This is a genomic window from Vibrio casei, from assembly GCF_002218025.2.
GTDB lineage: Bacteria > Pseudomonadota > Gammaproteobacteria > Enterobacterales > Vibrionaceae > Vibrio > Vibrio casei.
This window is the reverse complement of record NZ_AP018682.1, coordinates 1-115,343: the sequence shown is the minus strand read 5'-3', so window position 1 is coordinate 115,343 and position 115,343 is coordinate 1. Positions and strand designations below refer to the sequence as shown.

The following is a 115,343-nucleotide window of genomic DNA, read 5'->3' as shown; positions in this document are numbered from 1 at the left end:
TTTCTAATGATGTAAGAGGGTGATGCGCATACAATCCATTGGGAATCAAGAATATGTCTAGCGATAAGACTTGAGTCTTCTAAGTATCCAGTACGAATAACTAAGTCGAAACCCTCATCTATTAAATTGACGAAACGATTATCCAGAGACATGTCGACAGTTAAACCAGAATATTTATTACAAAATTCAGCAACAGCGTCGGCTAATAGTAGATCTCCAGAGATAGCCGGAACCGACATTCGAATGTGACCACTGATGTTTTCACCGAACCCTGCCACAGCATCTTCTGCTTCTTGCGCGGCATACCTCACACTTTTTGCTTTTGTTAGCAAGACTTTACCAGCTTCACTCAGCGTGAGTTTTCGAGTTGTTCTGTATAGCAATTGAACTCCCAAATCATCCTCTAATCGGGCAATTCTTTTGCTAACTGCTGAATTTGTAAGATTATTTTTCTCAGCGACTTTATTGAAGTTCCCTAACTCAACAACTTGAGAGAATAAAATTAAGTCATCTACTCGCATTATATTATGTCGTTTTTGGAAATAATGAATTTCATTATCTATCTATGTACATTAAAAATAAAGACATATATTAACCAGATAAAAACAAAATCATAACAATCACTTCAATTCAATAATGTGGCTCACCCTCTCTGTCAGACTAGTTGTCGCGCTTAATATTCAACCATTAAACAGAGGGCGTGGAGTAACAATGAAACATTATTCAGCGCAAAGCAAAGAGTCGGCTCTTCAGAAGATGATGCCTCCAAATAATATAGCAATAGCCCAATTATCAATCGAGATGGGGATTGGTGAATCAACCTTGTATAATTGGCGAAAACAAGCAATTGATAAGGGGCATTTAGTGCCAGGTGATGGAAAGAATGCTGAGCAGTGGTCATCAGCAAATAAATTCTCAGTCGTGTTGGAAACAGCCTCTTTAAATCAAGCTGAGTTAGCGGAATATTGCCGAGGCAAAGGTCTTTATGTGGAACAAGTATCGGCTTGGCGAAATGCGTGTATAGATGCAAACGCTAACGTTAAAGAGCAAGAAAAAGCCTTCTCCACCGAAACAAAGAAAGATAAAAAACAGATCAATCAATTAGAAAAGGAGCTACGTCGAAAAGATAAGGCACTCGCTGAAACCGCAGCACTATTGGTGTTAAGAAAAAAAGCAAATGCGATCTGGGGGGAAGCCGAGGACGAATGATCCTCGACTCAGCTCGCATTCAAGCAGTTAAACTAGTTAATGAAGCTGTGAGTTCTGGTGCGCCAAAGTTTAAAGCTTGCCGTGAACTTGGGATCAGTGTCCGGACGTATCAACGTTGGACTGTTGACGGGAACATAAAAACAGATGGTAGACCAATATCTCAGCGCCCTGAGCCAAAAAATAAGCTATCAAAAGCAGAGAGAGATAACATATTAGCCATCGTTAATAGCGATGATTTTAAGAGCTTACCACCAAGCCAAATCGTCCCTACATTAGCAGATGAGGGTATTTATCTTGCTTCTGAATCAACATATTATCGTGTTCTTCATGAAGAAAAACAGCAAAACGCTCGCGGACGTAGTCAGATAAAAGAGAGAAAAGTACCGACGACACACTGTGCTACAGGGCCAAACCAAGTGTGGTGTTGGGATATTACTTGGTTACCAGGCCCCGCTAAAGGGCTGCATTTTTATTTATATTTGATACTCGATATATTTAGTCGAAAGATTGTTGGATGGGAAATTCATGATGACGAATCAGCAGAAAATGCATCAATATTAATTAAGAAAGCTCATTTAAAAGAAGGAGTTAAAGATAATCCTCTGGTACTGCATTCGGATAATGGAAGCCCAATGAAAGGCTCATCAATGCTTGAAACACTTTATAGTTTAGGTGTCGTGTCGTCTTTTAATCGTCCTAGGGTGAGCAATGATAATGCTTATGCTGAGTCGATATTTAAAACGTGTAAATATCGCCCTGACTATCCGTATAAAGGGTTTTCAACAATTGATGAGGCGCGTAGTTGGGTGTTGAAATTTAGCCACTGGTATAATTTTAACCACAAACATAGTGGCATCAAATACGTCAGCCCACATCAAAGGCATTCAGGATTAGCGGGTGACATATTGGCTAATAGAAAAGAAGTTTATCAAGGTGCTAAAGATGCTCACCCTGAGCGCTGGAGCGGTAATATCCGTAATTGGGATTTACCAAAAGAAGTGTACTTAAACCCTGAACAAAATAGTGTCAAGGCTGAGAGTGCATAACGTAGTGATCGCGACAACTAGTTTGACAAACACCGCTCAAGCATTTAATCTGTTTCACATATTGCAGGTTAAATCCTAATAAGGATGCAGGGCTTAAGGACAAGGATGGATTCCATGAGTGTAACTCAATTAGCATTGGCTGCCTTTTCACCTATCGTAGTGGCAGCCATTTTACTTGTTGGACTAAATTGGCCAGCTAAAAAAGCGATGCCTGTTTCATTTATATTAACGGTGATGATTGCGCTGACTTTTTGGGATATGACAACCAATCGAGTTATTGCTTCAATACTACAAGGTTTAGGTATTACCGTTACGGTGCTATGGATCGTTTTTGGTGCCATTTTGTTACTAAATACACTGAAGTATACAGGGGCGATCACGGTTATTCGTAATGGATTTACCAATATTTCCCCAGACCGGCGTGTACAGGCGATTATCATTGCGTGGTGTTTCGGTTCATTTATAGAAGGTGCCTCTGGATTTGGTACTCCTGCTGCGATTGTTGCTCCATTATTAGTTGCTATTGGTTTTCCTGCTTTAGCTGCTGTTCTTATTGGCATGATGATTCAGTCAACACCGGTATCATTTGGTGCGGTTGGAACCCCTATTTTGGTGGGTATTAATAAGGGACTTGATACTCATAAAATTGATGGTGTTCTAATCTCCCAAGGTTCTAATTGGGGGGAATATTTACAACACATCACTTCTACGGTCGCCATTATTCATGCTTGTGTTGGTGTCTTAATGCCAATATTAATGGCTATTATGTTAACTCGCTACTTTGGAAAAAATCGTAGTTGGAAGGAAGGATTGGATATTCTCCCATTTTCACTACTAGCAGGGGTAGCATTTACCATTCCCTATGCATTTACCGGGATATTTTTAGGGCCAGAATTCCCATCATTAGCCGGTGGTTTGTTTGGCTTGTTGATTGTAGTGACTGCAGCCAAAAAAGGCTTTTTAGTACCTGAAAAATCTTGGGATTTTTGCCCAGAAAAAGAATGGCCTGCAGAGTGGTTAGGTTCATTAAAAATGGAACTAGACGATATTAAAGGCAAACCTATGAGCTTGGCTATAGCCTGGCTTCCATATGTATTGCTAGGTATCGTTTTAGTGCTAAGCCGTGTTAATGCAGATTTTAAAGGTTGGTTGCTAAGCGTTAGCTTGAGTTTTAATAATATTCTTGGTGAGCAAGGAATTAGCGCTTCGATAGAACCTCTTTATTTACCTGGCGGGGTACTTGTATTCGCAGCTCTAGTAGCCGTATTGATTCAAGCGCGGAATGCGAAGCCTTTAGCTCAGGCTTTTGGGGAGTCAACGAAGACTTTGATTGGAGCCGGATTTGTCCTTATTTTTACTATCCCGATGGTGAGGATTTTTATTAACTCCGGCGTCAATATGTCCGGCTTGGACAGTATGCCTGTGATGACTGCCAATTTTGCTGCAAGTTTAGTTGGCGACTTTTTTCCTGCAATTAGCCCGACAATTGGCGCATTGGGGGCTTTTATTGCGGGCTCAAATACCATTTCAAATATGATGTTTAGTCAGTTTCAATTTGAAGTGGCACATGCATTAAATATTTCTAGTATTTTGGTTATTGCTCTACAAGCTGTAGGGGCGGCGGCTGGAAATATGGTCGCTATACATAATGTTGTCGCAGCTTCAGCTACGGTTGGGTTATTAGGTCGTGAAGGGGCAACGCTACGTAAAACGATCATTCCAACACTTTATTACCTTGTTGCTACAGGATTGATTGGTCTTCTTCTTGCCTATGGCTTTGGTATGACCGATGTATTAATGGGTTAAGACGATTAGGACTGAACTCAGTAAATAAAATGTATTATCTAATATTAGGAATATATCCATGATTATTTCATCTTCGACTGACTACCGTGCTGCGGCTAAATCAAAGCTACCACCATTTTTATTTCACTATATTGATGGTGGTTCATACTCAGAACATACTTTAAGGCGTAATAGTGATGATTTATCTGATATTGCTTTGCGCCAACGTGTTTTGAATAACATGTCTGAGTTGGATTTGAAAACACAACTGTTTGGTGAAGCTTTAAATATGCCAATCGCACTTGCTCCCGTCGGACTCACTGGAATGTATGCACGGCGTGGTGAAGTTCAAGCTGCAAAAGCAGCAAGTAATAAAGGTATCCCTTTTACTTTATCGACAGTTTCCGTTTGTCCTATTGAAGAGGTGGCACCGGCGATTAAACGGCCGATGTGGTTTCAACTTTATGTTTTAAAAGATCGTGACTTTATGAGAAATGTATTGGAGCGAGCTAAAGCAGCAGGAGTCACTACTCTTGTTTTTACGGTAGATATGCCAGTCCCAGGGGCGCGCTACCGAGATATGCATTCTGGTATGAGCGGGCCGAATGCCGCAATTCGCAGAGTGATGCAATCTGTCACTCATCCTAAGTGGGCATGGGATGTAGGTTTGAATGGGAAGCCTCATGATTTGGGCAATATTTCAGCTTACCGAGGTACACCAACCAAATTGGAAGATTATATTGGTTGGTTGGGTGCTAACTTTGATCCTTCCATTTCATGGAAAGATCTAGAATGGATCCGAGATTTTTGGGAAGGTCCTATGATTATTAAAGGGATTTTAGATACGGAAGATGCGAAAGATGCGGTTCGCTTTGGTGCCGATGGAATAGTGGTGTCTAATCATGGTGGAAGGCAATTGGATGGTGTGCTCTCGACAGCGAGAGCTTTGCCTGATATTGCTGATGCTGTAAAGGGGGATATAAAAATTTTAGTCGATTCCGGAATACGTTCGGGTTTAGATGTAGTGAGAATGTTAGCTCTAGGTGCGGATTGTACTCTTTTAGGTCGCTCATTTGTTTACGCGTTGGCAGCTCAAGGCCAATTAGGTGTTGAAAATTTATTAGATTTATATGAAAAAGAAATGAAAGTAGCGATGACGCTAACCGGAGCAAAAAGTATTAACGATTTATCTTCAACTTCTCTGGTTTCAAAGTTATAAATTTGAAAAGGCCAATTCAATTGGCCTTTTCTTTGTCTCATATTTCAATAACTTTGCTCAAAGAAAGGCAATATAAATCACATAAATAAAATATCGTACTTTAAAAATCAAAATACTGTTTTATTACTATTTGTGTGCAAAAAACAAACAGGCGCATGAATCAATACATGAAGTAATAATAACAATATGGAGATGAGAACGTATGAAACGGTTACCTTTAGCTATGGCTATCATGGCTTCACTCACGGCCACTTCAGCAATGGCTTTTAGCAGCATTCCTCAGCCGGTGGAACACAAAAAATCGGTAGGTTCAATGGGGGCAAATGGTTGGGCGAGTGCCGAGGAAAGTGTGACTGGTGGCGCTGGTGCCACGGCCGACCGTATCTACACAGTCACGAATCGTAAGCAGTTGATTGAGGCTTTATACGGTAGCCAAGATGCCAACATCAATGCTGATCCTAGCAATGAGAAAAAAGTCATTTATATCAAAGGCAAAATTGATTTATCCGCCAATCAAAAAGGCAATAAATCGATGACGGCGGAAGATTTCATGGCTCAATGTGAGCAGTATGGCTACAACGATTACGACACTTTTTACCAAGCCTACCGCAACGAATTTAACCCTCACACTTGGAATAAACAAAGCCTTGCTTCTAATGGTCGTCCGCCGGCGGTATCTGGGCCACTAGAAGACGCGCGTGATTGTTATCAAAAAGCACAAGCGGCGTATACAGAATTCAGATATTTTTAGTGAGTTGCTATTCTTACGAAATGCGCTAGAAAGTACTCCTAAAAGTTTGTTCCCAAGTGGTACAGCTTTTAGAGCATGCTTAACTAAATTCCCTACAGGCTGTTGTGGAGATACGGCTCTATTAGCGGCTATGCATCTATTTATTAAATTTGGCATTGAGTGCAAATATGTTTCAGCTCGCGGTGATCCGCACCAGCAGTTTTGGACACCGAGTTAAGTGAGTACAATCACTAACGAGGTGAACAATGACAACCAAGAATACAAGAATCAAACACACTCCTGAATTTAAAGCTGAAACCCTTAAATTAGCTGAAAAGATTGGTGTGGCTGCCACTGCAAAACAGTTATCGCTGCATGAATCTCAAATCTATGCATGGCGAAAGGCTTCGAAGAAAGATACCAACACCAGTAATCGAGAAAAAGAACTGGCTGCTGAAAACGCTAAGCTCAAAAGAAAGGTTACTTGCTGAGCAAGCAGAGGAGCTAGAAATCGTAAAAAAGGCCGCCACCTATTTCGCGAAGCATCTAAAATAGATTACTATGAATTTATGCTCGAACACTTATTAAACTTCCGTATAACCAGTATGGTTAAAGTGTTCGATGTTTCACGAAGTGGGTTTTATTACTGGATTAAGCACCGCCACAAGACAACGAATCGTGAGACATTTCGTCAACAGCTTGATTGTAAGGTCAAGAAAGCTTTTGATAGCAGCAAGGCACGAGACGGCTCCAGACGAATTCAAAAGGAACTGGCTGATAACGGTGATGAGCACGACGTAAAAACCATTGCAGCCAGTATGAAGCGGCAGAATTTAACGCCGAAAGCTGCCCGAAAATTCAAATGCACGACAGACAGTAAGCATGAAATGCCTGTAGCCCCGAATCTGCTTGCTCAGAACTTTGATGCTTCAGCCCCAAATCAGAAGTGGGCTGGTGATATCACCTATCTAGCGACGAGTGAAGGCTGGCTGTATTTGGCGGTAATTATCGACCTTTACTCAAGACAAGTGATTGGCTGGTCTATGGATACTCGCATGACTGCAAAACTAGTCAGTGATGCTCTATCAATGGCGTTGTTCCGACGGGGCTTCCCAGAACAAGTTATCATCCATAGTGACCGTGGTAGCCAGTACTGCTCTAAAGATTATAGAGATCAGATAGCCGCTTATAATCTAAAGCAAAGTATGAGTAGGAAAGGAAATTGTTGGGACAATGCTTGTGTCGAGAGCTTCTTCCATTCAATGAAAGTTGAAGCCATTCAATATGGCCAATCATGACAAGAAGCGAGATGCGTCAAACGATCTTTGAGTACATAGAGGTTGATTATAATCGGACAAGAAGGCACAGTGCTCTTGGGTATTTAAGCCCAGTCAACTTTGAACAGCAATATGTCGCTTAGCAAGGTGTCCAGTCTTGCTGGTGCAGATCAGTCTCGATAATCTTTTGAGCAGTACTGACTACCTCGGTCACTATGAACGATAACCTGCTCAGGGAACCCTCGACGGAACAAGGCCATTGATAACGCATCGCAAACCAGAGTTGCCGTCATTCTGGTATCCATAGACCAACCGACTACTTGCCTGGAATAAAGGTCAATGATTACCGCCAAATACAGCCAGCCTTCGCTTGTCGCAACATAGGTGATGTCTCCCGCCCACTTTTGATTCGGAGCCTCTGCCTTAAAATCCTGAGCCAGCAGGTTCGGAGCAACTGGCATTTTATGTTTGCTGTCCGTCGTACACTTAAACTTACGTGCCGCTTTCGGCGTTAAATCCTGCCGCTTCATACTGGCGGCAATGGTTTTAACATTACGGCTATCACCGTTCTCAGCCAGCTCTTTCTGGATGCGCCTTGAGCCATCACGACCTTTGCTATTATCAAAAGCCTCTTTGACCTTCGTATCAAGCTCTTGGCGAGTTACCTCGCGCTGGATGGCCTTGTGGCGATGCTTAATCCAGTAATAAAACCCACTTCGTGAAACACCGAACACCTTAGCCATGCGGGCAACTCTGAAGCAAAGCAGGTGTTCGAGCATAAATTCGTAGCAATCTACTTTAGGTTTTTCGCGAAGTAGGTGGCGGCCTTTTTTACTATATCTAGCTCTTCAGCTTGCTCAGCCAATTGTCGTTTGAGTTTGGCAACTTCAGCGGCTAGATCTTTTTCCCGCTGACTGGTGCTGGTGTCGCTCTTAGCTGACTTACGCCAACCATAGATCTGGGATTCGTGTAACGACAGTTGTCTCGCTGCCGCAGCTACTCCCACTTTCTCTGCTAGCTTCAGGGCTTCTGCTTTAAATTCAGGGGAATGGATAATACGTTTTTTCTTGCTTGTCATGGTTCACCTCGTTAGTGATTGTACTCACTTAACTCGGTGTCCAAAACTGCTGGTGCGGATCAGTTTCCATCTCACACCTCTATCTTGTCATTCTGATTTTTCACAAAACATGACAAGCCCTTTTAAAAGATTTATAATCACCTTATTAAATGCACTTTAAGAGAGGTTTACATTATGAACTTAACAAACAACATTTTGACGGATGTGAGTGCTGGACTTACTCAGCTCAAAAATAATCCAATGGGCGTATTAGAAGAAGGCCATGGTGCGCCTGTTGCTATTTTAAATCGCAACAAACCTGCATTTTACGCTGTCCCAGCCGCTTTATATGAAAAAATGGTTGATGAGCTTGAAAATATTGAGCTAATGAAAATGGCTCAAGAAGCTTATGAAACGGGTGAGTTTGTTGAGGTAGACCTTGACAGTTTATAAGTTGAAATTTGAACGAAAAGCCCAAAAACTTTTCTCTAAATTAGGAGAGCCGGTTAAATCTCAGTTCAAAGAAAAACTCAAAAAGATTCAAGTTAATCCGCACATAGAGGCAAACAAATTACATGGTGGATTATCGGGATGTTACAAAATCAAACTCAAGCAATCTGGTTATCGACTGGTTTATAAAGTTGTTGATGATGAATTAATCGTGCTTATCTTAGCCGTCGGAAAACGAGAAAAAAAAGAAGCCTATTTAATGGCTCAAAGACTGTTAAATAAATAAGAAGAACAAAAACTAAAATGAATAATTCACCTTACCCGTAAGAGAAAGCATGGTGTTACTTTTGATGAAGCTGGAACGGTTTTTGAAGATGAATACTCTCGTTTGATTCCAAATCCTGATAGTTCTCTTGGAGAGGAACGTTTCATTATTATTGGTGTTAGTCAGCAAAGTAATACGCTTGTTGTTTGCCATTGTTACCGACATGAAGATAACAATGTACGTTTAATCTCAGCAAGAAAGGCGACTAAGCGAGAACGTAAACAATACGAGGAGTTTCGTTATGCGTGAACAATATGATTTTTCTAATTCAGTACCTAATCCGTATGTGAAAAAAAACAAAAAGCAGATCACTATTTGTCTTGATGAGGACGTAGTGAGTTACTTTAAAAGCTTATCGGAAGAGAATGGTGTGCCTTATCAAAACTTGATTAATTTGTACTTAAAGGACTGTACCATTAAGCATAAAGAGCTGAAAATGAATTGGAAATAATAAGAAGGTCGCCATAGGCGGCCTTTTTTATATATTAATTTTTAAGCAACGAAAACAAAGGCAATAACCATTTATTGTTGATATTTTTATCATTACCCCCAATGTATAAAATGTATGCAATTTTGCTACGTACATAAAAAGAGAATAATAAATGCCTAATTACATAATCAATAAAAATCCTCAACGAAATGGTGATCATGAGGTTCACAACACTACAGCGGGTTGCTCTTATATGCCAAATACAGAGAACCAAGTTGGACTTGGTTATCACGAAAATTGCCAAGGTGCTGTTGCTGAAGCAAAGCGTAAGTGGCCAAATAATAGGATAAATGGATTACCGTTGCTGTATCATCACCGCTGCGCTTATATAGTTTCTTACGTTGAAATATGACAGTAATATATCTATTTTTCTGATATCGTGTGCAACAGTTTTCCTCGGTATCAGTAATCACTAAACTTATTATTCAAGCTGAATATTGACAAACTATCTACGTTTTCTAGCCATGGCACTATCTGCTGCAAGGATTCCTTTCCCATAATGTAAAACCATACGTTCCGTCGACCATCTACCAGATTGTTGTACTTGAAGAGTTGTATACCCATCTCGTAATAAGTCTTGAGCTGCACCAACTCTTGCACTATGGCCGGTGAATTTACGAAGTCCCATATCTTCTAAGCCTAAAATTACAGCCGTTTTTGCAAAAATACGTTCAATGGTTTTGGGGGTGACAGCTTTAGGGGAAAGTTGTTGTTTTATATTACCACTCTTTGTAAATCCTTGAATTAAAAAAGAATCATCTTGTTTATCTAAATCATTAATTGCTAAATATTTACGTATAAAGCCAGTCACCTGCTTTGATACATAGACCACTTCATCCGAACCTAGTTGGTTTGTTTTTGTATATGGAATAGTTATTAAAGCCGAACCATCTTGACTCCAGTTTATATGTTTAAATTTGATACGCACGATTTCAGATTCACGTAGAAGCGACTCATATGCAAGACCGAGAACCATTAAATCTCGTTTTTGCATAGGTGATGAACTCGTACCCCACAGGTCAATAACTTGGTTTAAATGAAACTCGTTAAATGCAGTCGCTTGATTTGGACTTTCACCCGAGTACTTTTTATTTCTGATTATTTGTTTTAATTGCCCTTCAACATAAATGTCTTTTGTTGGGTCAGGACAACCAGAAATTTTATGAGTCTTAGATATCGCCCAAAGATTAACTTTTAAAGTGTTACCACGTAACGATTTATTTGTGGATTTTAAGTAATCTTCTACAGTATCTGGTGAAGATGGCAGAGATTGACGTCCATTTTCATTGCACCATGTAACAAACATAGCCCAGGCTGACTTTAAGCGCCTTAATGTAGAGTCAGAATACTGACCTTGCCTAGAGTAGAATTGATTTTGGAAATGTAAAATCAGCTGTTGAACTTTCTCGTGATCGATAGCTTTAGAAGAATTAGAGCTTAGGTACTGGACTAGTTGCTGAGGTCTAATAGAGTCAAGATCGCTCGGTAGTGTCATGAGGTCTTTCATAGTCTTCCCTAAGATATAAAGTCTGAGAACTGTAATTCTAAGACATTATCATATGTTTACAAGTAAAAAGTTTTTACTTTAATTAATTCCTATTAACATATGAACGTCGAATTGTTTATATTTAACTAGTAAATTTAAATGGTTTTCAAGGAATAGAATATAACATTGAGATAAATGGCTCTCACCTTTACTATTTTTGTTGACCACTACAAAGCCCACTTTAGCCTAGATAGAGAACAAGCCTCCCCCCTATAAGATTGGTTTAGTTGAGCACTATGATCTGCTCCAGCCAGACTGGACACTTCATTAAGCGACATTTTGATTTTCAAAGTTAACTGGGCTTAGATACCCAAGAGCACTGTGCCTTCTTGTCCGATTATAATCAACCTCTATGTATTCAAAGATCGTTTGGCGCATCTCGTCTCGCGTCATGATCGGCTCATACTGGATCGCTTCAACTTTCAATGAATGGAAGAAGCTCTCAACACAAGCATTATCCCAGCAGTTTCCTTTCCTACTCATACTTTGCTTTAGATTATAAGCAGTTATGATGTCTCGATAATCTTTTGAGCAGTACTGACTACCTCGGTCACTATGAACGATAACCTGCTCAGGGAACCCTCGACGGAACAAGGCCATTGATAACGCATCGCAAACCAGAGTTGCCGTCATTCTGGTATCCATAGACCAACCGACTACTTGCCTGGAATAAAGGTCAATGATTACCGCCAAATACAGCCAGCCTTCGCTTGTCGCAACATAGGTGATGTCTCCCGCCCACTTTTGATTCGGAGCCTCTGCCTTAAAATCCTGAGCCAGCAGGTTCGGAGCAACTGGCATTTTATGTTTGCTGTCCGTCGTACACTTAAACTTACGTGCCGCTTTCGGCGTTAAATCCTGCCGCTTCATACTGGCGGCAATGGTTTTAACATTACGGCTATCACCGTTCTCAGCCAGCTCTTTCTGGATGCGCCTTGAGCCATCACGACCTTTGCTATTATCAAAAGCCTCTTTGACCTTCGTATCAAGCTCTTGCCGAGTTACCTCGCGCTGGATGGCCTTGTGGCGATGCTTAATCCAGTAATAAAACCCACTTCGTGAAACACCGAACACCTTAGCCATGCGGGCAACTCTGAAGCAAAGCAGGTGTTCGAGCATAAATTCGTAGCAATCTACTTTAGGTTTTTCGCGAAGTAGGTGGCGGCCTTTTTTACTATATCTAGCTCTTCAGCTTGCTCAGCCAATTGTCGTTTGAGTTTGGCAACTTCAGCGGCTAGATCTTTTTCCCGCTGACTGGTGCTGGTGTCGCTCTTAGCTGACTTACGCCAACCATAGATCTGGGATTCGTGTAACGACAGTTGTCTCGCTGCCGCAGCTACTCCCACTTTCTCTGCTAGCTTCAGGGCTTCTGCTTTAAATTCAGGGGAATGGATAATACGTTTTTTCTTGCTTGTCATGGTTCACCTCGTTAGTGATTGTACTCACTTAACTCGGTGTCCAAAACTGCTGGTGCGGATCACTATACCGCCTACCGTAAAAGTCTCCTGCCAATTAGTTGTGGGGATACAGGTATGCCGACTTCTTTAGGTAATACGCTTTATATCGATAAGCCTGAGCGTATTAACGACTTTCAACTTAAGATCTCTACCATCGATGGGGTGTATTCTGCACGTACACCATTAAAGTTTGAGGGGGCTATTTCCTGTTGTTATCCCATTAATTTACAAAGTAAATATCAGATACATTAAAAAATATGCCCCGCACGAAATCCAAGCTTACCTATACAAAGCCATAAGAAATGAACAAACTAGAAAGTCTACTCATTTAATTTTTCCAATCTCTTGGGGAAAACCTTCCAACAAGCAATGTAATTAATTTCAGGCATACCTAGCTGTATAAGCTTGTTCAGCGCTTTAATCATAGCGCAAGTTACTAAGCTCAAAATTGTAATTTCTCACCTAATAATTACCACTGGATATATAGCTGTTTCTGATAACGAGCGTTTATACTAGCCTTATTCCCATAAAACAGTTTCTTCTACTGGTGGGTAAGCGGGCGGACGCTTGAAGCATATAGCATCATGGCAACGCCTTATACCCTAAACTTCATCTCCAGATATTTCGATGATTTTTCTGCTCGTCTGATTAAGAGGTTGGGAGCGACTGAAGAAGGCGTTGTATTTGATAGCTCAGTCTACATAAATGATGGCAATACTACTAACTGGTTTCTCGACTGACGGCTGTATTGATGCGAGTAATGTTTAGTGGATTCAAATAGCGTACTCACACTGTTGAGAGGGTTGACCGATAAAATAGCTCAATCAAGAAACAAAATGTTGTCACAACTTTTAAGTTCTGAATTTGTAGGTTCAATAGTGCTAACCAAACCTACCAAAAAATATGGCCAACTAATGGGGCAACCAATACTGTCACCATTCCTGCTATCATCATTGCTATGCTAGCAATGACTCCCTCAGTGTTACCAAACTGAAATGCTTTCGCAGTGCCAGCTCCATGGGCTGATGCTCCCAAACTCACTCCTTTACCCAGTCGAGAGCGAATAGACAATACCGTCAATATAGACTCTCCCACTACCATACCTATGACTCCAGTAATTACCACGAATAATGCGGTTAAGTCGATTTGCCCTCCAATTAATTTGGATGCTTCAACAGCAAAAGGGGTTGTTATTGAACGCATAGCTAAACTTCGTTGAAGCATTTCAGATAAATCAAATAACCGAGCTAGCATCACTGTACTTGTGACAGCCACGATGACTGAGGTGGATACGCCAACCACCATAGATAACCAGTGTCGTCGGATCAGATCACGGTTATCATACACCGGTATAGAAAATGCCACCGTTGCCGGGCCTAGCATCCACATCAGCCAATGAGAATCTTCCATGTATGAGTTGTAAGGAATTTTGAACGCTACCACCATAATGATTAATAAAACCGGAGCGAGAAATAATGGCATCAACAAAATATTTTGCTTGCGTCGGTAAAAATACTTGCTGAAATAATAAAATATCAGTGTCATAACCAAACAAAAAAGACCGACTCCGTATTGCCCCCATACCTCCATTTAAGACTCCATATCTTTTGCTAAAAGGATCTGATTACAACTTCGTTTGCGGCGCGCAAGCTTTAGCTCAAATCGATAAACTCGGTCAATGACTAACGCCGTAGCTGCGATAACAATAATGGTACTACTCAGCAACACCGCAAAAATTTTCAGCCCCTGATGTACCACTAAAGATTGGTAATTCACAACGGCCACCACAGCAGGTACAAAAAAAAGTAACATTTCCGCCAGCAGCCAAGTTGCCCCATCGCGTAACCAATTAACATTGACAACTCGAGCCAACAAAAGCAGCAAAAGCAATAACATCCCCGTTACATTAGCAGGTATGGGTAAATGAAACTGTCTGACTAAATAATCTCCTGCCAGCCATATCAGTGACAAAATAACTATCTGTAAAACAGTAAAAAAGCACCTTACCATGACCCACCTCGCATCATATCTTTGAACGTCATCACATTATAGAGACAACAATTACCTTCATAAAATGAATTATAATTATTAAAACTATGCCAATATGGCATGATAGAGTTGTAGTTAGTAGTTTTGAGGTTCCCAAATGGATATAAAAGCTTTACGTTACTTTGTAACATTGATTCAACATCAAAGCTTCACGCGTGCTTCAGAAGCTCTATTTGTTACTCAACCAACCATCAGTAAGATGATTAGAAACTTAGAACAATCGTTAAACCAGCCACTTATTCAGCGGGATGGAAGAAGGTTTTGGTTAACCGATGCAGGGGAAATCGTTTACGCAAGAGCATTACAAGTAATTGATACGATGGAACAGCTTAATGCGGAGCTGGATGACTTGAATCATCTAGAGAGGGGTCATCTTCGCTTGGGGATCCCACCTATGGTTGGACATCTCTATGCGGGAATAATACGTCGCTATAAACAACTGTACCCTAAAGTAGAATTAACCATCTTAGAGTATGGGGGAAGAAAGATAGAGCAAGCTTTAATAAATGGCGAAATGGATGTTGCGATCACTATGTTACCGACGCATACCGATCATGCAATTACATTTCTACCTTTGGATAGGTACCAAATACAGGCTATTGTACCAAATAATGGTAAGTGGCAGAACAACAACTTGGTTTCTTGGCATGATATAAGAGATGAACCCTTCTATATGTATACTAAAGACTTCACTCTCAGCGAATATATCCTTCAGCGTTGCCACCAAGCTGGATATACACCTCAGATTTCAGCACGAAGTAGCCAATGGGACTTTTTAGTTGCACTAGTCAAAAATGGCAGTGGCATTACCTTTCTTCCACAGCCACTATGCCATCGAATCCTCGACACGGAAGTTTTAGTAAAAACCATTTCAACCTCAATGGACTGGCGGCTAGGCCTCATTTGGCATTCAGAGCGGTATATCCCAAAAACAGCGACAGCTTGGATCGAGCTATGTAAACAAGAAAAAGCGATCCAAACAAATAAAACGCCTATCCTTTAAACTAAAGAAATGAACACGATATACCCAAATGACTTCAAGATGCAGATTTCAGAACGTTGTCACTGATACTAGTTCAAGGAAATAATGCAGCGGAATAGTAAGCTCTTTTCAAGTTATTTGACGCAGAAATTGTGTCAGTGACGCGCTCCCGAAGCGCGAGTTGTCTTGACTCACCGCCTTTGTTAACGCTTTTTGATTTAGAACCAATAGATCTGTATATCGTTGCCGCGTCTGAGAGCCAAGTCATTCTCGCCAAACCAAGCATCTCGCGGTTATTTGCGTATAGTAGATACGGCGTTGAAAACTCTAGCCAGTGAATTATTGGAAAAGCATAAGCTTGGACGCAAACTATTTAAAGAAGTGCACAAATGGCTTTCAGATCTAGGCATCTACTTCAAAGAAGGTACCATCGTTGACGCAACTATTATTGAAGCCGCTAGCTCGACCAAAAATAAAGCAAAATCACGTGATCTAGAAATGCATCAACCCAGAAAGGAAATCAATGGTTCTTTGGGTTAAAAGCACATATTGGAGTCGATGTTAAACGTGGTTTGCTACACAGTGTCAACGTCAGTTTAAAACTGACCCACTTATCAGCGTTATCGCCGAAGTAAAATTGCCCCCCGTAATTAATTTTTGCTTTCAGACCTTCCCAGAACTGCTGGTATGGTTCCAGCCGCCTTATTACCGCGTAATCGATAGCTTTCGCCGCTGATCTGTATGATGAGTGAGTGATGAAAAAAACTATTGAGTAGTGCCGCCGTCAACGTTGCATCGTCAGTGAACGCACTTGACAATTGAGAGAAAGGCAAGTTACTGGTCACGATAATGTTGCCTTGCTGATTATCGGGCCCGAGTCTTCTTTGGGTTATAAATCCATCAAAGTAAGCTCGCGCCCTGATTAATGTTGAATTAAGTTCTGCTGTACATAAGCGTTTTGTTCAGGATCTGCATCGACTAATGCGACCAACTATCCAATAACACGCGTTTGGCACTTTTATTCACTTTTAAAAAGTATTAATTCAAATCAATTGACACTATCGAGCTTTAGTAGGCCTTTTGCACTAACCAATAAATGTCCAAATGAACGCTAGTAGATTTTTTTAAAGCGTTTTAAGGTCAATGATACTTCGTTCATTGAATGAACAATTTAAGCTGGCGCTTGACCGCCAGTTCGCGAAACATTCAGAATCATTGAGGCCTTATGGTGAAGCACACTCTACCTCTTTAATGAGGTAGAGTGTGAAGCCGCTAAGGTGGAAGATGATATTGTCACTACCACAAAAACGGCCACAAAAAAACGTGGTAAACGACAAGCGCTACCAAAAAACTTACCTCGTGAAACCCTCCATCTATATATAAAATGACCGAATTTACATACTTTCGGTCATTAGTCATGATGCCATCTAAACAGCATTTATTAATTTAAGTTAAAAGGAAACTGATAAGTAATGCACAGTTTAGACTGAAACCGGTTGCAGCAATGAGGTGTTGACACTAAATTGAAACCGGTCTCAAAGGGGTTGCATAGCTTAAAAATAATAAGGAATATTACATGGCAAAGATTCGAGACTATCAACAACTCGCTCGAGATATATTGGTTGAAGTGGGAAATGAAGAAAATATCGTCAGCTTTACTAGGTGTGCAACGCGTTTACGATTAGTGCTAAAGACTGTGCCAATAGACGCTGAATCAACGATAAAACAGTTTCCAGGGGTCATTACTGTTGTCCAAAGTGGTGGGCAATTTCAAATTGTTATTGGTACTCATGTTGCTGAAGTGTATGAGGCTCTGTCAGGGTTAGTCGATCAACATATCTTACAAGATAATGGTCACAAAGTAAGAGTTGTAGATGCCATTATTGGCTCTATGTCAGCCATTTTTGCTCCGATTGTATTTATCTTAGCGTCTGCTGGAATATTACAAGGGATCCTTATTATTGCGAAGTATTTTTCTCCAGAAATTACTACGTCAGGTACTTTTGCTGTTTTGAACTTTATGTCTTGGACACCATTTGCATTCTTACCAGTATTTATTGCGGTTACAGCTTCCAAGCACTTTAAATGCTCTCCTTTTATTGCCGTGTTATGTAGCTGTACTCTGATTAATCCTGATTGGGCAACAATGGCAGCTCAAATTGCTAATGGAGAGGTCATTACTTTTCTCGGCTTCTCTTTAGCTCAGACCGTATATACCTCATCCGTGCTTCCTCCTATATTTATGATATGGGGGCTTTCTTATGTAGAAAAATATGCTAAGCGAGTCATTCCTGAGGTAGTGAGTGAGTTATTCACACCACTTGTTTGTATGGTCATTATGGTGCCAATAACTCTTATCTTAATTGGCCCTATCAGTAGTGCTGCTGCTGTAGGCATAGCAAATGGTTATAACTGGTTGTTTGAGGCATCACCTGCTGTCGCGGCGGCATTCATCGGCGGTATATGGCAAGTGATCGTTATCTTCGGAGTGCATTGGGGGATCACACCAGTTATTTTAGCTAACTTTGATTTGTATGGCCGAGACTCATTTCAAGCTTTCCAAACCATGGCTGTAGTTGCTCAGATGGCCGCAGCTTTTGCGGTGGGTTTTAAATCTAGAAATACATTATTTAAGACAACATCATTTTCAGCCGGTGTTACTGCAATATTTGGTATAACAGAACCCACACTTTATGGAGTTACATTACGACTGAAAAAACCATTTGTTTGCGGATGTATTGGCGGTGCATTGGGGGCCGTAGTCGCGAGTCTCTTTGGCAGCTATTACTATGCTTATGCTGGTTTGCCTAGTCTGCTAACTATTATGAATGCGATTAGTGTAGAAAATAGCAGCTCTTTCATTGGAGAAGTGATTGGCGTGGCTACCACAATTGTTGTCACATTTATCTTGGTTTACATCGTTGGCTTTAATGACCCTCAAGAAGAAAGTTCTAGCTCCCTAACTCAAACTTCGGAGTCAACAAAAACGGCGAAAGAACTTAAACTAAATAGTCCTATCAATGGTGTCATTGTCTCACTTGAGAGTGTAAATGACCTTAGTTTTTCTGAGAGGCTGTTAGGTGATGGAATCGCCTTTCAACCTGCAGATGGGCAAGTATATGCGCCTTGTGATGCGATTGTTTCTTCAGTTATCGAAAGTCAACACGCAGTGGGCTTAACATGCAGTAACGGAGCTGAGCTACTTATCCATGTCGGATTAGATACTGTCAATCTCAAAGGACAGTTTTTTGAAACCTTGGTAGTGTTAGACCAACAAGTGAAAGAGGGTGAACCTTTAATCAAATTTGATAAAGCCGCTATCGAAAAAGCAGGATATGACCTAACCACACCGTTTATCGTATTCCCTCTCTGTCAGACTAGTTGTCGCGCTTAATATTCAACCATTAAACAGAGGGCGTGGAGTAACAATGAAACATTATTCAGCGCAAAGCAAAGAGTCGGCTCTTCAGAAGATGATGCCTCCAAATAATATAGCAATAGCCCAATTATCAATCGAGATGGGGATTGGTGAATCAACCTTGTATAATTGGCGAAAACAAGCAATTGATAAGGGGCATTTAGTGCCAGGTGATGGAAAGAATGCTGAGCAGTGGTCATCAGCAAATAAATTCTCAGTCGTGTTGGAAACAGCCTCTTTAAATCAAGCTGAGTTAGCGGAATATTGCCGAGGCAAAGGTCTTTATGTGGAACAAGTATCGGCTTGGCGAAATGCGTGTATAGATGCAAACGCTAACGTTAAAGAGCAAGAAAAAGCCTTCTCCACCGAAACAAAGAAAGATAAAAAACAGATCAATCAATTAGAAAAGGAGCTACGTCGAAAAGATAAGGCACTCGCTGAAACCGCAGCACTATTGGTGTTAAGAAAAAAAGCAAATGCGATCTGGGGGGAAGCCGAGGACGAATGATCCTCGACTCAGCTCGCATTCAAGCAGTTAAACTAGTTAATGAAGCTGTGAGTTCTGGTGCGCCAAAGTTTAAAGCTTGCCGTGAACTTGGGATCAGTGTCCGGACGTATCAACGTTGGACTGTTGACGGGAACATAAAAACAGATGGTAGACCAATATCTCAGCGCCCTGAGCCAAAAAATAAGCTATCAAAAGCAGAGAGAGATAACATATTAGCCATCGTTAATAGCGATGATTTTAAGAGCTTACCACCAAGCCAAATCGTCCCTACATTAGCAGATGAGGGTATTTATCTTGCTTCTGAATCAACATATTATCGTGTTCTTCATGAAGAAAAACAGCAAAACGCTCGCGGACGTAGTCAGATAAAAGAGAGAAAAGTACCGACGACACACTGTGCTACAGGGCCAAACCAAGTGTGGTGTTGGGATATTACTTGGTTACCAGGCCCCGCTAAAGGGCTGCATTTTTATTTATATTTGATACTCGATATATTTAGTCGAAAGATTGTTGGATGGGAAATTCATGATGACGAATCAGCAGAAAATGCATCAATATTAATTAAGAAAGCTCATTTAAAAGAAGGAGTTAAAGATAATCCTCTGGTACTGCATTCGGATAATGGAAGCCCAATGAAAGGCTCATCAATGCTTGAAACACTTTATAGTTTAGGTGTCGTGTCGTCTTTTAATCGTCCTAGGGTGAGCAATGATAATGCTTATGCTGAGTCGATATTTAAAACGTGTAAATATCGCCCTGACTATCCGTATAAAGGGTTTTCAACAATTGATGAGGCGCGTAGTTGGGTGTTGAAATTTAGCCACTGGTATAATTTTAACCACAAACATAGTGGCATCAAATACGTCAGCCCACATCAAAGGCATTCAGGATTAGCGGGTGACATATTGGCTAATAGAAAAGAAGTTTATCAAGGTGCTAAAGATGCTCACCCTGAGCGCTGGAGCGGTAATATCCGTAATTGGGATTTACCAAAAGAAGTGTACTTAAACCCTGAACAAAATAGTGTCAAGGCTGAGAGTGCATAACGTAGTGATCGCGACAACTAGTTTGACAAACACCGTATTGAACAGTGATGAATTTAAATTAGATTTCGAACCTATTCGGCCATCAATTGTAATGGGCCAACCTGTAATCCAAATGTCGTAATAAGGAGATTATATGAACAATCGTTTTCCAGAAAATTTTTTATGGGGCGGTGCTGTTGCTGCCCACCAACTTGAAGGTGGTTGGGATGCTGATGGTAAAGGTACTAGCGTGGTTGATGTATTAACTGCCGGAGAACACGGTGTTCAAAGGAGAATAACCGATGGAGTTATCGATGGTGAGCAATACCCCAATCAGGTTGCGATCGATTTTTATCATCGCTATAAACAAGATATAAAGCTATTTTCTGATATGGGATTTAAATGTTTTAGAACCAGTATTGCATGGACGAGGATTTTCCCTAAGGGTGATGAAACCGAACCCTGTGAAGCGGGTTTGCAATTTTATGATGACCTATTTGATGAGCTTATAAAATATGGGATCGAGCCGGTTATTACCCTTAGCCACTTTGAAATGCCATATCACTTAGCAGAAAAATATGATGGTTGGATGAGCCGAAAAGTCATTGATTATTTTGTTAAATACTCAATGACAGTTATCGAACGTTACCAGCACAAAGTAAAGTATTGGATGACATTTAATGAGATTAATAATCAAAAAAATGTTTCTGCCGATATTTTTGGTTGGATGTGCTCTGGTGTGAAATTTTCTCAAAAAGAGCGCCCAGAAGAGGCGATGTATCAAGCAGTGCATCATCAATTTGTGGCGAGCGCTTTGGTAGTTAAGCAAGCACATGAATTGAATCCAAATCTATTAATTGGTTCGATGTGTTCAATGGTTCCTTTTTATCCATATTCATCGAAACCAGAAGATGCCATGACGGCTCAAATTGCTATGCGCGATCGTTATTATTTCTCTGATGTCATGATGAAAGGACATTATCCTAACTACGCATTAACTGAATGGAAGAGGAAGAAATATCATATTGAAATGGCACCAGAAGATGAGGCCATTTTACGTGAAGGTAAGTGTGACTATTTAGGGTTTAGTTACTATATGTCTAATACCGTTAACTCTACCTCAACTAAATCATTGGCTGAGAGCCTAGATGGTAGCCATGAGAATTCTGTGACGAATCCTCATATTACTGCGAGTGATTGGGGCTGGCCGATAGATCCGGTTGGACTTCGTTACTGCTTAGCTTCTTTATATGAGCGCTATGAGGCTCCTCTTTTTATTGTTGAAAATGGTTTTGGGGCTATTGATACTGTCGAAAGTAGTGGCGAAATTAATGATGACTACCGAATTGATTACTTACGCTCACATATTCAAGAAATGAAGAAGGCTGTAACCGAAGATGGGGTTGAATTAATGGGTTATACCCCGTGGGGATGTATTGACCTTGTTTCATTCACAACTGGCGAAATGAAGAAGCGTTATGGCTTTATTTATGTAGATAAACATAATGATGGCACAGGCACGCTAGAACGTTCACCTAAGAAGTCTTTTAATTGGTATAAAGACGTGATTGCGTCAAATGGAGAGACACTCTAATATGACCCAATTAGCCGGTCCCTATGCCGGCTAATTTATTTTTGGTCAAATGGATTATAACATGGTAACTATGTTCGATGTGGCTCAAAAAGCAGGGGTCTCCAAGGCAACTGTTTCAAGAGTGCTTAATGGCAAAAATATTGTTCGTCCAGAAGTGACAGCTAAAGTTTTTAAAGCCATAGAAGAAACTGGCTATCGGCCTAATCTCTTAGCTCAACAGCTTGCCACTAAAAAAACTAACTTTATTGGTTTTGTGATCACCAACGCTTTGTATGATGGTCCTTATTTTTCTTCTCTGGTTTATCACGCGGCATCATTTAGTGAGCAGCATGGACGTCAGCTTGTAATGGCGGATGGAAAGCACAGCGCTGAAGATGAAAAGAATGCGATTAACTTTTTACTCGATATGAAGTGTGCCGGAATTATTGTTTATCCTAAATATCTCACAGAGAAAGATCTAAAAGCAATCATTGATTCAACTTTAACGCCTATTGTTGTTCTTAACCGTAACCTATCGTCTGATCCTCAACACTGTATAACAACTGATCATTATTCGAATGCCTCCTTGATGGTGGAATATATTCTTAAACAAGGGCATGAAAATATTGCTTTTATTCGAGGGCTCTCTGATTCATCAACCGGTATACAGCGTTTGTGTGCTTATAAAGATACATTGAAAAAACATGGTATTGAGGTTAATCAAGAGCGGATTGTTGCTGCAAAATGGACACCAGAGAGCGGTTATCTTGCCGCAAAGAAATTAGTAAAAAGCGGTGTAGATTTTACCGCAGTATTAGCGGGTAATGATGATATGGCATTAGGGGCAATGAAAGCTTTTATGGAGTTGGGTTATCACCTGCCGAAGGATATATCCATAGCAGGATTTGATAACAGTAAAATGGGTGCATTTTTAACGCCAAGCTTAACATCTGTCAGTGTCCCTCTCGAAAAGATGATTCAAAAAGGCATACTCATACTACTTGAAGAATATCAAAGTGCGCAGAAAGTCAGTACTGAAGGTTGTTTAATTATTAGGGATTCAATTTCCCGCCAAGCTAATAATAAAGTTTGATTTTTATATCTATAATCGACCTATTATATAACTATATTTCAACTCTCCCCTCAGATTCAGTGTAAATGACATTTAATTTATGACAGGGTGACAATGAAAGATAAAGACCAAAGCTTTGAATAAGAGATATAGAGCTATCCTAACCAGGGTGGTTAGCCTGTTGATGGGGCAATTCGATTTAGAATTCGCAGCGTACTGAACTGTCAAATCTGATCTTAACCGGTACAGTATAGACTAGCCAACGTATCCGCGCCATGAACCCACGGGGCGATATTGTTAGTGTTTGAAGTTCCAAGGCAGGAGTGCATCGATATCAGGTTCCGCTTTCGCTAACTCCTGCATGCACTTGACCATGTAGTCGTAAACGATAAGGCCGTTGGCTTTCGCTGTCTCGACGATACTGTAAAGCATCGCGCTCGCTTCAGCTCCATTGGGATTGGTCGAGAAGAGCCAGTTCTTTCTCCCAATAACCAGCGGTTTTATTGCGCGTTCAGCTCGGTTGTTGTCTATCGATAAGTGACCGTCATCGATATAGCGGGTGAGCTTCGGCCACTGACCGAGCGTGTATTTTATTGCTTTACCCAGCGGGCTAGACTCAAGCACTTTCTGAGTTGTCATCCATTCATAAAGCTCATCCAGTATCGGCTTAGCATGCTCTTGGCGCTCTGCTTTCCGTTTTTCGGCACTGGCACCTTTTAAGCGTGATTCTATTCCATAAAGCTTCTGGATTTTGGCCAACGCTTTATCCGCTTTACCTGACTTGCCTTTGCCTTGAAGCTTTTTCGCCTCCATGAACTTGCGCCGAGCATGCGCGAAGCAACGTGAGCTTACGAGAAGATAGTGTACATAGGTATTAAGAAGCGGCTCTGGCCGAAAGCCAGAGCCTGTTTTGATTAGATATTGGACTGATAATTCCAGGGCAAGAACTGTTGTGGATTAGCCTTAACTTCACTTTCCATTCGCTGTATCGTATTAAAGTAATCCAGCACATTTATACCCGCTTCGGCTGATGTCGCTATCATCGCCATGATCACATCCGCAATGCTCGCACCAGCCTGTGTTTTATGGAACAGGGCATTTTTTCGGTTGCGAGCAACTAGCTTGAGTGCTTGCTCCGCTCGGTTATTATCCAGTTGTGCTCCCTCGAGACGGCAGAAGGCGGTCAGCCCCTCATAATGCTTAGTAAAATAATTAATTGCTTTACCAAGCCCGCTGTTTTCTTCTGTATTTCCCCTGTTCAGCTCGGCCTGACCCCAGTTTCGGATCTGCTCCATTACCGGAAGTGATAGCTTTTTATGCCAAGCTAACCGTTGCCCCGCGTTAAGTCCTAGCTCCCTGGCTTCATCATCGTGTCGCCAGATTTCACCATACCACTGTAGTACTTGCTCCACTTCATCTGGAAACTGATTAAGGACTTCGGCAAACTGCCGTCGTCCGTGACTGTTGCACAGACTGTGTTCGACCACGTAATCAAGCGATGGGCGGTTGCTGGATAAGGCATCACTCATCAATATCGGGGGCGCGAGTGTCCGGCCACGGTCATGTAAAATCTCGTCGATGAACTCGCCGGCATGACCGATATTGGTCTGATACAACACGACAGTACGACCCTCTTTTAAGCCCGCGACTAAACCGGAGCTGTAAACACCACTGCGCTCTCGGGTTTTTGTTCCATTTCTCTGCGGCTTTTCTATCGGGACTTTGTCTAAAATTCGGTTGGTCGTGTCATCTAAATAATAGTGCTCTGCGTTTGCGGCAAACACTCTTAACAAGTTATAAATGGGTTGCAAGCTATTGGCGACTAACTCGACTTGGTCAAAGATGGTTGAGGCGGTCAGTTTAATCCCCATCAGCGCTTGCGTACTCTCCTGACGATAGTAGGGTGCACCTGCAAAAAACTTGTGAAGAGCCATCAGGCTGCGGGCACTGTAACCATACTTCTGGCTTGGCTCTCCATCATTTATCACGTCATTAGGTAACTTGGCAGTGAAGTACTGACCACAGGCATTGCAACGTAGCCGCTCCATAACGTGTTGCTCTGGGACGAACGGACTTTGCCCAGTGATCCGCAACAGCGTAGCGGGCTCGTATTTATATAACTTGCCTTTTTGACACTCGGGGCAACTATCGCCTTTCTTTAGATCGTCCAGTTTATGCTGAGTGACTTTCGGTTTCACTGGTGGTGTGCTGGGTTGGGTATTTTTAGGCTTAGGACGTTTTTGACCGCGGTTTTTGTTTTTCTTATTTTTCTGGCCGAGTAGAGTGTCCATCGTTTCTGATGACTTGACCATGCCAACCAACTTACGCAATTTATGCAGGGTGATATCGTTATCAGACAGACGCTCTTGCAAGGCAGCCAGCGTCTTTAATGCCTTCAACAAGATGTGGCAATCTTCCGCACTCAGTGCTAAGTCGTGCTCCTTTGCCTCGTGCACTCGCTGGATAAGCCCGTCCAGCTCTTCGCTGTCAATATCGGTAAAGTCTTGCGCCATTTAAGTTCCTGTCGGCTGGCTTGCAGTGCTGATGCGCTCAATTATTCCAGCATTGTGGGATCGGTCAACATGATCGTGAGGATCGATAACTTAAGGGGGAATAGTGTGCGTACGGTCATACTTTTTGCCAGCCAGGCAGCCCCACCAACAGAGCTTTAAGCTGCTTCGCGGCGACAGGGGTCACCCCATCTTGGTGATGACGGGGCCAATCTTGAAAGCGGCCTTTGCTCAGGCGTTTATTGATTAACCAGAAGCCAGAGCCGTCATAACATAATGCTCTAAGCATGGTTTGACGGCGGTTGGTAAACACAAACAGGGTTCCGCTACGAGGCGACTGTTTTAGCTGATGACGACACAGGGCGGCGAGTCCATCAATACCACAGCGAAAATCGGCTGGTTGAGTCGCAAGCAGGATTTTACTCTCAGCAGTCAGGTGGATCATTTTACTTCTCCTGCTTCTTGTATCAGAGCTCGCAATAAGTCAGGAGAGACAAGGCCGCTGATACAGATCTGACTTGAATTAGGAAGAGTGAGCTGAAGGCTCAGGTCTGATTTAGGTAGTAAATCAGGCTCTATCTGTAACGGAACAAAATCAGGAGCGGACGACTTAACGGGAAGTTGCTTGCGCCAGTCATTGAGCTGGGTGGTGCAGATCCGTAGTGCTTTGGTCACGTGACTGATCGGATATTCTTCAAGCAGCTTGAGTGCTAAGCAGCGTAGTTCATCGGGGATACTGGCATGTTTATTAATGCGGGTTTGTCGCCAGTGCTCAAAGTCAGCAGTGGCCTGAATCAGGTTTTTCTGGTTTTGCATGGTGCCTTCCTTATATTGGATAAGCACTTAGTAAACCAGAGCTGGCGAGTTAAGTTGAGCTATGCTGCCGTAAGCTCACCATCTTCTAGGTTCCCATCATGAAATGGATTATATTTCAGCCGTATAGTTTGTTGCGCTGCAATTGTTTGGACTTATAGTGTGACCATGGTTTTGAAGTTTCCGTAGACCAACTACCTGACAGTGATGGATCTGATTCATGGCTCGTAGCCACGGTTTCTACGATAGAAGAAGCAAGGGCGGTACTCTGGGAGTACCGAACTCATGCAATGCCTGTTGTTGTTTCATAAAGAAAAAGCCTAGAGGAAAGCTTGTGCCAAAAAAGATTAATTATGACTGCATGTTTGTATCTCCCGATACAAAACGCAAGGGCTCTTTTAACGTAAAAATCCCGACACTTTGGAGTGAAGATAAAGAGAAGACAATGTACTTTGGAGCCCGTCATTACGCATGTCCTAAGTTGTCGGCTCAAAGTTTCGTTACAAGCTTTCTATGTGAGTATTATGGTTCTATAAGGGCTAAATTCATCCAAACGAATCCACAATTTGTTAAACGAATGAATTTTGGTTGCCAGGTGAATGTAATGGATACATTTGCAAGCAGCCGTGGACGTATATACCCAAAAATTGCTGTTACATGGACAGAATTTTTTCCTGATGGCACAAGGAAAAGAAAGCAAAAGACATTTCTTTATTCAGCAGACAATAAAGTTCAAAGACATCATGAGGCATCATTGTATGCGGCTAGAACGCGAGCGAGATTAACGTTCTCAAATTTAGATACTTCAGCACTTAACTTTGAATATGATTTAAGTGAGGTTCTTTGACTTTGAGTGCGATGGCTTTTACATGTATACACATTGCTAATTTAACAATAGATTTAGAATATTTCTAAATTGAAGGGGGCTCTAAATAATGGCGATAAACTTGGATCGATGGTACCCGCCAGCTCGATATGTTTTTATGCCTCTTTACCGAAAATTGCGTAAGCGATTGGGCAGCAAAAGAAAAGCTATGGTTGGAGTTATGTTTGTTTCTTGGGTTGGCCATGTGGCGCTATTGGCGATACTGGAAATAAATAAACCATTACTACAGAGCTACGGAACGCTATGGTCATTCTTTGTGTTTGGAGGGTTAACTTTTTATGCGGCATTCGGGGCTGAAAAATAGCCGACTATTCATAATTGCGAACTTATCGCTACATGTTTGGCAATAATGGCTTCGTAACTTTCATTCTCAGTCTTTTGGGGTTTGCTTTCTGATGTGCTGCCATCGTAATTGATATAGATTTTTCTTTGCTTCATGGGGTTACCTTTAGGTTTGCTCGCAATTTCAATTACAAATATTCTAATCGCGATTCAAAACCTGCAACCCCTGTTGTACTTAGTGGTTGGAGATATAGTGAATAATATCGTGTGTTGCGATTGCATCCCCTATTGCACTGTGAGCTTTACCTGAGCGCATTTCTAATCCTGCTTTTTTTAGGCATGTTTGAAGCCCTGTGGAGCCGTGACGATTACTCGGGCCAAAATATGGGACAGCTAGATTGTACATTACGTAAGGCGCTTTATTTTTTAGCCATTGCATATTCTCGGCTTTCACCTCCGCTTTTGTCATCGACCGCAGCAGAGCTTCGTAGTCAAACTCAATGTTGTAAGCCGTCCACTGTTTACCTTTCATTATTCTGCTGAGTGTTTCTGCAACTTCCGATATTGTAGGACAGCCAACTAAATCTTGATTAGATAGTCCGTGAACTTTAAATGCGCCTTCAGATATGGGTTCATCTGAAAATATTCGTGAGTCGAACAACGTCTTTCCCGTTCTTAGGCTTACGAGTGCCAATTCAATTACGTGGCCATTGAAATCGGTGGTTTCACAGTCTAAAACCACCACATCAGTCTCAATAAAGCGCTTGGCCAAAGTTTTCGCTTCATCGGTTAATTTGAGAATTTCGCCGTTGGTCATTCTTTATTTTCTCGCTTTATAAGTTCATGCAGGATGGTTGAGCTTTGGGCTTGTAGCGTTATCAGCTTGTTTGTATTTGTGATATCGACATCCCTGTTTGAAGTCAACGATTTAAGTAAAACGAGTTTTTCAGCTTGTGAGCTCTGGATGTTCACAATATTGACGAGCATCGATGCCACCCAACTTAGTCGAAATTCGTAAGAGCGGATCCCTGATTTCTCTATGAACTCGACAACAGCAGGGTTATGAGCATAAAAACTAGCTCTGTTTCTGCATAACGTTTTAATGTGGTTTGAATCTAATTGAGCATTCATTTTTAAAAAATCCTCTGTTTAATCAAGTTGATAATTTGTGTTTCTAAGCCGTATCTGGTTTCCATTGCATCGATAGCGCCGACACACCACATATCTCGCACTAGTTCGCCTTCTTGGTTAATTTCAACAACCATGTCAAAGAGTTTTTCTTGGAAGTCCGGCTGTGAGATCACTAGATTTCGGAGCTCACAGATATCTGACAGGAACTCAGACGGAATTTCCGCTTCAATGTTCTCGCCGGTTGGGCAAATGGATTCCTGAATAACCTTCGCTAAGCCAATATTTAAGAATTGGGCGCCGATATGCTCAACAAAATCGATATGGCCATAGTCACCGGTTGAAACGGCCTGTGCCAAATCCTCTTTACTGTTTTCCTGAACCAATGCTGCTGTCGCTTGTTCAATGATTAAATCGATTAGATTCATTTGTGATCCTTTGATTCGTAAATGGTCGGTGGTAACAACGTTCAGTCGTCTATCAAGGTTGTTCATAAAGACACTCCCTAATACTGAACTTATGAAGCTAGTATCCATCAATTAAAAATCTTGCAAGGGGTTATGCACATAGGCTCATTAGTTTTAAGCGATTGTTAAATGTCATGGCTTTCACAACATGCTGGGTATCTCGGCTCTGCTTGATTGCTGTGAGACTTTCTAAAAGTTCTTGGAGCGCATTTAAGCCACTAACAAACTGCTCACGCACTTGCACTTGATCGCTCAAATGTTGCACCTGAAGTTCTGAACGTAAAAAGTCCTCCCACGCCTTGCGGCTGCCTTCAAGTAGAAACTGAGCATTCTCAAATGCTTTAGTGGCATCAGATAATGTGTTTTGTATCTGGTCAAACTTCGAGTTTATATATTTAGCTATGGATAATGCTGAACCGGAACGTGTTAAGTCGGTGGCAGTTGAGGTTGGCAACAAGATCTTCAATAGCTCTTTGCTGTTGCGATTGGTGTCTTTATGGATATTTAGCCAAAGTAATGCCAACTTGCCTTTATATGTTGCATCTAATTCGGTGTGATCTTGAGGTCCAGTCATAGTCACTCTTAGGCCGCTTACAGCTGTTTGAATGGCAAAATTGAAATCCGCGAAAAAGGCATCGACATCAGAGCGAATACTTTCAAATAATGGGCCGCCTTCTGAACAATTAACACTTAGTGCTAATGTTTGACGCTTTGCGCGTGTTTGGTTTCGTAACGTACGTAAATGCTGAACCGCTTTTACTTTATCGGCTCGATGTTGATCCATTGTCACCACTTGAGGGTGCTTGTCTAACTTGTCGCCAGAGTAATTCATCAGATCAAAAGCGCCAATTGAGCCTAGAAGCTCTGTACGCTTAAGTAGTTGTGAAAATAAAGCCTGATACTTAGGCTTAATACTAAAACCACCGCTAGATAGTAAGATCCTTACTACATCCGTTCCGTAGTATTTACGAATGCGTGTTTTTGTTAAGATCGCATTAGATAAAGCATCATCATGCATATTTAGCGCTTGCTCAATTCCGCCCTCTTCAATCCACTGCGTTAATGCTTCTGGGTTGATCTCAATGTTAGCTGTGTCTTCCATTTCAATCTCACTCAGATCATGGTTATTGAATGTATCGTTGATCACGGAATCAAAGTTCAGAGCAATTCTATCCTTGCTCGAAGTATTGAGTTCTTCTTGATGGCTCAGTTCCGGTTTGTAAAAGACGGCACGAGTTTGCCCTTTCACCCACACCTTGCCTTTTTTAATCCTGCGTCTTTCAGTTTTATGGCGTAACTTACGGCCATCAAGTACGCTGAATGGGCTAACATCGCGCTTAGGGTATGCATTGAAGGAAGATTGCACAAAGTTGGGTAAAGCCAGCTTAAACACGCTCTCAGGCACAACTTGAGGCGCCATGTCGGGTTGTTTTGATATTTGTTCAATGATTTCATCACTTAACATATCGAGTACAGAACGGCTATTAATTGTCTTGCCGTTGATTTTGAGCTTAATAATTTCGATAACTTCGTTTTTACGTGCAGTGACCTCTAATTGGGCGCCGTGCTTACTAACCGTTTCTTTTGAGCAATCGAACTTTTCTTCCAGCCACGAGTGATCGTGCTGGTGGTAGCTTAAAAATGGGGGTTGAGAAATCGGATTGAAATTACTCTCACCTTCGTCAGTGAAAAATTTAAGCATTCTAGCTTCTGGAACCTTCATTGACAGGCTGATTTGTCCATGTTTTGCCTCCCAATCATCATTACAGATTGGAAATGGAATGCGCTTACCGTTCGCTACGTTATCCCAGATCTTTAATGGTCTAAACGGCAAAGCTGCCACTCCATCTTTTTGCCAGAGAAGTGATTGCATTAATGCATGCTCTTGACTGTAGCAAGTAAAAACCGGTTCCTGCGCTGCCGAACGATACATTTTTAGCAGCTCAGAACGTATTTCGGGTGAGATGGATGAATCGTTGGCTATACAGGCATAGCCAGCGTGATCCATCTCTTTGCCCTGCTCCACCAGCCTTTTGAATTCATCAGCATGGCGCTGACTGTCGATAGCCAGTTGACTGGCAAAATAGGTCGCTTTTTCTAATAAAGTCGATTTTAAAACGTTTGGTTGTAAGCAGACTCTATAGTTGCCAGTAAAATCAATTGCTTTTGCATGGAATGCTCGTGCATTTTCGGAACTAGAGTTTCGTAATAACCAGTCACGGACGGCTAGCGCGTTTTCGCTGCCGAGTACGCGCCAACGATCAAGCTTGCTGTAGTTCATAGCTGATTTATCATTTTTAACCTGGGTGCAACTGAAACATCCGAATCTCGCTGTACCACCGCATGCGCCCTTGTTTCGGCTCCCTACGACTACTTCACAAACATCATTTGAGCTTTCACCATAGAGGTGCAGCAAAACGGCATGGTTATCTAAATACGATGTGATCGGTGATTTGTCGTCAAGTAGCGATTTTAGCAGCGGCTTACAACCAGCCATTTTGTGAAAGGTAAAAACTTCATCATCTTTCCAGTCTCGGATTGGTGCAAACCGTTTGATACCAATATCGGTGCATTCAATTTCGGCCAATAGTTTGGAGATAGTTTTGTTGTTTACTTGCTGTTTGGCCATGTTTAAAGATCTATTGGCAGATTCGCTTACACGTTGGCCGGTAATAGAAATGATTTGTTGTCCATCAAAACGTTGCTGGATGGATTTCAAGTATTTATTGGCAACATCAGTTTTCAATATGGTAGTGCAATCTGATGCGCGAGTAGCATTACTTATAAGTTTTGAAGCGCCGAACCATCGCATGAAAAACTGATCTTTAAGTTCTGGGCTTAATATTTGGTAGTCTAGAGCAATGCCATGTTTAACCGCATACTGTTGTATTAAAGGCTTCACATAGCGGGTTAAAAAGACCATCGGCATAGATTCAACTAATGTGTCAATTGTTGTGACAATAAATGGACGCGTGGACTCGATACGTCCCTCGCTTATACATTGGCGATATGCTTCCAGTGCTGCTAACAATACCAATGTAGAATCTTTACCGTTGCTATTAGCTGCATGAAGAATGGGCTTTTCAGGGAGCGTCAAAATTGCTTTTAAATCTTCCACCACTGATGTGTATTTAGATACGATGTTTGCTTGAATTTCGCGTAATTCAATATCAATTTCTGTTGCCACATTGATGATGTTCACGCCGAGCTTGGCGTTGTTAATAGCTTCCTGAATGTTCATTTTCTACCTGCCACAAATCTCTAATTAGGTTTAGTTTATAGAGATTTAGATTTGTGCAAGCATACGTACATTAGTTACAATTATCTCGTTCATGTTGATGTTGAATTCAACAAGGCGCAGTTGCCCTTTGAACAGGTTTTTTTTGACAAAATTAAACGAGAAAAACCACTGCGGGTGACAGTGGCTTTTCTCTTTTTCGGGCTTTGTTATTTTTCTTTGTACTACGCTTAGATTGAATCTAAGTCATACACATTAAATGGAAACATTTTTTGGAGAAACTTCGCTTCCGCGGATTGTATATCCAGCATTGAGCTGCCTTCCCCTGTAGCTTCATTAGCCGTTAGATTGACCAGAGCATCTTCTTTTGTCCAATACATGTCATCGCTCATGTTCGAGCTGTCAGAAACCAAATAATGTTCCTGTAAGAATTTCAGTTGCTCTTCATTACTTACGCCTAGTTTGTCGCAGCAAAGAAAAACTTCTTTTTCGATATGTGTTTCCAAGCCTGTACGAAAACTTACAGTGAATAGTTGAAGGTGTGTTGATTGATCGATGTGCTGCATAGCCATAAATAAACCTCTTTTCTGATAACAATCGTTTTCTTAGAGGCTAATGTAACCGGTATTATAAATGTGCAAGTTTCTGAGCGAAGGAAACATCCGAAGAGCCGTACTTAATTAGTAAATGGCTAGATTATGCATTTCTAGCCAATTTTTCGACTTCCAGCTTGAACATTTTTTTCAAGATAACATGTGCTAAAACAATTCCTGCACCCCCCGAAACTATCTTATCCCAGTCTAAGTTATAAGACGGTCTATCGAGTTGGTCTTCCCAAAATTCATAACCAAAATGGAAAATGGAAGAAACGATAATCCCAATTCTTGCGCTTATTTCATCGCGGCCAATTAAGGCGAATGCAAATGGCAAGGCAAGAAAGAAAAAGAAATGCGACAAAAAGTAGTGATTGGTACCATAGAGGCCAATCGACAGCTGTAGGTATCCAACGCTAAAAATGCAACTTCCAATAACAGCAGCGCATTTAGCTGCGTATATGATGTCGTTTGAAAGTGACGGTAAAGGTAAGGTGGTTATTCTTAAATTTGTCATTTTTCGTGATTATTGTTTATTTTTATTGATAGATATATTTTATCATCAAGGTCAAAATAAAAGTTCAACTTTGACTAAAAAAATCAGGGAATTGATATGCTACAAAAGATTTTAGGAATAATTTTTCTAACGGCGCTTATCGCAGGATGTGAGCAGAAAACAGATTTTGAAGCCTGTGTTGAGTATTACCAAAATTATGCGAAAGAAATGGGTGTCAGCGCGGATTTTTATATCCAAGAAAATTGTTCGCTTAGTAAGAGGAGTTTTTAACTATTAATCCTCTATTTGAATACAACTTCCAATAAATGCCTTCCTCCCCCCTTGCATAATAAAAATTCCTGTCAGAATAGTTACATCAACTTTTTACATGACAGGGTTTTACTATGAATGCACCGCAAAATGAAATCGTACACGCCTTAACTAACGATTCGTTCACTTTATCTATGAAGCCTATCCTTTCGCCTATCAATGAGGAATTGTTTATTTCTGCATTTGAGGCGACAGAGGGGTTATCGCGCTATACCACTTGCGATGTTTACGAGGCTTGCGTTACATGGCGTGATTTGGCGGATCACTTTGAATGTGAAGCTAACTCTAATGAATTGGATGAAGCGGTTAAGCATCAGCGTGACGTATCTGTGACTGACTCTCGTGTTAAAGGGATGCTGAAATATCTCAATGACCGTACGGACACTTTATTTCCAAGCCTTATCATTTTCGTCAATGAAGTTGAAGTTGTTGAATCACTACCGTTCAATGGCATGAGCTTAGTTAAACTCCGGTTGCCGTCTGAGGCTTCTCGTTTGGTCTGTGATGGTCAGGGAAGACTTACGACAATAAAGAATATTTTAGGTTTAAAGCCTGAATTAGCCTCCTCGACTATTGGCGTGAAGTTTATATGCACGAACACAGAATCACTGATTGACGCATCAAAAGTCATACGACAGGCTTTTGCTGATGTTAACGGGAACACGCGGAAACCAGATGCTAGTTTATCTATTGGCTTTGATTCAGCGAAACCATTCTCGCGCCTACTAACAGAGCTGCTTGAAACCCCTATCCAAATTTCTGGTGTTGATTCCCCTATTGTCCTTCGCAAAATGATTGCACTCAACGGAAAAATTAAAGCAGGTCAGCTTTACACGTTGAAGCAGTTTTCGGCATCGATCTGCGCTTTATTGGGGGCGACAGAGGCGCAGCTAAACAAAGAATGTGCTGATACTGAAACCTACGAAACTTCACTAGTGATACTTCGAAAGTTTTACTCCATCGTTCTTCCTAAATTTCCTTTACTGACTCTTTGGTCTGCTGCCCCGTCTGAATATATCAAACAGCATAAAAAGATGATGTTTACTCGTGATTTATTTCTACGTGCGATTGGCCATTTAGGGCGTTCACTATTTGAAGAGCAATTGACCCTTGATGATGCGGATGGTTCGGTTAACTGGGCAGCACTGGACGCACTTTCAGAGATTCCTCTATGCACACTAGACGACCCAATCTGGTTGAAATCTCAGGTATGTTGGAAAGACGACTCGGGCAAGCAGTCAGTGGTAAAAATCTATAAAGGTAGTGATAAAAAGATTGCTCGTGTTTTGTGTCAAAAAACTCGTGTATTTCCTGCATTAGACATCTGATAGAGGTTGGCATTCTTATGAGTTTACGTGTTTTAGAGTTAAGTGAAGATCGATGCCCTGTGGTCATGCAAAAAGTGATGTTGGCCACTAAATCATTCAAAGATTCGGATGATTCGTTCTTATTGATTTCAACCATAGAACCCACGGCAGAGCGAGATATTACCGCCATGTTGGGATTGCCGAAAATGTCTGGTATTCATATCCACCAGCAAGCGATTGGATCGGATGAAAATGGGGTTGAGCAGTATCAGTTTTTGTTAACTAAAACAGTTTGATTAAAGTGATTGGGGTTGTTGGGGTTGTTGGGGTAACGAGGCTCAACACTTGATTTGGCACCTTGATTTCTTGCTCCCCTGGTTTTGTAGGTTCCCAAAGTAGTGACTTTTGAAATTTTTAATGGATTTGGGGTTGTAGGGGTTGCGTGATTCAAATCGTTGATATTATTTCCTTGTCAGCGCAAAGCGTACACATATCAATTAATAGAGGAACGAAGCTAATGACTACGTTTATTGAGAGCAACGGCGACAAGGCTGCACCACTTTGTATGGACGGTATTTTAAGCGATTTGAAATCATCGCTTTTAGCAAACCGCTCTTACTTCATTGCGTATCATTCTATTGATGAATCGCTTGAAGATGGTTTGGATACAGGTTTAGTGAGCGAGATGACTCACTACGAGCTTGGAGGTGAAGTGGAAGATTTGTTGATGTGCGGGGTTTCGTTAGAAGAAGCTGTTCAAGCATGCGCATCAGGGGATCCAATTGGTGAGTATCATATTTGCCAAATTGGTCGATATTATGATTTTGAAATCCAGTCTGCCGTTAAAAAATAATTAATTGGGTGGCATCGCCACTCGTAAACGCGAAAAGCTAATTGGAGATATAAAAGATGGTAAACGCAGAATTTAAAGCACATTTATTGGAAATCGGTCGTACAGGGGAATTGCGAGAGGCAGTTTCAGGAAGTTTTCTCGTAGAGTGCTTTCCAGAAGAACTGCGAGATGATTATGAGGGTCGTTTAGAGTGGATTTCTGAAAATGTCTCGGAAGCGTATGAAGATTGGCCGCCTGAACAAATTGCCGGAGAAATTGATTCTGCCGTTAGTGTATTGCTCGACTATTTAATTGATTAAGTTTGGGTTGTTGGAATGTATTGAGGAATAAACGGATGGGAAAAATTCTTGAAGATGCATGTTCTTGTGGTGAGCCGATCAGTGTTGAAATCGGCTGCACACATCGGGTTGCACGAACTGATGGTAAGCGCCCTTTTTATCCTGATCGTGAATTACCGGAAGGATTAGATCCCTCCAAATACAGCGTTGATGGTATGAGTGTTTTTCGTTGCAGAAAGTGTGGTGAATGTGTTGATAAAACAGTGCCATCAGCAGCCTTTGAGGTTAGTCTTTCCTTTGAGAAAAATGGTGTGTATTTAAAATGCTAAACAAAGCAGATTTACTTGTACTAGATGCGTGTTGTGGCTCAAAAATGCTCTGGTTTGATAATGACAATCCAATAACCATATTCAGCGACATTCGAGAGCTAGAAACAACGCTTTGCGATGGCCGCCCGTTGGTAATTAAACCTGATCAAATTAATGACTTTAAGAATTTATCATTTGATGATAATTCCTTTAAGGTGGTTGTTTTTGACCCTCCACATTTGGAGCGTGCTGGTGATGAGTCATGGTTGGCGTTGAAGTACGGGAAGTTAACAAACCAGTGGCGTGATGACTTGACGGCTGGATTCATTGAATGCTTTCGAGTATTAGAACCGAACGGAATTCTAGTTTTTAAATGGAATGAAACACAGATAAAAACAAGCGAGGTTTTAAAGTGCTCGCCATTTAAACCAATGTTTGGCCACATCAGTGGGAAACGCGCTGATACTCACTGGATTTTATTTATGAAGAATGACGCAATGCGAGTTTTGCAGAAAAATGAAAGTCATGCAGCATGAACTTCAGAGCGTATTAAGTGCTAAACATTAAAAATCTAAAAGTAATTGAGCGTGAAGAGTATGACGAGCAGTGCATATTCCACGCTCAATCTATATCCCCTAATCGCACTTGTTCCGAGTGCGGATCAATTAATACTGTCATCGTTGGCAAGGTAAACTAGCCTTACAATGACACTCGCATGTACGGCTAAACCATCACGATTCAGTTCGATAGGAAGAGGCTACGATGCAAAGACTATGTGTGCGTTACTTTCGTACATTGCGCTTTTAGTTATTTCACTAATCTTGTTTGTATTTGCCCGTCCTTTCCCCTTGCAGATTTTCGTTTTGTTGGATAATGACCTTATTGTTAAAGAACGGGAGTTAATGTCATGTCTATTGTTACTTTTGAACAACGTAAAGAGAAGATCACTAAAATTGAGCATATCGATGAACAAATTGACCTTGCTCGCTCGTACGTGAAGCGTTTGAGAAATAAAGCGAAAAACTGTACTGGTACATTGACGGAAAAGTTGGCGCTAAATGAAGACGTGAAACAAGCAGAATTGGCGTTTAGAAAATTAAGAATGGCCTCGTTTGAAATTGAAGATGATCTGCTTGCAAAGTCGAAGCTAAACTAATTTTTGAGTTCACCACTAGACGCAGTAGATGTGGTGCACTGTTTTTATATATGGAGTGCGATATATAATGGCAAATCTTCCTAATGTTAAGCGCCCTTGTTCACAGTGTCCGTATCGTAAGGACACTCAAAAAGGTTGGCTAGGGCGTGAGAGAATAGCGGGGCTACTGTCTCAGGATCTCTTTGTGTGTCACAAAAAACGACACTTACAGTGTGCTGGGCACATGATTATAAATGGAAAAGATAATGCCTTTGTACGCATGGCACATGCTTTGGGAGAAGATTTGGAACTTTCGGGAGTGGAATTGGTGTTTGATTCGCATGAGGAATGTATCGAGCATCATTCATAGGTTTTCAAACAAATTGTAGAAGACTTTATTGCAGCACTGAATTGAGAAATAATGTAGAACCAAGTGATCCCTCTTGTGATTTCGAATTACACAAATCTATTGAGAAACTTAATGCTATAAAGTGTAGACCAAAAAAAGCGCATCATAGATACGCTTATGTATTTACCGAATATTTGAGTTTTAACTCAGCTAGTTGCTTGCTGTAATAGTGAGATCACCTTGCTTTCAAAGTCATAGTGTTTATCCAATGCATCGCAAGCTACGACTATCCAATCAACTTCTTCGAGCGATTCATTCGCGCTCACGCTCAACGCGAATTCTTCCATTGATTCGCTATCAAGTAATGCCGCTTAAATTTGACTGGCCACCACTTTGACGGCCTCTTCAGACGCATCACCAGATTGGCACAGCTCGGTTGGTGTTAATGCGTGTTCGACAATCGCGGTGTCAATTCCAAAACTACACAGGCTTTGATGAACTGCCTCAAGGTAATCCATGTTTCAGTTACTTACTTCTTGATTTTCATTGAATTTCCAAAAGTCATCCATACGGTTAATAATCTCAATAAAAAGATTGTGCTTTATAAGTAAGCTTGCAATAAGGATAGGTAAAAAGCCGAAAGCTAAACCTATACCGATAAGTAACCCTGCAATATTGTGTTTCATACTTTTCCCCTAGCTTTGAAATTTAAATTTATCTCTCATTGTACCGTATAACTGATTTTTCCAAACTTTCGCGATTTAATCAGCAAAATAGTGGCCAGAATTACCAAACGTTCCTTTTAAATATGTTGAAGTATCGTACGTGCCATTTTTTGAACTTCGGCACCATCCAAGCCAAGCGAATTTGTGTTCAATTTCTTATCACTCATACTGCAGACGTGTTTTAACCAAGCTTGATGGTATTCTTTAGAATGGTTAATTGTACTGATACGTCCTTGTTGGGTTTTAATCGATTCCCAATGGCGATGAGTCGGATCGACATGCAAATGGTAAAGGTAAGAAACAAAAAACGTCGCCCCTATGGTCGTGAGCTTACCACCACCCTCAAATGAAAATTCATGCCGTTCTGTCTTAGAGTGCGCCATAATTATTCCTTAATCGAATTATCGTTCAGTTAATGTTGGCCATAAGGTAACAGACCAATTTACACAACCTTACTATAGTTGCTTTTACATTGTGGTAAACTCATATCAATATATTGAACTAACAAGACAACTAACATTGATGACAGATCAAACCTTTCACAAACTACTTTCCGATGTTTTGACCAATGCTCTATTGCATTTATATCTGGAAGTGACGAAATCAGATAAATTCGTACCAACTCAAACACGCAATCAGATCATCCTTAAATACATTAAACCGTTAGTGAAAGATCGTCGTTACGCTCTAGTTAAGAAAAAACTCAAAACGATTGCTTTAATGAAGCCTGCTGGTGAGTCGATTGAGAAGCGGTTGATTCAAATCACTGATAGCTACCAATCCGTTGTTAACCCGAATGATTCCGAAAAACTTTTCCGAGTGCTCACCCACATGGAAAAAGGTGGCATTCAAAGTATTTTGACCGATAAAGATGATATGGACGACTTAGACGTTCTGATGGTTTCAGAAACGCAAGTATCAGAATCATTCGACAACGATGGCTCTATGCTCAAGCCTTTGTCACTTTTCATTAGAACCGATCACCCAGATATCATTGAGCGTGAATTAAACGCTTTAAACCACTTCTCAATAACATCATCCCCTACCCCTCAAAGTACCAACTTATTCGAATACACTTTAAGTATGCCTACCTAGTATTTTGAAATTTAAAGCACAAAAAAGGCGTACCACTGCACGGTATTTAGATAAGAAAAACGCCTCTCGGTAATGTATTAAAAAATTTATAAATTTATTTGGTTTTGGCTTTTAAATATTTTTGGAACTTAATATGCTTACCAAGCAACTGGTTAAAGTTGCTTAGAAAATTAAATCAAATAAAATTTATATGAGAAAAATCATTGAGACACTGCACCATTTAATATCGATAATTCAAACAGCAATTGCTGTGCTGCAAAAAATGGAAAAATTCCTTGTTTTATTAAAGTCATTTTTTGAACGGATTATGTGGTAATAGTGTTTAGGCGGCTATACTGAATCCTTCCTTGTACATGCGGTGTTGATGAAAATTACACCGCATTCACCACGGGTATGTGCTTCCAGTTTGTTGTGTACTCTTTCGATAAATATTCCTTCTTCGCCCCCCACTTCGGTGTTGAATCCGTCCCCTGCGAACCTAGATAAATAGTATCTCTTCCGTATCGGGCATTAATCCCATCTAATGCTAGCATTAGAGCTGGGTTTTCAGGATTGGAGTTAAAGAGATCATATTGTGTGTTCCCCACATTTGATAATTCGAGTAGCCCTACCCCGACCTTATTGAATGCAATGTTTTCCTTAAATAGCTGTGATCCCATTGCTGTGACCGCTTTGGTGATCGAGCACGTATCATTTGTTGCGAACTCAAATTCATGCACCGCTCTTAAATGGACGGGGGCTTGGTCAAACGCAGAGTTGGCAATAAAGCAAGTTACGGCTTTAGATTTAAGATCCTTACGCCTTGCTTTATGCGCAGCAATGGCGGCGTGTTTTGATAATGCCTGCAATAATGGTTCTTTTCTGAATATTTTTAAGCCAAGGGTACTAGTGGAAAAGATTTGTTGCTGATCTGGTTCTACTTCGTCCCAGTGGTAGCATGGTACCCCGTTTAACTCACGGACAGTGCGCTCTAAATTGATAGAGAACTGTGAGCGAGCCACGTTTAAATTCATCTGTGAAAGATCGTATGCAGTTTTGAATCCCATCAATGAGAGTTTCGGTGCTAGTCGTCTTCCGATACCCCAGATATCCTCGATCATAGTCGCCTTAAGCGCTCTGATTCTTGTATCTTCCGATTCTATCACTAGCGCACCATTCAGGCTTTTGTGCTGCTTAGCGAGCTTGTTAGCGACCTTTGCCATTGTGATGCTGGAACCTCCGCCAACGCTAATCGGTATTTTGCATTCCTTGTAGACGGTTTTTCTGATAAGACGTGCATGGTCGGTAAGATTGGGAATAACTTTATTGATGTTTTGGTACCGAAGGAGCATTTCATCTATCGAGTAACAGTATTGTTCTGGTGCGAATCTGCCCACTGTAGCCATAACCCGAGCACTGATATCTGAAATTAAAGGGAAATTGGCAGATCGAACGACAACCCCGTTTTGTTCGCAAAATGATTTGATCTTAAAAAACGCTGTGCCCTTCTTTAAACCGAGCTTTTTTGCACTTTCGGATAACGCAATGATTGTACCATCGTTCGAAGATAATGAGATTATTGGCAAACCTCTGATTTTAAAGTCAAAAACCTGTTCCACGCTCGTGAAGAATGAATTACTATCGGCCAGAAAATACATTTTACTTACCCTTTCATATCTCTGACAACGGCGATAACGACACCTTCAATTGTAAGCGTGTCTTCCGCTGATATATCGATTGCAGGATAAAGTTCGCTAGATGACAGTAGTTTCCTGTGTTTTAGATCGATACGCTTGAATAACATTTCACCATTGAAGTTACACACCACTGGTGAGAACTGCTTGATATCTAGACTGCGGTCTACAACTAAAATGTCGTTATGTATGACGGATTCACCCGCCATCGAGTCGCCATTTACACGACAAAAGTAAGTGCAATTTTCGTCACGTATCAGGAGTTGGTCGAGGCTTAATCGTGGTTTTTCATAGTTTTGCGCTGGCGAGCTGAACCCTGTCACACCAGCAGAGACAGTGATCGGGATGACTTTCATTTAAAATTCTCTACTGTATATAAACACAGTGTAATTTTTGCGGATTTTTTTTGTTTTGGCAAGTTCGATTGCATTAGTTACGTGCTGCTTTTAATGAATCTGTATAAAGAACACGAAACTAATGCGTTTGCTGATGTGGGTTTTGAATCAGATTCCGTAACTATCGGAACTTAAGCGTTGCAAGCTAGATGTTCTTTAAGTTTTGATAGGATTTTAGTTTCCAGTCCGAACTTATCTTCCAGAATATCGAGCGCCACCCACGACCAATATTGGCGTTCTATCTCGCCATTGATTTGAATATTACGAATACAGTCGTCCATGAGATCGTTAAAATTACAATCGTCTGTGATCCAATCACAGATTGTTGCCATTTCGCTTTGTTGTTCGGTAGTTAAACGACTGCCGCTTTGTTCACTATCAGGCACTAAAGCCGCTTTAAGGAAGTTGGATATCTCAAAGTTATCTAGTTCAGAGGCTATGATGGAAGACCAATCAGTTATTTAGAGTGATGAGTATATTAAAGGTAGCTAAAGCTGGTGGGACTTTAAAGGTTACCCAGCGAAAGCCAGCCACCTTTGTTAGAGCTGCGTATAGAGCGCTCTGAATACACTAGTTTCGATCTCTACGGATTTTGTTTCGTATTCAGAGTGAGTTAAAACTGGCTCGCCTGTTACCTTGCTGTAGGTTTCCTCTGATGCGCCAATCGTTTCTATGATTTGACACTTGGCATCGTCCCAAAGATCAATGAAGAAAGCGGCAGTGTCCGTTGAAACAGCATTTGCTTTGAATAGTGCTAATGTTGCTTGTACATCGCAGTTAGACAAGAATCGACTATGAACTTTTACCCCATCACCCGAATCACCGAGATATATTGCTTTTAAACTTAAATTATCTTCACTTGCACTCATATCTGTCACCATAATTATTGATTGGAATATGTGTAAAACATTGGCGGTGCCTCATCATTGAACCACCGCCATGATTTCAGACGTTAGGCTCGACTTTGTTTCTTGCGGAAAATACCTAAGCCGATCAAACCCAATAACATGCCAAGCCCCGTTGAACCACCGCTTGCTCCACCTGAGTTACTTTCGGTGGTGCCGGTATTATCGGTGTTGTCTGCTGTTTCGGTTTCAATATCTGCAAATAGCTTAACGCTTACATCGTTATTTAGTACAAGTTCAGCCGTTTGTGGTTGGGTCTCCCCACCAGCGTTAAAGCTCACCTGAACGTAACAGCCTTGCAAGGGAGTTAAAACTTGATCACATCCGACAAAATCTGCGGTAAACAAGCCTGTAGTATCGTTTAAATATGGTGAAACCATTTCAAAGTCTTCGCTTGTAAAGTTCTGTACGGGGACGGTAAAACTTAACGTTTCCGTGCTGCCTGATGCGAAGTTAACCCCCGCACGATTTGGGTAAGCAATTTCATTGATACTTGCTGCCAGTTCTTCCATGACGAAATCGGCACGAGCGGCAAGCATCTGTGTGCCCTCAAAATCGTCATAGCTATGCACTAGCCCATAGACGACCCCATCAAAAACCAGTGGCGCACCCACATCACTTTTTTCGAACTTCTGTGACGCATTCAAAGGTAAAAATTCGAATGTGTCGGAATTATTCCATTCACAGAAATCATTAATTTCTGTGCAGAAGCGATATTCAGGAACTTGATACATGATAGAGGCATCGAAATTGATAGTGATCGGCATTGCCTCCAAGCTGTTGTTATCACCAAAGGCAAGGAGTTGCGTTTCTGAGCCTACTTTTAGATTGCTTGCGTTGTTTTCCGCATCGTAGTTCCGGTCAATGAGAACACCCGTTTTAGTTGGGATGCTTTCATTCAGTTTTAAGACCACTACACCACCTTTCATATAGAAGTTATTATCAAGCTCTGCATCAAGTGGTGCGGTTGGAGAAAGCAAGCCAAAGTCGCCAATCGCATCTTTGTAAACCGGCTCAATATCACCGTAGTATTCAAACAACGAGCGGTTTAGATACAACTCTTTATTTGAGATGGTGTTTCCATTAAAAGCTAACGTGAATGTACGTGAGTAGCTTTCTGAGGCGTTTTGCGTTCCTTTTGATACCTTGATGGCATTATCAATCACTTCGCCTGTACCATCGTAATCTAGGACGCATTGTGCATCCGTTAAGATGAACTGACCTGTGAACAACGTACCTGTGCAATTTCCGTTTGCTGTTTCTAACTGAACGAGATAATCGCTGTATTGAGATGGATTGATTTGGTCGCCGTTTTCAATTGCCATAGCTTGAGTTGAACCCAATAGACAAGCGAGTATAGAAATGGCGTTGATTGCTTTATTCATCTTTTGATCCTTGAGGCGTGTTTTTCGACTGGGTTTATTTTCTCAGAGTTTTTTAATGTGCAAGCTCACAAAAATGGGCGGTGTACAACACTGCCCATTGAATGTGCTTAAGTCGAAATCAGAATGCTGTTAAATCTGCTTGTATGGCTTGTCCGAGTTCAATCGTGCTGCGCCTTTTGCCACTTTGATGATGACATACAGGAAGTTAACTAAAATGATGAAGTATCCGATGACTAACACCGCAGTAATGCAACCTACGATAAAAACGCAAAAGCTGATCCAAAAAGTCTTAATGATATTGGAGTAATGGTCAGCAAATTTGCTTTGTTTCGCTTCCTCACGAGTTGCATAAGCGAAAATAATCGCAGCGATAAACGCTAGACCTGTAAATACGCCCAACCCCATTAACGCATAAGCGATAAGCCCATTTTTCTTCACTCTTTGGTCAAGAGGACTTAATGCTTCAACCGTTGTTGTTTCAATGTTCGCTGGTGGTGGCGAAGCGTTAGCGGTTGCCTGGTTTGTTGTTTCTTGTGTTTCTGTATTTTCCATTTTTAGCTCCTTGTTTAAGCGTTGCTGTTCGTATGAGTTTCAAGCCATGACTTTAGCTCTTTGTTTAATGACTGCTGAATCTTAGTGACGATAAGAAATTGTTTATCAGCTTCCAAAATCAGCTCTTTTTCCCAGTTAACACCGCCAATATCATTTGCTGTTGCGATATGCTGGGTAACTAATGAGTAATGGTCGTCTTGGAACTTTCGCACCAAGGAAATACCTAGTTTTTTTATGATCGGAGAAACCTCGGGTAAAGTAGAGATGCCGGCCAGTTTAGCCAGAACCCATTGCTTGATGCCCATTTGCTCAAGCTCTTCCTTTAATAAAGCCTCAAGGGTGATGGCTGACTCTTCATTGGTACAAAGGTAAGTTTCAATATCTTCCATGCTAAAACGCATAACGATTTCAAGGGTTACGTTATTCACGATATTGGTAATGTCACTCATATCTTCCTCTTACTGCTTATAATTAATGGATTCGAATTGCGGAGTAGCTTGAAATGTCTAAATGGCATTCCTGGCCGGTACTTTCACATAGTGCGTTACTGGTGCTATTTGGCTTTGTTGCTAGAAGTAGACTTAGAAAGCCGATCTTTAAGTTTTCCATTTCTAACGAATTGCTGGTGGAAAGATCGGAAAGTAGATTGGCGGCAATAGTTTCTGCATTTGCAGCCCCTACGGAATAACGGAGGTTCGTTAATAGTGAATTTGTTAAAGATTGGGTTGCTTGTGAGTCGAGCATAGACTGATCACCTGTTGAATGAGTTAGTGATTGCAGTCTATGTGAGTTTGAAATTATGCAAGGTTGAACTGTAGTGATATTTTCCTGTTAATTTTCCGTAGGATCACCTGTGGGAAGGTAATAAGTTTGATACTGATTAACCTCAAAACCCATAGTTTTCAATCCATTTAGCTACAATTAAGCCACTGTAATTCAAAATACTCCACTTGAGTATCAAGCTTCCAAAACAACTGAGCTGTTAAGTAAAAGTGACCTTGTTCGTCCCAGTTCCCACTATGCTTACGTGGTCTGATTTGGAGTATCAACAAAGAAAATGTTTTCAACTCCATCATCTTGCTGGATATTCGATATTTTCGCGTCTTCCGGTACTAAAACATCCATGCCGAGTAAAAAACTACTGGCTTCAAGTGAAGTATCAATCGCTGAGTTATCGATAATGATGCATTCATGGCTTAGGATTTCAAATGTTTTACCGGTAAAGTAATACCCATTTATGCTTATCGTACCTTTTGCTGATAGTTCAATGATCATGCTTGTTTTCCATGCTAAACAGCGTGTCTAAGCAACACGCTTGATGTTTTTGCTTCGTGCTTTGGCTTGCGCCGATGGGTAAATGTTTGACGGCAAATCCATGTGATAGTCTTCCGCTAGAAGTTTTCCATCTTGTTCCACATTCACTTTCACGAGCCATTTTTCCATAGCTGCTTCTACATGCTTTGGAATGGTCACTTCATATTGGATTAAATTCTCTTTTTCGGCATCGCTTGCATCGGCCTTATGGAAAACACCAGAGCTGATCACAAACTTGTGTTCTTCTTCGTCACTGGACTTGTTAGCAAGGCAATAGGTGTAATACGTACCGCAACCATGAGCGAATAGCAGGGTGTATTGATAGAAGTGATCTTTGCCATTATTGACCTGTACCAGCTGAGGCTTATCCACCAGCAGAACGTGACAATCTTTATCGGTATAAAGGTTATGCAGAGGGGCGACATAACTTTCCATCTCAGTTGCTTTTGCCGCTTGTTTATAAATGGAAAGCTCACGCAGCATAGTTTTGGACGTTTCAATCAGCTCTTTTATCTTGCGCTTTGCGTCAGGCACTATCTCCGCTTTTGCGGCCGCAAGACTTTTCTTCAAGCGTGATATCTGTGCCTTAGCGCGTTTCTCCGCCTTTCTTAGTTTGGTAACTTCCGCATCTGCCGCTTTTAGGTCTTTTTTGAGTTGTTGGATTTGCTTATCTTTTTCACGTTGTTGTTTTGCCAAGTTCTCGCATTGCTCTTTATGCGATTCGACTAATAGGTCACGCTCTTTCAACTCTTCGGCCAGTGTGGCGATTTTCTGTTGGGCCTTGTTAACTTGCGAAAGATTCGAATGCACTTTGAGCTCTAAGCTTTCGATAGTTTCATCGCGGCTTAAAAGCGTATCGACTAACTCGTTGTATTCATCAATTTGGCCGTTGTATTGTTGATTAACAGCCAAGATAAGGCTTGAAAAATCAACGCGCTTAAGCTCTTCGGGCATTGGCTTATTATTAAACTGGCACTGAATTCCTGTTAACAGCTTTTCAAAGGAAAATTGGCTTAGAGTCTCTAAATTCATTGGGTTCTCACGCTTTTAGGTTTCGTTAAATAAAGTAAGGTCACTTTTTAAAAAATGACCAAAAAAATGTCGTTTATATAAAATGAGGCTGCGTGGAATACACAGCCTTTATGGAAGAGTGTGGAACGTTAGGCTGCTTGTAATAAACGGATGTTATTAGCCCCAAGTTGAACGTTACAGTTATATAGGTGAGCGATGGATTCAAGATCAACATCAAGCTCTTGTGCGGCTTCTTGCTTCGATTTGACCCACCCTTTTAGTCGGCCCATTTCAACATTTAATCGCAATATGAATTCAGGATGGAACTTGACGTGAAGCGGTTTTATACCCCTTAAAAAAGGCACATTACGCCTAAGTGAGAGAATGAAAGCAAAAAAATTCTAATGTGCATTTTTAACTTAGCACAGTGTACTCGATGTAAATAACTGACGATTGTTACATAAAGTTTGATTACTTCTCAAGCACGTTGCGAGTGAACAACTCACGATGAATACAATAAATATTGATCAATTTTAAAAACGTTTTGGACAAATATTGCTTGGTTATAAAACTCTAATTCGTTCTGATTAGATTACTTTTTTTTGACCAAAAGATGTAATCATCTGGACGGCTATCAAACAAGTTATGCATAGATATTCAAAAGGCAAGGTTGATAGCTTACTTTTGTCATTATTTGTAACACGCGTCAGCGAGAACCTCTGCTTGCTCAAGTACAAGTTTGATAGCCTCCTCTGCGGCATCTGGCGGATACGTCCAGCCGCCGTAACAGTCGACAAACTAAGTTACGCATACGAGCACGGACACTTTCACGCTTCTGCCAGTCAAGCGTTGCTGAATTACGAAGCTGAACTGTTAACTCTATAGCGAGGTTTCGCAAAGCATGATCGCCAAGTTCATGTACTGAGGCCTCGTTTTCAACCAAGGCCCGGTAGAACACCATCTCATACACTGAAAGATTTAGCTTATCAAGTAGCTCTTTATCTTCATGCATCTCTTTTGTCCACTGGAATCAGTTCTTCGATGACCAGAGCGGTTTCGATGCTGAGGTTGTGGTATTTGTTCAGCGTTGTCAGAATACGGTCTGAGTGAACTACATCGTTTATATGCAAATAAGTGGATTCATAGATTCTTACTTTTTTGTCTACAAAATTGCTTTCAAACTAAAAAAACAGCCAAACAAATGGCTGTTTTTTACATCACACCGCAAAGTTTTATTTTTCAACAATGCCTGTTTTCACTGTAAACTCTCTCACTTCCTTTGGTTGCAATTGAATCAACGTACCGTTTTTCTCAGCGGCTAAGTAACCTTCTGGTCGACAAGTTGCAGGCAGGACATAGGCTCCGACTTTTTGGTCTCCGTTGTACAAGATCCAACGCGTTGCATAGTTGAATTCTGTCGTATCAAATCGAGTAATTAACGTCTTGCCATTCGGTATTGTCATTTCAAACTCAGCATTGTCAGTATGCTGGGACAAGTCATCCATAAAATAGACGATTTCAGGATCATACATGTCTGGTGAAGAAAGCTGTTGAATGGGTGCTGATTGCGCTTTGAGTGTGTCGTTAAAATCGAGCCATTGTTGTGTTGGCTTAACATGGCCGGGAATCGATTTACGCAACTTAACCGCACTATCCGGAATGTTTTGCGTCATCTTCGCCTCTGGGAAGTATGCCGTATTCATGTGACACATATACTGTAGTGGCATTGGGACCGAAGCTAAGTTTTGCACTTTCATTTTAATCTCAAACATAGACGCCCCCTTCTCAATAGAAACTGACGGAGTCGCTAAGTAGTGGTCTCCAAAACCCATTACATACTCATATTCACCCTTTAGAGTAATTTGATATTCATCGACTTCTAACCATGCTTTATCCATATTAGCACACGGCATTTCACCGTGCAGCGGGTGATCATCTTCAGGACTTGGACAGCCATTTCTAATCATGCCAGAATGGAAAGCGAAACATCCGTATGTGGCTACAATCTCATTGTTTGGTTTCGGCTCCGAAAACATGTTCTCCATACAAATGTCTTCACCTAGAAATTTCGCATCCCAAATCATTTGCCCCATGTAAGGCAGAATTGTTAAATAACCTTTCGCATTTTCGATTTTTAACCCTTCGACCCCAGAGTTATATTGGAACGCTGATACTTTAAAATCCTCAGATTGAATTAAAATTGTTTCTTGCTGATTAAACTGTGCTTTGTTTAGTGGAATGATATACATAAATCTTCTCCGGAACAGAAAAGCCACTTATAAAGTGGCTTTTTGCTACATTAATTTGTTTGTTCTGCTAATTGAGTCTGTTTTTCGCTTTGGTTCTTATTTTTCATTTCACCTAAGAAATAATAACCAACGTATCCAAAGCAAATAAAGTTGACCAAAAACGAAAGCTGCATGCCAATAGCGTCAGCCACCAAACCTTGAATAGCAGGTACCACTGCTGCGCCTACGATCGCCATAACAATGACAGCTCCCGCTGTTTCCGTGTATTCGTTATCTACCGTATCTAATGTACCAGCGTAGATAGTTGCCCAACAAGGACCGAACAAAACACTCACACCAACAGCTACGTATACCGCGCTAAAATCGTGAACTAGAGATACATAAGCAAGAAACGCCATACCAATCACAGAATAAGCAATGAGTACTTTCTCAGCAGAGAATTTTGTCATCAGGATGTTGGCAATAAATTTACCTATAAAGAAACACACGAATGAGTACACCATATAGTTTGATGCTGCGCGTTCGTTGATATCAGCCATTTCTAGTGCTAAACGTATCGTGAACGACCACACCGCGACCTGCATACCTACATATAAGAACTGTGCAATGATGCCTTTTTTGAAGCGATTATTAGTCGATAAATACTTAAGCGTTTTACCAATAGAAGGGGCTTTTTTACCACTTTGTTGAGCCACTTTACATTTCGGGTATTGAGTGAACATAAACAACGCTAACACACCGATAAGAATGAAAATGATGTACTTATAAGGCTTCAGCGTATGTTCTAGCATCTCTAGACGGAACGCATGAATCTGATCTGGAGACATCGCCGCCATTTGTGATTCTAAGCTCGCACCGTCTTGGAAAATAAGGTACTTACCAAGCAAGATACCCGCAATAGCGCCTATTGGATAGAAAGTTTGGCTGATGTTCAAGCGCAGTGTTGCATGCGATTTTGGCCCCAACATTGAAGAATATGTGTTCGCCGCTGTCTCCAGAAAAGACAAACCCACTGCAATAGAGAAAATCGCTGCTAGGAACATAGTATAAGTTGCCATATGAGAAGCAGGGAAAAATGCAGCGCAGCCAAAGATATAAAGCGACAAACCAATCATAATAGCCAATTTATACGACGACTTTTTAATGACTAAAGAAGCAGGGATCGCAATTAAAAAATAACCGCCATAAAAAGCACTTTGTACTAAGGCACTTGCAAAGTTAGATAATTCAAAGACAGATTTAAATTGAGTAATTAGAATATCGTTTAATGCAGCCGCACACCCCCATAAAGGAAAAAGGCAAGATAATAGTATAAATTGAAATACTGGTGTTCTATCCAAATAGCCATCAGAGCCTTGGATGGTATTATTTTTTATCATTGTAGGGTTCCTTAAAGAACAGGTTATCTGTAGCTCATTAGAAATAATGAGCCAGTTTTAATTGTTATTTCAGACCGTTAGTATTATTTAGAGTGCTTTGTTTCAAACTCTTCGAATTGTTCAATGCTCGGATAAGAGAACTGTGTTCCTTTTTCCGTCACACTGAATGCAGCAAACAGTGAAGCTTTTTCTAAGGACGTCTGTACATCACCAGTTTGCATGAAGTAGTGAGAGAAGCAGCCAATGAATGCATCACCCGCACCACTGGTATCCACTGCGTTTACTTTGGTTGGCTCAATGAATACGTCTTTACCATCTTTGCTTAACCAAAGTGCACCTTTCGAACCCATGGTAATGATGATGTTGTTCAAACCTTTATTTAGAAGAATGGTGGCGGCTTCTTTAATCTGTTCAACCGTTTCAACAGGCTTGTTCACTAGAATTTCTAGTTCAGTTTCGTTAGGCACAAAGAAGTCACAACGACAAGCATATTCAATATCAAGCTCAGGTACTGCAGGCGCAGGATTTAGCAATACTGGAATACTATGCTTATTACCAAATTCGATGGCAGCATAGACAGTTTCTAGTGGTACTTCTAGCTGAAGCACAATCAAACTGCACTCCACCAAGGTACTTTCCGCTTTATCAATGTCAGCTGGTTTTAAAAACTCATTCGCTCCTTTAATGATCAAAATAGAGTTCTGAGATGTGGAACTAACAAATATTGGCGCCACACCGCTTGAAGTCTGAGGTACTTTGCTCACATATTGAGTATTGATGCCGTAAGATTGAAAGTTTCGAATTGTATTGTCGGCAAACATGTCGTCACCCACTTTACTTACCATTACAACATCTGCTCCCATTTTCGCGGCGGCTACGGCTTGGTTAGCACCTTTACCACCACATCCCATTTTGAATGATGGAGCTTCTAATGTTTCACCTTCTTTTGGCATACGGTCTGTGTATGAAATGAGATCGACCATATTTGAGCCGATAACTGCAATTGTTTTCATTTTTAACCTCCCTTATTAATGTTATAAAACTAACATTAATCGATCTTTATGAGTATTTACTGAGATTAGGATCACTTAAATGATATTAACGCCTATTAATCAATGAAAAAACCAGCACTAAATCACATTTATAGGTTAATATGATAACATTGCAACTTTGAAATGTTATTAAAGTAACATACACTCTAATCCAAGATTAACGCATAGGGTAACAACATGAATCACTATATTGACCACACACTATTATTGGCTAACGCCACAACTAACCAAATCAACACACTCTGTGATGAAGCCCACGAACACCAGTTCTTCTCTGTTTGTATCAATCCTGATTTTGTTGAGCATTGCGCCGAACGCCTAAAGACATCAAATGTTAAGATCTGCACAGTTATCGGTTTTCCTTTAGGGGCAAACACCACTGCTGTTAAAGTGTTTGAAACTCAAAATGCAATCTCGTTAGGCGCTGATGAAATTGACATGGTAGTGAACATCAGCGATGTCTTAGACGGTGAGTGGGATGCTATTGAAAGAGAGATTGCCGCTATAAAAGAGGCATGTGGGCCGAAATTGCTCAAAGTCATCTTCGAAACCTGCCTACTCACCAACCAACAAATTGTTGAACTGTGTAACATTAGCAAGCGTGCTGGTGCTGATTTTGTGAAAACATCAACAGGTTTCTCAACAGGTGGTGCAACTGTTGAGCATATTAAGTTAATGCGTGATACTGTTGGCAAACAAATGGGAGTAAAGGCATCTGGCGGCGTTCGCACCAAAGAAACAGCACAAGCAATGATTGACGCTGGGGCGTCTCGAGTTGGCGCTAGTGCGAGTGTGAGCATTGTCACGGGTGAAGCTCCAACGACGAATGGTTACTAAGAGTAAGAAGCCTTCGGCTGTAAAAGGCCGAAAATGGAGAAACATGGTTACAAAGCAGTTAGAAAGACTTCGACGAATTGAAGCATGCCTAAAACACAGCGACAAAATTCATTTGAAAGAAATCGCCCGCCTTTTAGAAGTGTCAGAAATGACAGTTCGTCGTGATTTAAGCTCAAATGCTGCTCATTCTTTTCCTCTTGAATACTACGGCGGATATATCCGTCGTGGTGATCCAATCGTTCATGATGAAGTTACGGAAGATCTTGAACAGATGTCTTCGAAAGTATCTTCTCAGGCGACTCCACTTCAGAAAGCGCGCAATACAACAGTTTTCCCTCCAGTCAAAGTGAACAACTATATCTCGGCTATCGTTTCTGACTTTATAGAGATGAATGATGTAGTGTATTTCGACAACGGAGTACTTAACGCTGACATTATTGGTTCAATACCCGATCATGTGAAATTTACAGGTGTTACTGCTTCTATGAATGTCTTTTTGGCATTAAAGAATAAACCTAACTGTAAGTCTATCTTGCAAGGCGGCGATTATAACGCTGTACATGATATCTTCGTCTCCACCTCTAATGATGTGCTAACACCTATGATATTTCAGAAAGTGTTTATTTCGTCCGCAGGTGTTCACGATAGGTTTGGCGTGACAGCTTCGGATATGTTGGTAGCAAACATTGCGAATCTGGTTATGGAAAGGAGCATGAAAAAGTATCTGATAGTAGAAAAGAAAACTATCAATCAAACCGCCACATACAAAATCGGTAACTTGCTAAATTTCCACTATTTGATCTCTGATGATGCCTTACCTCATAAGCTCGAAGCGGCTTGTAATGAAGCACGACTGCAGGTTCTAACCCCACCGGTTGATTAAATTGGTGAGAAAGAGTGGAGGCGGTTTTGTCCCGAAGCGACTTTGCAAACATAGAAACTCACTATTTTTGCATAAATATCATTATCGTTACATGAGCTGTATTTGGGCAAATTTCAGTAGTTCGTGGCCGCGAATATTTTAGCCGTAAATGATAATGGGGCAAAGGCGTGTTTGCTATAGTCGGTTCGCATCACCTCTGCCAAGTGAACTGACAGAGGAAAAGTGACAAACTTTATTGTAAGTGATCAGACTTTATTGGACTCGATGAAACTATATTGTCTTCTGACAGGGGTAATTATGTTTGGAGTTAACTGGAAAGCGGCGGGGCTGGCGTTCATGCTGGCTTTGCCTGTGGGTCAGGTGTTGGCGAGCGAGCGGGCTGAGCAGGCTTGGCGGATGATAGATAATGGCGCATTGGTGATTGATGTGCGCACGACGCAGGAATACGCTGACGGCCACTTACCCGAAGCGCGTAATATTCCTCTCAGTGACGTTGGCACTGGCTTTCATGATATCGATAAGCAGCAACCGATTGTGGTGTATTGCCGCAGCGGTGGTCGTGCTGCGATGGCAATGGAAGCGTTGCAAAAACAGGGCTTCACTCACGTGCACAATGGTGGCGGACTGAACGAAATGCAGGAAACTCAGATGAACACCGGGCCGCTGAATTAGCCCTGTTTAGCACAATGATTTGATTTGAACGGGCCAAACCGCCCCGTTTTGGCTTTATCACTCTCCGCTTATCCCGTTACTGCTTTGTGACATGAGCAATCAGCGTTGGCTTTGCTGGCTGCTCCAGGCTTGACCCAGGCGTGCCAGAGCTTTCAGTACTTTAATCAACCAGCTATCACTCCTTATATAACAAAGTAGGTTGTGAACAGCGGTCGCGAGCAGTAGACTTGCACGAGCTAGAACGCCTGACAGTGTCTATCGCACGTTGATATGTCCGGCGTTGAGCAAATCAGAAACGTCCGGTTTAGCGATATCAAAGAGTAAAAGTAAACATTATCCTTTCATTATGCTGCCGTAAAATCGATATTAAATTTGATGGAGATAAACAATGAACAGCGGTTGGGCTAACTTCTTTCCGTACTTTGCCGGAGCTCTCAAAATTATCGTAACAGCGATTGGTGCCTACTTTGCGATTAAATGGCATTTTGATGAAGATCGCAGAGTGAAGGAAGCGGCAGGTGTGGTATTTGAACCACAAAGCTCTTTGAAAAAATTGTTAAAGATGCTGGCTATCCCTGTCATTCTGACCGTTCTGGTCGTTGCCGTGGTTTACGCGACGAACTGGTATCTCGACTGACCACCTGTGTGAATACCATCGCTGCTTAGCGATGGTAAGTCGTGTATCCAAAGTATGAGGCAAGGTCCATGAGACATCTTTAGACTGTGACTCATCGTTTGTCAGCTAAATCATTTTTGGACAAAAACGAGTTACACTCCTTAGGATACACTGTCTTTTTAGATTACTTTTAGTATTGCAAACAGTTTGTATGCAACTGATCTCGCTCACTCATCCACAATATTACTAAAATCAGATGTAACACTTCCCAAAATCAGGCTCTAACTTACAATTTACCGATTAAATTCGGCTTTCCATGAGATACCGAGCCTTTTAAAAACTCATTAGCAACGTTAGCTATTTTAGCAACTAACTTTTGGTCTGTTGTGAAAAAACCTAGCGGAATATGAACAGGGCTAAGATCAGGCATTGATAAGTGATAACTTACCGCAGCAAATTCATTATCTAAGAGTAAAACCTCAACGCTACCATCAAATAAGCCGTTTCTAATACCTTCACAAAACTCAATGCTACCTAATTTGTGTTTCCATGCTCTACCAGCTTGCCTTTCAACATTCTGATGGTCATCACAAGGTAAATACACCTTAAGCTTATAATTTGTGCTTTTTCCATTCGTTTTATAGTTATTCAGGCTATCTTTAGCTTTATTAAAGCCTTCACTCATTCCCCAATAGCGAGTATTAGCACCAAACCAGCATAGCTCTCTTGGTTTTTGCGTCTTTTTCTGGGACTTGAGTTTTTTTAAATTGCTCTCAATAACATTCCAAGGTTGCTTAGCATATAATGGACCAACCAAAAGCTCATACGGTTTATCAGAAGTGCCAGCTACCATTTCAACCAGCATACTTCGAAAGTCGATACTGTCATCTTTGATAAAACGACTAACAGACATATCTTCAAAAGCATCCCATGCAGCTGTAATACTATGTAGATTGTTACCTAATCTGATGTTGTCAGTTTCTTTTGCAATAGCCTGTGTAATTGCCTCATCATTTTCGTAAAGTTTATCAACATAAAAAGGCTTAATTCGGCTGTCTAAATCTATCTTAAACTTACGCTTAATTCTGTGAGCGATAGTTTTCTTTCTAGACACTTTATCAACTGAATAAAGGCTAGGTAACGAGTTATCATGAGTTTTAATAACCCCCAATTCACCTCTTTCTACTAGCTGCTGAAAGTGTTTTGTAAACATAGCTCTTGCATGCTGCTCACTTAAGCTTTGTACTTCATGGTTAACATTTAAACGAAGACCCGTATGCCAATTCTCATGCTGATTTTTAACTTTATTAAACCCTGCTAATTCAAATGAAACAGAAGAAGTTCTAGACTGTGGCTTTTCGATCATAGGTTTATCATCTAATGATGAAAAATAACCTTTTGCCAATGTGGTTAAAAATAGCTTTCCTTCGTCAGAATATGCAACTTCACCTTTACTGATAGGCTCTTCAATAGCAGCCGCTAATTCACGCTGGTTAAAGCCAAAAAATGAAGACAGTTCAAACTTCGAAAGCGGTGTAATATAAAGTGCTTTAAGCAAAAATTCTTTTATGAACGGAAAGCCTTGTTTACTTAAATAGGAGTATTCAATACCAAATGTTTCAGTAGGTACAATATAATCTACTTCATTAAATTCAATCGTTGTGTTTTCCATAACAGTTATACCGCCTTCTTAAATTTCTTGGTTGTAATGTCTACAAAGCGATACAAGTCTTCACTAGCGTGTTCTTCCATAAACTTAATAACCTTACCAAATGGCAATTGGCTATTCTTTCCTTGCCACATTCTCTTATCACCAACAATTACCAAACGGTCCATAGCTCTTGAAAGGCCAACATTAATTCGGTTTGGTAGCTTTAAGAATCCTGAACCTTGCTTTTGCTCTGAACGTGTTACCGATAAAATAATCACGCGATTCTCTTTACCCTGATAACTATCTACAGTATCAATTTTCAATAATTTAGTTAGTTCATCAGACAAAGATGCTTTTTTAACTTTTTGTCTTATACGTCTTTTCTGTTCGGCGTACATACAAATTACACCAATAGCAGCTTCACCTTCTTTTACTTGCTCTAGTAATGAATGAACAAAAGTCTCGTTTTCATCAACCTGTTTAAGCAAATCAACAATAGCATCAGCTTCAGCATCGTTGTAAATACTTCGACCAGAACCCGTTTGATGATGTGCTTTTTTATTTAAATTCGATGTATCAAGCCACGTTGCAGCTGAACTCAATGCTTTGGGTACATCACGGTAAATATCAGGGATCTTTCGTTCACCATTTTCTAGCTCACCATCATAAAAACACTGAGAGACCAAAGTACCAATAGCAGGAGCCATTCGATATTGTACAAGTAGTTTTGCACCAACCTGTTTTCCATAATCACTTTCAAACGCACGAGCAAAGTCACTTTCAATTAATTCATCAATATCATTCGATGATTGAATACCTAAATGTCTTGCTAAGGCTTTTTTGTGAGGATCTGTATAAAGAGGTGGTAGTTGCTTATGATCTCCAACAAGTAGCACTCGTTTACCTACTTGCATCGCAATTGCTAGCTCACTTGCAATGGAACGAGCCGCTTCATCAATAATGATCCAGTCATACTGATCTGCTCCAGCCAGACTGGACACTTCATTAAGCGACATTTTGATTTTCAAAGTTAACTGGGCTTAGATACCCAAGAGCACTGTGCCTTCTTGTCCGATTATAATCAACCTCTATGTATTCAAAGATCGTTTGGCGCATCTCGTCTCGCGTCATGATCGGCTCATACTGGATCGCTTCAACTTTCAATGAATGGAAGAAGCTCTCAACACAAGCATTATCCCAGCAGTTTCCTTTCCTACTCATACTTTGCTTTAGATTATAAGCGGTTATGATGTCTCGATAATCTTTTGAGCAGTACTGACTACCTCGGTCACTATGAACGATAACCTGCTCAGGGAACCCTCGACGGAACAAGGCCATTGATAACGCATCGCAAACCAGAGTTGCCGTCATTCTGGTATCCATAGACCAACCGACTACTTGCCTGGAATAAAGGTCAATGATTACCGCCAAATACAGCCAGCCTTCGCTTGTCGCAACATAGGTGATGTCTCCCGCCCACTTTTGATTCGGAGCCTCTGCCTTAAAATCCTGAGCCAGCAGGTTCGGAGCAACTGGCATTTTATGTTTGCTGTCCGTCGTACACTTAAACTTACGTGCCGCTTTCGGCGTTAAATCCTGCCGCTTCATACTGGCGGCAATGGTTTTAACATTACGGCTATCACCGTTCTCAGCCAGCTCTTTCTGGATGCGCCTTGAGCCATCACGACCTTTGCTATTATCAAAAGCCTCTTTGACCTTCGTATCAAGCTCTTGGCGAGTTACCTCGCGCTGGATGGCCTTGTGGCGATGCTTAATCCAGTAATAAAACCCACTTCGTGAAACACCGAACACCTTAGCCATGCGGGCAACTCTGAAGCAAAGCAGGTGTTCGAGCATAAATTCGTAGCAATCTACTTTAGGTTTTTCGCGAAGTAGGTGGCGGCCTTTTTTACTATATCTAGCTCTTCAGCTTGCTCAGCCAATTGTCGTTTGAGTTTGGCAACTTCAGCGGCTAGATCTTTTTCCCGCTGACTGGTGCTGGTGTCGCTCTTAGCTGACTTACGCCAACCATAGATCTGGGATTCGTGTAACGACAGTTGTCTCGCTGCCGCAGCTACTCCCACTTTCTCTGCTAGCTTCAGGGCTTCTGCTTTAAATTCAGGGGAATGGATAATACGTTTTTTCTTGCTTGTCATGGTTCACCTCGTTAGTGATTGTACTCACTTAACTCGGTGTCCAAAACTGCTGGTGCGGATCATACTGATTACTTGCTATATCAATATTCCAGTTACCAATACCAACACAAGTACCTGCGACCAGTTGTTTTGAACGGGCCAAAAACTCGTCCATATTCGCATTGCCAGATTGCATAACCCGTATCATATCTTTCGACAATTTTACTAATCGTTGAACTGAGCTAGAGATATTTGGTTCAATAGCATACTCATGGTTTAAATCTTTAATTAAACCTTCACGAACCTCACTCAAATTATCATGCCAATCTTTGTTGGTACGTATACTCTGTGGCAGTCTACTGTTAATTAATGACTTCCTTTCACCAATTTGTTTTTTAAGCTCTTTCTTCTGTTTAGCAACTAACTTTTCATCATCAAGCGCTATTAATGCATTTTGTTGCTCGATAATGTGTGAAAGGATTTGCTTATCTAACGTTAAATAGGCTTCTAAATAATCAGCCGGAGCTTTTAATGACTTAGCTAAGTTCAACACTCGATATTTTAATTGAGTCTCAAATTGTTCTACTTTTTGACTAACAATATTGTCAGAATAAGCATCACGTAAAGAGTGAGAAATCGTTGATTCACTTCGACTAAAACGCACTACATCAAGATCGGTCTCTAATCGACTACAATGTTTTCTAATTCGTTCAGCAGCTGTATTTACAGCTTCATGTGACTGACTTACCAATAAAATTCGCTCAGTGCCTTGCTTTTCAATTAGGTAATGAACAAAAGCAGCAATAAACTCAGTTTTACCTGTACCTGGTGGTCCTTGCAACATTGAAAGAGGGCCAAATCTTAGAAGCTTTTGAAAGGCTATTCGTTGCTTATCATTAAGCTTAATAGCATTACCGTTATCGTCTTTACGGTCATAACGTTTAAAGTCTTCGTCAGTGACAGTTAAGTCATAGTCTGTAGGCACTAAGTCGCAGTCAGGCTCAAAATAATCTGATAAGTTTTCAACAACTGAATCTTGGTCAAGAATACGAGTTAATGCGTTCTTTCGCTTATTAAAAGACGACTTATCCGCTTTACTGCGAAAGAAAATGATATCTTCTTCAGTTAATCGGTGAGCTCTATTCGAATAGCGAGATAACTGCACTCTATTCAATCCTGAGGCTGATAAATTAACTTCGCCAATAAAGTAGTCTGCTTCATCATTAACGATAATCGCTTCAACTTGATCTTTAGCGGTAAAGCCATCAAGTGGATCTTTTTCAGCTTCGTATGGCAGTATAAGAATGTCTTTATCATCTTTATGTGTTCTTGGCTCGCCAATAAGCTCTACATATGGATGAGATTCAGTCTCTGTTTTAAGAATTGCCTTCCAAAGCTCTTTGGTCGATATCGGCTCAACACTGGTTTCAGCCTCAATAATATTAGTGGGTTGTTCTACTAAAAGAGATTCTACTTTTCTCTGTTTTAATTGAAATTGTTTAACTGCGTTTTCGAAACTATAAAACTGTCGAATACGTCTATTGAGTGCTTCTAGATTACTTGCTCTACCTTGGGTTATACGAATAGCAAAAGGAAGTTCTAAAACAGCATTTTCGATATCTCTAGGATAAATACTATCTCTTGTTTTAGGAGCTAAGCCATGTTTAAAAGTGAAACTTACTTGATCGAAGAAAAGCCTAAAGAAGCCACCTAATCCACAAAATTTCATTACCAAATCTGAGGCTTTTTTATCACTGTCTTCGATCGAAACATATAACTTACCGTTATCAGGGTATATTGTTAGAGGATCAAAATTTTCTCTTACTCCTCCTATTTCAATATCAATCGTTTCAACCGATGGTTGTGTTATTTTTTCTGGGTTTAAAACGGCATCTTTAAAACGAGTTAATTCTCTAAAGCCAAAATCAACGTCTTCAAGTTCGTGAATAATAGCTTGGCTAACGGCTTCAAAGTTTGAACTTTCTGTGCCCCAATCAATTTCTAGTAGCTCTGCACTTATTTTCATTACCGCATAGTTATCACGTTCAAAGGCTGAACTATTTTCGATATCAGCAGGACTATATTCGGTATTAAGCAACTCTTCAGCATCATGGTGAAAATCTAAAACATCAATAATAAAAACGTCACCATGCTTATCTACAATAACGTTCTCAGGCTTTAAGTCACCATGCGCAAAGCCTAAAGAGTGCATATGCTCAACATGTGCGACTAAGCTTTTCACAATATCGTTTCTGCGATTACGCATACGATATGGATCTAAATTTTCACCCTCAATCCATTCACTCACCAAATACAACGAGCTATCTCGGGCGGTAATGCCATAATCAACAATAGACGGAATAAAGCTTAAATTGAGGCTTTGCAGTTTTTCGACTCGCTCTAAAAAAGATAACGTGCGCAGTCCGAGGCCAGCATTAATGTCAGTAGGATTAATATTATTCCAAACTTTTACTACACCAGTGTCAGCCTTATATACCTCTTTTGAATCAGTTTCAGAAATAAACTCCTCTTCAGGGTGCAATCGACCAACTTTAGTCGATTTAACAAATCGATCTAATTCTTGAGTCGAAAAACTAAAAGCAGCTTCTTTGCTTGGCTCTTGTTCAACCAAAGCATCTAAAAACTCACCAGCATTAGCAAAGCCTTTACCGTTAAGTGCTTTTAATAACGTGTCGCCATACCAAGCATCACATTGTGAGAGGTCTTTCTCTAGTGATTTTTCAAGCGCTGGTGTTAATCGTTTGGCTTCAAGAATTGCCCACGCAATAACCGCAAGGCGAGAAACATCGTAATGATAGGGAGATAGCGAAGGCGTAGCTTGGTTGTATACCGATAACTCATCACGAATATCACCTACGGTTTCTTTCTTACGAGCAAATGCCGAAATAAAGTTAGAAAGCGCGACACGTTGCCCAGTACTTAACCAAATACTGTGTTTACCTATATCCCGGTGAGCGAGTTGTAGTTGGTGCAAATCTGCAAAGCGAGCTATTAACACTCTAACCAAGTTAACACGCTCATCAATGGCTAAGTTTTCACCATAGGTAACAATAAAATCATTAAGGCGTTCATGACCATGAGGAAGCTCAACAACCTCATTGTACTGCGAGGTTATCTTCTCTTTAGTCGGTATTGTTAGTGAAGAAACACAATGCTCGTATAGCTCTCTATTTTCTCTTTTTATCTTGGTGAGTACTTCACGTTCACGTGAGGCAATTTTTATACGTCCATCAGGGGTTTTAGCATCATGATTTGAAAGTTTATCAAAATCCCAGCTGCGGATAATGGCACGATCACTTTTGTCGGCTTCACTTTGAGCAAGGTACTCTTTATAAACCTCATTCGGGTGATCAAAAATTTGCTCTTGGCCTAGCCAACCATCAACTGATAACGGTCTAGCTTCTACTTTTTTATCATTTAGTAGTAAGCTGTTTTCTAAAAGAGGGATATCATTTAATAAAACTTCGGATTTAGAGTGAGGGTCAAAGCGTTCATTAAATAACTTCTGGTTAGTACATAACTTACAAAAGTCATCCAAACTAAGTGTTTCAGCGAGTTCTTTTTTGTTTAGGCCGGTAAAGTTGCTGTTGCCAGTCATCACGACTAACGAATAAACACGTGGTGTGAAATTCGCGTTGCTAAACTTGCCTGTAAATGGTTTAAGTAAATTTTTTACTAAGAATTCTTTATTACGAGTTACCTCAACAGGCGATTTACCTCTATCTTCGTTACCCCAAAACCATTTTCCACGATTTGAAGTAACAGGCTTACCATTCCAGTGTTTAAGTTCAACAATAAGAATATTGCAATGGGTTACTATCAGTAAATCTATTTCGCCTTGCTTATGTTTATTGACAAAACGAAAGCCTGCATAACCTTTCCAGGCTTCATTAAACGGCTTTTTTAACGCTTGCAAGGCTTCAAACCCTTGTCCTTGATTTGAACTTTTACCTTTATACTTTTGTACATTCGGGGTGCTCAGCACATTTTCAATTTTTTTAATCGCATCGATTTCGTGGCGCTCTAGGCCACCGTCCCAATATTTGATATCCATATTTACTTCTTATTCTTTTTTAATCCAATTAGAAAAGCTTACTTACATAAAGAGGCGACTCTGGAGGTCTATTTTAAATCCGTATTAAGCAAAATAGACCTTATATTGTGTGAGCAGACTTAAGACTTGAAACGGAATCTTTACGCTATTACTTTTGATTAATACTCCACCATTGGCGTAAGCAACTCAAGTCATACTGGCAGTTAATGTGATTAGGATTTGACATGAGGAAGCACAAAGTGTCATGCCAATTAGCTAGTTAGGAACTGCCGAGCTAATCTTTGAACCCATAGGTTGGCTCTCTGTACAATGCAAATAGTAGAGTTAGGTCTTTCTTTTTGCCTGTATTAGCTCTAGTACTCCAAAGTATGACCTCTGCAATTCACTCTGGTGTTGGTCGCTCGCCCTTTGTAACGCAAGCACACAGAGGATAAGGCCTCGCCTTATGCCCCCATTATCTGAAGCATCCCAAATCTGAGGTCTACCAATCGATTTCCTATCCGTCTCAACTCATTTTGGGGCAATGATTCCGCTAAATTAGCGCTGTCGGATAGGCGACACCTGTTACCAGATGCCGCCCTCCTAAGAACCGTACGTGCAACTTTCACTGCATACGGCTCAAGCCTCCACTAAGGCGTTATTGTTACCCAGCAACTCACAAAGCAGTGGCGACAGGATCAAACCATGAGTTGCGACCTGTATTTTTCACCTTACGTTCATTGAGAAAACCTTCCCAAAAAGGATCAAACGGATTCGCTTGACTCATGATTTTAACATGTCGCTTAATTGGCACCTTAGCGATGTCAAACAGCCTGAACACGCCATACTTTCCTGCCTTTTTGAACCAGCCATGGAAAGTCCATTGACCTTGCAAGTTCAGAAAATACTTATGTGCGACCCACTTGCGCCCCTTGTTTGGGTGACGCCTAACTGACCATCGCCATAACGCTAGAAACATCTGATGACCAACATAGCTGAAGGTTTGTTTAGCAACACAATGGCGATAGTAATTCGCCCATCCTCGTAGCTTTGGATTTATCATCTTGATGAGATGTGAGCTTACGAGAAGATAGTGTACATAGGTATTAAGAAGCGGCTCTGGCCGAAAGCCAGAGCCTGTTTTGATTAGATATTGGACTGATAATTCCAGGGCAAGAACTGTTGTGGATTAGCCTTAACTTCACTTTCCATTCGCTGTATCGTATTAAAGTAATCCAGCACATTTATACCCGCTTCGGCTGATGTCGCTATCATCGCCATGATCACATCCGCAATGCTCGCACCAGCCTGTGTTTTATGGAACAGGGCATTTTTTCGGTTGCGAGCAACTAGCTTGAGTGCTTGCTCCGCTCGGTTATTATCCAGCTGTGCTCCCTCGAGACGGCAGAAGGCGGTCAGCCCCTCATAATGCTTAGTAAAATAATTAATTGCTTTACCAAGCCCGCTGTTTTCTTCTGTACTTCCCCTGTTCAGCTCGGCCTGACCCCAGTTTCGGATCTGCTCCATTACCGGAAGTGATAGCTTTTTATGCCAAGCTAACCGTTGCCCCGCGTTAAGTCCTAGCTCCCTGGCTTCATCATCGTGTCGCCAGATTTCACCATACCACTGTAGTACTTGCTCCACTTCATCTGGAAACTGATTAAGGACTTCGGCAAACTGCCGTCGTCCGTGACTGTTGCACAGACTGTGTTCGACCACGTAATCAAGCGATGGGCGGTTGCTGGATAAGGCATCACTCATCAATATCGGGGGCGCGAGTGTCCGGCCACGGTCATGTAAAATCTCGTCGATGAACTCGCCGGCATGACCGATATTGGTCTGATACAACACGACAGTACGACCCTCTTTTAAGCCCGCGACTAAACCGGAGCTGTAAACACCACTGCGCTCTCGGGTTTTTGTTCCATTTCTCTGCGGCTTTTCTATCGGGACTTTGTCTAAAATTCGGTTGGTCGTGTCATCTAAATAATAGTGCTCTGCGTTTGCGGCAAACACTCTTAACAAGTTATAAATGGGTTGCAAGCTATTGGCGACTAACTCGACTTGGTCAAAGATGGTTGAGGCGGTCAGTTTAATCCCCATCAGCGCTTGCGTACTCTCCTGACGATAGTAGGGTGCACCTGCAAAAAACTTGTGAAGAGCCATCAGGCTGCGGGCACTGTAACCATACTTCTGGCTTGGCTCTCCATCATTTATCACGTCATTAGGTAACTTGGCAGTGAAGTACTGACCACAGGCATTGCAACGTAGCCGCTCCATAACGTGTTGCTCTGGGACGAACGGACTTTGCCCAGTGATCCGCAACAGCGTAGCGGGCTCGTATTTATATAACTTGCCTTTTTGACACTCGGGGCAACTATCGCCTTTCTTTAGATCGTCCAGTTTATGCTGAGTGACTTTCGGTTTCACTGGTGGTGTGCTGGGTTGGGTATTTTTAGGCTTAGGACGTTTTTGACCGCGGTTTTTGTTTTTCTTATTTTTCTGGCCGAGTAGAGTGTCCATCGTTTCTGATGACTTGACCATGCCAACCAACTTACGCAATTTATGCAGGGTGATATCGTTATCAGACAGACGCTCTTGCAAGGCAGCCAGCGTCTTTAATGCCTTCAACAAGATGTGGCAATCTTCCGCACTCAGTGCTAAGTCGTGCTCCTTTGCCTCGTGCACTCGCTGGATAAGCCCGTCCAGCTCTTCGCTGTCAATATCGGTAAAGTCTTGCGCCATTTAAGTTCCTGTCGGCTGGCTTGCAGTGCTGATGCGCTCAATTATTCCAGCATTGTGGGATCAGTCAACATGATCGTGAGGATCGATAACTTAAGGGGGAATAGTGTGCGTACGGTCATACTTTTTGCCAGCCAGGCAGCCCCACCAACAGAGCTTTAAGCTGCTTCGCGGCGACAGGGGTCACCCCATCTTGGTGATGACGGGGCCAATCTTGAAAGCGGCCTTTGCTCAGGCGTTTATTGATTAACCAGAAGCCAGAGCCGTCATAACATAATGCTCTAAGCATGGTTTGACGGCGGTTGGTAAACACAAACAGGGTTCCGCTACGAGGCGACTGTTTTAGCTGATGACGACACAGGGCGGCGAGTCCATCAATACCACAGCGAAAATCGGCTGGTTGAGTCGCAAGCAGGATTTTACTCTCAGCAGTCAGGTGGATCATTTTACTTCTCCTGCTTCTTGTATCAGAGCTCGCAATAAGTCAGGAGAGACAAGGCCGCTGATACAGATCTGACTTGAATTAGGAAGAGTGAGCTGAAGGCTCAGGTCTGATTTAGGTAGTAAATCAGGCTCTATCTGTAACGGAACAAAATCAGGAGCGGACGACTTAACGGGAAGTTGCTTGCGCCAGTCATTGAGCTGGGTGGTGCAGATCCGTAGTGCTTTGGTCACGTGACTGATCGGATATTCTTCAAGCAGCTTGAGTGCTAAGCAGCGTAGTTCATCGGGGATACTGGCATGTTTATTAATGCGGGTTTGTCGCCAGTGCTCAAAGTCAGCAGTGGCCTGAATCAGGTTTTTCTGGTTTTGCATGGTGCCTTCCTTATATTGGATAAGCACTTAGTAAACCAGAGCTGGCGAGTTAAGTTGAGCTATGCTGCCGTAAGCTCACTGATGAGATCGGCTACTGGGATTGTTGCGTGTTTTCTAATGAGGTCACGCATGTTTCGTAAGAATGATAATACGTTGGACTTGCTCGGTTTAATGAGCAGTTTCCCTTTGTACTTTCTGGCGTTGAAGCCAAGAAAGTCAAAACCATCATTGATATGAGTTACGTGCGTTTTCTCTTCAGAAAGCGTTAAACCTCTTTCTTGTAGGAAAGCCATCAGTTGCGGCTTGATGTCATTCACAAGAACTTCCTTTGAAGACCCAGTGATAACAAAGTCGTCAGCATAACCTATAAAGTTTACTCTGCTGCCTGTCTTGCGAGCGATAGACTTAGTTAGCTTTTCTAGTCCGACAAGAGTGAGCAACATCAGGGTGGGTGAAATTATCCCGCCTTGTGGTGTTCCCTCCGCCGTTTTGTAGAAGAGACCTTTGTCTATATAGCCACATTCCAGCCATTGCTTGAGCATCCTTTTGTCTGTCGGGATATTATCAAGTAGCCATTGGTGACCTATCTTGTCAAAACAAGCTTTGATATCCCCCTCAAGAACCCATTGTGCTGCTCCCTTTTTGCATAGACATTTGAAGCACTGTTGTATTGCATCGGCTACGCTTCGATTGGGTCTAAACCCATAGCTGTTAGGGTCGGCAATTGTTTCAGATATTGGTTCTAGTGCTAGAAGATGTAACGCTTGTTGCGCACGGTCTATCATGCACGGGATACCTAATGGTCTGAGTTTGCCGTTTTTCTTCGGGATATAGATCCTTCTGAGCGGTTTGGCCCGATAGCCTTTTCTGCTCAGTAAACTGACTGCCGCCATTCGACGTGCATCGGTGTTCCAGATGTCGCCGTCAATTCCTGGCGTTTTACTGCCTTTGTTTTGTGAGACTCGACGAACAGCGAGAAGCTTTGCTGCTTTCGAGTGAGTCAGTATCCACTGTAGTGCTTTCGCCTTACCGTGTTTACCTTCTCGGATTGCTTTTGCAATGCGCATCTGGAGCCTTAACACATGGCGCTCAACCGCTTTCCAGTCGATGGATTGCCATTGGGCGCTGCCAGAAGGGGCACTCACTTCATGAGAAGAGATCATCTGCGTTCCTTCTTAAATAAAGTTTTCCAAATCATCTTGCAATGGGAGACCAGTTGGAAGTGGGCACACTTTCGTGTCAGACATCTGTCTGTATCTGCATCATTACAATGCAGCGTTCGCTTTTTCCAACCTCCTTTACCAGCACCGCTATCGGCTCTCTTCACAGACAGCTTTCCCGAAGGAACGATACTGGCTTACCGTGTTCCGCATGTCGCGCAATATCAGGTTAGATGCCCACTATAGTGCGAGGAGCCTGTCGATCACGAAAGAGCACTGTCCAATCTCTTTCCTACTCCCATCGCCGTTTTGGCCACAGCGTATTAACCACTTCCGCTGCTTCATCGCATAACGCACCTTACATGGATTCACTTTCGTTCATCATACTGATTTATATGAACGCTTCCCCATTTGCTAGGTCATCATTGAGTTATTTTCAAACATGGTTAGGTGGCAGTTTTATATTCGGTCTACATTGGCAGACATTCTGCCGACCCTAATGATTTCCGCAGCCTTATTCCTCATTTCCCTAGCGAGCTTAATGCTCTGGTCAGTATTCAGGTTTTATAAGGCTTGGTCTTACCTGTTTGTCATTACTCTTTGATACACCTTGGCAAATTTTCTGCGAACATCCTGTGTTAGTTTAAATTAGTAGTCAGTCTTGCTTAACAAGGCTGATATTCGGTTTGGTTGGCCACTAATGCCCAAACGGTTCGAGCTATCTTGTTAGCTAACGCAACCGTCACGACATTTTTCGGTCGTCTTGCTTGCAAAGACACGAGCCATTCACTTTTTTCTTTACTATGGGTCATCACTGCTCGCGCCCCATGGATAAGCAAAGTACGTAAATACACATCGCCTCGTTTGCTGATCCCGTGTAAGTGCACTCGACCTCCCGTTCCTGTTTGTCGTGGAACCATGCCTACCCATGCTGCAAATTCTCGACTGGATTTAAACGCTGACGCATCCCCCATGGAAGCGATAAGTGCCGTGGCAGTGAGTGGTCCAATACCTGGTACTTTGGCGATACGCTGACAATCTTCATCGTGCTTAAACCAGCTTTGGATTTGTTTTTCCAGTTGTTTAATATCTTCGTCCAACTGAGTTAATCGTTCCACTTGAACCTGTAAGGCACACATAAAGGCACTTGGCGTATCCTCTTCCAGTTTTGCTAAACAATCTGGTAGCTTTTCCTTAAATGCTTGCTTGCCTTTTGGCATCACTAGGCCAAATTCGGTCAACAAACCGCGTATCGAGTTTATTTGCGCCGTCCTATGTTTAACCAGCAGTTCTCGCATGCGATGAATGCTAAGAATCGCTTGCTGCTCTTCAGTTTTTACTGCAATAAACTTCATGTCTGGTTGTTGCATGGCCGTCCATATCGCACGAGCATCTACCACATCATTTTTATTGCCATAAACGAAAGGTTTGACTTTCTTTGCTGGCAACAGCTTCACGGTATGACCCATTTCTTTAAACAGTCTTCCCCAGTGGTGAGCACCACCACAAGCTTCCATTCCTATCATTGATGGTTGTTGGTTGGCAAAGTACTGAACAAAATCTTTTCGCTTCACTTTGTCAGAGTGAATTTCACCGGTTTCTTGATCGACCCAGTGAATTTGAAAAACTTGTTTTGCGATGTCAACACCAAATACGTTACTGTTCATGTTGGATACTCCCAATGTCGATTGTTCACTAAATTGAACCATATTGGGCACTTTGATGCCGTGACAGGGAGTATCCTTCCTCGTCAATCGAATCATCGTCAGCCTCCGTAGGTTGGGGAGGCGTTCATATCATTTCCCTAGCACTCACCCAATTCGTGGTTATCAGGAGGAGCATCCCCTCACGGTTCTGCTCCCGTTTGGCACAATGCCAAACTTCGTTACATTGTCAGGCTCGCTGCTTTATTCAGAGCCTTAGGGTCGTCTGGTGATACAAACGGTTCACTCTTTTCGCGGTGAACAGCGCTTCATGCGACTTCACGTCGCACGGACAGAAACGAGTCAACGATTTTACTAATTTAGCGTTTCACGAATTAACTCAGGTATTACAAATATCCATTCAGGTGGCCAAATTCACTCAGCCACTACACCCATAGATTCACTTCCAAACAAGTTGTCTTAATCGGTTAGCATGCACAGCACAATCTTGCTTAAGAGTATTTTGCTCTTCTATAGAATTTGCGCTTAAACCTAATTGGTAAACGATCGTCACCCAAAGATACAAAGCTAAATCCTCAATAGAGCCGAACAGCACGAAGCGAGTAACATCCTCACAATAAGCTTGGTACTCATCACGACAATCTTCCCAATCATTTACACCAATGGGGTCCCATTGTAACCATAGATATTCATCAACTCGATCTACAGCCGTTTGGTGGCGAACTGGATACTGTGCAGTTGCTTCATAAGCAATACCAGTAATTGGATTTTCTGACTCTAATTCTAGTTTCCGAAGTTTCGAAAGCTTTTCATCCACTGAAGTTAGTAATACTTTGCTTATTTGCCCTTCGGTGGTTTCAAAAAAGCTGATTCTACCTTCATAGAAAAATTGGTCGTGTGAAAGCTGGCTATCTGTATCAACTGTGTTTGAGTATAAATATCCAACCAAGGGATATTGATCCTTTTGTGCATTATAATCGACACAAGCTACCTTTTCGTTTTGTAACATAGGCTCCCCTGACAAGGAGTAATGACCAACGAACACCGGTTTCGTTACTGGTTTACAGTCGATATCAGTAATAGGGATATCGGGAAGTAATGAGCGATATTTATCCTCGATTAAGGCTAACTCTCGATAAGTACGAGCGGTATCGTTCCACCATGCTATTCTGATGGTCCTTCTTTCAATGCCATTCTTATCTTTAAAGGTTATACCTTTGGGTAGATTCACTTCTGGCCCTTTAAGTAATATTTCAATTAACTCAAAAAGCTCATGAGACTCATCAAAAGCGTTTATCCAATGCTCTTCACGTATACAGTTACTTGAATCGAGATAAGACTTTATTCGCTCAATACATTCATCATTCCAACAAGCATGGATAGCTCGAACCTCTGCAAACTCAACAAATAAAGGTCGCTTTTTAAACCAATCAACCCACTCCTGATGAAGTGCTGATGATTCCCCTACTTCAGTCAAAAAGGCATGGTGTTGTTTATGGTTATTTTCACTATGTTTTCGAAGTGGAAGACCCGTATCGGGGTGGTAAGTTGCCCAACCTATCGCATTAAATTCATGATTGCCCAGAATACAAGTCGCAAGCCCTTTGTTTACAAGCTCTTTCACAAAACTTAATAGCTTGATTTGCTGCACATTTGGGTTGGTCTGGTTATCAATTAAATCGCCAACAAACACCAAGTGATAACAAGGCTCTTCAATATCCCAACCAATATCATTTAATAACGTTTCTAATTTATCCAAGCGTCCATGAATATCGCCAATAAAAAACTTATCGTATTTGCTTTGCATTCTTAATCCTTAGTCATACATTCATTGCTTGGAGCATAGGTGTTCATTAACCACTGAAGTCTCTTTATTGCTGCCGCCATGCTTCCATTGTCCAAAGTCTCTTGCAGCAACCCTTGATTGAAACGGTCACTACGCACAACTTGAGTGATCCAACTCAAACATGCCATTAAACTCATTTCTTTTATGACCTCAATAACTGATCGCCCATTGCTATTCCAATCCACGGTATCTGCAAGATCCCAACTAAGTGCAATAGCAATGGATGATTCATAAAAGGCCGTATAATCAAAACCTTGCTCGTTATGTGAACAACTGTCTAAAAACCGTTTTAGATTATGATTACTTGGCCTTAGTAACAAATACTCAGCATGACGGGCTATATGCTTTCTCCATGCTAACTTGTCTAACCAATGTTCAGGTAAGGAATCTGCACCATAAAAACACCCTGCAATTTGCCCATAAATTGCAGCGGTGGTATCAGCATCATCACCTAGATTGGCTGCCAGCAAAGCACCATGTTCGAAACTATCACTGTGATAGAAACACCATAACGCTGCTTCCAATGAATCGATGACAAAGCCCGTTCCCTTGATTTCACTTTCTTGTTTTAGGCGATAGTTACCTGTTGCGAGATCAACAACGTCTTGAGATAAAGAACCCAGCCGTAGAATGAAATCAGGGCTAATAGTTAAAAAGTTGCCTTTCGTTAATTCAATAGACGGTGTATTCAAACCACGATGCAAAAAGTATGTCATAAGTGCACAAGCCGCTTGGGTACGTGGCTCAGCATGAGTTGTCATACTCGCTAAACATGCCGCATCACAGGCTTCTTCAATAGACTGTTTTCGGTAGAATAATGCAATGGGGGCAATTCGCATTAAACTACCATTTCCAGCAGTATTTGGTTCCTCACTTCCAGATAGCGGATCGCCCGTTAGCTCAAATTGATGTAACGCGGCTCTCACCGTATTACCTATATCAAAACAATGACCAGTACATGAGTTATCACCGTGACGATACCAACGTAGGTAGCGCTCCATTTGATCTTTACTATTATTTTTACCGCATTCAAGAAAACTATCGGCGAGACATAACATCATAGATGTATCATCTGTCCACTGCCCTGCTTGCAAATTAAAAGGACCACCCCCCTCCATATCGGTAATCGGGGTAAAGGATCCTTTTGGTCGAAATTCAAGAGTTGTACCTAACGCATCTCCCAACGCTAAACCTAATAGCACTCCTTGAGCTTTATTGCGCACTTCATCACTTATCATGATATTTCTCCAAGCCAACAATCACGATATCTGGATGAATATGATATTGCATCGCACCTTTCATCCCACTTGATTGAACTTTGACTTTTTCCACGATCGAGAGAGGTAATTTATCTGAAAGCTTTTGCTGGCACTGACTTAAAACTTCTTGGATAAACTTGGCAGACATCGGCTTTAGCCCATCTAAGACTTGATTATCCCAGTCAATTTCACCATCTAAACCAAAACTGCTATACACACGTGTATCCCCTCTCATTTGTTTATAAAGGGATAGGTATTGTTTGGTATATTCTTTAGATTGAATAAAAGCAGAGCCAACTTTAATTTTCTGATTAGGTTGAGTTGCGATAAAAGCGTATAAGGCTAATAGCTTAGGTGAAAGTTGGATCTCAACGCCCAAAATAGTGACAGTTCGTGCTGTGATATTGATAGAGATAGCCAATGGCCCATCTTGATTAGCAGCATTAATTAGTGCCACCGTTTTCGAAAAGGAACGAGCTTCAATTTGAGAGTACATCGACGAAGCAAGGCTTGTATGCATACGAACAAAAGGGATATCTGCTAACGTCACTTTGGCCTCTCTCGCATTTACTTTTGCGCCTTCCGTATTAATTAACCAATGATCATGCTTTGTTGGAAAGAAAAATGCAGGTAAAGATTCATATTCAGGGCTAATGAATACATGCTTTAATGAATCTTGAGTTCGACCATATAAAGACATTGCAAAACCAAGATAGAAAGCCATGGTTTTGCGACCACCAGACAGACAAGCACAAACGGCTGTATTTGTATCTCGGGTTAATTCTGAAACGGTTTGGATAATACAATCCGCCATGACCGACTGATCTTCATCTTGTTTAGCATCGAAAGGTTGATAACCATTCTTATCTTCCAACACTGAAATATTGCTTTCATCAAAACTGATAGCAGGTAGTTGATATTCGTTAATCAATGACTGCCAATACCCTTCTTTAAAAAGTTGGCTAGTAATTTTATCGCGAGTACTACGAGTGGTGATCACCCGAATTTCATCAGGTAAAGTTTGACCAGATTGATAAAGACCATAAATGACTTCTGTTAACACCTGAGGCTTACTGCCGACGATGGCTAATAGTATTTTCTTCATCGTTCCCTGTACTCTTTAAATATCGAACCAATATACCCAGCTAGTAAAATCACGAAACTTTAATACGCCAAGACTTGGGTCTAAAACAATTATTCTACCATCTAAACAACAAGTTATTATCGTTGGCTGATCAAGTTCATTAGACAGCAATTGACGGTTACTATACTGAATCTCGACAGTATCAGCATGCTGAACCACCGTAATCAACATTTCCTCTTCGAGCAATTTTCTTTTGATAGATTCAAGATGACTTGCTTGTAATGTATTCATATTTCACCCCTTGAGTCGATGAATATCATTATCCGCTGTTCTTCAGAGATAGGGAGTTTGTAAACTTATAAAATCATTGAATCAGATATGAATGGCAAATTTCAGCAAGTAATTATCCATCAATCGATATAAATGAACGACCGTTATCAGGTAGTAAAACACCATTTGGATTCTTAGTACTCATAGAAAAAGGAATAACCCATAACTTAAGATCCTCGGAAAAATCAAAGCTATGCTCAATGGGCTTTGTAAATCCTTCATGTTCCGGGTAAATCAAGTACAGATCTCCCTTACCGCTTAAATATGTTTGTCCATAAGCAAACATTTGATAAAAGTCTGATTGAGATAAACCAAAATTATTTTGAGTTAAATCGACTAACTTCCATTTGGTATCCAACACCACTTTAGAACCATCAGTGAAAGTAAGTAGCAGGTCCGGCTTTAGTTGAAACTGACGCCTTTGATTGTGGGTAACGAGATAATTTGTACGAGCTTGTGTTGTCAGCTCAATACCACTTTTCAATTGTGTTCTTAATATTGCTGCGACATAATTTTCAAATACCATTTCCATCGGAAACATCAATGATAAAGCCTGATTACCACCCTTCATGCTTAGTGGTGAAATCCCCTCTAAAATTAATTTCGCCCAATCTAATGATGTTTGATAATCTTTCATGCCTTTACCAAGTTTAAGCATGTTAAAATCTTGCTCAATGGATTTACAGAAAGGTACATCAACAAAGGCAAACTGAAGCTCTCTCAACAGTCTCTGATTTACTGATAGACGTGTCACATTTGTCAGTTTTAGCAGAGCGGTTTTGATTAAACGGTTAGCTGGACGGTCAATTAAATACTCATCATGTTCAACATAAAACTTATGTTTATTAACCAGGTTGTGCCTTAACTGCTTAGATACAAGCAACTTACCCTTTTGATAAAATAAATTATCAGCCCTAGACACATAATCACTTTTTAGCCCTTTTTTAACTAATGTATTAACGCAGTGTAAAAACTGACTAATGAATACCTCTAAAAGAGGCATTTCTTTACTAGCCACATTGCCTTGGCTAGATAATACATAGCGAAATGAACCTAAATGTTTCAGCATCATAAGTAACGTATCACGGGATTCCGTAATTGCTAGCTGATCATCCGAGGTTTTACGACCTACTTTTGGCAAAATTTCAATATGCTCACCAGTAGGTGTGAATAATACACCTACATAGTTTGTGAGCTTACGGCAGCATAGCTCAACTTAACTCGCCAGCTCTGGTTTACTAAGTGCTTATCCAATATAAGGAAGGCACCATGCAAAACCAGAAAAACCTGATTCAGGCCACTGCTGACTTTGAGCACTGGCGACAAACCCGCATTAATAAACATGCCAGTATCCCCGATGAACTACGCTGCTTAGCACTCAAGCTGCTTGAAGAATATCCGATCAGTCACGTGACCAAAGCACTACGGATCTGCACCACCCAGCTCAATGACTGGCGCAAGCAACTTCCCGTTAAGTCGTCCGCTCCTGATTTTGTTCCGTTACAGATAGAGCCTGATTTACTACCTAAATCAGACCTGAGCCTTCAGCTCACTCTTCCTAATTCAAGTCAGATCTGTATCAGCGGCCTTGTCTCTCCTGACTTATTGCGAGCTCTGATACAAGAAGCAGGAGAAGTAAAATGATCCACCTGACTGCTGAGAGTAAAATCCTGCTTGCGACTCAACCAGCCGATTTTCGCTGTGGTATTGATGGACTCGCCGCCCTGTGTCGTCATCAGCTAAAACAGTCGCCTCGTAGCGGAACCCTGTTTGTGTTTACCAACCGCCGTCAAACCATGCTTAGAGCATTATGTTATGACGGCTCTGGCTTCTGGTTAATCAATAAACGCCTGAGCAAAGGCCGCTTTCAAGATTGGCCCCGTCATCACCAAGATGGGGTGACCCCTGTCGCCGCGAAGCAGCTTAAAGCTCTGTTGGTGGGGCTGCCTGGCTGGCAAAAAGTATGACCGTACGCACACTATTCCCCCTTAAGTTATCGATCCTCACGATCATGTTGACTGATCCCACAATGCTGGAATAATTGAGCGCATCAGCACTGCAAGCCAGCCGACAGGAACTTAAATGGCGCAAGACTTTACCGATATTGACAGCGAAGAGCTGGACGGGCTTATCCAGCGAGTGCACGAGGCAAAGGAGCACGACTTAGCACTGAGTGCGGAAGATTGCCACATCTTGTTGAAGGCATTAAAGACGCTGGCTGCCTTGCAAGAGCGTCTGTCTGATAACGATATCACCCTGCATAAATTGCGTAAGTTGGTTGGCATGGTCAAGTCATCAGAAACGATGGACACTCTACTCGGCCAGAAAAATAAGAAAAACAAAAACCGCGGTCAAAAACGTCCTAAGCCTAAAAATACCCAACCCAGCACACCACCAGTGAAACCGAAAGTCACTCAGCATAAACTGGACGATCTAAAGAAAGGCGATAGTTGCCCCGAGTGTCAAAAAGGCAAGTTATATAAATACGAGCCCGCTACGCTGTTGCGGATCACTGGGCAAAGTCCGTTCGTCCCAGAGCAACACGTTATGGAGCGGCTACGTTGCAATGCCTGTGGTCAGTACTTCACTGCCAAGTTACCTAATGACGTGATAAATGATGGAGAGCCAAGCCAGAAGTATGGTTACAGTGCCCGCAGCCTGATGGCTCTTCACAAGTTTTTTGCAGGTGCACCCTACTATCGTCAGGAGAGTACGCAAGCGCTGATGGGGATTAAACTGACCGCCTCAACCATCTTTGACCAAGTCGAGTTAGTCGCCAATAGCTTGCAACCCATTTATAACTTGTTAAGAGTGTTTGCCGCAAACGCAGAGCACTATTATTTAGATGACACGACCAACCGAATTTTAGACAAAGTCCCGATAGAAAAGCCGCAGAGAAATGGAACAAAAACCCGAGAGCGCAGTGGTGTTTACAGCTCCGGTTTAGTCGCGGGCTTAAAAGAGGGTCGTACTGTCGTGTTGTATCAGACCAATATCGGTCATGCCGGCGAGTTCATCGACGAGATTTTACATGACCGTGGCCGGACACTCGCGCCCCCGATATTGATGAGTGATGCCTTATCCAGCAACCGCCCATCGCTTGATTACGTGGTCGAACACAGTCTGTGCAACAGTCACGGACGACGGCAGTTTGCCGAAGTCCTTAATCAGTTTCCAGATGAAGTGGAGCAAGTACTACAGTGGTATGGTGAAATCTGGCGACACGATGATGAAGCCAGGGAGCTAGGACTTAACGCGGGGCAACGGTTAGCTTGGCATAAAAAGCTATCACTTCCGGTAATGGAGCAGATCCGAAACTGGGGTCAGGCCGAGCTGAACAGGGGAAGTACAGAAGAAAACAGCGGGCTTGGTAAAGCAATTAATTATTTTACTAAGCATTATGAGGGGCTGACCGCCTTCTGCCGTCTCGAGGGAGCACAGCTGGATAATAACCGAGCGGAGCAAGCACTCAAGCTAGTTGCTCGCAACCGAAAAAATGCCCTGTTCCATAAAACACAGGCTGGTGCGAGCATTGCGGATGTGATCATGGCGATGATAGCGACATCAGCCGAAGCGGGTATAAATGTGCTGGATTACTTTAATACGATACAGCGAATGGAAAGTGAAGTTAAGGCTAATCCACAACAGTTCTTGCCCTGGAATTATCAGTCCAATATCTAATCAAAACAGGCTCTGGCTTTCGGCCAGAGCCGCTTCTTAATACCTATGTACACTATCTTCTCGTAAGCTCACCATAGTTTTTGACTTGAATTAGCTCATAACCATAACGCATAGTTAAATTTAAACACTTAGCGGTATTTGTTTGTGATGCACTTAAACTAACTTCTTTGAGATACTCAAAGGCAGTTTTAGAAATCAACTCCGCTTGCAGAGTGTCACAAGCGGATTTTTCGTAGGTCAAATAACCATATTCGAACACTGTGGTATGCATGGTTATTGACTTTCCTCACCATGCGTTTCAGCCGATGCCCTTTCTTGAACATCAGTAGCTTCAACTAATTTAGGCGAATAGATGCCAATATAAGCCCTTGGATCAAGCCAAACATTGCTTTTATCATCAGCCAAACGATAATTCACCACCGACTGACCATATTCATCAAGCTTATGATTACTTCCAAACAAGTTCTTCAATTGTTGTGGAGTCTGTACTTCTTCTGTAATAAATTGAAAGCCTAACGCTTTTTGATTGTCACCTAGCACAAGACGAATCTTGCTCCAATCTTCAAAGAAGTACTCTTCCAGAAGCGGGATGATTTTGTTTTTAAATACTGTTTGTAGCTCTTTAAACGCTAAATTTTCTTTTCCGTTACTATAAAGCACTTTCACTGGCATAAAGAAAGCATGACCTAAGGTATGCTCACGATCGTAGAGAATTGCAATTCTTTCATTCAGCTTGATTAATAATTCTTTTAAATCAATACCGTTAACTATTACATCCGTCAACAACTCTGGCTTTGGCATCATCTCCACAAAATCAAAACGACGACGTAATGCGGTATCCATCATTGCTAATGAGCGATCAGCAGTATTCATGGTACCGATGATATGTAGGTTGTTCGGCACAGAAAAAATTTCAGAAGAATAAGGTAGAGTTAATTCAAGTGCTTCATCTTCACCTTTGCGCTTTGAAGGTTCAATTAACGTAATAAGCTCACCGAATATTTTCGAAATATTGCCGCGGTTAATTTCATCAACAACTAACACAAAGTTCTTACGTTCGGTTTTTACCAATTTTGATTTATTAGATAACTCTTTTAAATAATTAACAAACCCTGAATAATATGGGTTCAACCCACCTTTCATAACTCGCTCACCATCAAAAATAGCTTTCAAGGTTTTTATACTCAATGAGTGTACAGAGTCACCTTGAGATTTCTCAAAATGTATCGTATTTGAACTTATATCTGTGACAATAAAAGTAGTTCGCTTTGTTTTTATTCTTACTCCACTTTCTTCATCTGTAAATTGTTCTAAAAATTTATCCCACAACGAATCAAAATCCTTATCTTCTTTTATATCTTTATTGATTCGAAATTTTGTGGCATCAGAAACTATACTTTTAAAAATCCCATCTTCTACCGCATAAGTAATTTGCTCACTTTCATTTGTAGAAGCTTTTAAGCCCTCAACAAACTCTTCATAACCATAGCTTTGATGGAAGGTAACAAACCGAATACGATTTTTTTCAACTAAAGACTGGTACTCTTTTTTTAGTTCTTCTCTAGTTTCCCATGTAAAATTTGGCTCGGCTGCTTTTACCGCAGCTTCAATGGTATGATAGGTTTTACCTGTGCCTGGTGGACCATATAGAATTTTGTTTAAACTGCTCATGGGTTGATGCATACCTTCATCAAGGTTACTTGTATTTATTGAATCTTTTGCTGTCATACTGTTTCGGTAATCTATTGGCCAATAAGACTCACGATCAATTTCATGTGCTTCTGAAAAATGTTTCAATGTAGGCGTTAAGTCATCTAAGAGTTCATAACTGAAATCATCACCATCTAACTTAATTTTAGAATTTTGAATCTGGATACTTTTAAAGTTTGCTTCTGCTTTTTGAGCTTGTAATGAACGTCGACCAACCCGAAATTGATTGTCAATATCAACTGGGTAGATATCTAACTGAGCCTTATTTGCCCACGATACAATAGCGATTAATTGACTTTGAATATTCTCTGATACGTCGGCTAAGTCGTCGTACATATCCATTTTACTTAAGAAATCACCCCAAGATATTAACTTTTGCTGTATATCCATATTCATCCACATAAGTATAAAATTGATTATATTGTTAAAGTATATTGCTTATCACATCGAAGCAACTATCCGAAGGTAAATGTCGCAGTTCGGAGTTGAATTCAGGGATAAGTTAAATTCAATTCGAACCAATTGTTCTGGAATCGATTAGTATTGTGTGCGACAAACGGCTTTTTCCCGAACTCAAGTGCAAGTATCAGCACAATAAAGTTTTAACATTTCACATAATAAAATCTATTAGAAACTCTAATTATAGTGTCGCCTGTAGGGTTACATACCAACTGGTTTTGGGGCATAAATCATTTAGGGCAGATATAGACCGCATTCTTAAATGTGTTTAATTTTCAGGAAAAGGCTCAAATGCCTTTTCCTTTGTACCTTTCCAGATTTATCTCAGAATCCACTCGTATTGGTAATTTGTTTATAGGTAACTATTCACCCACGAGCTATTGACGACGGTTTACGCTAAAAAATACTGGCGCCTGATAATCAACTCTCAACATGTGATGTTCGACGATTTCACGCAGCCATTTATAAGCAGAGACCTGCTGAAGTTTGGCTGTTTCTATCAGCGAGAACATTCGTTCGCGGAACTGGTCGCCTCGATATGAGCGAGTCACGTAACAACACTTCCTCATCAGTATGTAATTACGGAGAACTCGCTCCGCTGCGTTGTTTGTTAACGGGCACTCGGAGTCGTCCATAAACCGCCAGACCATGGCATCATCAGCGATGAGGTTTCGACATCTACCTCGATATCGTTTTGAGCATTGATAACTACCCAATTTGAGCCAATGAAGCCAGCTCTTTCGTAATCGCCTGAGTCGGCGGTAATATTGGCTTTCGGTAATTTTTTCTTCGATATATCGGTGATGACACCTGAATACGCCATGAGCGATTAAAGCGAGTTTTTCTCCGATTTTTTGGTTTTCAGGACAAACGCTCTCCTCGATAGCGATGACGTTCCTTAATATGTGAGCCCAGCATAATTGGCGCTTAGATTCGTCGATATATTTGTAGGCAGAATATTGGTCAGTCACTAAAAGGTGTGAAACCGCTTCACCAAGTAGTCGTTTGGCAGCATGTTGGTTTCTTCCACTGTTAATTTGGAAAAAGGCTTCGTCATTGCTGAGTGCGGCCCACATCCAGCGTTTATCATTATTGCGCTGATGCGAAGTCTCATCAGCCATAATCAGTTTAGATGCTTTGACTGTTTCATGAATTTGAGTATGAGTATCGGCTAAGTATTCAGTGACTCGTCCTTGCGCCGCTGATATTGCACCTGTTGAGAAGTTAAGCTGGAAGACGTCTTTCAACATAGATTGTATTTTACCTATGCTTTGGTGGTGCTGCGTCGCCTGGATTGCGATAAAGCTATGTAGATTTGGCCCCATTTGAACATCGGGCACATACTCTGGAAGCTCCGCTTGGTGTTTATCACCACACCATGCGCACTCGCCTTTAAAGATTTGATGTTCAACAAGCGTGTATGAGATATCTGGCAAGTCAAAGATTTGGTGTCGTTTATAAGGTTTTCGATTTGGAATAACACACCCACCGCAGTGGCATATCTTATTCGGTAAATATTGCTCAACCGAGGCACTGTCTTCAACAGGGTGAAGCAGTCGGCGATGGCCTTTATGACCTGGTTGAGCTCCTTGCTTTTTTCCAGATTTCTTCCGATTTGGCGAAGTATTCTTAGCTTTATTATGCAGGGGTTGTTGAGATGATGGCACAGAAGAGTTTCGACTATTTTGATTTAGTCGGTCTTCAAGCTCTGCCAGCTTATTCCATAAAAAGTGGATGATGTCTTTCGCCTCTTCAGGCGAATCGAAATCTGGCGGTGGAGGTAATGTTTTCTTATTCATACCTCCAGATTGCCACCACAAAAAGATCACTCAAGTTGGATGTGGGATCAAGTTAACTCAGTCACATAAATTTGCTGTCAATAGCTCCTGGGTGAATAGTTACCTTTTCTTTACGTGTCCTTTCTGTATGACGTGCGTGAAAGCCATCACAGTCCATATTCGTATGTCCCTGTAATATCAGACCAATCTATCGCTAGTATTGAAACGGTATGGCATGCTTTTAATCGAAGACACTAAAACCAAATGGGCGTTTTTCCAGAAACACCATTGGGTATCTCCAGAATTTTCCCGCACTCCCGTACTTGAGTCGTGGGAGCGTTGCATAAAGCAATGCAGTCCTTACACCTGGTCAAAGCCACATATTGCCTCTGGATTTACCTTCTCATCTCTGATGAAACGCAACGAGCACCTCATCGAATGCGCCACGACCGTACTTGAAGACACTTACGACATGCTAGGAGACGAAGACCTGCTATTGATGGTAACTGACGGCAACGGCTGCGTTCTTTCCGTTGTGGGACATCACTCTATGCAGCAAGAGATGCAGGCGCTCGGCATTAAACAAGGCTGTTTTCTATCTGAAGGAAAAATTGGCACAAATGCGGTCAATCTCTGTATTAGTACTCATATCCCGAGTGAAGTTTTCGCAGCAGAACATTTCAATCGCCACTTACATTCTTATGCCTCTGTAGCAGCACCTGTTTTCGACCAATTTGGCAAGTTACGCGGCACAACATGCCTTCTCAAAAAAGCAGAGAGCTATAAGAAAGAAAACTTAGTCATCATCGCGTCGAGCGCGAAAGAAGTCAGTTTGCAAATCCATATTCAGTCGGAACAAGAAAACATTAACCGCCTCACTTGTGCGCACAACGCAACGTTAGAATGCATGGATGATGGCCTTCTGGCCTGGGATGAAGAAAGCCGTATTACCATGGTAAATCATCAATCAGAGCGTTTGTTAAACATTGAAGCCAGTCAGGTTTTGGATAAAGAAGTCTTTTCTGTTTTACGTTTCCCGCCGAATGTCCTCAATAGTCTTGAGTCGGGTGCAAGCATCAACCGCAAGCTCACAACGGTAGAGGTTCGTGGCGAGTTTGTTGAAGCGATCATTACCTTGCGTCCACTCAACGACGGCACGCACTTATTGTTTTTGCACCCCATCGATAAAATTCGCGAACTTGCTCAACAACAAATAGGTGGCAGTGCGCGCTATACATTCAGCACTTTGCCTGTTATTTCACGAAAAATGAAGCACGTCATTACCGTGGCAAAACGGGCCATAAAGTCCAAATCACCGATTCTAATTACAGGTGAAGAAGGTGTAGGAAAAGCCACTCTCGCCATGGCGATTCATAACGAAAGCACCTACAAAGAAGGGCCGATCATTACGCTCAACTGCCGCTCCATCAATACAGAGCAACTGGTCAAAGAAACCCTGGGATACGACGAGGGGCAAGGCATGCCCTCTAAGTTTGAACTCGCCCATGGCGGCACGCTCTTTTTGGAAAAGGTGGAATATCTGTCACCCGATTTACAAGCCGTGCTACTTAAGTTGTTAAAAACTGGGCTCGTCAGCCGCAGCGACAGTTTGCGATTGATCCCCGTAGACTTTCAACTTATTACGAGCACCGCTTCAGAGATCAGCGAGTATGTCACTCAGCGCTCATTTGGTCGGCAACTTTATTATGAAATCTCCTCGAACGAACTGCATATTCCGCCACTACGAAAGCGTAAAGAAGACATTGAATTTCTCGTCCAGCAGCTTATCAGCCATTATGAACGCCGCCACAATGTGACGATCTCGATAGAGCCAGTCGCACTGGAAGCGTTGATGAATTTTCGTTGGTCAGGCAACAACTCTGAATTAAGAAACCGAACTGAGCGAATTTTGCTGAACCGCAGTTCCAACTTAATCAAGCTGAACGATATTCCTGAAGACATTAAACTGAATTCTCGCCATACCGCAGAAAATACGCCAGTAATCACGTTAGAAGAAGCCGAGAGAAGAGCTATCGTTCAGGCTTGGAATCAGTGTGATGGCAAAATGCATGATATGGCGAAAGCATTGCAAATTGGCCGCACGACCTTATGGAGAAAAATTAATAAGTTTGGGCTGCAGGAGCAAATGAAGCTGTATTAAGCCAAGAAGTGGCGTTCCTACAAAAGTAAAACCGGCGTAAGCACGCCGGTATACATGTACTAACGATAAAGGTATCGATTAAACATCGACAGACAACTGACGAATCTGCGCTTTTAGTCCCGGTAGCATACTCGAACTGGCGCTGAATTTTCGTAACCCAACACGAAGTAATGTTTCTGTGGCATTTGGATCACCAGCCATCTCACCGCACATACTGACCGGTATGCCCGCGCGATCGCCTGCTGCACAAGTGAGTTCAATGGCTTTTAGTACCGATGGTTCAAAGTAGTTCACCAATTCAGCAACGGCAGCGTTGCCTCGATCGGCTGCCATAACATATTGAGTCAAATCATTGGTGCCAATAGAGAAAAAGTCGACTTCTTGTGCTAACGCATCTGCATTTAATACCGCGGCGGGTACCTCAATCATAATACCGACAGGCAAATGAGTCGCATCCAAGCCGAGTTGGTTTGCTTGATGTGCCAACAGCGCTTTTACTTTTCTCACTTCTTCAACCTGAGCCACCATCGGTATCATCAATTGAATATTCGGTTGCTCGTGAAAGGCTCTCAGAATGGCTCGAAGTTGGGCGGTAAACAATGACTCATGTTGAAGGCACAACCGCACCCCTCTCAGACCTAAAAATGGATTATCTTCCGCTGGCATAGGGTAAGCGACTAAAGGCTTATCACCGCCAACATCTAGACTACGAATCGTAAGTGGCTTATCACCAAGTGCGGCGGCAATATCACGATACACTTGGTATTGCGCTTCCTCAGTCGGCAACTCATCACTGTTTTGAAATAGAAACTCAGTCCGGAATAGACCAACGCCCTCAGCTCCTGATGTTAGTGCATCATCAATATCTTTCGGTCCACCAATATTGGCGAATACTGGAATATGGACACCATCACAGGTGACTGCGGCTTGCTGAGCACTCGCTAGTGCACTTTGTCGTGAGTTTTGCCACTCAATTTGCTGAGCTTCTAATTCCTGCTGTACGGCATCAGAAGGAGAGAACCATAAATGCCCTCGAAAGCCATCAATAGTCACCACTTGACCAGCACGCACAGCATCAAGGCAGCCCTGAGCTTTAACGATGGCAGGAATCCCCATCGCACGAGCAAGAATCGCACTGTGAGAGGTTTTCCCTCCCTCACTCAAACAGATACCAAGCACTTTCGATTTATCAAGCCCGGCCACATCAGAAGGCATCAGATCGCGGGCCAACAAAATACTCGGTTCCTTAATGTCGATGGCATTAGGCGTTACACCTGTCATTTCAACCATAACCTGGCGTGCGATATCATGCACATCAGCTTCGCGTTCCCGCATGTACTGGCTTTCAGCCTGGCGAAACTCGTCGGCTAACGTTTGCAGTGATTCTATCCAAGCTTGCTCGGCTATCATGCCCGTTTGAATTCGCGACTCGACCGATGCCCATAATTCTGGGTCACTGAGCATCATGCTATGAGCAGAAAATATTTCCCCTTTCGGCTGCTTCGCTTGCTCCTGCAAATGTTGAACAACCACGCCTATCGCATGCTTAACCCGTTCAATTTCATCTTGTTCACTTTGGAAATCACGTTCAGGCACAACTGGCATTTCATGAGTAAAAAGGACAACTGGAGCAGTAGCGATACCGTCATTGACTCGAAGACCAACAACAGCACCTTCAATCTGATTAGGGACCATGTCATCGAGCAAAGTATCCGTGCTCTCTTCAGATTCGATAATGCCTTGCTCAACCGCCTCTTTTTCTCCGAAGTGCTCACTAGCTAAGGCTTCAAATTCCTTGATTGCTTCACTGGATTGAGAGCCGAGTGCGCACAGCGTGATCGTCTCTTGGCTACGAACGCCAAGTTTCGCAATGCTGTTTAAGCTTTTCGCGTTTACACGGCGCTCGCCTTTTTTCAACCATAATTGGCAGTCAAAAGGCGCGAGTGCACCAACAATGGCCGCAGCGGGACGAGCATGTAATCCATTCGGATTTTGCACTACCCAATCAAATGTCCGTTCTTGCTCAAAGTTCTCTGATACTGGCGCTATCTCAGCGGATGTTAGTGGCTGATCACCAAGGTGCTCACGTTTTACGCTTAACGCATTCTGTGCCTCTTCGACTACCGTCGATAAAGGTAGCCCGGCAGCAGCAGCCACCGACGCCGCCATGGTCCCTTCAACAATGGGGGCCGAGATAAGGGTGACATTTTCCCTCACATGATCATCAATCAGATCCAGAGCCATTTCCGTGCTAAGCAACGCGCTGCCAAGATCCATCAACACAACAACCCCTTGTTGATCATGTACCTGCTCAATCGCTTCCATCACGGCTATGGCATCGGTTCCGATCGGGTTCTCTGGATCATCAATCCCAGCCGCAATCGCAAGCTTGGCTTTGCCTTGCGTCATTTGGGTGGCAAGTTCGGCCACCCCTTCTGCAAGGCGACGACTATGAGATACAACTACAATTCCCACCATCTTAATTACCTCCTATTGCCTGCTGTAGTGCTTTAATCATTAACAAAGAAGAGGTTGCGCCGGGGTCTTGGTGACCAATACTACGTTCACCTAAATAGCTTGCTCGCCCTTTTTTCGCCAACATTTCAATCGTGGCAACCGCGTTCGTTTCTGCTAGCTCAACCATTTCATTCAATAAATGGTCAGCGCTCATGCCATTTTCTAACGACGCCTTCACGCTAACTAAAACGGGTAACCAAACATCACACATGGTTTTATCACCCAGTTCCGCTTTACCACGAGACACCACGCCATCCACACCGCTTTTTAGTGCATCAACCAACTCTTCAAACGTTAGTTGCTCTCGAGTTCCGACAGCGGCAGCCGTGCGAATAAACAGCGTGCCATACAGCGGGCCACTTGCCCCACCGACACTAGAAAGCAAGGTCATGCCCGTATTCTTGAGAATGCTGCCGATATTTTGGTCCGCAAATTGCGGCAGTTTTTCCGCGACTTTTTTAAAGCCTCGGTTCATATTGAGACCATGGTCTGCGTCACCAATATCACGATCAAGGTCGGTCAGAAAATCTTGATTCTCTTGATACGTTTTTGCACATAGCTCTAACCAGTGAACGATATGTTGTTTTTCAATTTGCATGTTTGCTCCCCCCTGTTACCACTTGATCGCGGCCGTATCGACAGGAGCATCAAACAGCTCCAACATCTCTTTATCTGCTTTCAGCAACGTAATTGAAACGCCTTCCATATCGAGTGACGTACAGAAGTTACCAACCATATTACGCACGATACGGAACCCCGCTTGCTCGCAGTTATGAGCAAGACGGCGGTACACCCCGTAAAGCTCTGAAGTTGGCGTACCACCCATACCATTCACCATCACAATGTAGTCGTGTTCAGCAGCAAAAGGCTCAATGCTGGATTCCACTTCACCCCATTCACCTTCGTCACGATTCCAAATACGCAAAGTGCGCTGATAAGGTGTGTTTTCAGCAACTTCAGTAAACATTTCATCCACTAACGTATCGACATCGGTGTATTTCACTCGCTTGATACCTGGTTCACCATGGATACCAACACCAAACTCCACTTCATCATCTTCCAGAACAAAAGATGGTTTACCCGCCGCTGGCACAACACAAGCATTAAGCGCCACGCCAAATGAGCGACAGTGATTATTAACGCGACGAGCCAGAGCTTCACATTGCTCCAACGAATAACCTTTGTTCGCGGCAGCCCCAACTAACTTCTCAACCAATACCGTTCCAGCAACGCCACGGCGACCAGCGGTATACAAGCTGTCTTTGACCGCAACATCGTCATCCACCAACACCGACCCAACTTTGATGCCATCGGTATGAAGCAGCTCCACGGCCGTTTCAAAATTCAATACGTCGCCGGTGTAGTTTTTAATGATAAATAGCACGCCTTCTCCAGTATTCACTTGGTTGCCACATTCGTACATTTGATCAGGCGTAGGTGAAGTAAATACCTCACCAGGGCAGGCGCCTGTCAGCATGCCTTTACCAATAAAACCTGCGTGCAAAGGTTCATGACCACAGCCACCACCAGAAACCAATGCCACTTGCCCCGGCGTTTCCTCATGCCACATGTAACGAGGCTCGTAGTTGGCTTTTAGCTCAGGGCGGGACAATGCCAGGCCTTCCATTTGCTGCAATACAACATCATCGACTTGGTTAATTAACTTTTTCATCGTTCTATCTCATTCCATTTATATTTTTATGTAGGGTATGAATTCATCTTAAACAGAGAAAAAACGTGCTCAACAAAAATCAATCCGTTTCATATTGAAACAACGACTTCGGTATTTTCGTTTCAATATGAAACGAAAAACGACGAATTCGCTTGAATAGTGATCGGCGCCATAAAGCATACTAATGCTTATTACTTCTGACAGTCGGTTTGACACCGAGGTCATAAAAGCATGGAACAAAACCAGAGATATCCTTCACCACTTACCTCACCAAACCTAATATAAACCTTATCGCTACAATGGATTTTCATTGCAGTCCAAAACACACATAAAAAAGGTTAAAGGTTTGAATTATGGACAAAATTATTATCAGCCCAAGCAAATACGTCCAAGGTGAACAAGTACTTACATCTATCGCTCACTATGTGAAAACATTAGGTGAACGTCCGTTAGTCATTGCCGATGAGTTCGTGACTAACCTGGTTGGTGATGACGTCAAACAAAGCTTTGCTGACGAAAAGCTTCCACTCACTATGAACATTTTTGGTGGCGAATGTTCACGCGTTGAGATTGAACGCATCACGGACATTTGTGCCACTCAAAAACACGATGTCATTGTCGGTATTGGTGGCGGTAAAACCTTAGATACAGCTAAGGCCGTTGCGTTTTACACCAAAATTCCTGTCGTGGTGGTTCCTACGATTGCCTCGACTGATGCGCCAACCTCTGCTCTTGCGGTGATATACACACCTGAAGGTGAGTTTGCAGAATATTTGATGATCCCTAAAAATCCAGACATGGTCATCATGGATACATCAGTCATCGCCAAAGCCCCTGTTCGCCTACTGGTATCGGGGATGGGCGATGCGCTCTCCACCTACTTTGAAGCTCGTGCCAACATGACCTCTGGTAAGGCAACAATGGCAGGTGGTTTAGCGACGCGTTCAGCGCAAGCTCTTGCGAAGCTCTGTTATGAAACCTTGCTTGAAGATGGTGTAAAAGCAAAAGCTGCGGTAGAAAATGGTGTGAGCACCAAAGCGGTAGAAAATATTATTGAAGCCAATACATACCTAAGCGGTATAGGTTTTGAAAGCAGTGGCCTAGCAGGCGCTCACGCTATTCATAACGGCCTAACCAAGCTCGAAGAGTGTCACCATCTCTATCATGGTGAGAAAGTCGCGTTCGGCACACTTGTTCAACTGGTGCTAGAAAACGCAGCGATGGAAGAGATTAATACGGTTCTCGCCTTCTGCCGATCGGTAGGTCTACCAACCAACTTATTTGATATGGGCGTTAAAGAGCTTAATCACGATAAATTGCGCGAGGTCGCCGAAGCTTCAACGGCCGAGGGAGAAACCATCCACAATATGCCATTCCCAGTGACGGCAGAAAATGTCTACTCTGCAATTCTAACCGCTCATCAACTGGGCCAATAACCCAAATAAAAACGAGTTTGAGTCTCAAAAGGCAAGCCAAGGTTTGCCTTTTATGCTTCAACGGACTTATCACTTCCATTGACACCTGCCGATGGCAACATCAAAACAAACCGCGTCCTGTCTTTATCTGATGTTACTTTTATCTGTCCTTCATACGCTTGCACGATAGATTGGGTAATCGACAAACCTAGCCCTGCACCGACGCTACCTACATGTTGGCGAGATTTATCTGCGCGATAAAATCGGTCGAAAAGGTACGGTAAGTTTTGCTCGGCAATGGAGTCACCTTGGTTGCTGACCGATATCGTAACCCATTCATCAACCTCTTGAACGTCAATCACAATGGTTGAATCAGCATACGCATGGCGAATCGCGTTGGAGAGCAAGTTGCCCACCGCACGCTCAAACATGTTTTTGTCCATATAGAGCTGACCGTCGCCTGAGTTCACGATTCGAACCTCGGCATCTTCGGCCAATATTTCAAAATACGCGACCAAGCGGTCGATTTCCTCCCGCACCGCAAACACTTCGTCATGGCGATGAATGAGCTTGTTTTCAGCCTTGGCAATGTAGAGCAAATCGTTGATGGTTTTCGTGATGCGGTTGAGTTCTTCTAACGTTGAGGCAATCGCATCCTGATATTCCTCAGGCGTTCGACATGCACCTAAAATGACCTGATTTTGCGTAGTAATGTTGGTGAGTGGCGTTTTTAACTCATGTGCTATATCAGAAGAAAACTCGCTCAAGCGGCGAAAACCAGTTTGCAACCTATCGAGCATCGCGTTGTGTTTGTTGGCTAACTCGCGCAGTTCTATTGGCAACGAATCGGGGTCGAGACGAATGCCCATTTGCTCTGGGGATATCTGTTGAATGTGCTGATTCAACCCCACAATCGGCTTCAACCCACGTTTTACAATCCAACCGCTCAACGCGGAAGAAATCACAAACGCCAAACCGAGCGCCCAAAACAAAATCCAGTCGAGTTTATCCAAAAACAAAATATGGTGGTTGATACTCATGCCGAGCACCACCTGATACTCCCCAGCTTGAAACGCAAACGCGCGGATATTCAGCGAGTCCTCACTCCATTCGATGGCGCGCTCGTGATTTAAAACCTGAGGTGAGCTAATGCTATAGGCTCGGTTCTGAGGAATCGTCAGGCTCGAATTCTGATACACGTTCTGCTTGCCTTCAAACACCCACATGTAGAGCGTGCTGTTATTGGGGTCTGATGATCTGCTCCAGCCAGACTGGACACTTCATTAAGCGACATTTTGCTGTTCAAAGTTAACAGGGCTTAGATACCCAAGAGCACTGTGCCTTCTTGTCCGATTATAATCAACCTCTATGTACTCGAAGATCGTTTGACGCATCTGGTCTCTCGTCATAATCGGCTCATATTGGATCGCTTCAACTTTCATCGAATGGAAGAAGCTCTCAACACAAGCATTGTCCCAGCAGTTTCCTTTCCTACTCATACTTTGCTTTAGATTATAAACAGTTATGAGGTCTCGATAATCTTTTGAGCAGTACTGACTACCTCGATCACTATGAACGATAACCTGCTCAGGAAATTCGCGACGGAACAAAGCCATTGATAGAGCATCACAGACCAGCGTAGCCGTCATTCTGGTATCCATAGACCATCCGATTACTTGTCTTGAGTAAAGGTCAATAATTACTGCCAAGTACAACCAGCCTTCGCTTGTCGCAACATAGGTGATGTCTCCCGCCCATTTTTCATTCGGAGCCGCTGCGTTAAAGTTCTGAGCCAGCAAGTTTGGAGCAACTGGCATTTGATGCTTGCTGTCTGTCGTGCACTTAAATTTACGTGCCGCTTTCGGCGTTAAATCTTGACGCTTCATACTGGCCGCAATGGTTTTCACATTGTGGTTATCACCGCTCTCAGACAGTTCTTTTTGGATTCGCCTTGAGCCATCTCGGCCTTTGCTGTTATCAAAAGCTTCTTTGACCTTTGTATCAAGCTCTTGGCGAACTGCCTCGCGTTGGCTAGCCTTATGGCGATGTTTAACCCAGTAATAAAACCCACTTCGGGATACCCCGAATACCTTAGCCATACGTACAATATTGAAGTACATCAGGTGTTCGAGCATAAATTCGTAGCAATTTACTTTAGATTTTTCGCGAAGTAGGTGGCGGCCTTTTTTACAATTTCTAGCTCTTCTGCTTGCTCAGCCAACTGCCTTTTGAGCTTGGCAACCTCTGCGGCTAGCTCTTGTTCTCGCTGACTAGTATTGGTGTCTTTCTTCGAGTTCTTCCGCCACCCGTAGATTTGAGATTCATGTAAAGAAAGCTGCCTTGCAGCCGCAGCTACTCCCACTCTCTCTGCTAGTTTTAGGGCTTCTGCTTTAAATTCAGGGGAATGTTTAATTCTAGTTTTCTTAGTTGTCATTGTTCACCTCGTTAGTGATTGTACTCACTTAACTCAGTGTCCAAAACAGCTGGAGCGGATCATCCACCGATTACCGGCCCAAATATACGTAACATCGCCAACCCAGACTTCATTTGGGACGGTAACAGCAAACTGGCGACCTAAGTGATTTGGAATTTCAATATGTTCTTGTGCAGCCTTTCTGTAACGATACTTTGGTTCTTGGCAACTCACTAAGCCAAGAGTTTTCATAAGCTTTATTGCTCGGTATCGGCTCAGCTTTACCCCCTGATTTGTGACTATATCAGCAATGGTTCTCGCTCCCGCAGAACCATTGCTTGCGGCGTGAGCCTCGCTAACCAAGCTGCGGAGTTTTACTGTTTCAGCAGTAATTGCCGTTGGGCGTTTAAGCCAATAGTTATAACTACTTCGGTGAACATTGAAGACTTCGCATAATCTTTTTACGCTGTAGCTCTGCTTGAGTTTCTTGATTATCAAGAATTGTTCAGTGAGTCCGACATCAAGAGAGCCGTGGCTTTTTTTAGTATTTGATTATGCTATTCAAGGCGAGCCAGCTTCTTTTTCAATTCCCGAATTTCTATTTGCTCTGGGGTCATAGGTGAAGCTTTGGGTGCTTTTCCTTGGCGCTCTTCTCTGAGCTGGCGAACCCACTTATCCATTGTGGATTTGCCCACATTCATGGCTTGGGCCGCTTCATTCACTGAGTAATTCTGATCTAGGACTAACTGCGCTGCTTCTAACTTAAATTCTGCGCTAAATAATCGTCTTGTACGTTTTGTCATAATGTCACCTGTTAATTTATGAGGTGATGATATCACCTCTAACTAAGTGACCAAATTCACTATGCCACTACAGTCAAGTATATGAAAGTGTAGGAGAGGAATAAAGATTCATACGGCAGCTGGTTATTGTATCTAATTCAAATTAAATTTTAATACCCCATACAGAATGTGATGATTTTCACATTTTTCATCCATTCGTCATTTTCTAGGAATTTTTCTTAGTTGATCTAAGCCCTCCTCTCATGTGGTACAAAACAAGACTCTCTAAAATCGCTTGCAGTTAAAAGAAAGCGAGCACGCAAGTGCATCACACTAATCCAAGAGAGTTCACGATGCTAAAGTTCCTTGAACAAGTCCGAAAACCTACCCTCGATCTTCCAGTAGAAGTACGCAGAAAAATGTGGTTCAAGCCATTTATCCAATCTTACCTAGTGGTATTCATAGGTTACTTAACCATGTATCTGATCCGTAAAAACTTCAACGTCGCGCAGAACGACATGATTTCAACTTACGGTTTGTCGATGACAGATCTAGGTTTGATTGGTCTGGGTTTCTCGATTACTTACGGCATCGGTAAGACCGTAGTTTCCTACTACGCCGATGGTAAAAACACCAAGCAGTTCCTTCCTTTCATGCTTATCCTTTCTGGCCTGGCAATGCTTGGTTTCAGTTTCAGCCTGGGCGGTGGCAGCGCGAGCTTGTTCTTGATGGTTGCGTTCTACGCACTAAGTGGTTTCTTCCAAAGTACTGGGGGTCCTTCTAGTTACTCGACCATCACTAAGTGGACGCCTCGCAACAAGCGTGGTTCTTACTTAGGTCTTTGGAACATGTCTCACAACGTAGGTGGTGCGGGTGCTGCAGGTGTTGCTCTGTTTGGTGCTAACTACTTGTTTGACGGTCACGTAATCGGCATGTTCGTGTTCCCTTCTATCATTGCGATCATCGTTGGTTTCATCGGTATGCGCTATGGTAACGACTCTCCTGAAGCCTACGGTCTAGGTAAAGTAGAAGAGCTATTTGATGAAGCAGTCAGCGAAGAAGACGAAGCGGCTGAAGGCAATCAAATGACCAAGAAAGAGATCTTTGTTGAATACGTTCTAAAGAACAAAGTGATCTGGCTACTTTGCTTCGCAAACATCTTCCTTTACATCGTGCGTATCGGTATCGACCAATGGTCAACGGTTTACGCATACCAAGAACTTGGTCTATCAAAAGAAGCAGCAATCTCTGGCTTTACCCTATTCGAAGTGGGTGCGCTTGTGGGGACTTTGATGTGGGGTTACCTGTCTGACCTTGCAAATGGTCGCCGTGCGCTAGTGGCTTGTGTTTCTTTGGGTTTGATCATCGTATCACTTGATTTCTACCAACACGCAACCAGTGAGTTCATGTACCTAGCGTCGCTATTTGTTCTTGGCTTCCTAGTGTTTGGTCCTCAACTGCTTATCGGTGTTGCTGCGGTTGGCTTTGTTCCTAAAAAAGCAATCAGTGTGGCAGACGGGGTAAAAGGCACATTCGCTTACCTAATTGGTGACAGCTTCGCGAAACTGGGTCTTGGCATGATTGCAGACGGTACACCAATCTTTGGCCTAACGGGTTGGAAAGGCACGTTTGCTGCCCTAGATACCTCAGCAATGATTTGTATTGTTTTGCTTGCTTTCGTTGCTATCGCTGAAGAGAAAAAGATTCGTCAAAACAAGAAGAAGCTTGAACTCGCAGAAAACCAAGCTTAATCAACCAGCGCGCTTTGCCAGTCAAAGCGCGCTAGATCATTAAATAAACTTGGTCAATTTAGTATCATAGTAAGTTTCTATTGAGCTTAGATACCAATCGAAACAAATAGATGTTCATTCTGCTGGCTAAAATCACTTATAGCTTTGTTGGAGATTTTGTAGTTAGAGCAACTAGCTAACGGCAATCTCCGCCTCGCTCTAAGCGATTTTTTCTGCGCAATTTTCTAAACACTTATTTATCTCGATTGGTATTGAGCTCATTTTCGTTTGTGTATTGCTGAAGTTTGGTATTTAAGATGATTAACGTAGCGCTTGTTGATGACCATGTCATTGTTCGTTCTGGATTTGCTCAGTTGTTGAGCCTTGAAACAGACATGAATGTTGTAGGTGAATTTAACTCGGTAGCAGAAGCTCGAATGGGATTACCTGCGTGCAAGCCAGATGTGGTTATTCTAGATATCTCGATGGCAGACGAAAGTGGGCTTACCCTACTCGCCGAAATCCCTTCAGGCATTGCTTGTGTCATGTTAAGCGTGCACGACTCTCCCGCAATGGTTGAAAAGTCACTTAAACTCGGCGCAAAAGGTTACCTAAGTAAACGTTGTAGCCCAGACGAGTTGATTCAAGCAGTAAGAACCAGTGCATCGGGCGGTTGTTACCTAACATCCGATATTGCGTTGAAGCTCGCGACACCAAGTGACAAAGCGGCAACGCTAACTCAACTGACTAGCAGAGAAAACGAAGTATGCCAATTATTGGCTCGTGGTTTGGATGTGAAGTCAATAGCCACTGAGCTTGGCTTAAGCCATAAAACAGTTCACGTTCACCGTGCAAATGCCATGGATAAGCTTGCCGTGAAGAACAACGTTGAACTTGCCAAGCTGTTCTCTCAAGAGTCATTTTAATGCGTAACTACACCATCACGTCAATTTGCGGTTTGTTCATGACAGGATGCTCTTGGTTCTGTTTGTGGGTGATCGCCTATTACTTTGTGAACGATGCCGAATTGGCGATCTTGCTGTTCCCGTTTGCTCTGCGTTTAGGCTTAACACTGCATACCCGTACAAAGTACTGGGCAACAATTTACCTTGCTGAATGGGGGCTGACCATAGCGTTAGCCCTGCAGCTTGAACAGCCACAATGGTTAATGGTCTTGGTAGCCAGCGCATTAAGCATCCCTGTGGTTTTCTTGGCAAAGCGTTATTACAAAGGTGATCAAAACCAGCATTTGGCGGTATTGGCAGTGGTACTTCTTGTCACATCTTGCATTAACGTGCTTGCGGTTGGATATCATGTTCAGTCTGCCTACATGGCATGGTTAGCGAGCATTACTGGCGGCTTATTAGTTTTGCCAATGTGTTATTTACTTTGGCATTATCTCTTTCGAAGCCCTTGGTCCCCGCTTACCTCAAATTTATTAACTCACGAAGTCCACTTCAAAGTTCGTCATATCTTGCTTTATAGCGTGCTTTTGATTGCCAGTATTTTCGTGCAAACCAGTTTACCAGAAGAATTTGCCCGCTTTGCGCCATTCTGCATGGCGATTCCAATCATCGTGCTTGCATTCCGTTATGGTTGGCAAGGAGCACTTCTTGCGACCATGTTGAACAGTATTGCGCTGATTGCTGCGCGAAGTGGCGTTTCGAAACTTGAAATCACTGACCTACTCTTGTCTCTTTCAGCACAAACGTTAACTGGCATCATGCTTGGTTTGGCGATACAAAAACAAAAAGCTCTTAACCAAAAACTAAGTGGGGAATTGACTCGCAACCAAACACTGTCACGTCAGCTAATTCAAGCAGAAGAATCTGTACGTCGTTACGTTGCAAGAGAGTTACACGATGAGATTGGTCAAAATATCACAGCTATCAGAACCCAAGCAAACATCATTAAGCGCGTTGATAATGTCGAGATGAGCACACGCTGCGCCGACATGATTGAGAGTTTATCGCTGAATGTTTATGACACCACCAAGCACCTTCTCAGCAAACTAAGACCTAAGATGCTAGATGATTTGGATTTAAAGGAGTCCGTCCACCAGTTAACGCGTGATATGGAGTTCGATAATCACGGAACACACGTCGTTCTAAATTGGCAAGGCGATTACGAGTCATTAAGCGACATATTGCAAGTCACGGTATTTCGTCTTTGTCAGGAAGCGTTAAACAATGCTGCGAAATACGCAAATGCGACGTCCATCGTTATCGAGTTGTCCATTGAAGATCACCTTTTATTGAATATTGTGGACAACGGCATAGGTTTTAAAGCCGAAGATTGCATGAAAGGAATGGGGGTGCGTGGTATGCAAGAACGAGTACAAGCGTTAGGTGGAAAAATGTATCTCTATTCTTTAAATGATTATGTGGATGGTACACAAATCGCTATCAAACTACCTAAAGAGTAACAAGCATGTTTGGTTTATGTCTATCTCCTAACCACAACCAAGCTCTCCTTGATAAAAAACAAGTAGATGAATGCTATCGTTACTGGCGCTTGCATATCATGTTGGGTATGTACCTTGGTTACGCGGGCTTTTATTTCACCCGTAAAACGTTCAACTACGCGGCACCAGCGATGATCGCCGATCTCGGTTTAGATAAAGGCGATATCGGTATGATTAGTACCCTTTTCTACATCGCTTATGGCTTATCTAAATTTATCTCAGGCACTATATCTGACCACTCTAACCCACGTTTTTTCATGGGATTTGGTTTAATCTCGACGGGCTTAATCAATATCGCATTCGGCTTTTCAAGCTCTTTGGTTGCACTTGCAGCACTTTGGGTTATGAACGCATGGTTTCAAGGATGGGGTTGGCCTTCGTGCTCTAAGCTGCTTACTACTTGGTATTCACGTTCCGAACGTGGTTTTTTATGGGCTATTTGGAATACCGCTCATAATGTCGGTGGTGCTCTAATTCCCCTACTCGTTAGCGTCTTAACGGTACATTACAGTTGGCGAGAAGGATTTATCATACCTGGTATTATCGGTGTTGTTACTGGCGTGGTCGTTTGTTGGCGTTTACGGGACAAACCAACCACACTAGGTTTACCAACAGTTGGTCAATGGCGTAACGACGAGTTAGAACTGGTACAAGAAAATCACGGACAAGGCCTACGTTACAAAGAGATCCTCAAGCAGTATGTGTTCAATAACAAGTATATTTGGTTGCTCGCGTGTAGCTATGTTCTTGTTTACATCGTGCGTACCGCGATCAACGATTGGGGTAATTTATACCTGACAGAGCAACACCACTTTAGCTTGATCAATGCCAACGCCGCTTTGTCTATGTTTGAAATCGGTGGCTTTGTTGGTTCTCTTGTTGCTGGCTGGGGTTCGGATAAATTATTCGGTGGTAACCGAGGCCCAATGAACCTTCTATTTTCCGCAGGAATTTTTCTATCTGTTGCTGCGCTGTGGCTTATGCCTTTAACTAACTTTGCGTTCCAAGCCGCAGGGTTGTTTTCCATTGGATTCTTCGTATTCGGTCCACAAATGCTGATTGGCATGGCGGCAGCAGAATGTTCACACAAAGATTCGGCTGGTGCGGCTACTGGTTTTGTCGGACTATTCGCCTACATGGGAGCCGCCCTCTCTGGCTACCCACTTGCGTTGATTCTTGAAAAGTACAGCTGGACTGGATTTTTTATCACAATTTCTGTTTGTGCTGCCATAATAGGCTTGTTATTACTGCCATTCTTACAGGCTCAACCCTCTCGAAAACCGCTTGCTCCCAAGCTTAGGTTGTAGACATCACACCCTCATTCAAAATCCACTATTTTTGCTTCCCATTCAGGAAGGAGGGGGATATCGGTATATATGACGCACCTGCAGCAAATAACCGTCCATTTCGATTAATCCATTGGAATTACTGATTTCTCTTTAAGAATGCCTAAATTAGATATGCGGATCAATAAATTACCCCGAGTTAGGCTCAAAATGGACAACCTGACCGATAAATTGTCCTGAGTTAGACTCAAAACGGGCAACCTAACCGATAAATTGTCCTGAGTTAGACTCAAAACGGGCAACCTGACCGATAAATTGTCCTGAGTTAACCCTAAAGACACTCAAAACATCTTACAAATTGCACGAAAAACAGGACAAATTAGGTCTAAAATGAAAATGGAAATGACAGCTCTATAGTAACGCCTAGTCTAGGCTTAAGCCATTAACGATTTTTATCAGAACGGAACACCTAGATGAACTAGAACGAGAGTTAAGCGTCCTTAGTTTCTTTTCAATATCAACTATCAACGTCCCTTGAAAAAATTAGCCTAATGACAAAAATATTCGGCTTAAAAAAGGTCATTAACCAGAACAAAGCTTAAATACATAACTCGTTTGATGCTGATAAGTTTCCCGAGGATGAAGAATTGATTCTGCCTCTCCCCATTCAGGATGATTCACTTCGTCAGGAAAAAACTGAGTTTCCAGCGCAACCCCATGATGATTAGAGTACGACTGACTTGCTCCTTCTGTCCCTTCTAAAAAGTTTCCAGTATATAGCTGCAAAGACGGCTTTGTGGTCAATACCGCCATTATTATATCTTGATGCGGTGATATCAATTCAGCTACCGTTAGGCCATCTTTACAATTTTCAGGGTTCAATATCATTGCATGATCATACCCACTCGCAATAACCTGATCGTCATCGGATAAAAAATACGTTCCTATCTTTTTGCTATGATTAAAGTCAAATGAAGTGCCCTCACAAGCCTTCAGTTCTCCAGTAGGTATCATACTTTCCGTTGTTGGCAAATAATGAGATGCTTTAATTTTCAACCAATGATCTTTCGCTGTATACGAAGAACCTTCTCCAGCGAGGTTAAAATAAGCATGATTAGTCAGGTTGACTGGGCATGATTTATCTACAGTTGCGTGATAAGTAATCGTCAACTTATTATCGTCGGACAATTGATAACACACTTCAGCATTCAAATTACCAGGGTAACCCTCTTCTCCATCGGCAGAAAATAAACTAAAAATAACGAATTGTTCACTTTGTTCTTTAATCTCCCACCGCTTTTTATCAAACCCCACATCACCACCATGTAATGAATTAACACCATTATTAATAGGCAACTGATAAGTTTGATTATTTAAAGAAAATCTTCCCAAATGAATACGATTGGCAAAACGCCCTACGATTGCACCTAAGTAAGCCGTTTGTTTGAGGTGTGAGGCCATATTCTTTGCGCGTAATAACAACTCTCGTGGTTCACCATTAACCGATATACAAGCACTTAGCCATGTCGCACCAACATCCATAAACGACACTGTCATTCCGGTACAATTAGTTAGATGAACAAGCTTTGCAGGCTGCCCATCTAACCAATTTGATTCCCTCATTTCCTCATTTAATCGCTGTAAATGGGCTTTATTCATACCACTTCTCCAGCTCCATCCATCGCTTTACACACATAAATGGTTTCTTTTAAGCCGGTTTTCGTTTGGTATTGCGCTTCTACGGCTTGCTTCACTGCATCAACCAGCGACGGTGGAACTAGTGAGACTACGCAGCCGCCGAAGCCGCCGCCGGTCATGCGTACGCCGCCTTGAGTACCGATCACTTCTTTTACAATATCGACAATGGTATCGACTTCTGAACAGGTGATTTCAAAATCATCACGCATTGAAATATGAGATTGCTCCATTAATACTGCAAGGCGTGCCATGTCGTGATTTTTGAGGGCTGTTGCCGCTTCTACCGTACGATCATTTTCCGTGATGATATGACGAGCACGTTTGGCGACGACTGGATCAAGATCGGCTTGGCGCTCGATAAACTGTTCAATCGTCACATCGCGTAGTGCTTTCACGCCAAAGAACTCGGCGGCGGCTTCACATTGCTGACGACGCGTGTTGTATTCGCTATCCACCAAGCCACGTTTTTTATTCGAGTTAATGATCACAATCGCCATATCTTCTGGCATTGAAACCGCTTGAGTTTCCAGTGAGCGGCAATCAATTAATAGTGAATGATTACGCTGTCCTTCGGCGGAAATGAGCTGATCCATAATGCCGCAGTTGCAACCGACAAATTGGTTTTCTGCTTGCTGGCCGTTAAGTGCAATCTCTTGTTGAGAAATCTCTAGGTCATAAAGCACTTTGAATGTTTGCCCAATCACCACTTCTAGCGCGGCAGATGAGCTCAGCCCTGCCCCTTGAGGCACGTTGCCGCTGACCGTAATATCGGCACCTTTAAACTGATAACCACGCTTTTGTAGGCAATCAATCACACCACGAATGTAGTTAACCCACATGACGTCTTTATCAAACTCAAGCGGTTGTGAAATATCGAATTCATTGACTTGGTTGTCATAATCAACCGCAATTACGCGCACGATATTGTCATCACGTTTAGCGGCTGCAACAACGGTTTGATAGTCAATCGCGCAAGGTAATACAAAGCCGTCGTTGTAGTCGGTGTGTTCACCAATGAGGTTTACACGCCCCGGCGCTTGAATGATGTGTTGGGCGGCGTAGCCTAATACAGTTTCAAACGCATTAGATACCGCTTGGATAAGTTGAGTGGTTCTTTCAGTCATAATAAGGCCCTAAATCGTTTCTCGTGGCTCGGAATCTCGTAACTCGAATCCAGCCTTTAAATATTGCGCTCAAACCTCGAGTAACGAGAGCCGAGCATCCTAAATTCGTTATTCTTTATAATGCTTATCGCTCAAGGCTCGTAGGCGTTCGGCGGCTTGCTCGGCGGTTAGATCGCGTTGGCTTTCGGCTAGCATTTCATAACCGACCATGAATTTTCTTACCGTAGCGGAGCGCAGCAGCGGCGGATAAAACAGCGCATGCAGTTGCCAGTGTTCGGTTGAAGTATCGTGTTGATTGTCATCTTCAACTTTTTCATTTTCAAAGAATGGCGCGTAATGCCAGCCCATTGAATACGGGAATGAACATTGGAATAAATTATCGTAACGGCTGGTGAGTTTTTTAATCGCTAACGCTAAATCATCACGCTGTGCATCGGTTAATTCACTCATGCGGCGAATGTGGGTTTTCGGCAATAACATGGTTTCAAATGGCCACGCCGCCCAATACGGCACGACGGCAATCCAGTGCTCGGTTTCGACGACGGTACGCGCGCCATCTTTTAATTCTGACTGCACGTAATCAACCAATAAATTCGAGCCGTATTGTTGATAGTAATCGCGTAGATGTTTGTCTTTACGTTCGATCTCATTGGGTAAGAAACTATTGGCCCAGATTTGCCCATGCGGGTGCGGCTGAGAGCACCCCATCGCCTCGCCTTTATTTTCAAACGCTTGTACCCACAGGTACTCTTTACCGAGTTCTTCAATTTGCTCATTCCAGGTATCAATCACATTGCGAATTTGATTGAGTGGCAGCTCGGGCAACGTTTTGCTGTGATCAGGCGAGAAGCAAATCACTCGGCTTAAACCGCGCACACCTTGAGTTTTAAATAACGGATTAGCCGATTGTGGCGCATCCGGTGAATCAGGCATTAACGCGGCAAAGTCATTTTGAAAGACATAAGTGCCTTGATAATCAGGGTTCACATCACCGGATATACGTGTGTTAGTTGGGCATAAAAAACAGCTTTGCTCGTAAGGCTTGATGCTATCAATAACGGGCTTTTCATCTTGACCACTCCACGGACGTTTGGCGCGATGTGGCGAGACTAAAATCCACTGGCCAGTCAACGGGTTGTAACGGCGATGCGGGTGGTCAACGGGGTTAAATTCTACCTTGGACATTTACTTTCCTATTTATCTAATTCGTCATAACCTTGCGGATTGTTAGATTGCCAATGCCATGTATCGGCGCTCATTTGGGCAATATCACGAGTTGCTTTCCAACCTAAATCTTGCTCTGCTTTAGCGGTGCTTGCCCAGCATTCAGCAATATCGCCAGCTCGACGAGGATGAATTTCATAAGCCACCGGATGCCCACATGCTGCCGAGAATGCGTTAACCATATCGAGCACGCTACTGCCTTTGCCAGTGCCTAGGTTGTAAATATGTAAGCCTGATTTATTGGCTAAGGCATTGAGCGCAGCAAGGTGACCATCGGCCAAATCCATTACATGAATATAGTCACGAACGCCGGTGCCATCTGGGGTTGGATAGTCATCACCAAAAACCGCCAGTTTGTCACGACGACCGACTGCGACTTGTGCGATAAATGGCATTAGATTATTCGGAATACCTTGTGGATCTTCACCCAGAGTGCCGGAAGGATGCGCACCAACAGGATTGAAATAACGCAATAGCGTAATGCTCCAATCGTCTTCTGCTGTAAACAAATCACTCAAGCACTCTTCAACAATATATTTGCTGCGTCCATAAGGGTTAGTGGTGACACCGGTTGGGGAGTCTTCGGTAATAGGAACTTTTTGTGGGTCACCATATACGGTAGCAGATGAGCTAAAAATTATGTTCTTCACGCCCACTTTGCGCATACTACGTGCCAACACTAAAGACCCATTGACATTGTTATCGTAATATTCCAATGGCTTGGCAACTGACTCACCTACCGCTTTTAAGCCCGCAAAGTGGATCACGGCATCGATTTGATGCTGCGCAAAAATAGAATCAAGAAATGTTTCATCACGCACATCACCTAAATGAAAGATCGGACGCTGCCCGGTTAAGGCTTCAATACGGTTCAGAACCAACGCTTTACTATTAGATAAGTTATCCATCACAACTGGTGTGTGGCCATTTTCGATTAACTGAATACAAGTATGGCTGCCGATATAACCCAAACCACCTGTCACTAATACTTTCATTTATGCCTCCATGATCACGACGAAAACCAAAATTGTTCGCAACAGCACAACGGCTACTTGCTGATACTTTTCATCTTAACAATCCAATCTGTTGTAATACTGTGATCAAAATCAAATTGTGTAAACGTTTACACAAATAGGTAAATAAAATCTAAATTGGTGAAGTATTTTTGTTTCTCTTTCTTTCATTAAATAAGGTTCTATATGCCACACGTTTTCACTCTTTAGATTCAACAACGTAATGTAAACGTTACCTCAACTCTAAGATGTTTTACACTATCCGTATCTTCAATCAATACGCAAAGGTCAACATGGCAACTATTAAAGATGTCGCAAAAGAAGCTAATGTTTCAATCGCAACCGTATCCAGGGTGATAAATAAATCACCTAAAGCGAGTAAGGCATCCATTGAATCAGTCACTCTTGCCATGAAAAAATTAGGTTATCGCCCTAACGCCGCAGCAAGAGCCCTAGTAAGTCAATCTAGTCAAACTTTGACATCCTCCCCCTGCTAAGTCGCAGGGGGATTCCCATTACTAGGGCGCACGCTAAATTGCTTTAGGTGCAAGTTCCTGATTCATCAAGCGGCTAACGCCGACTCTCCACAGGCTAACAAGCGGTGTCCCCGCTCTAAAATATTTAATGCACCAACAATATCCGCATTGTTGGTGTAACCACACTCGACACACTCAAAATGAGCTTGTGTCTTGCGGTTTTCTCTCGATACATGACTACAGCAAGGGCAGGTTTGGCTTGTGTATTGAGCTGGTACAGCAACAACTAAGCCGCCATTCCATAACTGCTTATACTCAAGTTGTCTTCTGAACTCATACCAACCTTGATCGAGTATTGATTTGTTCAGCCCTGACTTGGCTTTCACGTTCTTGCCGTGTTCTTCTGCATTGCCTTTCGATGATTTAGACATATTAGATACACGTAAGTCCTCAATCGCTATCATTGCGTGATTCTTGCTGATTTGATTTGAGGCTTTGTGTAGGTAGTCCTTGCGGCAATTCGCAATGAGAGTGTGTAGCTTTTGAATTTTGGCTTTCTGCTTCATCCAGTTGGCGGAAAATTTAACTTTTCTTGATAGCTTGCGCTGCTCGATAGCCAAGCGTTTTTCATGCTTGCGAAATGCGTTAAGCGGTTTTAGGTGCGAGCCGTCAGACAGCGTGATGAACTTGGCAACGCCCATATCAATACCAACGGCAGATGTAGTGTTATGCTTAGGCTCATCAATATCTTGCTCTACTTGGAACGAGATATACCAGTGACCTGATTTAAAGCTCACGGTGCAGTTCTTGATGTTGCCTTGCACTTCTTGAGACTTGCGAAACTTCAACCAACCGAGCTTGCTTGGTAGTTTCACTCGCTTACCGTCTAGCTCGCAGTATTTGTTGAAGTTAACAAAGCGAATTGAGTCTTGGTTTTTGCCTTTTTTCTTAAATCTAGGCTTATCAGCCGCTAGTGACTTGTCGAAGCATCGCATCCAAGCACCATGCAAATCTTTAAGTTTTTGCTGTAGGTTATCGGTGTACGCCTCTTTGAGCCAAGTAAGGTCTTCTTCTTTTTTCCACTGCGTCACCAGTTTATTAAGCTCAAAAGCACTTGGGATCTTCTCGCCAGACTCCAGCTTATCTACGCAGTAACGCAAGCCTTGGTTCCACACAAATCGAGCATGACCGCAAAGCACAGCAAGCCTAGCCGCTTGAGCAGCAGTAGGCTCTAGTCGAAACTTGTATGCTTTACGTATCAACATGACAATCAGTGTGTAGAATGATAATGTATTTATTATAAGTATTTGCAACGAAAAGGCAATATCAGTGAGTGAAGAATTTAATAAAGGTCGGCACAGTTGTTATTCACTACATTTACACCTCGTTTTCGTAACAAAATACAGGAGAAAAGTATTTGGAGATTTGCACTTACAAAGCCTTGAGGCGACTTTTAGAGAGCTTTGCTTGGGTTTTGATGCGGAGTTAAAGGAATTTAACGGAGAGCCTGATCATGTTCACTTATTAATATCAACATCCCCGAAAACACCTAGCGTTGCAAAACTGGTTAACTCGTTAAAAGCAACCAGTTCACGCAGGATTCGTAGAGAGTTTAATGATGTGGCAGGGGCGTTTGGTAAGAATGTTCTTTGGAGTCGTTCTTACTTTGCTGGAACATGCGGAGGTGCGCCACTAACTGTTATTCGCCAGTACATCGAACAACAGGATAGACCGCATTAAGGTGCTATCGCACCTTTGGCTATTCCCCTCCCTGCTCTTTCGCAGGGAGTACCCTAGCCATTTAGGATGGTAAAGGCAATTGATAATGTTGCTAGCATGCAAGGAAAACATCTATTAATCGGAAATGGCTATCATTCAGCACAAAAAGAACGTGAAGCTATTGAGTTATTGATCCACCACAGATGTGAATCTTTGGTGATTCATAGCAAAAGCCTCTCCAGCAAAGAGCTCATTGATTTTGCAAATGAAATACCGGGGATGGTACTAATCAATCGGTTTATCCCAGAACTTGCAGAACGCTGTATCGCCTTAGATAACCATGCTGGAACTTACTTAGCCACTGAATTTTTGATTAAAAACGGTCACAAAAATATTGGTTATATATGCTCTAATCACGACATTGAGGATACTGAACAACGTAAAGAAGGATACTTAAAGGCCTTAAAAGATCACGGACTCCCCCATTCTGACAATTATATTGAATACGGCACCCCCGATGAAGAAGGAGGCGAACATGCGATGGCTAATCTCCTGACAAAAGACCTGCCGATAACAGCTATCGCAACTTAAAATGATTATATGGCAGCGGGAACTTTGTCTGTACTAGAAAGCAATAACATCAAAGCCCCTACAGATATTTCCATCATTGGTTTTGATAATGGTCTGATTGCTAAGTACCTTCACCCTAAACTCACCACCATCCTCTACCCTATCCAAGTGATGGCAGAACACGCTGCTGTCTTAGCATTAAAACTTGCAAATAAAGAAACGGTAAAAATGGATACAACAATGTTTATGCCAACATTAATCGAGAGATTTTCGGTTAAAGATATCAATTAATTTATATAGGCACACAACAACTTTTTGTTCAGAAACTTAACAACGAGGTTACCCTCGTTGTTATTTTCGTGCGAATTAACTTTCTGTTTGAATACGCTGTTCTAAAATTGCTGACTTAACTTCTTCTTTGTTAAAACCTTCATGTAAATGATAGTAACGTTGATAAATAAGACAGCTAATGGTCATCATGATTGCTGGCACACCAATCATCATAAACTCTAGCCCAATGATAGTACTTTCTGATTGAACAATATTTGGTACGTAACCCACAACACTGAGACCTACTCCCACGATAAAGCCACCAGCCGCCCCCGCAAATTTTACTAGCATTGTTTGCACTGAAAAAATAACGCTCTCACTACGACGACCAGTTTTGTACTCACCGTAATCAACGACGTCAGCTAGCATTACTGTTTGCAATGCGTTTGCAATACCAACACCAAACTTAATTGCTGCACCTGCAACTCCAATCATCAGTACATTTGCTGGAGCGACAAAGCCCATTAGTAGTAAAAGTACGCAAGATAAGACAGGGAAACCACAAGCAATAGTCCATAAAAACTTACGCGGAAGAAATGCGGCAAGACGTGGAAACAAAAATACACCCGCCACTTCTGCTGCACCCGAAACCGCCATGTAAACGGGGAATAACTCTGCCTTACCAAGTGCGTAAGTGAAGTAATAAATCGCAAAGCCACCAACCAATAGGCTTGCAATTTGGAAAGACAGAACCGTGCCTATCAGCGCTTTAAGCTGGTCATTTTTACCAATAATAGTCAGCACGTCTTTGAAGCTGAATTTCTTAGCTGCTTCTGCGTTTACTGGAGCTACTTTCTCCTTTACATTACGAGCAATTAAGAACGCACTCATAACAAACAGAACCGCAATAAGCATTGCAACATTGAAGAAGCCATCACCTTGGTTACCATTACCTAGCTCGCCCACAATATGCAGGCCGTAAGTACCAGTAATAAACCAAGCAAGGCTCGCGAACAGGCGTGGCCATACCACAAGCTTTTCACGTTCTTGGCGAGAGCTTGATAGTGCAGGGATAAGAGACCAGTATGGGACATCCACAATAGTGTACGTTAGACCCCAAAGGATGTATGCCCCTGCCGCGTAAATGTAAAGCGTAGTACCTTCAAACATGTGTGTACTGAAAAGACCAACCAATACTACTGCATTTAATAACGTACCTATCACAATCCAAGGTCGGAATTTACCGAATTTTGAACGTGTGTTATCGACGATCACACCCATCATTGGATCTGTAATAGCATCAATAATACGAGCTGCTAAAAATATAGTACCAACAAAAGCAGCAGACAATCCTGCTACGTCAGTGAAGTAGAACATTAAGAAAATGTAGATAGGTGCGCAGCCAAAATCTTTACCGAGTGCACCAAGGCCATAGGACAGCTTGGTTTGTAGAGTAATTTCATTAGACATAATAGTTCCTTAGTGTCGTACTGCTATTAATTCCCCTAACTAGAATTCATAACGTCGACGTCTTTTATTTATATTTCGATACTAATGTTACTCACACACCACATGCCTTACTGTGATCACACACCGCTTTATGGAAACGCTTACATTTGTATTTTAAAAATGAGACATCGAACAACTATTAGAGTTATTAACACGACTAAAAACAACCATTTATAACAATAAAATCAATGAGTTACGATAAAAACCATGGCGATGAATTTAAAATAACCAGATAAACACCAACGCAAAAGCCGTACAAACCAGAGACTTGTACGGCGATAGAAAGCCAATAAAAAACGATAACGTCGTCTAAATAGGCGTGGTTTAGTGGATTCGCTCGAACTTCACCAACATGGCACTTTCTGCATCAAGGATTGGCATGGTTAAGCCAACCTCTTCACACCATGCGCCAGATAGCTCACAACCAGATTCAGTCCAAGGTGGCTGGTAATTCACGATGTCATCGTAGTTAGACGGCTTGTCCAATACCGTCACTCGATATGTCGCTTGTGGATCCAAGCCCGGTACACGCAAATGCCCACTTAAAGAGTTCGTTGGCATCGCGAGCTGAGCGATCATCACCACTGCTTCCGATTGATCGTTTGAGACAACCGCATGAATTTGATGTGCTTTATCGTCCGTTGGGATTCGCCAAGTTCTTCCGCTGTGTAGTAATGGGCGCAGTATCTTGTGCAGCTTGATGTAGCGCTCAAAGCCTTCCTTTTCCGCTTGTTCTTCTTTCACGGGGTCAAGCTCAATCCCCATATGACCGAACAGTGCTGTAAGCCCACGGAACTCGATGCTGTGACGACGGCGCGTGCTATGACAGTGGCTAGCACCAATATGGCTGCCCATCACTTCTGGCGGGAAGAAGTAGCTCATACCGCGTTGAATGGTTTGACGCTCAAGTGCATCGTTATTGTCTGAAGCCCAGAATCGATGCGTACGTTTCAGAACCTCAAAATCAATACGACCACCACCCGCCGCACATGATTCAATCTCGACTTTCGGGTGCTTTTCGCGAACTTTATCGACTAGCTGGTAGTAACGTTGGGTTTGATTGTGCGCCGCAGCCTGACCTAAGTGTGCAGGCTGAACGACTTCGCGATTCATATCCCACTTGATGTAAGCGATATTGTAAGTCGAGAGGAAGTGATCCAATCGCTCAAACAAGAAGTTAAACGCATCATCGTTTTGTAGGTTAATCACGTATTGGTTGCGACCAGTTGGCTGATCGTAACCGTGTACAGCCAGTAACCAATCAGGATGAGTACGGAACAATTCGGAATCTTTGTTGATCATCTCTGGCTCAAACCACAAACCAAATTCCATGCCCAATTTATTTACGTGTTCCACAATCGGGTGTAAACCATTTGGGTACTTAGCTTCACACAAGAACCAGTCCCCTAGCCCAGCTTTGTCACCGTTGCGTCCTTTGAACCAACCATCATCAATGATAAAGCGTTCAACACCCATCTCCGCCGATTGAGTTGCCATCGACATGATGTATCCTGGATCGTGGTCGAAGTAGATGCCTTCCCACGTATTGAGGTGGATAGGGCGAGGCTTATCCTTGAAATCACTCGGTAAAATCGTTTCACGTACATGAGAGTGGAAGTTATGACTCATGCCATTCAAGCCACAATTACTATGGCTCGCGTACAACCAAGGTGTCGTAATACTCTCACCTTCTTGTAGAGTCACTTCACCAGGTAGGTAAATAACTTCAGCCTGCATGTAACGGCGGCCATCAGCTTTCACATCCACGCGTAATCTGTGGTTTCCACTCCATGCGAAATGGAAGCCCCATACATCACCATTCATTTCATCAAAGTGATTAGTGCCAGCAACAAGAGCAGGATAATGCTCGTGAGAAGTACGCCCACGACGGTTTTCTTGTTGGTAACCGCCTTGTAGCAAAGGTTGGCGTACCGCTTGGAACTCATGAACCCAGCGTCCGTAATAAGTCATCAATTCAATCGCACGAGCAGGCAAAGGAAACGTATTAGCAAGGCGATTCACATGATAAACGCCATTTTTTTTGTTGGTGAGCGTATGACGCGTTTTCACCACATCGTTACTATCAAGCTTAAGATCGGTTTGTAAACGAAGACCTGCGATCGCATCTTCACTCTCAATCACAATACTGTCTTGCTTTTGTTCAATATGAGAAATGACAAACACTGGAGCCCAATCTTGACCATTGCGATGCCCTTCCACACCAGGGCTGCTGAAAACGCCACGACCAAGCTCTGGGTGTAGAGTCATGGATACGTCGCTGTCCAAACGACCGTATGGCACGGGACGATGTAAAGCCATGCGGAAACCACTAAGGTCACCACTTACTTTTTGTCCCCAATGCAGAATCTCTGCATATTCGCCTAACTCTACAATCAATTGAGTTTGCTGCCCGGTTAGCTCAATCAGTGTTTTGTCCATCATCTTGCCTTACCTTGAAACTGGAAATTACTCCGTATCATAACGAAAGAAATAAAATAATCTGTGAGCCACACCAAAACAATGTAAGCGCTTACATTGTTATTTTAAAAATTGCTCAATCACCCGATAAACATTTCTCACTCTTATATCAGTCGCAATCTGTTAGAAAAATTTAAGTTTCTTTGTTTACTGACTTTTTAAAAACCCTATAAGCAAACCTAATACAACACTAATTAATAAAGAAAATTAATCTTTTAATTCATAATATTATAACAACAAGTCCATAAATTATGGTTATAGGCCAGTCAGTTGAACTTTTTGTCTATTGAAGTAATTAGCCGACAATCGTATTCTTGTAGCTTCGAGATTATTTATGAAGTGTCTCTCTTGGGTCCTAACTCGAAATCCCAGTTAGACGATGCGACAACTGTTCGTATGTATTTCACACGCGATCCACTTGCTGTATATACTTCCTTGTCTCACATGCCCAGTTGATTTCAATTGGGTTCTCTTTCTTCTCTTTATATAACCCCCTCCAATAAAAATAACATTAAAATTCAATTGTTTAAACTTAACAAAGCACGATGACACATCGTTAATTACAACCACACCAAAGTAAACGCTTTCACAAAATAAACAGGAATCAACCTAAATACACACTTAAAACCTCAATTTAGGAGATCTTAATCACACAAAATAGTAATCAATCACTCGTTACGACAAAAATGCCAACTCTATCATGAAAACGTTTCCTGTATTTATTTACACTCAGCTACGAGTTAGGACTCAAACCAATAAAAAATAAATCCATAAAAATAAAATGGAGATACTTCATGAAACAAAAGACGCTTGTAAGAGCGCTTGGGGTAACCCAAGCGAAAGATTATCTCGTGAAGGAATTGGCGAAATAACGCTTCACAGAAAGACTAAAGACACCCTGACTGCGGACTAAATTCCGTAGCTAAACCAAAATTTAAGTAGGAAAACCATGATGACCTTTTCAGACATTCTCCAAAGACGCGACTGGGAAAACCCACAATCAGTGAACATTCACAGCCTTAAAGCTCATAGCCCCCTTTCCAGTTTCCGCGATATTGACCACGCCCTCGACGGCATTCAACCCCACCGCCAATCGCTCAACGGACAATGGAAATTCAAACTGTTTGAGGCGCCAGAGCAAGTTGACAGTAAGTTCATCGATCCACAATTCAATGACACAGACTGGAGTGAGATTTCCGTACCATCAAACTGGCAACTTCAAGGTTATGACAAGCCGATCTACGCTAACGTGAAATACCCATTCGAGGTAAATCCACCATTTGTACCAAGTGATAACCCAACGGGTTGCTACCGCACCACCGTGTCACTTTCACAAGAAGACTTATCCAATAGTCAACGCATAATCTTTGATGGCGTGAACTCGGCCTTCCACCTTTGGTGTAACGGAATTTGGGTCGGCTACAGTCAAGACAGTCGTTTACCTTCTGAATTCGATCTAACTCCTTACCTTGTTGCGGGTGAAAACAGCCTAGCCGTCATGGTAATACGTTGGAGTGATGGCAGTTACCTAGAAGACCAAGATATGTGGTGGCTAAGCGGTATCTTCCGCGACGTGACTTTACTATCTAAACCACAACACTGCATTGAAGATGTGTTCATCACACCGGATCTAGACGCGTGTTACCGCGATGGTTCACTGTCGGTTGTGACTTCGATTTCTGCGCCGGACACCTATCAAGTTCAAGTGCAGCTGTTTGATGGCGAACAAGCCGTGACAGAGCCTCACATCGATCGTCCACACAACCGTCGCATCGACGAACGTGGCACGTGGGATGACGTAGTATTCCAAACATTGCACGTACGCGAGCCAAAGAAATGGACGGCGGAAACACCAAATCTTTACCGCTTAGTTGTTTCACTGTTGGATGAAAACGGCACGCACCTAGAAAGCGAAGCGTACCCTGTAGGTTTCCGTAAAGTCGAAATCACCGATGGCCAATTGAAGTTAAACGGTAAGCCTTTGTTGATCCGCGGCGTGAACCGTCACGAACATCACCCAGAGCTTGGTCATGTGATGACGGAAGAAGACATGATCCGTGACATCTGCTTGATGAAACAATACAACTTCAACGCTGTACGTACAGCGCACTACCCGAACCACCCTCGTTGGTACGAACTGTGTGACCAATACGGCTTGTACGTATGCGATGAGGCGAACATCGAAACTCATGGCATGCAACCAATGAACCGCCTATCGAGCGATCCACAATGGGCGCACGCTTACATGAGCCGCTACACCCAAATGGTGATGCGCGATAAGAACCACCCTTCGATCATCATCTGGTCTTTAGGTAACGAGTCTGGTCACGGCAGCAACCACAATGCCATGTACGCTTGGTCTAAAAACTACGACCCTTCTCGACCTGTTCAGTATGAAGGCGGCGGTTCAAACACCACGGCAACTGACATCATTGTACCAATGTACTCACGTGTGAATACCGACATCGAAGACGAAGCCGTGCCTAAATTGGCAATCAAGAAATGGGTGTCGCTACCAAATGAAACTCGTCCTTTGATTTTGTGTGAATACGCGCACGCAATGGGAAACAGCCTAGGTAGCTTTGACGAATACTGGGATGCATTCCGTGATTACCCTCGCCTACAAGGTGGCTTTATTTGGGACTGGGTTGATCAAGGTTTAAGCCAATGGGATGAAAATGGCCAACACTTCTGGGCGTATGGCGGGGACTTTGGCGATGAAATCAATGACCGTCAGTTCTGCATCAACGGTTTGATCTTCCCTGATCGCACTGTTCATCCAGCGTTGGAAGAAGCGAAATACTGCCAGCGCATGATCACTGTGTCACTGCAAGAACAAACCAAAGACGCTTGTACACTGTTGGTGACTAACGAGAACTTGTTTCGAGCGACCGATAACGAGCAATTGAACTGGTCACTACTGGAAGATGGTAAAGTCATCCAAACGGGGTCATTCGAGCTTAACGTGGAAGCAAGCAGCCAAGCAAGTGTTGAGATTACCCTTAATTTCACGCCAAAAGCGGAAGCGCAATACCACTTAAATACCGACATTACTCTGATTGCCTCAACACCTTGGGCAGAATCACAGCATGTTGTTGCTTCTGAACAAATGGTTCTACGTAATACAACTGGTCTTGTTATTCCAACATTGGAAACACAACTACCACCAATGATCACGCAACAAGGCACCAAGATTTTAATTTCTAGTTTGGATAAGAAACATCAGTGGAGTTGGGATAGCCAAACTGGCTTGATGATCGATTGGTATGTTGATGGTAAAGCGCAAATGCTTACTACACCACAAGACAACTTCTTCCGTGCACCTTTAGATAACGACATTGGCGTCAGCGAAATCGACAACGTCGATCCAAACGCTTGGATGTGTCGTTGGGACATTGCAGGGATCGGACAATGGGAACGTCAATGCGTCGCTTGTCACACTGAAACACTAACACACACAGTGAAAATTACCTCAATCTTCTCTTATCAATTTAATGGCAAAGTACAAGCGATCACGACTTGGACGCACACGCTGAATAACAACGGTGTTATGGCATTGGCTATCAACGTGAAATTGGCTGATAATTTACCACCAATACCACGCATCGGTTTGGAGTTCGAGCTACCATTAAATGAGCAAAACACACCTATCACATGGCAAGGTTTAGGCCCATTTGAAAACTACCCAGACCGTTTGGCAGCGGCACGTTTCGGCCAGTACACACAAACACTAGAGCAAATGCACACACCGTACATTTTCCCAACAGACAGTGGACTACGTTGTGACACACAATGTTTACATGTGAATTCATTGGAAATTACAGGTAACTTCCAATTTAGCGTAAGTCAGTATTCTCTTCAGCAATTGGCCAGTGCACAACACACAAATGACTTGATATTGGAAGATAAGCTTTACATTCGTATCGACCATAAACATATGGGAGTTGGTGGTGACGATTCTTGGAGCCCTAGTGTACACAAAGAATTCCAATTAACAGATAAACATTATGAATACATGATTACACTAAACCCTGTTATCTAATTAATTGAATTAATTAGCACATATCCTAATGTTAAACCCTCAAATCCAATGTGAAGTGAGGGTTTTTTAATTTATTACCACTAAACCTTGATAGAACATCACTATTCAGTCTTATCTTATTGAGTTAATCTTTTACTCATTGTTAAATGAGACAAATTTTAGACTTTGAGTTATCTATGGCCACTATAAAAGATGTAGCACGGGAAGCTGGTGTATCTATTGCTACTGCATCCCGTGTAATCAACAATACACCTCACACTAGCGAATCTGCGAATATCGCAGTTAAGAACGCAATGGCAAAATTAGGCTACCGCCCTAATGCCAATGCCCGAGCACTGGCTAGCAAATCTTCGAATGCAATTGGTGTAATAGTCAATGATGTATCTTCGCCCTTTTTCGGCACCATGGTAAAAGCTATCGATACCGTAGCAAGCGAGTTAGAAAAGCAATTACTTATTGGCAGCGGGTATCACGATGCTGTCAAAGAACGCTCCGCCATTAATTTACTACTCAATAGTCGTTGTGAATCCTTAGTTGTACACAGCAAAGGAATGACAGACGCCGAACTTAGCAAGCTTGCTGATGAGATTCCTGGCATGGTACTTATCAATAGAAAAGTACCCGATATAGCTTCACGCTGTATTGCTCTCGACAATCGTAAAGGTTCATATATAGCTACAGAGTATTTGATTCGAAATGGTCATACAGACATTGGTTACATTTGCTCAAATCATAATATTGAAGATGCCAATGACCGACGAGAAGGTTATCTTGACGCGCTACGTGACAATGGGATAGATATTCGTGAGAATTATATCGAATATGGAGAGCCTGATGAGAACGGAGGCGAACAAGCCGTCGTTAATCTACTCGCGAAGAACATTCCAATAACAGCTATAGCCACATATAATGACTATATGGCCGCAGGTTGTATGACTCTCTTACAAGAAAATGGCATGCGTATACCTGAAGATATTTCGATAATCGGTTTCGATGATGGTCATATCGCGCGCTATATATATCCACGCTTATCTACAATACGTTATCCAATTCAAGTAATGGCTAACGAGGCAGTAAAACTGTCACTAAGTCTCGTGGATAAAGCGGTTACAAAAGAAACCGAGAGAAAGCTATTTATTCCTATGCTGGTAAAACGATCGTCCGTTAGCAAGATTTCTTAACGCCACATTCACAACTTCCAAGTATCGGCGTCAAATAGCCACAACTAAACACCTTAAAACCGTTTAGTTACATCAAGTGATAATTTTATATTAAATCTGATGCTTTATCGGAAGTATCCCATAAACCCATAGGGTGTTTTCGCGTGATAAATTCCAAGAAAATAGTGAGTCAATGGTAGTTCAGGCCCACTAATGTAGCTTTTTGTAATCAAGACCCAACCACAATACACCAAAAATCACTGGAGACATCAAAAAACAAGGTATATACTATTTCTAATTCCACTATGGAGGCGGAA

General features: G+C 42.2%; 100 protein-coding genes and 15 pseudogenes (1 of these 115 running past the window's edge). 48 read left to right on the top strand and 67 right to left on the bottom strand.

Features of this window, described 5'->3' with window-relative positions; genetic code table 11:
* On the bottom strand, window positions 1-521 hold the 5' portion of the coding sequence (locus tag VCASEI_RS19020; RefSeq protein ID WP_105902543.1) for a LysR family transcriptional regulator. It extends 382 nt beyond the left edge of the window; the window shows 521 of its 903 coding nt (coding positions 1-521); it begins with the start codon at window positions 519-521; the stop codon falls past the left edge of the window.
* Window positions 522-711: 190 nt separating this feature from the next.
* Here VCASEI_RS19020 and VCASEI_RS19015 point away from each other — a divergent pair.
* The 5 genes and pseudogenes from VCASEI_RS19015 (at window position 712) to VCASEI_RS18995 (ending at window position 7,409) form a co-directional block, all read left to right on the top strand.
* Window positions 712-2,255 (top strand): IS3 family transposase gene (locus VCASEI_RS19015; protein WP_110957763.1). Its coding sequence is split into 2 segments (ribosomal slippage): window positions 712-1,177 and window positions 1,177-2,255, totalling 1,545 coding nucleotides; the frame shifts between segments, so codons are not numbered across the junction.
* Window positions 2,256-2,369: 114 nt separating this feature from the next.
* On the top strand, window positions 2,370-4,061 hold the full coding sequence (locus VCASEI_RS19010; RefSeq protein ID WP_110957876.1) for an L-lactate permease: 1,692 nt from the start codon (window positions 2,370-2,372) through the stop codon (window positions 4,059-4,061).
* A 58-nt stretch (window positions 4,062-4,119) separates the two neighbouring features.
* On the top strand, window positions 4,120-5,259 hold the full coding sequence (lldD, locus tag VCASEI_RS19005; RefSeq protein ID WP_110957875.1) for an FMN-dependent L-lactate dehydrogenase LldD: 1,140 nt from the start codon (window positions 4,120-4,122) through the stop codon (window positions 5,257-5,259).
* A 202-nt stretch (window positions 5,260-5,461) separates the two neighbouring features.
* On the top strand, window positions 5,462-6,010 hold the full coding sequence (locus VCASEI_RS19000; RefSeq protein WP_110957874.1) for a hypothetical protein: 549 nt from the start codon (window positions 5,462-5,464) through the stop codon (window positions 6,008-6,010).
* Window positions 6,011-6,255: 245 nt separating this feature from the next.
* A pseudogene (locus VCASEI_RS18995) lies at window positions 6,256-7,409 on the top strand (IS3 family transposase).
* A 30-nt stretch (window positions 7,410-7,439) separates the two neighbouring features.
* On the opposite strand, the pseudogene VCASEI_RS18990 reads toward VCASEI_RS18995, so the two are convergent.
* Window positions 7,440-8,344 (bottom strand): annotated as a pseudogene (locus VCASEI_RS18990) (IS3 family transposase); the annotation flags it as partial.
* A 174-nt stretch (window positions 8,345-8,518) separates the two neighbouring features.
* Between VCASEI_RS18990 and VCASEI_RS18985 the strand changes: the two are divergent.
* The 5 genes from VCASEI_RS18985 to VCASEI_RS18965 all read left to right on the top strand — a co-directional run bounded on the left by VCASEI_RS18985 (window position 8,519) and on the right by VCASEI_RS18965 (window position 9,940).
* Window positions 8,519-8,776, top strand: a complete 258-nt coding sequence (locus tag VCASEI_RS18985; protein ID WP_027695182.1) for a type II toxin-antitoxin system Phd/YefM family antitoxin — start codon at window positions 8,519-8,521, stop codon at window positions 8,774-8,776.
* Complete coding sequence (locus VCASEI_RS18980) at window positions 8,763-9,059, top strand: type II toxin-antitoxin system RelE family toxin (RefSeq protein ID WP_027695183.1); 297 nt, start codon at window positions 8,763-8,765, stop codon at window positions 9,057-9,059. The genes VCASEI_RS18985 and VCASEI_RS18980 overlap by 14 nt, the downstream gene beginning before the upstream one ends.
* A gap of 21 nt (window positions 9,060-9,080) precedes the next feature.
* Window positions 9,081-9,347, top strand: a complete 267-nt coding sequence (locus VCASEI_RS18975; RefSeq protein WP_110957873.1) for a BrnT family toxin — start codon at window positions 9,081-9,083, stop codon at window positions 9,345-9,347.
* The gene (locus VCASEI_RS18970; RefSeq protein WP_110957872.1) at window positions 9,340-9,549 is read left to right on the top strand and encodes a CopG family antitoxin; all 210 of its coding nucleotides are present in this window, start codon (window positions 9,340-9,342) and stop codon (window positions 9,547-9,549) included. The genes VCASEI_RS18975 and VCASEI_RS18970 overlap by 8 nt, the downstream gene beginning before the upstream one ends.
* A gap of 151 nt (window positions 9,550-9,700) precedes the next feature.
* Complete coding sequence (locus VCASEI_RS18965) at window positions 9,701-9,940, top strand: hypothetical protein (protein WP_110957871.1); 240 nt, start codon at window positions 9,701-9,703, stop codon at window positions 9,938-9,940.
* Between the two features lie 93 nt (window positions 9,941-10,033).
* Here the strand turns inward: VCASEI_RS18965 and VCASEI_RS18960 are convergent, their stop codons facing one another.
* Window positions 10,034-11,095 carry a tyrosine-type recombinase/integrase gene (locus VCASEI_RS18960; protein WP_110957870.1) on the bottom strand — a complete coding sequence of 354 codons (1,062 nt, stop codon included), beginning with the start codon at window positions 11,093-11,095 and terminating at the stop codon, window positions 10,034-10,036.
* Between the two features lie 306 nt (window positions 11,096-11,401).
* Window positions 11,402-12,552 (bottom strand): IS3 family transposase gene (locus VCASEI_RS18955; RefSeq protein ID WP_110957751.1). Its coding sequence is split into 2 segments (ribosomal slippage): window positions 11,402-12,309 and window positions 12,309-12,552, totalling 1,152 coding nucleotides; the frame shifts between segments, so codons are not numbered across the junction.
* Between the two features lie 114 nt (window positions 12,553-12,666).
* Here VCASEI_RS18955 and VCASEI_RS19525 point away from each other — a divergent pair.
* Window positions 12,667-12,843: a hypothetical protein gene (locus VCASEI_RS19525; RefSeq protein WP_162621116.1), complete on the top strand. Its 177-nt coding sequence runs from the start codon at window positions 12,667-12,669 to the stop codon at window positions 12,841-12,843.
* A 68-nt stretch (window positions 12,844-12,911) separates the two neighbouring features.
* On the opposite strand, the pseudogene VCASEI_RS19915 reads toward VCASEI_RS19525, so the two are convergent.
* The 3 genes and pseudogenes from VCASEI_RS19915 to VCASEI_RS18945 form a co-directional block, all read right to left on the bottom strand.
* Window positions 12,912-13,282: pseudogene (locus VCASEI_RS19915) on the bottom strand (hypothetical protein); the annotation flags it as partial.
* Between the two features lie 200 nt (window positions 13,283-13,482).
* Window positions 13,483-14,181 carry an LrgB family protein gene (locus VCASEI_RS18950; protein ID WP_110957869.1) on the bottom strand — a complete coding sequence of 233 codons (699 nt, stop codon included), beginning with the start codon at window positions 14,179-14,181 and terminating at the stop codon, window positions 13,483-13,485.
* The gene (locus tag VCASEI_RS18945) at window positions 14,182-14,601 is read right to left on the bottom strand and encodes a CidA/LrgA family protein (RefSeq protein ID WP_110957868.1); all 420 of its coding nucleotides are present in this window, start codon (window positions 14,599-14,601) and stop codon (window positions 14,182-14,184) included.
* Window positions 14,602-14,737: 136 nt separating this feature from the next.
* Between VCASEI_RS18945 and VCASEI_RS18940 the strand changes: the two genes are divergently transcribed.
* Window positions 14,738-15,643, top strand: coding sequence for a LysR family transcriptional regulator (locus VCASEI_RS18940; RefSeq protein WP_110957867.1), 906 nt, complete (start codon window positions 14,738-14,740; stop codon window positions 15,641-15,643).
* Between the two features lie 318 nt (window positions 15,644-15,961).
* Window positions 15,962-16,209: pseudogene (locus VCASEI_RS18930) on the top strand (transposase); the annotation flags it as partial.
* 63 nt (window positions 16,210-16,272) lie between these two features.
* Here the strand turns inward: VCASEI_RS18930 and VCASEI_RS19715 are convergent.
* Window positions 16,273-16,485 (bottom strand): annotated as a pseudogene (locus VCASEI_RS19715) (ATP-binding protein); the annotation flags it as partial.
* 289 nt (window positions 16,486-16,774) lie between these two features.
* Between VCASEI_RS19715 and VCASEI_RS18920 the strand changes: the two are divergent.
* The 5 genes and pseudogenes from VCASEI_RS18920 to VCASEI_RS18900 all read left to right on the top strand — a co-directional run.
* A pseudogene (locus VCASEI_RS18920) lies at window positions 16,775-16,998 on the top strand (transposase domain-containing protein); the annotation flags it as partial.
* Between the two features lie 200 nt (window positions 16,999-17,198).
* Window positions 17,199-19,016, top strand: a complete 1,818-nt coding sequence (locus VCASEI_RS18915; RefSeq protein ID WP_110957865.1) for a glucose PTS transporter subunit IIA — start codon at window positions 17,199-17,201, stop codon at window positions 19,014-19,016.
* Window positions 19,017-19,050: 34 nt separating this feature from the next.
* A protein-coding gene (locus tag VCASEI_RS18910) for an IS3 family transposase (RefSeq protein ID WP_225736794.1) occupies window positions 19,051-20,594 on the top strand; the annotation gives its coding sequence in 2 pieces (ribosomal slippage) (window positions 19,051-19,504 and window positions 19,504-20,594; 1,545 coding nt in all).
* Window positions 20,595-20,727: 133 nt separating this feature from the next.
* Window positions 20,728-22,167, top strand: coding sequence for a 6-phospho-beta-glucosidase (locus VCASEI_RS18905; RefSeq protein ID WP_110957864.1), 1,440 nt, complete (start codon window positions 20,728-20,730; stop codon window positions 22,165-22,167).
* 61 nt (window positions 22,168-22,228) lie between these two features.
* Window positions 22,229-23,239 (top strand): LacI family DNA-binding transcriptional regulator, encoded by a 1,011-nt coding sequence (locus tag VCASEI_RS18900; RefSeq protein WP_110957863.1) that lies wholly within the window; start codon window positions 22,229-22,231, stop codon window positions 23,237-23,239.
* A 276-nt stretch (window positions 23,240-23,515) separates the two neighbouring features.
* Here the strand turns inward: VCASEI_RS18900 and tnpC (VCASEI_RS18895) are convergent.
* From tnpC (VCASEI_RS18895) to VCASEI_RS18880, 4 genes and pseudogenes are all read right to left on the bottom strand, one after another.
* A pseudogene (tnpC, locus tag VCASEI_RS18895) lies at window positions 23,516-24,058 on the bottom strand (IS66 family transposase); the annotation flags it as partial.
* Window positions 24,059-24,132: 74 nt separating this feature from the next.
* Entirely contained in the window at window positions 24,133-25,731 is a 1,599-nt protein-coding gene (gene tnpC, locus VCASEI_RS18890) for an IS66 family transposase (protein WP_102969847.1), read from the bottom strand.
* 115 nt (window positions 25,732-25,846) lie between these two features.
* Window positions 25,847-26,173, bottom strand: a complete 327-nt coding sequence (gene tnpB, locus VCASEI_RS18885) for an IS66 family insertion sequence element accessory protein TnpB (protein WP_004393962.1) — start codon at window positions 26,171-26,173, stop codon at window positions 25,847-25,849.
* Window positions 26,170-26,544 carry a hypothetical protein gene (locus VCASEI_RS18880; RefSeq protein ID WP_110957753.1) on the bottom strand — a complete coding sequence of 125 codons (375 nt, stop codon included), beginning with the start codon at window positions 26,542-26,544 and terminating at the stop codon, window positions 26,170-26,172. Before VCASEI_RS18880 ends, tnpB (VCASEI_RS18885) begins: the two co-directional genes overlap by 4 nt.
* A 217-nt stretch (window positions 26,545-26,761) precedes the next feature.
* Here VCASEI_RS18880 and VCASEI_RS18875 point away from each other — a divergent pair, with 217 nt between their 5' ends.
* On the top strand, window positions 26,762-27,388 hold the full coding sequence (locus VCASEI_RS18875; RefSeq protein WP_089110839.1) for a hypothetical protein: 627 nt from the start codon (window positions 26,762-26,764) through the stop codon (window positions 27,386-27,388).
* A gap of 100 nt (window positions 27,389-27,488) precedes the next feature.
* The gene (locus tag VCASEI_RS18870; protein WP_162621115.1) at window positions 27,489-27,731 is read left to right on the top strand and encodes a hypothetical protein; all 243 of its coding nucleotides are present in this window, start codon (window positions 27,489-27,491) and stop codon (window positions 27,729-27,731) included.
* 213 nt (window positions 27,732-27,944) lie between these two features.
* Here the strand turns inward: VCASEI_RS18870 and VCASEI_RS18865 are convergent, their stop codons facing one another.
* The 6 genes from VCASEI_RS18865 to VCASEI_RS19520 all read right to left on the bottom strand — a co-directional run bounded on the left by VCASEI_RS18865 (window position 27,945) and on the right by VCASEI_RS19520 (window position 33,652).
* Window positions 27,945-28,526 carry a 3'-5' exonuclease gene (locus tag VCASEI_RS18865; protein ID WP_089110841.1) on the bottom strand — a complete coding sequence of 194 codons (582 nt, stop codon included), beginning with the start codon at window positions 28,524-28,526 and terminating at the stop codon, window positions 27,945-27,947.
* The gene (locus tag VCASEI_RS18860; RefSeq protein WP_089110842.1) at window positions 28,523-28,840 is read right to left on the bottom strand and encodes a hypothetical protein; all 318 of its coding nucleotides are present in this window, start codon (window positions 28,838-28,840) and stop codon (window positions 28,523-28,525) included. The genes VCASEI_RS18865 and VCASEI_RS18860 overlap by 4 nt, the downstream gene beginning before the upstream one ends.
* Before the next feature lie 2 nt (window positions 28,841-28,842).
* A complete protein-coding gene (locus tag VCASEI_RS18855; RefSeq protein WP_110957862.1) occupies window positions 28,843-29,331 on the bottom strand; it encodes a hypothetical protein in 489 nt (162 codons plus the stop codon).
* Between the two features lie 64 nt (window positions 29,332-29,395).
* Window positions 29,396-32,545, bottom strand: coding sequence for an adenine nucleotide alpha hydrolase family protein (locus tag VCASEI_RS18850; protein ID WP_089110844.1), 3,150 nt, complete (start codon window positions 32,543-32,545; stop codon window positions 29,396-29,398).
* A 227-nt stretch (window positions 32,546-32,772) separates the two neighbouring features.
* Entirely contained in the window at window positions 32,773-33,114 is a 342-nt protein-coding gene (locus VCASEI_RS18845; RefSeq protein WP_089110845.1) for a hypothetical protein, read from the bottom strand.
* A 124-nt stretch (window positions 33,115-33,238) separates the two neighbouring features.
* On the bottom strand, window positions 33,239-33,652 hold the full coding sequence (locus tag VCASEI_RS19520) for a hypothetical protein (RefSeq protein ID WP_162621114.1): 414 nt from the start codon (window positions 33,650-33,652) through the stop codon (window positions 33,239-33,241).
* A 96-nt stretch (window positions 33,653-33,748) separates the two neighbouring features.
* Between VCASEI_RS19520 and VCASEI_RS19515 the strand changes: the two genes are divergently transcribed.
* The 9 genes from VCASEI_RS19515 (at window position 33,749) to VCASEI_RS18795 (ending at window position 38,212) form a co-directional block, all read left to right on the top strand.
* On the top strand, window positions 33,749-33,922 hold the full coding sequence (locus tag VCASEI_RS19515; protein ID WP_162621113.1) for a hypothetical protein: 174 nt from the start codon (window positions 33,749-33,751) through the stop codon (window positions 33,920-33,922).
* A gap of 113 nt (window positions 33,923-34,035) precedes the next feature.
* Window positions 34,036-35,289, top strand: coding sequence for a DGQHR domain-containing protein (locus VCASEI_RS18830; protein ID WP_089110848.1), 1,254 nt, complete (start codon window positions 34,036-34,038; stop codon window positions 35,287-35,289).
* Window positions 35,290-35,306: 17 nt separating this feature from the next.
* Complete coding sequence (locus VCASEI_RS18825) at window positions 35,307-35,564, top strand: hypothetical protein (RefSeq protein WP_089110849.1); 258 nt, start codon at window positions 35,307-35,309, stop codon at window positions 35,562-35,564.
* A gap of 221 nt (window positions 35,565-35,785) precedes the next feature.
* Window positions 35,786-36,121, top strand: a complete 336-nt coding sequence (locus tag VCASEI_RS18820) for a hypothetical protein (RefSeq protein ID WP_089110850.1) — start codon at window positions 35,786-35,788, stop codon at window positions 36,119-36,121.
* Window positions 36,122-36,177: 56 nt separating this feature from the next.
* On the top strand, window positions 36,178-36,420 hold the full coding sequence (locus VCASEI_RS18815; protein ID WP_089110851.1) for a hypothetical protein: 243 nt from the start codon (window positions 36,178-36,180) through the stop codon (window positions 36,418-36,420).
* A gap of 35 nt (window positions 36,421-36,455) precedes the next feature.
* Window positions 36,456-36,728, top strand: a complete 273-nt coding sequence (locus VCASEI_RS18810; protein ID WP_089110852.1) for a hypothetical protein — start codon at window positions 36,456-36,458, stop codon at window positions 36,726-36,728.
* A complete protein-coding gene (locus VCASEI_RS18805) occupies window positions 36,722-37,243 on the top strand; it encodes a TRM11 family methyltransferase (protein WP_089110853.1) in 522 nt (173 codons plus the stop codon). Before VCASEI_RS18810 ends, VCASEI_RS18805 begins: the two co-directional genes overlap by 7 nt.
* A 371-nt stretch (window positions 37,244-37,614) precedes the next feature.
* Window positions 37,615-37,863 (top strand): hypothetical protein, encoded by a 249-nt coding sequence (locus VCASEI_RS18800; protein ID WP_238321433.1) that lies wholly within the window; start codon window positions 37,615-37,617, stop codon window positions 37,861-37,863.
* 67 nt (window positions 37,864-37,930) lie between these two features.
* The gene (locus VCASEI_RS18795) at window positions 37,931-38,212 is read left to right on the top strand and encodes a DUF6283 family protein (RefSeq protein WP_089110854.1); all 282 of its coding nucleotides are present in this window, start codon (window positions 37,931-37,933) and stop codon (window positions 38,210-38,212) included.
* Window positions 38,213-38,562: 350 nt separating this feature from the next.
* On the opposite strand, the gene VCASEI_RS19510 is transcribed toward VCASEI_RS18795, so the two are convergent.
* From VCASEI_RS19510 to VCASEI_RS18790, 3 genes are all read right to left on the bottom strand, one after another.
* The gene (locus VCASEI_RS19510; protein ID WP_162621112.1) at window positions 38,563-38,709 is read right to left on the bottom strand and encodes a hypothetical protein; all 147 of its coding nucleotides are present in this window, start codon (window positions 38,707-38,709) and stop codon (window positions 38,563-38,565) included.
* A 3-nt stretch (window positions 38,710-38,712) separates the two neighbouring features.
* Window positions 38,713-38,877 (bottom strand): hypothetical protein, encoded by a 165-nt coding sequence (locus VCASEI_RS19505; protein WP_162621111.1) that lies wholly within the window; start codon window positions 38,875-38,877, stop codon window positions 38,713-38,715.
* Between the two features lie 116 nt (window positions 38,878-38,993).
* Window positions 38,994-39,299 (bottom strand): hypothetical protein, encoded by a 306-nt coding sequence (locus VCASEI_RS18790; protein WP_089110855.1) that lies wholly within the window; start codon window positions 39,297-39,299, stop codon window positions 38,994-38,996.
* 139 nt (window positions 39,300-39,438) lie between these two features.
* Here VCASEI_RS18790 and VCASEI_RS18785 point away from each other — a divergent pair, with 139 nt between their 5' ends.
* Complete coding sequence (locus tag VCASEI_RS18785; protein WP_089110856.1) at window positions 39,439-40,011, top strand: DUF2913 family protein; 573 nt, start codon at window positions 39,439-39,441, stop codon at window positions 40,009-40,011.
* Window positions 40,012-40,382: 371 nt separating this feature from the next.
* On the opposite strand, the gene VCASEI_RS18780 is transcribed toward VCASEI_RS18785, so the two are convergent.
* From VCASEI_RS18780 to rbsK, 15 genes and pseudogenes are all read right to left on the bottom strand, one after another.
* A complete protein-coding gene (locus VCASEI_RS18780; protein ID WP_089110857.1) occupies window positions 40,383-41,648 on the bottom strand; it encodes a Y-family DNA polymerase in 1,266 nt (421 codons plus the stop codon).
* A gap of 5 nt (window positions 41,649-41,653) precedes the next feature.
* Complete coding sequence (locus VCASEI_RS18775; RefSeq protein WP_089110858.1) at window positions 41,654-42,040, bottom strand: LexA family protein; 387 nt, start codon at window positions 42,038-42,040, stop codon at window positions 41,654-41,656.
* 170 nt (window positions 42,041-42,210) lie between these two features.
* Complete coding sequence (locus tag VCASEI_RS18770) at window positions 42,211-42,465, bottom strand: hypothetical protein (protein WP_089110859.1); 255 nt, start codon at window positions 42,463-42,465, stop codon at window positions 42,211-42,213.
* Window positions 42,466-42,618: 153 nt separating this feature from the next.
* The gene (locus VCASEI_RS18765; RefSeq protein ID WP_089110860.1) at window positions 42,619-42,948 is read right to left on the bottom strand and encodes a hypothetical protein; all 330 of its coding nucleotides are present in this window, start codon (window positions 42,946-42,948) and stop codon (window positions 42,619-42,621) included.
* Window positions 42,949-43,031: 83 nt separating this feature from the next.
* Window positions 43,032-44,369 carry a GlyGly-CTERM sorting domain-containing protein gene (locus VCASEI_RS18760; protein ID WP_089110861.1) on the bottom strand — a complete coding sequence of 446 codons (1,338 nt, stop codon included), beginning with the start codon at window positions 44,367-44,369 and terminating at the stop codon, window positions 43,032-43,034.
* Between the two features lie 129 nt (window positions 44,370-44,498).
* A complete protein-coding gene (locus VCASEI_RS18755) occupies window positions 44,499-44,921 on the bottom strand; it encodes a DUF4870 family protein (RefSeq protein WP_089110862.1) in 423 nt (140 codons plus the stop codon).
* A 14-nt stretch (window positions 44,922-44,935) separates the two neighbouring features.
* A complete protein-coding gene (locus VCASEI_RS18750) occupies window positions 44,936-45,370 on the bottom strand; it encodes a hypothetical protein (RefSeq protein WP_089110863.1) in 435 nt (144 codons plus the stop codon).
* Between the two features lie 22 nt (window positions 45,371-45,392).
* Window positions 45,393-45,665 carry a hypothetical protein gene (locus VCASEI_RS18745; RefSeq protein WP_089110864.1) on the bottom strand — a complete coding sequence of 91 codons (273 nt, stop codon included), beginning with the start codon at window positions 45,663-45,665 and terminating at the stop codon, window positions 45,393-45,395.
* 279 nt (window positions 45,666-45,944) lie between these two features.
* Entirely contained in the window at window positions 45,945-46,196 is a 252-nt protein-coding gene (locus VCASEI_RS18740; RefSeq protein WP_089110865.1) for a hypothetical protein, read from the bottom strand.
* 27 nt (window positions 46,197-46,223) lie between these two features.
* The gene (locus VCASEI_RS18735; RefSeq protein ID WP_089110866.1) at window positions 46,224-47,267 is read right to left on the bottom strand and encodes a hypothetical protein; all 1,044 of its coding nucleotides are present in this window, start codon (window positions 47,265-47,267) and stop codon (window positions 46,224-46,226) included.
* A 128-nt stretch (window positions 47,268-47,395) separates the two neighbouring features.
* The gene (locus VCASEI_RS18730; protein WP_110957861.1) at window positions 47,396-47,611 is read right to left on the bottom strand and encodes a hypothetical protein; all 216 of its coding nucleotides are present in this window, start codon (window positions 47,609-47,611) and stop codon (window positions 47,396-47,398) included.
* 325 nt (window positions 47,612-47,936) lie between these two features.
* Window positions 47,937-48,367, bottom strand: a pseudogene (locus tag VCASEI_RS18725) (type I restriction enzyme endonuclease domain-containing protein); the annotation flags it as partial.
* 111 nt (window positions 48,368-48,478) lie between these two features.
* Window positions 48,479-49,495, bottom strand: a complete 1,017-nt coding sequence (locus tag VCASEI_RS18720) for an aldose 1-epimerase family protein (RefSeq protein WP_174208768.1) — start codon at window positions 49,493-49,495, stop codon at window positions 48,479-48,481.
* 50 nt (window positions 49,496-49,545) lie between these two features.
* Window positions 49,546-50,874: an L-fucose:H+ symporter permease gene (gene fucP / locus VCASEI_RS18715; RefSeq protein ID WP_089110868.1), complete on the bottom strand. Its 1,329-nt coding sequence runs from the start codon at window positions 50,872-50,874 to the stop codon at window positions 49,546-49,548.
* An 83-nt stretch (window positions 50,875-50,957) separates the two neighbouring features.
* Complete coding sequence (rbsK, locus tag VCASEI_RS18710; protein WP_089110869.1) at window positions 50,958-51,887, bottom strand: ribokinase; 930 nt, start codon at window positions 51,885-51,887, stop codon at window positions 50,958-50,960.
* Window positions 51,888-52,103: 216 nt separating this feature from the next.
* On the opposite strand from rbsK, the gene deoC reads away from it, so the two are divergent.
* From deoC to VCASEI_RS18690, 4 genes are all read left to right on the top strand, one after another.
* The gene (gene deoC / locus VCASEI_RS18705; protein ID WP_089110870.1) at window positions 52,104-52,763 is read left to right on the top strand and encodes a deoxyribose-phosphate aldolase; all 660 of its coding nucleotides are present in this window, start codon (window positions 52,104-52,106) and stop codon (window positions 52,761-52,763) included.
* A gap of 43 nt (window positions 52,764-52,806) precedes the next feature.
* On the top strand, window positions 52,807-53,646 hold the full coding sequence (locus tag VCASEI_RS18700; protein WP_238321432.1) for a DeoR family transcriptional regulator: 840 nt from the start codon (window positions 52,807-52,809) through the stop codon (window positions 53,644-53,646).
* Window positions 53,647-53,943: 297 nt separating this feature from the next.
* Window positions 53,944-54,318, top strand: coding sequence for a rhodanese-like domain-containing protein (locus VCASEI_RS18695; RefSeq protein WP_038149449.1), 375 nt, complete (start codon window positions 53,944-53,946; stop codon window positions 54,316-54,318).
* A gap of 388 nt (window positions 54,319-54,706) precedes the next feature.
* Complete coding sequence (locus VCASEI_RS18690) at window positions 54,707-54,955, top strand: hypothetical protein (protein WP_027695173.1); 249 nt, start codon at window positions 54,707-54,709, stop codon at window positions 54,953-54,955.
* A gap of 265 nt (window positions 54,956-55,220) precedes the next feature.
* Here VCASEI_RS18690 and VCASEI_RS18685 read toward each other — a convergent pair whose 3' ends face one another.
* From VCASEI_RS18685 to VCASEI_RS18615, 15 genes and pseudogenes are all read right to left on the bottom strand, one after another.
* Entirely contained in the window at window positions 55,221-56,606 is a 1,386-nt protein-coding gene (locus VCASEI_RS18685) for a hypothetical protein (RefSeq protein ID WP_110957860.1), read from the bottom strand.
* 5 nt (window positions 56,607-56,611) lie between these two features.
* The gene (locus VCASEI_RS18680; protein ID WP_272948329.1) at window positions 56,612-57,586 is read right to left on the bottom strand and encodes a DEAD/DEAH box helicase; all 975 of its coding nucleotides are present in this window, start codon (window positions 57,584-57,586) and stop codon (window positions 56,612-56,614) included.
* A gap of 4 nt (window positions 57,587-57,590) precedes the next feature.
* Window positions 57,591-58,741, bottom strand: a protein-coding gene (locus tag VCASEI_RS18675) for an IS3 family transposase (RefSeq protein WP_110957751.1) whose coding sequence is annotated in 2 segments (ribosomal slippage) — window positions 57,591-58,498 and window positions 58,498-58,741 — 1,152 coding nt in all. Because the reading frame shifts where the segments join, the coding sequence is not laid out codon by codon here.
* 28 nt (window positions 58,742-58,769) lie between these two features.
* On the bottom strand, window positions 58,770-62,795 hold the full coding sequence (locus tag VCASEI_RS18670; RefSeq protein ID WP_238321431.1) for an AAA domain-containing protein: 4,026 nt from the start codon (window positions 62,793-62,795) through the stop codon (window positions 58,770-58,772).
* Between the two features lie 655 nt (window positions 62,796-63,450).
* Window positions 63,451-63,849, bottom strand: a pseudogene (locus VCASEI_RS19910) (group II intron maturase-specific domain-containing protein); the annotation flags it as partial.
* Window positions 63,850-63,920: 71 nt separating this feature from the next.
* The gene (tnpC, locus tag VCASEI_RS18660; RefSeq protein ID WP_110957756.1) at window positions 63,921-65,519 is read right to left on the bottom strand and encodes an IS66 family transposase; all 1,599 of its coding nucleotides are present in this window, start codon (window positions 65,517-65,519) and stop codon (window positions 63,921-63,923) included.
* Between the two features lie 115 nt (window positions 65,520-65,634).
* Entirely contained in the window at window positions 65,635-65,961 is a 327-nt protein-coding gene (gene tnpB, locus VCASEI_RS18655) for an IS66 family insertion sequence element accessory protein TnpB (protein ID WP_004393962.1), read from the bottom strand.
* Complete coding sequence (locus tag VCASEI_RS18650; protein ID WP_110957753.1) at window positions 65,958-66,332, bottom strand: hypothetical protein; 375 nt, start codon at window positions 66,330-66,332, stop codon at window positions 65,958-65,960. Before VCASEI_RS18650 ends, tnpB (VCASEI_RS18655) begins: the two co-directional genes overlap by 4 nt.
* Window positions 66,333-66,412: 80 nt before the next feature.
* Window positions 66,413-67,495 (bottom strand): annotated as a pseudogene (gene ltrA, locus VCASEI_RS18645) (group II intron reverse transcriptase/maturase); the annotation flags it as partial.
* Window positions 67,496-68,157: 662 nt separating this feature from the next.
* Complete coding sequence (locus VCASEI_RS18640; protein ID WP_110957886.1) at window positions 68,158-69,159, bottom strand: IS110 family RNA-guided transposase; 1,002 nt, start codon at window positions 69,157-69,159, stop codon at window positions 68,158-68,160.
* 436 nt (window positions 69,160-69,595) lie between these two features.
* Entirely contained in the window at window positions 69,596-70,963 is a 1,368-nt protein-coding gene (locus VCASEI_RS18635) for a metallophosphoesterase (protein ID WP_110957858.1), read from the bottom strand.
* Between the two features lie 2 nt (window positions 70,964-70,965).
* On the bottom strand, window positions 70,966-72,240 hold the full coding sequence (locus VCASEI_RS18630; protein WP_110957857.1) for an ADP-ribosylglycohydrolase family protein: 1,275 nt from the start codon (window positions 72,238-72,240) through the stop codon (window positions 70,966-70,968).
* Window positions 72,230-73,366 (bottom strand): CRISPR-associated ring nuclease Csm6, encoded by a 1,137-nt coding sequence (csm6, locus tag VCASEI_RS18625; protein ID WP_110957856.1) that lies wholly within the window; start codon window positions 73,364-73,366, stop codon window positions 72,230-72,232. Before csm6 ends, VCASEI_RS18630 begins: the two co-directional genes overlap by 11 nt.
* A 15-nt stretch (window positions 73,367-73,381) precedes the next feature.
* A complete protein-coding gene (locus VCASEI_RS18620; protein WP_110957855.1) occupies window positions 73,382-73,636 on the bottom strand; it encodes a hypothetical protein in 255 nt (84 codons plus the stop codon).
* 112 nt (window positions 73,637-73,748) lie between these two features.
* Window positions 73,749-74,861, bottom strand: a pseudogene (locus VCASEI_RS18615) (McrC family protein); the annotation flags it as partial.
* Between the two features lie 83 nt (window positions 74,862-74,944).
* Between VCASEI_RS18615 and VCASEI_RS18610 the strand changes: the two are divergent.
* From VCASEI_RS18610 to tnpC (VCASEI_RS18600), 3 genes are all read left to right on the top strand, one after another.
* Window positions 74,945-75,319: a hypothetical protein gene (locus VCASEI_RS18610; protein WP_110957753.1), complete on the top strand. Its 375-nt coding sequence runs from the start codon at window positions 74,945-74,947 to the stop codon at window positions 75,317-75,319.
* Window positions 75,316-75,642 carry an IS66 family insertion sequence element accessory protein TnpB gene (tnpB, locus tag VCASEI_RS18605; protein WP_004393962.1) on the top strand — a complete coding sequence of 109 codons (327 nt, stop codon included), beginning with the start codon at window positions 75,316-75,318 and terminating at the stop codon, window positions 75,640-75,642. The genes VCASEI_RS18610 and tnpB (VCASEI_RS18605) overlap by 4 nt, the downstream gene beginning before the upstream one ends.
* A gap of 115 nt (window positions 75,643-75,757) precedes the next feature.
* Window positions 75,758-77,356: an IS66 family transposase gene (gene tnpC, locus VCASEI_RS18600; RefSeq protein WP_110957756.1), complete on the top strand. Its 1,599-nt coding sequence runs from the start codon at window positions 75,758-75,760 to the stop codon at window positions 77,354-77,356.
* Between the two features lie 52 nt (window positions 77,357-77,408).
* Here the strand turns inward: tnpC (VCASEI_RS18600) and VCASEI_RS18595 are convergent, their stop codons facing one another.
* From VCASEI_RS18595 to tnpC (VCASEI_RS18585), 3 genes are all read right to left on the bottom strand, one after another.
* Window positions 77,409-77,627 carry a hypothetical protein gene (locus VCASEI_RS18595; RefSeq protein ID WP_197709620.1) on the bottom strand — a complete coding sequence of 73 codons (219 nt, stop codon included), beginning with the start codon at window positions 77,625-77,627 and terminating at the stop codon, window positions 77,409-77,411.
* Window positions 77,628-77,629: 2 nt separating this feature from the next.
* On the bottom strand, window positions 77,630-79,456 hold the full coding sequence (locus tag VCASEI_RS18590) for an McrB family protein (RefSeq protein ID WP_238321429.1): 1,827 nt from the start codon (window positions 79,454-79,456) through the stop codon (window positions 77,630-77,632).
* A gap of 446 nt (window positions 79,457-79,902) precedes the next feature.
* The gene (gene tnpC, locus VCASEI_RS18585) at window positions 79,903-81,324 is read right to left on the bottom strand and encodes an IS66 family transposase (protein WP_110957853.1); all 1,422 of its coding nucleotides are present in this window, start codon (window positions 81,322-81,324) and stop codon (window positions 79,903-79,905) included.
* Between the two features lie 214 nt (window positions 81,325-81,538).
* On the opposite strand from tnpC (VCASEI_RS18585), the gene dhaR reads away from it, so the two are divergent.
* Window positions 81,539-83,464, top strand: coding sequence for a dihydroxyacetone kinase operon transcriptional regulator DhaR (gene dhaR / locus VCASEI_RS18580; protein ID WP_027695155.1), 1,926 nt, complete (start codon window positions 81,539-81,541; stop codon window positions 83,462-83,464).
* 78 nt (window positions 83,465-83,542) lie between these two features.
* On the opposite strand, the gene ptsP is transcribed toward dhaR, so the two are convergent.
* Genes ptsP through dhaK form a run of 3 tightly spaced genes read right to left on the bottom strand, consistent with a single transcriptional unit; the run spans window position 83,543 to window position 87,653 of the window.
* Entirely contained in the window at window positions 83,543-85,942 is a 2,400-nt protein-coding gene (gene ptsP, locus VCASEI_RS18575; RefSeq protein ID WP_089111091.1) for a phosphoenolpyruvate--protein phosphotransferase, read from the bottom strand.
* A gap of 1 nt (window position 85,943) precedes the next feature.
* Window positions 85,944-86,579 (bottom strand): dihydroxyacetone kinase subunit DhaL, encoded by a 636-nt coding sequence (gene dhaL / locus VCASEI_RS18570; protein WP_089111090.1) that lies wholly within the window; start codon window positions 86,577-86,579, stop codon window positions 85,944-85,946.
* A gap of 15 nt (window positions 86,580-86,594) precedes the next feature.
* Window positions 86,595-87,653, bottom strand: a complete 1,059-nt coding sequence (dhaK, locus tag VCASEI_RS18565; RefSeq protein ID WP_027695153.1) for a dihydroxyacetone kinase subunit DhaK — start codon at window positions 87,651-87,653, stop codon at window positions 86,595-86,597.
* A gap of 353 nt (window positions 87,654-88,006) precedes the next feature.
* Here dhaK and VCASEI_RS18560 point away from each other — a divergent pair, with 353 nt between their 5' ends.
* The gene (locus VCASEI_RS18560) at window positions 88,007-89,089 is read left to right on the top strand and encodes a glycerol dehydrogenase (RefSeq protein ID WP_006742744.1); all 1,083 of its coding nucleotides are present in this window, start codon (window positions 88,007-88,009) and stop codon (window positions 89,087-89,089) included.
* Between the two features lie 50 nt (window positions 89,090-89,139).
* Here VCASEI_RS18560 and VCASEI_RS18555 read toward each other — a convergent pair.
* The 3 genes and pseudogenes from VCASEI_RS18555 to VCASEI_RS18545 form a co-directional block, all read right to left on the bottom strand.
* Window positions 89,140-90,312, bottom strand: a pseudogene (locus tag VCASEI_RS18555) (heavy metal sensor histidine kinase); the annotation flags it as partial.
* A gap of 39 nt (window positions 90,313-90,351) precedes the next feature.
* Window positions 90,352-91,502, bottom strand: a protein-coding gene (locus VCASEI_RS18550) for an IS3 family transposase (RefSeq protein WP_110957783.1) whose coding sequence is annotated in 2 segments (ribosomal slippage) — window positions 90,352-91,259 and window positions 91,259-91,502 — 1,152 coding nt in all. Because the reading frame shifts where the segments join, the coding sequence is not laid out codon by codon here.
* Between the two features lie 63 nt (window positions 91,503-91,565).
* Window positions 91,566-92,284, bottom strand: a pseudogene (locus VCASEI_RS18545) (IS3 family transposase); the annotation flags it as partial.
* 332 nt (window positions 92,285-92,616) lie between these two features.
* Between VCASEI_RS18545 and uhpT the strand changes: the two are divergent.
* From uhpT to uhpC, 4 genes are all read left to right on the top strand, one after another.
* The gene (gene uhpT, locus VCASEI_RS18540; RefSeq protein ID WP_110957852.1) at window positions 92,617-94,014 is read left to right on the top strand and encodes a hexose-6-phosphate:phosphate antiporter; all 1,398 of its coding nucleotides are present in this window, start codon (window positions 92,617-92,619) and stop codon (window positions 94,012-94,014) included.
* A 296-nt stretch (window positions 94,015-94,310) separates the two neighbouring features.
* Window positions 94,311-94,919 carry a transcriptional regulator UhpA gene (gene uhpA / locus VCASEI_RS18535; RefSeq protein WP_110957851.1) on the top strand — a complete coding sequence of 203 codons (609 nt, stop codon included), beginning with the start codon at window positions 94,311-94,313 and terminating at the stop codon, window positions 94,917-94,919.
* Window positions 94,919-96,418, top strand: coding sequence for a signal transduction histidine-protein kinase/phosphatase UhpB (uhpB, locus tag VCASEI_RS18530; RefSeq protein WP_110957850.1), 1,500 nt, complete (start codon window positions 94,919-94,921; stop codon window positions 96,416-96,418). Before uhpA ends, uhpB begins: the two co-directional genes overlap by 1 nt.
* 5 nt (window positions 96,419-96,423) lie before the next feature.
* On the top strand, window positions 96,424-97,764 hold the full coding sequence (gene uhpC / locus VCASEI_RS18525; RefSeq protein WP_110957849.1) for an MFS transporter: 1,341 nt from the start codon (window positions 96,424-96,426) through the stop codon (window positions 97,762-97,764).
* A 561-nt stretch (window positions 97,765-98,325) separates the two neighbouring features.
* Here the strand turns inward: uhpC and galM are convergent.
* From galM to galE, 4 genes are all read right to left on the bottom strand, one after another.
* Complete coding sequence (gene galM / locus VCASEI_RS18520) at window positions 98,326-99,402, bottom strand: galactose-1-epimerase (protein WP_162621110.1); 1,077 nt, start codon at window positions 99,400-99,402, stop codon at window positions 98,326-98,328.
* Window positions 99,399-100,565 carry a galactokinase gene (galK, locus tag VCASEI_RS18515; protein WP_110957848.1) on the bottom strand — a complete coding sequence of 389 codons (1,167 nt, stop codon included), beginning with the start codon at window positions 100,563-100,565 and terminating at the stop codon, window positions 99,399-99,401. Before galK ends, galM begins: the two co-directional genes overlap by 4 nt.
* Window positions 100,566-100,673: 108 nt before the next feature.
* Entirely contained in the window at window positions 100,674-101,750 is a 1,077-nt protein-coding gene (locus VCASEI_RS18510; protein ID WP_110957847.1) for a UDP-glucose--hexose-1-phosphate uridylyltransferase, read from the bottom strand.
* An 8-nt stretch (window positions 101,751-101,758) separates the two neighbouring features.
* A complete protein-coding gene (gene galE, locus VCASEI_RS18505) occupies window positions 101,759-102,784 on the bottom strand; it encodes a UDP-glucose 4-epimerase GalE (RefSeq protein WP_110957846.1) in 1,026 nt (341 codons plus the stop codon).
* Window positions 102,785-103,095: 311 nt separating this feature from the next.
* Between galE and VCASEI_RS18500 the strand changes: the two are divergent.
* Window positions 103,096-103,281 (top strand): annotated as a pseudogene (locus tag VCASEI_RS18500) (LacI family DNA-binding transcriptional regulator); the annotation flags it as partial.
* 83 nt (window positions 103,282-103,364) lie between these two features.
* Here VCASEI_RS18500 and VCASEI_RS18495 read toward each other — a convergent pair.
* The gene (locus VCASEI_RS18495) at window positions 103,365-104,543 is read right to left on the bottom strand and encodes an RNA-guided endonuclease InsQ/TnpB family protein (RefSeq protein WP_110957845.1); all 1,179 of its coding nucleotides are present in this window, start codon (window positions 104,541-104,543) and stop codon (window positions 103,365-103,367) included.
* Window positions 104,544-104,601: 58 nt separating this feature from the next.
* On the opposite strand from VCASEI_RS18495, the gene tnpA reads away from it, so the two are divergent.
* Together tnpA and VCASEI_RS18485 are read left to right on the top strand one after the other, a co-directional pair.
* A complete protein-coding gene (tnpA, locus tag VCASEI_RS18490) occupies window positions 104,602-105,018 on the top strand; it encodes an IS200/IS605 family transposase (protein ID WP_089110684.1) in 417 nt (138 codons plus the stop codon).
* 66 nt (window positions 105,019-105,084) lie between these two features.
* Window positions 105,085-105,858: pseudogene (locus VCASEI_RS18485) on the top strand (substrate-binding domain-containing protein); the annotation flags it as partial.
* Between the two features lie 75 nt (window positions 105,859-105,933).
* Here the strand turns inward: VCASEI_RS18485 and melB are convergent.
* Window positions 105,934-107,307, bottom strand: a complete 1,374-nt coding sequence (gene melB / locus VCASEI_RS18480) for a melibiose:sodium transporter MelB (RefSeq protein ID WP_089110683.1) — start codon at window positions 107,305-107,307, stop codon at window positions 105,934-105,936.
* Window positions 107,308-107,670: 363 nt separating this feature from the next.
* On the bottom strand, window positions 107,671-109,788 hold the full coding sequence (locus tag VCASEI_RS18475; protein ID WP_089110682.1) for an alpha-galactosidase: 2,118 nt from the start codon (window positions 109,786-109,788) through the stop codon (window positions 107,671-107,673).
* Window positions 109,789-110,773: 985 nt separating this feature from the next.
* On the opposite strand from VCASEI_RS18475, the gene VCASEI_RS18470 reads away from it, so the two are divergent.
* Together VCASEI_RS18470 and VCASEI_RS18465 are read left to right on the top strand one after the other, a co-directional pair.
* A complete protein-coding gene (locus VCASEI_RS18470) occupies window positions 110,774-113,866 on the top strand; it encodes a beta-galactosidase (protein ID WP_089110681.1) in 3,093 nt (1,030 codons plus the stop codon).
* Between the two features lie 176 nt (window positions 113,867-114,042).
* Entirely contained in the window at window positions 114,043-115,047 is a 1,005-nt protein-coding gene (locus VCASEI_RS18465) for a substrate-binding domain-containing protein (protein ID WP_089110680.1), read from the top strand.
* Window positions 115,048-115,343 lie beyond the last annotated feature (296 nt).

Coding starts and splice junctions, on each gene's coding strand:
- VCASEI_RS19515 (WP_162621113.1), top strand. CDS start 33,749: ATGCTACAAAAGATTTTAGGAATAATTTTTCTAACGGCGCTTATCGCA.
- VCASEI_RS18915 (WP_110957865.1), top strand. CDS start 17,199: ATGGCAAAGATTCGAGACTATCAACAACTCGCTCGAGATATATTGGTT.
- tnpC (WP_110957756.1), bottom strand. CDS start 65,519: ATGGCGCAAGACTTTACCGATATTGACAGCGAAGAGCTGGACGGGCTT.
- VCASEI_RS18940 (WP_110957867.1), top strand. CDS start 14,738: ATGGATATAAAAGCTTTACGTTACTTTGTAACATTGATTCAACATCAA.
- VCASEI_RS18900 (WP_110957863.1), top strand. CDS start 22,229: ATGGTAACTATGTTCGATGTGGCTCAAAAAGCAGGGGTCTCCAAGGCA.
- VCASEI_RS19510 (WP_162621112.1), bottom strand. CDS start 38,709: ATGGATTACCTTGAGGCAGTTCATCAAAGCCTGTGTAGTTTTGGAATT.
- VCASEI_RS18810 (WP_089110852.1), top strand. CDS start 36,456: ATGGGAAAAATTCTTGAAGATGCATGTTCTTGTGGTGAGCCGATCAGT.
- VCASEI_RS18590 (WP_238321429.1), bottom strand. CDS start 79,456: ATGGATATACAGCAAAAGTTAATATCTTGGGGTGATTTCTTAAGTAAA.
- VCASEI_RS18765 (WP_089110860.1), bottom strand. CDS start 42,948: ATGAGTGCAAGTGAAGATAATTTAAGTTTAAAAGCAATATATCTCGGT.
- VCASEI_RS18820 (WP_089110850.1), top strand. CDS start 35,786: ATGACTACGTTTATTGAGAGCAACGGCGACAAGGCTGCACCACTTTGT.
- VCASEI_RS18650 (WP_110957753.1), bottom strand. CDS start 66,332: ATGCAAAACCAGAAAAACCTGATTCAGGCCACTGCTGACTTTGAGCAC.
- VCASEI_RS18640 (WP_110957886.1), bottom strand. CDS start 69,159: ATGAACAGTAACGTATTTGGTGTTGACATCGCAAAACAAGTTTTTCAA.
- VCASEI_RS18670 (WP_238321431.1), bottom strand. CDS start 62,795: ATGGATATCAAATATTGGGACGGTGGCCTAGAGCGCCACGAAATCGAT.
- VCASEI_RS18880 (WP_110957753.1), bottom strand. CDS start 26,544: ATGCAAAACCAGAAAAACCTGATTCAGGCCACTGCTGACTTTGAGCAC.
- VCASEI_RS18855 (WP_110957862.1), bottom strand. CDS start 29,331: ATGAACAACCTTGATAGACGACTGAACGTTGTTACCACCGACCATTTA.
- VCASEI_RS18790 (WP_089110855.1), bottom strand. CDS start 39,299: ATGGCGCACTCTAAGACAGAACGGCATGAATTTTCATTTGAGGGTGGT.
- VCASEI_RS18860 (WP_089110842.1), bottom strand. CDS start 28,840: ATGAATGCTCAATTAGATTCAAACCACATTAAAACGTTATGCAGAAAC.
- VCASEI_RS18700 (WP_238321432.1), top strand. CDS start 52,807: ATGGTTACAAAGCAGTTAGAAAGACTTCGACGAATTGAAGCATGCCTA.
- uhpA (WP_110957851.1), top strand. CDS start 94,311: ATGATTAACGTAGCGCTTGTTGATGACCATGTCATTGTTCGTTCTGGA.
- galK (WP_110957848.1), bottom strand. CDS start 100,565: ATGACTGAAAGAACCACTCAACTTATCCAAGCGGTATCTAATGCGTTT.
- VCASEI_RS18965 (WP_110957871.1), top strand. CDS start 9,701: ATGCCTAATTACATAATCAATAAAAATCCTCAACGAAATGGTGATCAT.
- uhpC (WP_110957849.1), top strand. CDS start 96,424: ATGTTTGGTTTATGTCTATCTCCTAACCACAACCAAGCTCTCCTTGAT.
- tnpB (WP_004393962.1), bottom strand. CDS start 65,961: ATGATCCACCTGACTGCTGAGAGTAAAATCCTGCTTGCGACTCAACCA.
- VCASEI_RS18465 (WP_089110680.1), top strand. CDS start 114,043: ATGGCCACTATAAAAGATGTAGCACGGGAAGCTGGTGTATCTATTGCT.
- ptsP (WP_089111091.1), bottom strand. CDS start 85,942: ATGGTGGGAATTGTAGTTGTATCTCATAGTCGTCGCCTTGCAGAAGGG.
- VCASEI_RS18970 (WP_110957872.1), top strand. CDS start 9,340: ATGCGTGAACAATATGATTTTTCTAATTCAGTACCTAATCCGTATGTG.
- VCASEI_RS18780 (WP_089110857.1), bottom strand. CDS start 41,648: ATGTATTTTCTGGCCGATAGTAATTCATTCTTCACGAGCGTGGAACAG.
- VCASEI_RS18830 (WP_089110848.1), top strand. CDS start 34,036: ATGAATGCACCGCAAAATGAAATCGTACACGCCTTAACTAACGATTCG.
- VCASEI_RS18905 (WP_110957864.1), top strand. CDS start 20,728: ATGAACAATCGTTTTCCAGAAAATTTTTTATGGGGCGGTGCTGTTGCT.
- VCASEI_RS18495 (WP_110957845.1), bottom strand. CDS start 104,543: ATGTTGATACGTAAAGCATACAAGTTTCGACTAGAGCCTACTGCTGCT.
- VCASEI_RS18750 (WP_089110863.1), bottom strand. CDS start 45,370: ATGAGTGACATTACCAATATCGTGAATAACGTAACCCTTGAAATCGTT.
- VCASEI_RS19000 (WP_110957874.1), top strand. CDS start 5,462: ATGAAACGGTTACCTTTAGCTATGGCTATCATGGCTTCACTCACGGCC.
- VCASEI_RS18775 (WP_089110858.1), bottom strand. CDS start 42,040: ATGAAAGTCATCCCGATCACTGTCTCTGCTGGTGTGACAGGGTTCAGC.
- dhaK (WP_027695153.1), bottom strand. CDS start 87,653: ATGAAAAAGTTAATTAACCAAGTCGATGATGTTGTATTGCAGCAAATG.
- tnpB (WP_004393962.1), bottom strand. CDS start 26,173: ATGATCCACCTGACTGCTGAGAGTAAAATCCTGCTTGCGACTCAACCA.
- VCASEI_RS18755 (WP_089110862.1), bottom strand. CDS start 44,921: ATGGAAAATACAGAAACACAAGAAACAACAAACCAGGCAACCGCTAAC.
- VCASEI_RS18470 (WP_089110681.1), top strand. CDS start 110,774: ATGATGACCTTTTCAGACATTCTCCAAAGACGCGACTGGGAAAACCCA.
- VCASEI_RS18950 (WP_110957869.1), bottom strand. CDS start 14,181: ATGGAGGTATGGGGGCAATACGGAGTCGGTCTTTTTTGTTTGGTTATG.
- VCASEI_RS18845 (WP_089110845.1), bottom strand. CDS start 33,114: ATGGCTATGCAGCACATCGATCAATCAACACACCTTCAACTATTCACT.
- rbsK (WP_089110869.1), bottom strand. CDS start 51,887: ATGAAAACAATTGCAGTTATCGGCTCAAATATGGTCGATCTCATTTCA.
- fucP (WP_089110868.1), bottom strand. CDS start 50,874: ATGATAAAAAATAATACCATCCAAGGCTCTGATGGCTATTTGGATAGA.
- VCASEI_RS19520 (WP_162621114.1), bottom strand. CDS start 33,652: ATGACAAATTTAAGAATAACCACCTTACCTTTACCGTCACTTTCAAAC.
- galE (WP_110957846.1), bottom strand. CDS start 102,784: ATGAAAGTATTAGTGACAGGTGGTTTGGGTTATATCGGCAGCCATACT.
- tnpC (WP_110957756.1), top strand. CDS start 75,758: ATGGCGCAAGACTTTACCGATATTGACAGCGAAGAGCTGGACGGGCTT.
- lldD (WP_110957875.1), top strand. CDS start 4,120: ATGATTATTTCATCTTCGACTGACTACCGTGCTGCGGCTAAATCAAAG.
- VCASEI_RS18595 (WP_197709620.1), bottom strand. CDS start 77,627: ATGCATACCACAGTGTTCGAATATGGTTATTTGACCTACGAAAAATCC.
- VCASEI_RS18865 (WP_089110841.1), bottom strand. CDS start 28,526: ATGACCAACGGCGAAATTCTCAAATTAACCGATGAAGCGAAAACTTTG.
- VCASEI_RS18685 (WP_110957860.1), bottom strand. CDS start 56,606: ATGGAAAACACAACGATTGAATTTAATGAAGTAGATTATATTGTACCT.
- VCASEI_RS18740 (WP_089110865.1), bottom strand. CDS start 46,196: ATGATCATTGAACTATCAGCAAAAGGTACGATAAGCATAAATGGGTAT.
- VCASEI_RS18610 (WP_110957753.1), top strand. CDS start 74,945: ATGCAAAACCAGAAAAACCTGATTCAGGCCACTGCTGACTTTGAGCAC.
- csm6 (WP_110957856.1), bottom strand. CDS start 73,366: ATGAAGAAAATACTATTAGCCATCGTCGGCAGTAAGCCTCAGGTGTTA.
- VCASEI_RS18825 (WP_089110849.1), top strand. CDS start 35,307: ATGAGTTTACGTGTTTTAGAGTTAAGTGAAGATCGATGCCCTGTGGTC.
- VCASEI_RS18760 (WP_089110861.1), bottom strand. CDS start 44,369: ATGAATAAAGCAATCAACGCCATTTCTATACTCGCTTGTCTATTGGGT.
- VCASEI_RS18720 (WP_174208768.1), bottom strand. CDS start 49,495: ATGTATATCATTCCACTAAACAAAGCACAGTTTAATCAGCAAGAAACA.
- VCASEI_RS18875 (WP_089110839.1), top strand. CDS start 26,762: ATGGCTCGTAGCCACGGTTTCTACGATAGAAGAAGCAAGGGCGGTACT.
- VCASEI_RS19525 (WP_162621116.1), top strand. CDS start 12,667: ATGCCGACTTCTTTAGGTAATACGCTTTATATCGATAAGCCTGAGCGT.
- VCASEI_RS18815 (WP_089110851.1), top strand. CDS start 36,178: ATGGTAAACGCAGAATTTAAAGCACATTTATTGGAAATCGGTCGTACA.
- VCASEI_RS18985 (WP_027695182.1), top strand. CDS start 8,519: ATGAACTTAACAAACAACATTTTGACGGATGTGAGTGCTGGACTTACT.
- VCASEI_RS18850 (WP_089110844.1), bottom strand. CDS start 32,545: ATGAACATTCAGGAAGCTATTAACAACGCCAAGCTCGGCGTGAACATC.
- VCASEI_RS18630 (WP_110957857.1), bottom strand. CDS start 72,240: ATGATAAGTGATGAAGTGCGCAATAAAGCTCAAGGAGTGCTATTAGGT.
- uhpT (WP_110957852.1), top strand. CDS start 92,617: ATGCTAAAGTTCCTTGAACAAGTCCGAAAACCTACCCTCGATCTTCCA.
- VCASEI_RS18805 (WP_089110853.1), top strand. CDS start 36,722: ATGCTAAACAAAGCAGATTTACTTGTACTAGATGCGTGTTGTGGCTCA.
- VCASEI_RS18475 (WP_089110682.1), bottom strand. CDS start 109,788: ATGATGGACAAAACACTGATTGAGCTAACCGGGCAGCAAACTCAATTG.
- VCASEI_RS18620 (WP_110957855.1), bottom strand. CDS start 73,636: ATGAATACATTACAAGCAAGTCATCTTGAATCTATCAAAAGAAAATTG.
- tnpC (WP_110957853.1), bottom strand. CDS start 81,324: ATGAATAAGAAAACATTACCTCCACCGCCAGATTTCGATTCGCCTGAA.
- VCASEI_RS18795 (WP_089110854.1), top strand. CDS start 37,931: ATGGCAAATCTTCCTAATGTTAAGCGCCCTTGTTCACAGTGTCCGTAT.
- VCASEI_RS18635 (WP_110957858.1), bottom strand. CDS start 70,963: ATGCAAAGCAAATACGATAAGTTTTTTATTGGCGATATTCATGGACGC.
- melB (WP_089110683.1), bottom strand. CDS start 107,307: ATGTCTAATGAAATTACTCTACAAACCAAGCTGTCCTATGGCCTTGGT.
- VCASEI_RS19505 (WP_162621111.1), bottom strand. CDS start 38,877: ATGAAACACAATATTGCAGGGTTACTTATCGGTATAGGTTTAGCTTTC.
- VCASEI_RS18945 (WP_110957868.1), bottom strand. CDS start 14,601: ATGGTAAGGTGCTTTTTTACTGTTTTACAGATAGTTATTTTGTCACTG.
- VCASEI_RS18560 (WP_006742744.1), top strand. CDS start 88,007: ATGGACAAAATTATTATCAGCCCAAGCAAATACGTCCAAGGTGAACAA.
- VCASEI_RS18510 (WP_110957847.1), bottom strand. CDS start 101,750: ATGTCCAAGGTAGAATTTAACCCCGTTGACCACCCGCATCGCCGTTAC.
- VCASEI_RS18800 (WP_238321433.1), top strand. CDS start 37,615: ATGTCTATTGTTACTTTTGAACAACGTAAAGAGAAGATCACTAAAATT.
- VCASEI_RS19010 (WP_110957876.1), top strand. CDS start 2,370: ATGAGTGTAACTCAATTAGCATTGGCTGCCTTTTCACCTATCGTAGTG.
- uhpB (WP_110957850.1), top strand. CDS start 94,919: ATGCGTAACTACACCATCACGTCAATTTGCGGTTTGTTCATGACAGGA.
- VCASEI_RS18745 (WP_089110864.1), bottom strand. CDS start 45,665: ATGCTCGACTCACAAGCAACCCAATCTTTAACAAATTCACTATTAACG.
- VCASEI_RS18695 (WP_038149449.1), top strand. CDS start 53,944: ATGTTTGGAGTTAACTGGAAAGCGGCGGGGCTGGCGTTCATGCTGGCT.
- VCASEI_RS18690 (WP_027695173.1), top strand. CDS start 54,707: ATGAACAGCGGTTGGGCTAACTTCTTTCCGTACTTTGCCGGAGCTCTC.
- dhaR (WP_027695155.1), top strand. CDS start 81,539: ATGCTTTTAATCGAAGACACTAAAACCAAATGGGCGTTTTTCCAGAAA.
- dhaL (WP_089111090.1), bottom strand. CDS start 86,579: ATGCAAATTGAAAAACAACATATCGTTCACTGGTTAGAGCTATGTGCA.
- deoC (WP_089110870.1), top strand. CDS start 52,104: ATGAATCACTATATTGACCACACACTATTATTGGCTAACGCCACAACT.
- galM (WP_162621110.1), bottom strand. CDS start 99,402: ATGAATAAAGCCCATTTACAGCGATTAAATGAGGAAATGAGGGAATCA.
- VCASEI_RS18960 (WP_110957870.1), bottom strand. CDS start 11,095: ATGAAAGACCTCATGACACTACCGAGCGATCTTGACTCTATTAGACCT.
- VCASEI_RS18785 (WP_089110856.1), top strand. CDS start 39,439: ATGACAGATCAAACCTTTCACAAACTACTTTCCGATGTTTTGACCAAT.
- tnpB (WP_004393962.1), top strand. CDS start 75,316: ATGATCCACCTGACTGCTGAGAGTAAAATCCTGCTTGCGACTCAACCA.
- tnpC (WP_102969847.1), bottom strand. CDS start 25,731: ATGGCGCAAGACTTTACCGATATTGACAGCGAAGAGCTGGACGGGCTT.
- VCASEI_RS18735 (WP_089110866.1), bottom strand. CDS start 47,267: ATGAATTTAGAGACTCTAAGCCAATTTTCCTTTGAAAAGCTGTTAACA.